Annotated in this window: 98 protein-coding genes, 4 pseudogenes, 1 riboswitch and 2 other annotated features (1 of these 105 cut by a window edge); of the genes and pseudogenes, 60 read left to right on the top strand and 42 right to left on the bottom strand. The window is 36.9% G+C overall.

Features of this window, described 5'->3' with window-relative positions; translation table 11 throughout:
* Positions 1-96: 96 nt before the first annotated feature.
* The 7 genes from gyrA to dnaA all read right to left on the bottom strand — a co-directional run bounded on the left by gyrA (position 97) and on the right by dnaA (position 9736).
* Positions 97-2580 carry a DNA gyrase subunit A gene (gene gyrA / locus JOE23_RS07945; RefSeq protein WP_204437344.1) on the bottom strand — a complete coding sequence of 828 codons (2484 nt, stop codon included), beginning with the start codon at positions 2578-2580 and terminating at the stop codon, positions 97-99.
* 39 nt (positions 2581-2619) lie between these two features.
* A complete protein-coding gene (gyrB, locus tag JOE23_RS07940; protein WP_204437342.1) occupies positions 2620-4542 on the bottom strand; it encodes a DNA topoisomerase (ATP-hydrolyzing) subunit B in 1923 nt (640 codons plus the stop codon).
* A 130-nt stretch (positions 4543-4672) separates the two neighbouring features.
* Positions 4673-4963, bottom strand: a complete 291-nt coding sequence (remB, locus tag JOE23_RS07935) for an extracellular matrix regulator RemB (protein ID WP_204437341.1) — start codon at positions 4961-4963, stop codon at positions 4673-4675.
* A gap of 3 nt (positions 4964-4966) precedes the next feature.
* The gene (gene recF, locus JOE23_RS07930) at positions 4967-6091 is read right to left on the bottom strand and encodes a DNA replication/repair protein RecF (RefSeq protein WP_204437340.1); all 1125 of its coding nucleotides are present in this window, start codon (positions 6089-6091) and stop codon (positions 4967-4969) included.
* Between the two features lie 232 nt (positions 6092-6323).
* The gene (yaaA, locus tag JOE23_RS07925) at positions 6324-6545 is read right to left on the bottom strand and encodes a S4 domain-containing protein YaaA (protein ID WP_204437339.1); all 222 of its coding nucleotides are present in this window, start codon (positions 6543-6545) and stop codon (positions 6324-6326) included.
* A 508-nt stretch (positions 6546-7053) separates the two neighbouring features.
* Complete coding sequence (gene dnaN, locus JOE23_RS07920) at positions 7054-8196, bottom strand: DNA polymerase III subunit beta (RefSeq protein ID WP_204437332.1); 1143 nt, start codon at positions 8194-8196, stop codon at positions 7054-7056.
* 187 nt (positions 8197-8383) lie between these two features.
* Positions 8384-9736, bottom strand: coding sequence for a chromosomal replication initiator protein DnaA (gene dnaA, locus JOE23_RS07915; protein WP_204437330.1), 1353 nt, complete (start codon positions 9734-9736; stop codon positions 8384-8386).
* A 580-nt stretch (positions 9737-10316) separates the two neighbouring features.
* Here dnaA and rpmH point away from each other — a divergent pair.
* The 11 genes from rpmH (at position 10317) to JOE23_RS07860 (ending at position 21467) form a co-directional block, all read left to right on the top strand.
* Positions 10317-10451, top strand: coding sequence for a 50S ribosomal protein L34 (gene rpmH, locus JOE23_RS07910; RefSeq protein WP_204437328.1), 135 nt, complete (start codon positions 10317-10319; stop codon positions 10449-10451).
* 209 nt (positions 10452-10660) lie between these two features.
* Positions 10661-11002, top strand: a complete 342-nt coding sequence (rnpA, locus tag JOE23_RS07905) for a ribonuclease P protein component (protein WP_204437327.1) — start codon at positions 10661-10663, stop codon at positions 11000-11002.
* 134 nt (positions 11003-11136) lie between these two features.
* Positions 11137-11910: a YidC family membrane integrase SpoIIIJ gene (gene spoIIIJ, locus JOE23_RS07900; RefSeq protein WP_204437325.1), complete on the top strand. Its 774-nt coding sequence runs from the start codon at positions 11137-11139 to the stop codon at positions 11908-11910.
* A gap of 2 nt (positions 11911-11912) precedes the next feature.
* Positions 11913-12530 carry an RNA-binding cell elongation regulator Jag/EloR gene (jag, locus tag JOE23_RS07895; RefSeq protein ID WP_204437324.1) on the top strand — a complete coding sequence of 206 codons (618 nt, stop codon included), beginning with the start codon at positions 11913-11915 and terminating at the stop codon, positions 12528-12530.
* A gap of 886 nt (positions 12531-13416) precedes the next feature.
* Positions 13417-14793, top strand: a complete 1377-nt coding sequence (gene mnmE / locus JOE23_RS07890; RefSeq protein WP_204437323.1) for a tRNA uridine-5-carboxymethylaminomethyl(34) synthesis GTPase MnmE — start codon at positions 13417-13419, stop codon at positions 14791-14793.
* Between the two features lie 25 nt (positions 14794-14818).
* Positions 14819-16723 (top strand): tRNA uridine-5-carboxymethylaminomethyl(34) synthesis enzyme MnmG, encoded by a 1905-nt coding sequence (mnmG, locus tag JOE23_RS07885; RefSeq protein ID WP_204437322.1) that lies wholly within the window; start codon positions 14819-14821, stop codon positions 16721-16723.
* A gap of 24 nt (positions 16724-16747) precedes the next feature.
* Positions 16748-17464, top strand: coding sequence for a 16S rRNA (guanine(527)-N(7))-methyltransferase RsmG (rsmG, locus tag JOE23_RS07880; RefSeq protein WP_204437321.1), 717 nt, complete (start codon positions 16748-16750; stop codon positions 17462-17464).
* A gap of 329 nt (positions 17465-17793) precedes the next feature.
* Entirely contained in the window at positions 17794-18648 is an 855-nt protein-coding gene (gene noc / locus JOE23_RS07875) for a nucleoid occlusion protein (RefSeq protein ID WP_204437319.1), read from the top strand.
* A gap of 348 nt (positions 18649-18996) precedes the next feature.
* Complete coding sequence (locus JOE23_RS07870; protein ID WP_204437315.1) at positions 18997-19770, top strand: ParA family protein; 774 nt, start codon at positions 18997-18999, stop codon at positions 19768-19770.
* Positions 19751-20599, top strand: coding sequence for a ParB/RepB/Spo0J family partition protein (locus tag JOE23_RS07865; RefSeq protein WP_204437314.1), 849 nt, complete (start codon positions 19751-19753; stop codon positions 20597-20599). Before JOE23_RS07870 ends, JOE23_RS07865 begins: the two co-directional genes overlap by 20 nt.
* Positions 20600-20756: 157 nt before the next feature.
* Entirely contained in the window at positions 20757-21467 is a 711-nt protein-coding gene (locus tag JOE23_RS07860) for a DUF554 domain-containing protein (RefSeq protein WP_204437309.1), read from the top strand.
* Here JOE23_RS07860 and yyaC read toward each other — a convergent pair.
* Positions 21460-22047 (bottom strand): spore protease YyaC, encoded by a 588-nt coding sequence (yyaC, locus tag JOE23_RS07855; protein ID WP_204437308.1) that lies wholly within the window; start codon positions 22045-22047, stop codon positions 21460-21462. The two genes, JOE23_RS07860 and yyaC, sit on opposite strands and share 8 nt — an antisense overlap.
* Before the next feature lie 79 nt (positions 22048-22126).
* On the opposite strand from yyaC, the gene JOE23_RS07850 reads away from it, so the two are divergent.
* The 8 genes from JOE23_RS07850 (at position 22127) to JOE23_RS07815 (ending at position 28894) form a co-directional block, all read left to right on the top strand.
* On the top strand, positions 22127-23149 hold the full coding sequence (locus tag JOE23_RS07850; protein ID WP_204437301.1) for a YkvI family membrane protein: 1023 nt from the start codon (positions 22127-22129) through the stop codon (positions 23147-23149).
* 47 nt (positions 23150-23196) lie between these two features.
* Positions 23197-23388, top strand: a complete 192-nt coding sequence (locus tag JOE23_RS07845; protein WP_204437299.1) for a DUF951 domain-containing protein — start codon at positions 23197-23199, stop codon at positions 23386-23388.
* Between the two features lie 207 nt (positions 23389-23595).
* Complete coding sequence (ychF, locus tag JOE23_RS07840) at positions 23596-24696, top strand: redox-regulated ATPase YchF (RefSeq protein WP_204437296.1); 1101 nt, start codon at positions 23596-23598, stop codon at positions 24694-24696.
* A 166-nt stretch (positions 24697-24862) separates the two neighbouring features.
* Positions 24863-25153, top strand: a complete 291-nt coding sequence (gene rpsF, locus JOE23_RS07835; RefSeq protein ID WP_204437294.1) for a 30S ribosomal protein S6 — start codon at positions 24863-24865, stop codon at positions 25151-25153.
* A 12-nt stretch (positions 25154-25165) separates the two neighbouring features.
* Entirely contained in the window at positions 25166-25657 is a 492-nt protein-coding gene (gene ssb / locus JOE23_RS07830) for a single-stranded DNA-binding protein (protein ID WP_017471583.1), read from the top strand.
* Between the two features lie 20 nt (positions 25658-25677).
* Positions 25678-25911 carry a 30S ribosomal protein S18 gene (gene rpsR / locus JOE23_RS07825; protein ID WP_091497837.1) on the top strand — a complete coding sequence of 78 codons (234 nt, stop codon included), beginning with the start codon at positions 25678-25680 and terminating at the stop codon, positions 25909-25911.
* 670 nt (positions 25912-26581) lie between these two features.
* Positions 26582-27901, top strand: coding sequence for an electron transport complex subunit RsxC (rsxC, locus tag JOE23_RS07820; RefSeq protein WP_204437292.1), 1320 nt, complete (start codon positions 26582-26584; stop codon positions 27899-27901).
* Positions 27902-28894, top strand: a complete 993-nt coding sequence (locus JOE23_RS07815) for an RnfABCDGE type electron transport complex subunit D (protein ID WP_204437289.1) — start codon at positions 27902-27904, stop codon at positions 28892-28894.
* 285 nt (positions 28895-29179) lie between these two features.
* On the opposite strand, the gene tkt is transcribed toward JOE23_RS07815, so the two are convergent.
* From tkt to JOE23_RS07760, 11 genes are all read right to left on the bottom strand, one after another.
* Positions 29180-31183 carry a transketolase gene (tkt, locus tag JOE23_RS07810; protein WP_204437286.1) on the bottom strand — a complete coding sequence of 668 codons (2004 nt, stop codon included), beginning with the start codon at positions 31181-31183 and terminating at the stop codon, positions 29180-29182.
* Between the two features lie 92 nt (positions 31184-31275).
* Complete coding sequence (locus JOE23_RS07805) at positions 31276-32370, bottom strand: galactitol-1-phosphate 5-dehydrogenase (RefSeq protein WP_204437439.1); 1095 nt, start codon at positions 32368-32370, stop codon at positions 31276-31278.
* A 34-nt stretch (positions 32371-32404) separates the two neighbouring features.
* Positions 32405-33070: a ribulose-phosphate 3-epimerase gene (rpe, locus tag JOE23_RS07800; protein WP_204437285.1), complete on the bottom strand. Its 666-nt coding sequence runs from the start codon at positions 33068-33070 to the stop codon at positions 32405-32407.
* A 27-nt stretch (positions 33071-33097) separates the two neighbouring features.
* Positions 33098-33259, bottom strand: coding sequence for a hypothetical protein (locus tag JOE23_RS07795; RefSeq protein WP_204437440.1), 162 nt, complete (start codon positions 33257-33259; stop codon positions 33098-33100).
* Between the two features lie 5 nt (positions 33260-33264).
* On the bottom strand, positions 33265-33720 hold the full coding sequence (gene rpiB / locus JOE23_RS07790) for a ribose 5-phosphate isomerase B (protein WP_204437284.1): 456 nt from the start codon (positions 33718-33720) through the stop codon (positions 33265-33267).
* Between the two features lie 19 nt (positions 33721-33739).
* Positions 33740-34411: a deoxyribose-phosphate aldolase gene (deoC, locus tag JOE23_RS07785; RefSeq protein ID WP_204437281.1), complete on the bottom strand. Its 672-nt coding sequence runs from the start codon at positions 34409-34411 to the stop codon at positions 33740-33742.
* A gap of 16 nt (positions 34412-34427) precedes the next feature.
* Positions 34428-35459: a zinc-binding dehydrogenase gene (locus JOE23_RS07780; RefSeq protein ID WP_204437274.1), complete on the bottom strand. Its 1032-nt coding sequence runs from the start codon at positions 35457-35459 to the stop codon at positions 34428-34430.
* Positions 35460-35515: 56 nt separating this feature from the next.
* Positions 35516-36778, bottom strand: a complete 1263-nt coding sequence (locus JOE23_RS07775; protein WP_204437272.1) for a PTS galactitol transporter subunit IIC — start codon at positions 36776-36778, stop codon at positions 35516-35518.
* 129 nt (positions 36779-36907) lie between these two features.
* Positions 36908-37195, bottom strand: coding sequence for a PTS sugar transporter subunit IIB (locus JOE23_RS07770; protein ID WP_204437270.1), 288 nt, complete (start codon positions 37193-37195; stop codon positions 36908-36910).
* 16 nt (positions 37196-37211) lie between these two features.
* The gene (locus tag JOE23_RS07765; RefSeq protein ID WP_204437268.1) at positions 37212-37679 is read right to left on the bottom strand and encodes a PTS sugar transporter subunit IIA; all 468 of its coding nucleotides are present in this window, start codon (positions 37677-37679) and stop codon (positions 37212-37214) included.
* Positions 37680-37704: 25 nt separating this feature from the next.
* On the bottom strand, positions 37705-39765 hold the full coding sequence (locus JOE23_RS07760; RefSeq protein WP_204437266.1) for a BglG family transcription antiterminator: 2061 nt from the start codon (positions 39763-39765) through the stop codon (positions 37705-37707).
* A gap of 211 nt (positions 39766-39976) precedes the next feature.
* Positions 39977-40203 (top strand) — a binding site (T-box leader).
* Positions 40204-40333: 130 nt separating this feature from the next.
* On the opposite strand from JOE23_RS07760, the gene serA reads away from it, so the two are divergent.
* Entirely contained in the window at positions 40334-41920 is a 1587-nt protein-coding gene (serA, locus tag JOE23_RS07755; protein WP_204437264.1) for a phosphoglycerate dehydrogenase, read from the top strand.
* A 244-nt stretch (positions 41921-42164) separates the two neighbouring features.
* Here serA and JOE23_RS07750 read toward each other — a convergent pair whose 3' ends face one another.
* The 3 genes from JOE23_RS07750 to JOE23_RS07740 form a co-directional block, all read right to left on the bottom strand.
* On the bottom strand, positions 42165-43538 hold the full coding sequence (locus JOE23_RS07750) for an MATE family efflux transporter (RefSeq protein WP_204437259.1): 1374 nt from the start codon (positions 43536-43538) through the stop codon (positions 42165-42167).
* A gap of 3 nt (positions 43539-43541) precedes the next feature.
* Positions 43542-44144 carry a TetR/AcrR family transcriptional regulator gene (locus tag JOE23_RS07745; protein ID WP_204437257.1) on the bottom strand — a complete coding sequence of 201 codons (603 nt, stop codon included), beginning with the start codon at positions 44142-44144 and terminating at the stop codon, positions 43542-43544.
* 241 nt (positions 44145-44385) lie between these two features.
* Positions 44386-45159, bottom strand: coding sequence for an HAD family hydrolase (locus JOE23_RS07740; RefSeq protein WP_204437255.1), 774 nt, complete (start codon positions 45157-45159; stop codon positions 44386-44388).
* A 434-nt stretch (positions 45160-45593) separates the two neighbouring features.
* Between JOE23_RS07740 and JOE23_RS07735 the strand changes: the two genes are divergently transcribed.
* From JOE23_RS07735 to JOE23_RS07680, 12 genes are all read left to right on the top strand, one after another.
* Complete coding sequence (locus JOE23_RS07735) at positions 45594-46541, top strand: YybS family protein (protein ID WP_204437252.1); 948 nt, start codon at positions 45594-45596, stop codon at positions 46539-46541.
* A gap of 45 nt (positions 46542-46586) precedes the next feature.
* Positions 46587-48557 carry a DHH family phosphoesterase gene (locus JOE23_RS07730; protein ID WP_204437251.1) on the top strand — a complete coding sequence of 657 codons (1971 nt, stop codon included), beginning with the start codon at positions 46587-46589 and terminating at the stop codon, positions 48555-48557.
* The gene (gene rplI, locus JOE23_RS07725; protein WP_204437250.1) at positions 48557-49003 is read left to right on the top strand and encodes a 50S ribosomal protein L9; all 447 of its coding nucleotides are present in this window, start codon (positions 48557-48559) and stop codon (positions 49001-49003) included. Before JOE23_RS07730 ends, rplI begins: the two co-directional genes overlap by 1 nt.
* 230 nt (positions 49004-49233) lie before the next feature.
* The gene (gene dnaB, locus JOE23_RS07720; protein ID WP_204437249.1) at positions 49234-50601 is read left to right on the top strand and encodes a replicative DNA helicase; all 1368 of its coding nucleotides are present in this window, start codon (positions 49234-49236) and stop codon (positions 50599-50601) included.
* Positions 50602-50944: 343 nt separating this feature from the next.
* Entirely contained in the window at positions 50945-52237 is a 1293-nt protein-coding gene (locus JOE23_RS07715) for an adenylosuccinate synthase (RefSeq protein ID WP_204437248.1), read from the top strand.
* Positions 52238-52546: 309 nt separating this feature from the next.
* The gene (locus JOE23_RS07710; protein WP_204437247.1) at positions 52547-53995 is read left to right on the top strand and encodes a M23 family metallopeptidase; all 1449 of its coding nucleotides are present in this window, start codon (positions 52547-52549) and stop codon (positions 53993-53995) included.
* Between the two features lie 128 nt (positions 53996-54123).
* Entirely contained in the window at positions 54124-54825 is a 702-nt protein-coding gene (gene yycF / locus JOE23_RS07705; protein WP_017471558.1) for a response regulator YycF, read from the top strand.
* A gap of 4 nt (positions 54826-54829) precedes the next feature.
* Entirely contained in the window at positions 54830-56656 is a 1827-nt protein-coding gene (gene walK / locus JOE23_RS07700; RefSeq protein WP_204437244.1) for a cell wall metabolism sensor histidine kinase WalK, read from the top strand.
* A gap of 8 nt (positions 56657-56664) precedes the next feature.
* Complete coding sequence (locus JOE23_RS07695) at positions 56665-58020, top strand: YycH family regulatory protein (RefSeq protein WP_204437438.1); 1356 nt, start codon at positions 56665-56667, stop codon at positions 58018-58020.
* Complete coding sequence (locus tag JOE23_RS07690; protein WP_204437242.1) at positions 58001-58963, top strand: two-component system regulatory protein YycI; 963 nt, start codon at positions 58001-58003, stop codon at positions 58961-58963. The genes JOE23_RS07695 and JOE23_RS07690 overlap by 20 nt, the downstream gene beginning before the upstream one ends.
* Entirely contained in the window at positions 58960-59757 is a 798-nt protein-coding gene (locus JOE23_RS07685; protein WP_204437239.1) for an MBL fold metallo-hydrolase, read from the top strand. Before JOE23_RS07690 ends, JOE23_RS07685 begins: the two co-directional genes overlap by 4 nt.
* Before the next feature lie 52 nt (positions 59758-59809).
* A complete protein-coding gene (locus JOE23_RS07680) occupies positions 59810-61054 on the top strand; it encodes a S1C family serine protease (protein WP_204437237.1) in 1245 nt (414 codons plus the stop codon).
* Positions 61055-61841: 787 nt separating this feature from the next.
* Here JOE23_RS07680 and JOE23_RS07675 read toward each other — a convergent pair.
* Together JOE23_RS07675 and JOE23_RS07670 are read right to left on the bottom strand one after the other, a co-directional pair.
* Entirely contained in the window at positions 61842-62201 is a 360-nt protein-coding gene (locus tag JOE23_RS07675) for a Lin0512 family protein (RefSeq protein ID WP_204437235.1), read from the bottom strand.
* Positions 62202-62242: 41 nt separating this feature from the next.
* Positions 62243-62500, bottom strand: coding sequence for a hypothetical protein (locus JOE23_RS07670; protein WP_204437233.1), 258 nt, complete (start codon positions 62498-62500; stop codon positions 62243-62245).
* Between the two features lie 206 nt (positions 62501-62706).
* Between JOE23_RS07670 and JOE23_RS07665 the strand changes: the two genes are divergently transcribed.
* From JOE23_RS07665 to JOE23_RS07655, 3 genes are all read left to right on the top strand, one after another.
* Positions 62707-63492: a GNAT family N-acetyltransferase gene (locus JOE23_RS07665; protein WP_204437231.1), complete on the top strand. Its 786-nt coding sequence runs from the start codon at positions 62707-62709 to the stop codon at positions 63490-63492.
* A 34-nt stretch (positions 63493-63526) separates the two neighbouring features.
* Positions 63527-64318, top strand: a complete 792-nt coding sequence (locus JOE23_RS07660) for a GNAT family N-acetyltransferase (protein WP_204437228.1) — start codon at positions 63527-63529, stop codon at positions 64316-64318.
* Between the two features lie 348 nt (positions 64319-64666).
* Entirely contained in the window at positions 64667-65917 is a 1251-nt protein-coding gene (locus tag JOE23_RS07655) for a PHB depolymerase family esterase (protein ID WP_204437226.1), read from the top strand.
* Between the two features lie 71 nt (positions 65918-65988).
* On the opposite strand, the gene JOE23_RS07650 is transcribed toward JOE23_RS07655, so the two are convergent.
* From JOE23_RS07650 to JOE23_RS07635, 4 genes are all read right to left on the bottom strand, one after another.
* Positions 65989-66855: an SAM hydrolase/SAM-dependent halogenase family protein gene (locus tag JOE23_RS07650; protein ID WP_204437224.1), complete on the bottom strand. Its 867-nt coding sequence runs from the start codon at positions 66853-66855 to the stop codon at positions 65989-65991.
* A gap of 59 nt (positions 66856-66914) precedes the next feature.
* Positions 66915-67192, bottom strand: a binding site (T-box leader).
* A gap of 113 nt (positions 67193-67305) precedes the next feature.
* Positions 67306-67914, bottom strand: coding sequence for a GNAT family N-acetyltransferase (locus JOE23_RS07645; protein WP_204437222.1), 609 nt, complete (start codon positions 67912-67914; stop codon positions 67306-67308).
* 130 nt (positions 67915-68044) lie between these two features.
* On the bottom strand, positions 68045-68422 hold the full coding sequence (locus JOE23_RS07640) for a YybH family protein (protein ID WP_204437220.1): 378 nt from the start codon (positions 68420-68422) through the stop codon (positions 68045-68047).
* 91 nt (positions 68423-68513) lie between these two features.
* On the bottom strand, positions 68514-68663 hold the full coding sequence (locus JOE23_RS07635; protein WP_204437217.1) for a hypothetical protein: 150 nt from the start codon (positions 68661-68663) through the stop codon (positions 68514-68516).
* A gap of 226 nt (positions 68664-68889) precedes the next feature.
* Between JOE23_RS07635 and JOE23_RS07630 the strand changes: the two genes are divergently transcribed.
* From JOE23_RS07630 to tsaA, 3 genes are all read left to right on the top strand, one after another.
* Positions 68890-70131: a Zn-dependent hydrolase gene (locus tag JOE23_RS07630; RefSeq protein WP_204437215.1), complete on the top strand. Its 1242-nt coding sequence runs from the start codon at positions 68890-68892 to the stop codon at positions 70129-70131.
* A gap of 23 nt (positions 70132-70154) precedes the next feature.
* Positions 70155-70757 (top strand): NAD(P)H-dependent oxidoreductase, encoded by a 603-nt coding sequence (locus JOE23_RS07625; protein ID WP_204437213.1) that lies wholly within the window; start codon positions 70155-70157, stop codon positions 70755-70757.
* A gap of 322 nt (positions 70758-71079) precedes the next feature.
* On the top strand, positions 71080-71544 hold the full coding sequence (gene tsaA / locus JOE23_RS07620) for a tRNA (N6-threonylcarbamoyladenosine(37)-N6)-methyltransferase TrmO (RefSeq protein WP_204437211.1): 465 nt from the start codon (positions 71080-71082) through the stop codon (positions 71542-71544).
* Positions 71545-71732: 188 nt separating this feature from the next.
* On the opposite strand, the gene JOE23_RS07615 is transcribed toward tsaA, so the two are convergent.
* The 5 genes and pseudogenes from JOE23_RS07615 to JOE23_RS07595 form a co-directional block, all read right to left on the bottom strand.
* On the bottom strand, positions 71733-72737 hold the full coding sequence (locus tag JOE23_RS07615) for a trypsin-like serine peptidase (protein WP_204437206.1): 1005 nt from the start codon (positions 72735-72737) through the stop codon (positions 71733-71735).
* Positions 72738-73152: 415 nt separating this feature from the next.
* Positions 73153-73416, bottom strand: coding sequence for a helix-turn-helix domain-containing protein (locus JOE23_RS07610; protein WP_204437200.1), 264 nt, complete (start codon positions 73414-73416; stop codon positions 73153-73155).
* Positions 73417-73441: 25 nt separating this feature from the next.
* Positions 73442-73591, bottom strand: coding sequence for a YvrJ family protein (locus JOE23_RS07605; protein ID WP_017471540.1), 150 nt, complete (start codon positions 73589-73591; stop codon positions 73442-73444).
* Positions 73591-74202: a sigma-70 family RNA polymerase sigma factor gene (locus JOE23_RS07600; RefSeq protein WP_204437199.1), complete on the bottom strand. Its 612-nt coding sequence runs from the start codon at positions 74200-74202 to the stop codon at positions 73591-73593. Before JOE23_RS07600 ends, JOE23_RS07605 begins: the two co-directional genes overlap by 1 nt.
* Before the next feature lie 187 nt (positions 74203-74389).
* A pseudogene (locus JOE23_RS07595) lies at positions 74390-74811 on the bottom strand (Ohr family peroxiredoxin).
* A gap of 117 nt (positions 74812-74928) precedes the next feature.
* Here JOE23_RS07595 and JOE23_RS07590 point away from each other — a divergent pair.
* The 14 genes and pseudogenes from JOE23_RS07590 to JOE23_RS07525 all read left to right on the top strand — a co-directional run bounded on the left by JOE23_RS07590 (position 74929) and on the right by JOE23_RS07525 (position 92243).
* On the top strand, positions 74929-75363 hold the full coding sequence (locus tag JOE23_RS07590; protein WP_204437197.1) for a MarR family winged helix-turn-helix transcriptional regulator: 435 nt from the start codon (positions 74929-74931) through the stop codon (positions 75361-75363).
* Between the two features lie 11 nt (positions 75364-75374).
* Positions 75375-75854: a 23S rRNA (pseudouridine(1915)-N(3))-methyltransferase RlmH gene (gene rlmH / locus JOE23_RS07585; protein WP_204437196.1), complete on the top strand. Its 480-nt coding sequence runs from the start codon at positions 75375-75377 to the stop codon at positions 75852-75854.
* A 64-nt stretch (positions 75855-75918) separates the two neighbouring features.
* The gene (locus JOE23_RS07580) at positions 75919-76902 is read left to right on the top strand and encodes a hypothetical protein (RefSeq protein ID WP_204437194.1); all 984 of its coding nucleotides are present in this window, start codon (positions 75919-75921) and stop codon (positions 76900-76902) included.
* 183 nt (positions 76903-77085) lie between these two features.
* Entirely contained in the window at positions 77086-78072 is a 987-nt protein-coding gene (locus tag JOE23_RS07575; RefSeq protein WP_204437191.1) for a restriction endonuclease, read from the top strand.
* Positions 78073-78248: 176 nt separating this feature from the next.
* Positions 78249-79451, top strand: a complete 1203-nt coding sequence (locus tag JOE23_RS07570; RefSeq protein ID WP_204437183.1) for a DUF262 domain-containing protein — start codon at positions 78249-78251, stop codon at positions 79449-79451.
* The gene (locus tag JOE23_RS07565; RefSeq protein ID WP_204437181.1) at positions 79445-80866 is read left to right on the top strand and encodes an AAA family ATPase; all 1422 of its coding nucleotides are present in this window, start codon (positions 79445-79447) and stop codon (positions 80864-80866) included. Before JOE23_RS07570 ends, JOE23_RS07565 begins: the two co-directional genes overlap by 7 nt.
* Before the next feature lie 680 nt (positions 80867-81546).
* A complete protein-coding gene (locus JOE23_RS07560; RefSeq protein WP_204437179.1) occupies positions 81547-83367 on the top strand; it encodes a T7SS effector LXG polymorphic toxin in 1821 nt (606 codons plus the stop codon).
* 16 nt (positions 83368-83383) lie between these two features.
* Positions 83384-83722 (top strand): hypothetical protein, encoded by a 339-nt coding sequence (locus JOE23_RS07555; protein WP_204437178.1) that lies wholly within the window; start codon positions 83384-83386, stop codon positions 83720-83722.
* 172 nt (positions 83723-83894) lie between these two features.
* Complete coding sequence (locus JOE23_RS07550) at positions 83895-84236, top strand: hypothetical protein (RefSeq protein WP_204437177.1); 342 nt, start codon at positions 83895-83897, stop codon at positions 84234-84236.
* 546 nt (positions 84237-84782) lie between these two features.
* Complete coding sequence (locus JOE23_RS07545) at positions 84783-85556, top strand: hypothetical protein (protein ID WP_204437176.1); 774 nt, start codon at positions 84783-84785, stop codon at positions 85554-85556.
* The gene (locus tag JOE23_RS07540) at positions 85549-87171 is read left to right on the top strand and encodes a hypothetical protein (protein ID WP_204437175.1); all 1623 of its coding nucleotides are present in this window, start codon (positions 85549-85551) and stop codon (positions 87169-87171) included. The genes JOE23_RS07545 and JOE23_RS07540 overlap by 8 nt, the downstream gene beginning before the upstream one ends.
* A gap of 575 nt (positions 87172-87746) precedes the next feature.
* Positions 87747-88932: pseudogene (locus JOE23_RS07535) on the top strand (IS110 family RNA-guided transposase).
* A gap of 164 nt (positions 88933-89096) precedes the next feature.
* A complete protein-coding gene (locus tag JOE23_RS07530) occupies positions 89097-90155 on the top strand; it encodes a DUF7226 domain-containing protein (protein WP_204437173.1) in 1059 nt (352 codons plus the stop codon).
* A 171-nt stretch (positions 90156-90326) separates the two neighbouring features.
* On the top strand, positions 90327-92243 hold the full coding sequence (locus JOE23_RS07525; protein WP_239585320.1) for a Dam family site-specific DNA-(adenine-N6)-methyltransferase: 1917 nt from the start codon (positions 90327-90329) through the stop codon (positions 92241-92243).
* Positions 92244-92590: 347 nt separating this feature from the next.
* On the opposite strand, the pseudogene JOE23_RS07520 reads toward JOE23_RS07525, so the two are convergent.
* The 5 genes and pseudogenes from JOE23_RS07520 to JOE23_RS07500 form a co-directional block, all read right to left on the bottom strand.
* A pseudogene (locus JOE23_RS07520) lies at positions 92591-93790 on the bottom strand (ISL3 family transposase).
* 178 nt (positions 93791-93968) lie between these two features.
* Positions 93969-94067, bottom strand: a riboswitch (purine riboswitch).
* Positions 94068-94271: 204 nt separating this feature from the next.
* Positions 94272-94961, bottom strand: a complete 690-nt coding sequence (locus tag JOE23_RS07515) for an ABC transporter permease (protein WP_204437170.1) — start codon at positions 94959-94961, stop codon at positions 94272-94274.
* A complete protein-coding gene (locus tag JOE23_RS07510) occupies positions 94954-95880 on the bottom strand; it encodes an ABC transporter ATP-binding protein (protein ID WP_204437168.1) in 927 nt (308 codons plus the stop codon). Before JOE23_RS07510 ends, JOE23_RS07515 begins: the two co-directional genes overlap by 8 nt.
* 92 nt (positions 95881-95972) lie before the next feature.
* Positions 95973-96902 carry a sensor histidine kinase gene (locus JOE23_RS07505; protein WP_204437167.1) on the bottom strand — a complete coding sequence of 310 codons (930 nt, stop codon included), beginning with the start codon at positions 96900-96902 and terminating at the stop codon, positions 95973-95975.
* Positions 96899-97600 carry a response regulator transcription factor gene (locus JOE23_RS07500; protein ID WP_204437166.1) on the bottom strand — a complete coding sequence of 234 codons (702 nt, stop codon included), beginning with the start codon at positions 97598-97600 and terminating at the stop codon, positions 96899-96901. Before JOE23_RS07500 ends, JOE23_RS07505 begins: the two co-directional genes overlap by 4 nt.
* A 798-nt stretch (positions 97601-98398) precedes the next feature.
* On the opposite strand from JOE23_RS07500, the gene JOE23_RS07495 reads away from it, so the two are divergent.
* Positions 98399-101317 (top strand): glycosyl hydrolase 115 family protein, encoded by a 2919-nt coding sequence (locus JOE23_RS07495; RefSeq protein ID WP_204437165.1) that lies wholly within the window; start codon positions 98399-98401, stop codon positions 101315-101317.
* 467 nt (positions 101318-101784) lie between these two features.
* Here JOE23_RS07495 and JOE23_RS07490 read toward each other — a convergent pair whose 3' ends face one another.
* Positions 101785-102654, bottom strand: a complete 870-nt coding sequence (locus tag JOE23_RS07490) for a hypothetical protein (RefSeq protein WP_204437153.1) — start codon at positions 102652-102654, stop codon at positions 101785-101787.
* A gap of 221 nt (positions 102655-102875) precedes the next feature.
* Here JOE23_RS07490 and JOE23_RS07485 point away from each other — a divergent pair, with 221 nt between their 5' ends.
* From JOE23_RS07485 to JOE23_RS07455, 6 genes and pseudogenes are all read left to right on the top strand, one after another.
* Positions 102876-103295 (top strand): hypothetical protein, encoded by a 420-nt coding sequence (locus JOE23_RS07485; protein WP_204437151.1) that lies wholly within the window; start codon positions 102876-102878, stop codon positions 103293-103295.
* 229 nt (positions 103296-103524) lie between these two features.
* Positions 103525-103656: a hypothetical protein gene (locus tag JOE23_RS18075; protein ID WP_275581461.1), complete on the top strand. Its 132-nt coding sequence runs from the start codon at positions 103525-103527 to the stop codon at positions 103654-103656.
* Between the two features lie 765 nt (positions 103657-104421).
* Positions 104422-104901 carry a hypothetical protein gene (locus tag JOE23_RS07475; RefSeq protein WP_204437150.1) on the top strand — a complete coding sequence of 160 codons (480 nt, stop codon included), beginning with the start codon at positions 104422-104424 and terminating at the stop codon, positions 104899-104901.
* Positions 104902-105505: 604 nt separating this feature from the next.
* Positions 105506-105901, top strand: a pseudogene (gene rhuM / locus JOE23_RS17885) (RhuM family protein); the annotation flags it as partial.
* A gap of 160 nt (positions 105902-106061) precedes the next feature.
* Entirely contained in the window at positions 106062-106667 is a 606-nt protein-coding gene (locus tag JOE23_RS07460) for a DUF3267 domain-containing protein (protein ID WP_204437149.1), read from the top strand.
* Positions 106668-107219: 552 nt separating this feature from the next.
* Positions 107220-107411 carry a hypothetical protein gene (locus JOE23_RS07455; RefSeq protein WP_204437148.1) on the top strand — a complete coding sequence of 64 codons (192 nt, stop codon included), beginning with the start codon at positions 107220-107222 and terminating at the stop codon, positions 107409-107411.
* 116 nt (positions 107412-107527) lie between these two features.
* Here JOE23_RS07455 and JOE23_RS07450 read toward each other — a convergent pair whose 3' ends face one another.
* The 3 genes from JOE23_RS07450 to JOE23_RS07440 form a co-directional block, all read right to left on the bottom strand.
* On the bottom strand, positions 107528-109825 hold the full coding sequence (locus JOE23_RS07450; RefSeq protein WP_204437147.1) for a glycoside hydrolase family 3 N-terminal domain-containing protein: 2298 nt from the start codon (positions 109823-109825) through the stop codon (positions 107528-107530).
* Positions 109822-112956: an alpha-mannosidase gene (locus JOE23_RS07445; RefSeq protein ID WP_204437144.1), complete on the bottom strand. Its 3135-nt coding sequence runs from the start codon at positions 112954-112956 to the stop codon at positions 109822-109824. The genes JOE23_RS07450 and JOE23_RS07445 overlap by 4 nt, the downstream gene beginning before the upstream one ends.
* A 271-nt stretch (positions 112957-113227) precedes the next feature.
* Positions 113228-114160, bottom strand: a complete 933-nt coding sequence (locus JOE23_RS07440) for an ROK family protein (RefSeq protein WP_204437143.1) — start codon at positions 114158-114160, stop codon at positions 113228-113230.
* A 529-nt stretch (positions 114161-114689) separates the two neighbouring features.
* Between JOE23_RS07440 and JOE23_RS07435 the strand changes: the two genes are divergently transcribed.
* Positions 114690-115343, top strand: partial view of an ABC transporter permease gene (locus JOE23_RS07435; protein WP_017471502.1) — the 5' portion only. Its footprint extends 300 nt past the window's final position; the window shows 654 of its 954 coding nt (coding positions 1-654); its start codon is at positions 114690-114692; its stop codon lies beyond the right edge, outside the window.

The raw sequence follows: 115343 nt of genomic DNA, 5'->3' as shown, positions 1-115343 counted from the left end.
TTCACAGACCGAAAACTTTAAGTATGTTCGAATTCTCATTTGTTCGGTATTAATTATCTTCCAACGTCACAACTTATTTGAAAATATTTCATGGAATTACTCTTCTTCTTGCACGAATTGATCTTCTTCTTTATCTTCAACTTCTACTTCTTTTTGTTCGATGCTAGCCACTGTAGCAACTTTTTCATCGTCTTGTAAACGAATTAACCTTACACCTTGTGTATTTCTTCCTGTTTTTGAAATACTCTCAACAGACATTCTAATCAGAACACCTGATACGGTCATAATCATCAAGTCTTCTTCTCCACTAACCGCTTTGACAGCAACAACCTTACCGGTTTTTTCAGTGATATTACTTGTAGAAACCCCTTTACCGCCACGATTAATCATTCGATACTCTTCCGCTGGGGTTTGCTTCCCATAGCCATTTTCCGTGACATTTAAGACGTAATCATCAGGTTCAATAATCTCCATAGAGACGACTTCATCGCCTTCACGTAACGAGATTCCTTTCACACCAGCTGCTGTTCTCCCCATTGAGCGAATTTGCGTTTCTTCAAAACGGATTAATGAGCCTTCTCTAGTTGCGATCATAATATCTTTCTTACCATCCGTTAATCGAACAGAAATCAACTCATCCTCCTCACGTAAATTTAATGCGATTAAGCCACCTTTACGAATATTAGCAAATTGATTTAATTGCGTACGTTTTGAAATACCATATTTGGTTGTGAAAAATAAATACCAGTCTGCTTCAAATTCATGTACAGTAATAACTGCATTGATCCATTCACCTTTATCAATTTCAAGTAAATTGATAATAGGAAGACCTTTAGCTGTACGACTAAACTCTGGAATTTCATAACCTTTAAGACGATAAACTTTTCCTTTATTGGTAAAGAATAAGACGGTATCGTGTGTCGATGTGGAGACTAAATGTTCAACAAAATCGTCCTCATTTGTATCCATCCCTTGCACTCCACGCCCCCCACGGCGCTGTGTACGATAAGTCGAAGATGGTAGACGTTTTATATAGCCTTTATGGGTAAGTGTGACAACAATATCTTCTTCAGGAATTAAATCTTCATCTTCAAAGAAATCAATGCCCCCAGAGATAATTTCTGTTCGGCGTTTATCATTAAAGCGTTCTTTTATTTCTTCTAGCTCTTCACGAATTATTTCAAGAACTTTTTCCTCATCCGCTAAAATGGCCTTGAGTTCCGCAATGGTATTGATAAGTTCTCTATACTCATTTTCAATCTTGTCACGTTCCAAGCCTGTTAGACGTTGTAAACGCATATCTAGAATCGCTTGGGCTTGTTTCTCAGTTAATTGATAGTGTGACATTAACCCGTCACGTGCCTCATCCGCTGTTTTCGATTGTCTAATTAATTGAATGATCGCATCAATATGATCGAGTGCTATTCTTAAGCCTTCTAATATGTGAGCACGTGCTTCTGCTTTTTCTAATTCATAAGCTGTTCGGCGTCTAATAATCTCTTTTTGGTGTTCTAAATAATGTTCAAGTGCTTGCTTTAATGTAAGAACTTTCGGTTGCCCGTCAACAAGTGCTAACATATTAATTCCAAAAGAGGTTTGCAAAGAGGTCTGCTTATATAAATTATTTAATAGAACATTAGGATTAGCGTCTCGCCGCAGTTCAATGACAATACGCATCCCGTTTCGATCAGACTCATCTCTTAGATCAGTAATACCTTCAATTTTCTTATCACGGGCTAATTCAGCAATTTTTTCAACAAGCCTTGCTTTATTCACTTGGTAAGGTAGTTCAGACACTAGAATACGGGATTTACCATTTGCTTGTTCTTCAATTTCTGCTTTCGCTCGAATGGTTATCGATCCTTTACCAGTTTCATAAGCTTTTCGAATGCCAGAGCGCCCCAACACCATTGCACCGGTAGGGAAGTCAGGACCATGAATATATTGCTCCATTAACTCATCAACCGTGATGTCTGGGTTTTCACTAACGGCTAATACAGCATCAATGGTTTCACCTAACTGATGTGGTGGTATATTTGTAGCCATCCCAACAGCAATACCTGATGCACCGTTCACTAGCAAATTCGGAAAACGGGCAGGTAATACTTTAGGTTCACGTTCAGAACCATCATAATTGTCCATATAATCAACCGTGTTCTTATTAATATCACGTAACAGCTCCATTGATATTTTAGACATTTTAGCTTCTGTATAACGCATAGCCGCTGCGGGATCACCGTCTACAGAACCAAAATTCCCATGACCATCAACAAGCATATTACGATAACTAAAATCTTGTGCCATCCTTACCATGGCTTCATACACAGCAGAATCACCATGAGGGTGGTATTTCCCGATTACATCACCAACAATACGTGCTGATTTTTTATAGGCTTTGTCTGCATGCATACCAAGATCATTCATTGCGTATAGAATACGGCGATGTACAGGTTTTAAACCATCTCGTACATCTGGTAAGGCACGGGCAACAATAACACTCATTGCATAATCTAAAAAAGATGTACGCATTTCTTTTCCAATATTTATTTCTTGTACTTGGGGACGTTGGTTATCCACCATTCAATTACCTCCTATCCAACTGAGGAACCTACATTAATCCTAAATATCTAAATTTTTCACATAAACAGCATTGTCTTGAATAAAATTACGACGTGGCTCTACTTTATCACCCATTAACATATCAAAAATTTGATCGGCTTCAATCGCATCATCTAAATTCACTTGGAGGAGCGTACGATTTTCCGGATCCATTGTTGTTTCCCATAGTTGGGTCGCATTCATCTCCCCTAAACCTTTATAGCGTTGTAAGCCCGGTTTAGGCTGTTTTGGCAATTCACTTAAAATGCGTTCCATTTCCTTTTCATTATAAGCATAGTAAGCAGCCTTACCTTGTTGGACTTTATACAATGGTGGCTGTGCAATATAGATATAGCCATAATCAATTAGTGGGCGCATATAACGATAGAAAAAGGTTAATAATAACGTACGAATATGCGCACCATCGACATCGGCATCTGTCATAATCACAATTTTATGATAACGTGCTTTTTCAATATTAAAGTCTTCACCTATTCCTGTTCCCATTGCGGTAATCATCGAGCGAATTTCATTATTTGATAAAATTTTGTCTAGTCTTGCTTTCTCTACATTCAAAATTTTCCCTCGTAATGGAAGAATCGCTTGAAAATGACGATCCCGACCTTGCTTTGCCGAACCTCCTGCTGAATCACCCTCAACAATGTAAAGCTCACTTATTGAGGCATCACGTGAAGAGCAGTCAGCTAGCTTTCCGGGTAAATTAGAGATTTCTAAGGCACCTTTTCGACGCGTTAATTCACGTGCTTTCTTAGCTGCAAGACGAGCACGTGAAGCCATTAACCCTTTTTCAACAATGATTTTAGCTGTATCTGGGTTCTCGAATAAAAAGGTTGAAAATAACTCACTAAATGAAGAGTCAGTAATCGTTCGTGCTTCACTATTACCTAATTTTGTCTTCGTTTGTCCTTCAAATTGAGGATCTGGGTGTTTAATAGAAATAATAGCTGTAAGTCCTTCTCTGACATCGTCTCCAGTCAAATTCGGATCATTTTCTTTAAATAAATTATTTTTACGAGCATAATCATTAATTACACGTGTTAACCCTGTTTTAAAACCTGACTCATGCATACCGCCTTCATATGTATGAATATTGTTAGCAAAGGAATAAATATTACTAGCGAACCCATCATTATACTGAATGGCCACTTCAACATTAATGCCTTGCTCTTCTTTTTCGGCATAAAAGGGGGCATGAAGCACTTCTTTAGATTGATTTAAAAACTCAACATAAGATTTAATTCCACCTTGATAGTGAAATTCTTCTTTTTTCACTTCATCGGAACGTTTATCTTCAATACTTACGCGTAACCCCTTATTTAGAAATGCCAATTCACGCAAACGATAAGATAACGTATCATAATTGTAAACCGTTGTCTCATCAAAAATTTCTTCATCCGGACTAAAGTGAGTACGAGTTCCTGTAATATCAGTATCACCAATAACTTTCAACTCGGTATTTAATTTCCCGCGTTTGAAGTCTAAATAGTAAATTTTTTGATCGCGATGAACATAAACCTCCAGAGAAGTTGAAAGAGCATTAACAACTGAAGCACCAACGCCATGTAAACCACCAGAAACTTTATAGCTTCCCCCGCCAAACTTACCACCAGCATGTAACACCGTCATAATTACTTCAACAGCAGGACGACCTGTTTTTTCATGGATACCAACAGGAATTCCCCGCCCATTATCGATAACAGTAATGCTGTTATCTTTCTCAATTATCACTTGGATATGGTCACAATAACCACCAAGTGCCTCATCAATACTATTATCAACAATTTCCCAAACCAAATGGTGCAAACCGCGTTCACTTGTAGAACCAATATACATACCTGGTCGCTTGCGGACAGCCTCTAATCCTTCTAATACTTGTATTTGACTTTCATCATATTGTTGTTCATTTAAATTGTTTTCTTCCATTGCTGATTCACCTACACTCTCATTTAGACACAGACACAATCGATTAAGATGGTCTGATTTTATTTATATTAAAAATCGCAAACGATTTGGTTAAGCAAATAGTATTTAAAGGTATTGTGTTGTCAAGTCATCATGTATCATACGTTTCGCTATCGGTATAATCGTCTAAATGACTTAATGTCGAGAGCATACTCGCTCTCTTCTTTAACGTCAAAATCGATAATGGACTATAATAGACATGATCTTTTGTAATGATAATCGATTTAGTTACATCATGATCTAACTGAGGCATATCTTCTACTTCTTCTTGATGTTCGATCATCTCTTCATTAATCGAAGATGATGCTACATACTGTTGATCAATCATGACAATGATCTCATCTGAGCGAATCACTTGATCATCCCCAATATGAATAAACATAATTTAGCCTCTTCTCTGTTTCGTTATTGAACCATTTTCGACATAAAATAGCTCTGCTTGGTTGATCGTTTCATGCTGAATATCACTGATACTCGTTGTAGAAACAAACGTTTGTACTTTGCCTTTAATGGTATGTAGTAAATGTGATTGACGATATTGATCCAATTCACTTAACACATCATCTAATAAAAGAACGGGGTATTCACCGACTTCACTTTTTATTAATTCAATTTCAGCTAATTTTAAAGACAATGCTGTCGTTCGCTGCTGACCTTGTGACCCGAAGGTTTGCACATTTCGATCATTAATATAAAAAGACAAATCATCACGGTGAGGACCATATAACGTACTCCCACGATCAATCTCTTTTTCTCTATTTTGATTAAAGGTATCGTTATATATCTTCTTTATTTTTTCCTTATCATCGCCTTCTAATACATCTATCGTTGCATCATAGAAAATAGTTAAGCTTTCTTTATCTTGACTAATCCCTTGATGAATCGATGCTGCCCATTTCCGAAGTAATGTTAAAAATAGAAAACGTTTTTCAACAATTACACTCGCATGATCGATAAGTTGTTCAGTGAGTACATCTAACATCGTTTTATCATGGGTCTTTCGCCTTTGTAATGCCTTTAATAAAGCATTACGTTGCTTTAATATTTTTTGATATTGCCCAAGATGATAAATATACACAGGCTTTATTTGGCCAATTTCCATATCAATAAAGCGTCGTCTCACCTGAGGGCTCCCTTTTACTAAATTAAGATCTTCTGGAGCAAACATCACTAGATTAAGCGCGCCTATATAATCACTCAGCCGTTTTTGTTCTAAATGATTGAGCTTAGCTCTTTTCCCTTTAGTTGATAATTGAATTTCTAGAGGAAAATGATATTGTCTTTTAAAGACCGTACCTTCTATTTTAGCATAACTTTGCTCCCATTGAATAAGTTCTTTATCTTTAGCTGTTCGATAAGATTTAGAAAAACCTAGAACATAAATAGCTTCCATCAAATTGGTTTTTCCTTGAGCATTCTCCCCAATAATGACGTTAATTCGATCATCAAAGGTGAGTTCAAGCTTTGGATAATTTCGATAATTACTTAATTTTATATCTTTAATGTACATAAAATGATGCCTTCCTTTTTATACGATTAAGAAAGTTACTAAGTAGATGGTTAATAGTATAAGATTAACGCTACTGTGTTCAATAGAACTGAGTGCTGTGTTTGTCTAATACTTTGGACTTTTTAAATTTCGTTTCATCGGTTGACGACAATACTTTCCTAATCGATAAGAAAACCAAGACATTACCTAAAGAAAACAGCCCGTTGCCTCGTTGTAGAGAAGATGAAATCGATTAGTTAGTTATAATTCGATATGTACCTACATCTTCAATTTCTATTAAGTCACGATGATATAATTTTCTTCCTCTGCGTTGATCTTGCTCTCCATTTATAAAAACAGGATATTCACTTAAAAACAATTTAACGATACCGCCACTTTCCACGATATTAGCTAACTTTAAAAATTGCCCAAGTTGAATGTATTCAGTATCAATTTGAAATTCTTCAGCTTCCACACTATATAACTCCTTTCTTAATTAGGAAAACCTGTGTTTATTTAGCTTTCACGAATGTCGTTATTTTTATTTATCACAGATAACGGACGCTCATGTCTTGATTCACTCAACGAACCATTCGTGGGTGGGTAAGATCGTAGACTAAAACCGCCACGTCCTGTGGCAACATCTGCATGACCTAGATCCTGTAGCCCTCCGCCCACAGATTGAAAAGGTTCGTTTTATGCTAACTATTTTACAAACCAATTGAAATCGCCGATTAAGTCTGTTGAAAAATGCTCAACGCTCTCACTTTAGAACAATTGCTCCGCTCACATATATGCTCTCCTATCTATTTTACTAAAGATTGTCCGAATAGCAAAGTGCTCATCTCATATCATTACGATTTAAATGACAAATAAAAAGAAGATAGAGCAGACGCGACAAGCTCTATCTTTAAAAAATCTCGTATTTATCACAAATAACTATCCCTGATTGAAGGTTCGCTTTATAACTTATCTAAGACTTTCTAATAAGTTCTTACCGGTAAAATAAGTTGTAAAATCTGATCATTTTCATGTGGTTTAATAATAAATGGACGCATCGCACCGGTAAAATCAATTTTTACATAGTCTTCTTGTATAATTTTCAATGCATCAATCATATATTTAGCACTAAAAGAAATCTTTAAATCCTCACCATCAATACTTTCTGTTGTTACTTCCTCGGTTACTTGCCCGACTTCTGGTGTATTACTGCTTATTTGTAATTGATTGTTACCTTTTGTTTCAAGTTTAACGACGTTATTTCTATTTTCTTTAGCCAAAAGTGAGGCCCGATCAATCGCTTGAAGCAAGGCTTTAGTCTGTGTTAATACTGTCGTTTTACTTTGTTCAGGAATAAGTCGTGATGTCTCCGGATAATTGCCCTCTAATAAGCGTGAGAGAAAGTTTAAATTTTTGGTTTGAAATAATATTTGGTTTTCTGTAACACTTATAGACATCGATTCCTCACTGTCATCAATGATTTTGTTAAGTTCAACTAAGCTCTTCCCTGGAATAACAACCTCTTTAAATGACAATCCCTCATTTTCAGTAGATAGAGGAATCTTACGTGAAGCTAAGCGGTGACTATCCGTTGCGACAAAGTTTAATAGATTGTCTTCTAGTCGCATATTGACTCCAGTTAAAATAGGGCGCGTTTCTACGGTCGAAACAGCAAACACGGTTTGTTTAATTAATTCCTTTAGCAAGTCATTTTTGATTTCAAAACTATTGTCAGTATGTAAAACAGGAAGTTGTGGATATTCCATAGCATCTTGTCCATTGAGGTGAAATTCAGATCCTCCTGAAATAATATTGACTTGAAATTGTTCATCTGTATTAATTTCTAATGTTTTTAATGGGAGTTTACGGATAATATCAGGGAAGTATTTTGATTGGACGACAACTTGACCAGGTTCTATTTGTTCAACATTAACGATTCCATCAACTTCCTTAGGAATAAATGATTCAATTGAAACATCTGAGTCACTTCCTGTTAATTTAATGCCTTCTTCTGTTGCTTCAATTTTTATACCTGTAAGAATGGGAATGGTTACACGAGAAGAAATAGCTTTCATGACGTGTTGTATACTTTCTAAAAGTAAATCTCTTTGAATAATAAATTTCATGAATAAAATCCTCCTAATGGAAGTATATTATATATTATTTATTAATAAAAAAATAGTAGTAATAGTAATAGGTCTTGTGGTTATGTGGATAACATAAAAAAGTATTAATGATTTCAATGTTATCCACCTGTGGATAGAATGTGTGTAACTATGAATTAATATTCACACTATACACATGTTAATAACCTCATAAACTTTTCAACTGTTCTTTTATTTCTTCGATTTCTCGATTTAGTAATTGGTCATCACTAATTAATTTTGATATTTTCTCATGAGCATGAATAACCGTGGTATGATCACGTCCGCCAAATTCTTCACCAATTTTAGGTAAGGAAAAGTCGGTGAGTTCCCGCGATAAATACATCGCTATTTGTCTAGGAAATGCTACAGATTTTGTTCGTTTCTTCGCGGCAAATTCCTCTAACTTCATATTATATTTTTCAGCAACAAGCTCTTGAATACCAGCTATTGTGATCATTTTAGGTCGTGTACTAGGGATAATATCTTTTAATGCTTCAGCAGCCAATGATGCATCGATGTCTTGATTGATTAAAGATGAGTACGCGACTACCCGTATAAGCGCACCTTCTAATTCTCTAATATTTGTATCAATTTGATTGGCAATATAAAGCATGACTTCATTAGGAATATCTAATCCTTCTGCCTTGGCCTTTTTTCTTAATATAGCAATACGTGTTTCTAAATCTGGTGGTGTAATATCTGTGATCAATCCCCACTCGAAACGCGAGCGTAAACGATCTTCTAACGTTGGTATTTCTTTGGGTGGTCGATCGCTAGAGATAATAATTTGTTTACTCTCTTCATGCAATGTGTTAAACGTATGAAAAAATTCCTCTTGGGTTTGTTCTTTTCCAGCTAAAAACTGTATATCATCTATTAATAAGACATCTACGTTTCGATATTTACTTCGAAAATTTTCCGCTTTATTATCACGAATAGAGTTAATAAATTCATTGGTAAATTTCTCTGATGATAGATAAACGACTTTAGCATTAGGATTATGATCCAACACATAGTGACCAATGGCATGCATGAGGTGGGTTTTCCCCAATCCAACACCCCCATAAATAAAAAGTGGATTGTATGCTTTAGCGGGGGCCTCAGCAACAGCTAATGAAGCAGCATGAGCAAATCGATTACCAGATCCAATTACGAATGTATTAAAGGTGTATTTGTCATTCAACATCGTTTTTGAAGCATCATGCTGTTCTTGGTCTTTGACTGGCACTATTTTTGTGGTTTGATTGGCTGTTTGATCAGTTGTTCGTTCATTTTCAGGAATAATAAATTTTGTTTTAAGCTGTGCTCCTGTTACTTCAAAAATAGCATCAGAAATAAGGTTGCTGTACCTATTTTCTAGCCAGTCTCGTGCAAATTCATTTGGAGCAGAGATAACTAAGGTATCATCAGTAATGCTATCGGCATTTGTATTTCTTAGCCATGTATCAAAACTAGGTTTACTCACCTTTTCTTTGATGGCTAATAATGTACTTGCCCATAACTCTTCGATATTTTCCATCGATAGGCCCCTTTCTCAAATTGTAGCTAAACGCCATTAAAGATATAAAAAACCTCTCGCAATCTATTTTAGAAAAATAGATCGAAAGGTTCAGTTTGATTGTGGATAATAAAAAAGGATCATAGCAATAAATAAGAACAATTATTCAATTTATACACAGACTTGTTAATAAATTAATGGACAAGATGTGTATAAATGTCCACAGGTTATCCACTGACTGTGGATATGTTTATTTAGTTCACCTATTTTTAAACAATTAAACACAGTTATAATATCAAAAAAAGATAAAGAATGCAAGGTGATTCGACAGTTATCCACACATTCTTTAACATGTATACTTTTTTCATCCACAAGCATTGAATTTGTGGTTTATTTGTCGATAATTTGTGTGGATAATAAAAATCTTTTCATGTATCATTAACAAGCCATGTGGATAAGTGGTATCGATTGCTTTTTAAAATTTTATTTGTCTAATCGATGGTTTCACCGATTAATTGTTGACAGGTACTGTTGTTATTACGTATAATGAACAGGATTGTCTTAATAGTGATTTTTAATTCCTCAGGGAGGTGTAGATATAATGAAACGCACATTTCAACCAAATAATCGTAAACGTAAAAAAGTTCACGGCTTCCGCACTCGTATGAGCACTAAAAATGGACGTAACGTTTTAGCACGCCGTCGCAAAAAAGGAAGAAAAGTATTGTCAGCTTAGGCCACTGAAATTGTCAGTGGTCTTTTTTCCACATTATTTAAGAATAGAGTAGTGACTTAATAATGATACGACAAAGCATTTTTAAAACGGTAATGTATAACCTATGTGAACAAATAACTGGGTGTAATGAAGGTGTTTGGTTTAAAGTGAAATGGTTAACATGGATAGATAAGAAAGCAGATTATTTGTAGATTTGGGGGTAACAGTACATGAAAAAAAGTTATCGATTAAAAAAAAATGAAGATTTCCAAAACGTCTTTGAACATGGAAAATCATTTGCTAATCGCCAATTGGTACTGTATTATCTTCAAAAAAAAGAGCAACCTCATATAAAAGTTGGTCTTTCTGTTTCAAAAAAAGTCGGTAATGCTGTGGTTCGCAACCGCGTTAAACGTTATTTGCGACAAGCTTTTCTTGAGCTTGAGCACCAAATCGAGCCCAATTATGATTATGTGGTTATTGCAAGAGTGGCAACAAAAGATATCGATTTTCATCAAACAAAAAAAAGTCTAACTCATGTGCTATTTAAATCGCATCTACTAAAGAAATAATTGATTTGAAGCGACTATTGCCAATTTATAAAATGACTTTAATAAAGGTTGTAGTATTAAAGGCAAGATAGTGATAAAATAACAGTTGAGTTTTACATATAGAGTTCGATGAATGGATGTTAAGGAGGAAGATCATGCGCAAAAAGGTCTTAATTGTCGTGGCCTTATTAGGTTTAGTATTACTCTTATCAGGATGTGGTAATGTCAATGAACCCATTACAGCGGAAAGTGAAGGTTTCTGGGATTCATATTTTGTCTTTCCATTGTCTTGGTTAATTATTAATGTAGCGAATTTTTTCAGTGGAAATTTTGGAATAGCGATTATCATCGTGACTTTATTTTTTAGGTTACTCCTTGTTCCATTGAATGTGAAGCAATTAAAAAGTTCTAAAGCGATGCAAGAAATACAACCGCAATTACAAGAATTGAAAGAAAAATACAGTTCTAAAGATGCGCAAACACAGCAGAAATTACAAGAAGAAACGATGAAGTTGTTCCAACAGAATAATGTTAATCCAATGGCAGGTTGTTTACCTATATTTGTTCAAATGCCAATCTTAATTGGATTGTATCAATCGATTATGCGTACGCCTGGTTTACAGGAGGGGAGTTTCCTCTGGTTTGAGTTATCTCAATCAGATCCGTATTATATTTTACCAATTGTGGCCGCTGGTGCGACATTCTTACAGCAAAAACTAACGATGGCAGGAACAAATGCTACGCAGAATGCAGGCAATCCTCAAATGACGATGATGCTTTATATGATGCCAATTATGATTGGGGTTATGTCGATGTTCTTCCCTGCAGCTTTAGCATTGTACTGGGTTGTAGGTAACGTCTTTATGGTATTACAAACAATTTTTATTCGAAAACCGTTTAAATTTCAACAAACAGCGGGAGGAAAATAAAAGTGAAACAGGTAACTGCTTCTGGACAAACTGTCAAAGATGCGGTCCAATCAGCTATACAGCAACTTAACACCACAGAGGACCAAGTTAATATTGAAATTATTGATGAAGGTAAGAAAGGTATGTTTGGCATTTTTGGTGCAAAACGAGCGATTGTTAAAGTATCAATTAAAGAAAATCCTATTGATCAAGCGGTTATTTATCTAAAGGAGATTGCCACGGCATTTTCTGAAGATGTTTCCATTAATGTCAAGCGAGAAGGTAAGCAAATAAACTTTGATTTGTCGGGCCATAAAATTGCGATGATTATTGGTAAACGTGGTCAGACCTTAAATGCTATCCAACATTTGGTGCAAGTTATGATTAATCGTATTTCGTCAGAACATTTTCGTATTGTTGTTGATGCAGAAGGTTATCGTAACAGACGTCAACTAACGCTTGAGCAGTTGGCCCATCGTTTAGCAGATAAAGCCATAAAAATTAACAAAGATGTGGCATTAGAACCGATGCCTTCTTCAGAACGTAAAATTATTCATAGTGCGTTACAGAACCATCAGAAAGTGGAAACATTCTCTGATGGTTCAGAACCTAACCGATATGTTGTTATCCGAGCACTGTAACGCATTTAGAGAAAGAAGTCCTTTTTTGGGGCTTCTTTTTTTTGGTTGTATACTATTTGACGTTGGTGAAGGGAATTCTCCATTTCATGCGTTTGTGAAATGGGGGTAGACTTTCGCTAAGGTCTTTTCTATTTCTCTAAAAATAGAAATGGGTTCAGTCATCCAGTGATGCGCTTTCCGCAGGCACGGCTTCAGCTCGTGTTATTCCTGCAGGAGTCTCATCACTTCCTGACCGAACCCGTATGAATTTACGTGTAGATAGACATTCAAATTAAGTTAAGAACTATTGAATCGAAATCAGTCTAAAATGCACCTAACCAAACAAACATTCAAGCAGCATAATCCGACTTGAATATTTGTGAAATGCATCTATAAAATTGCCGGCAAAAATTCTCACCAACGTCATTTGACAAAGAACCTCTTTTTTGTTCTTTTGTTCATTAGGGAGTAGTGGGGTTTTAGTGATCTGTCTTATAACAAAGTTTCAAAGTCTAGAGAAGCCATCATTTTCCTAAGCTGATCACTGATTAAATTAGCCTCTGTGGATAAGTGATAGTGTTAAAAGACGAGAAGTTATCCACAACAACAAATCACTGCATATATGTAAGGGTGAGTGAAGAGTTATCCACTTGTGAATAATTTAATCCTTTCTTTTTGTATATGATATGTGGTATTCTATTAAGTTAGTGACAGTCATTCAGAATAAGTCACATTTTTAATACAAGGTAGAAATTATAAAATTTTAACAAAGAAGTAGAGATGCGACGAAGTTAAAATTTAAAAGTAGAAAGTATAAGAATAGCTAAAACATTTGCTAGGCTAGCAAGAAGTAAATGTAAGTATTTCTAAAATAAATTAGGAAAAAATGATATTGGAGGTGATGATCATGGATTTGGATACGATAGCTGCGATTTCCACTCCAATTGGAGAAGGCGCGATTGCGATCGTTCGCTTAAGTGGAGATCAAGCGATTAATATTGTTAATCAAATGTTTAAAGGCAAAGATCTAATGACTGTTGATAGCCATACGTTACACTATGGTAAGATCATTGATCCAGACAGTAAAACAATGATTGAAGAAGTAATGGTTAGTGTGATGCGAGCACCCAAAACATTTACCCGGGAAAATGTTGTTGAAATAAATTGTCATGGTGGTCTAGCATCTGTTAATCGCTTATTAGAAATGAGCCTTCAATTAGGCGCGCGTTTAGCAGAACCCGGTGAATTTACAAAACGCGCTTTTCTAAACGGACGTATTGATTTATCACAAGCAGAGGCGGTGATGGATTTAATTCGAGCTAAAACAGATAAAGCGATGGGAGTGGCAGTAAAACAACTTGATGGTAAATTGTCAAAGTTAATCAAACGATTACGTCAGGAATTGATTGAGACTGTTGCTCATGTGGAAGTCAACATTGATTACCCAGAGTATGATGATGTCGAAGAAATGACAAAAAATATAATGTTAGAAAAAACAATGCTTGTTTATCAGGAGATTGAGCGTTTATTAGCAATGGCGAGACAAGGGAAAATTTTAAGGGAAGGTATTTCAACTGCGATTATTGGACGGCCGAATGTTGGAAAGTCTTCACTTATGAATGCTCTGGTCCAAGAAAATAAAGCGATTGTAACCGACATACCAGGAACAACACGTGATGTTATTGAAGAATATGTCAATGTTCGGGGGGTTCCTTTGCGATTAGTTGATACAGCGGGGATCCGTGATACGGAAGATATCGTAGAGAAAATTGGAGTAGAGCGATCAAGACAAGTTCTAAAAGAAGCTGACTTAGTTTTACTTGTTCTAAATTTTAATGAATCGCTCACAGAACAGGACCGTCAATTGTTTGAGTTAGTTAAGGATTTAGATGTTATTATATTGGTCAATAAGACAGACCTTCCGAACAAGATAGACCTTAATGAAGTTGCGGGTCTAGCAAAAGATCATGCGATTGTTAACATGTCACTTATAGAAGAACAAGGGATAGACCAATTAGAAGAGGCCATTGCCCGTTTATTCTTTGCAGGACAAATTGAATCTGATGACTTATCTTATGTCTCTAATGTAAGACATATTCAATTGCTAAAACAAGCACTAGCTACATTAGATGATGCAATGTCTGCGATTAATGCCGACATGCCGATCGACTTAATACAAATTGATGTAACAAGGACTTGGGAATTGTTGGGTGAGATTGTTGGCGATACTGTTCAAGATAGCTTAATTGATCAACTGTTTTCACAGTTTTGTTTAGGTAAATAAGTAAAAAAGAAAAGGAGCGATAAAGATGGTCTATAATGCTGGTCATTTCGATGTGATTGTTATCGGGGCGGGTCATGCTGGTGTCGAGGCAGCCAATGCCGCGGTTAAGCGTGGCGCCAAAACGTTAATGCTCACATTGAATTTAGATATGATTGCTTTTATGCCATGCAATCCATCAATAGGTGGCCCTGCAAAAGGGGTAGTTGTCCGTGAAATTGACGCACTTGGTGGATTAATGGGAAAAGTGATTGATAAAACATATATTCAAATGCGTATGTTAAATACCGGAAAAGGTCCAGCAGTTCGTGCTTTGCGCGCTCAAGCTGACAAACCTTTATATATTCAAGAAATGAAATATCAATTAGAAAAGCTAGAAAACTTAACGATTCGTCAAGCAATGGTGGAAAGACTCATTGTTGAAGATGGTGTTTGCAAAGGGGTGCTAACGGAAACAAATGCTGCTTATTATGCAAAATCAGTGATTATTACGACCGGTACATTTATGAGAGGTAGCGTTATTATTGGTGACTTATCGTATCAAAGTGGTCCTAATAATCAACGTCCATCTGTTAAACTTTCTGAGCATTTAGAGGAGCTTGGATTTGAGCTTGTTCGTTTTAAAACAGGAACACCACCTCGTGTCAATGCTAATACCATTGATTATAGTAAAACTGAAATTCAGCCTGGTGATGATAAACCTAGTCATTTCTCATATGAAACAACAGAGGCAATTGTTGATCAAATACCATGCTGGTTGACGTATACAAATGAGAAGACACATCAAATTATTGATGATAATTTAGCATTATCGGCCATGTATTCGGGTATGATTAAAGGGACAGGCCCACGTTATTGTCCCTCAATTGAAGATAAAGTGGTGCGATTCCATGACAAACCACGTCATCAAATCTTCTTAGAACCAGAAGGTAGAAATACAGAAGAGGTTTATGTTCAAGGGTTCTCCACTTCCTTACCGGAAGCTGTCCAACATGAGATGTTACGATCAATTGAAGGTTTAGAAAAAGCAGAAATTATGCGATCTGGTTATGCGATTGAGTACGATAGTGTTGTTCCTACACAATTGTGGCCAACGCTTGAAGTGAAAAATATTCCTGGTTTATTTACTGCAGGACAAATTAATGGTACGTCCGGTTATGAAGAAGCTGCTGGCCAAGGGTTAATGGCTGGAATTAATGCTGCTGCCCGTGCTCTAGAGATTGAATCGCTGATTCTTGATCGATCACAAGCTTATATCGGTGTGCTAATCGATGACCTTGTTACAAAGGGGACAAATGAACCCTACCGTCTTCTTACCTCACGTGCTGAATATCGTTTATTGTTGCGTCATGATAATGCAGATATTCGATTGACAGAGAAAGCTTATCAATTAGGCTTAATTAGTGATGAGCGCTATCAAGTCTTTCAAGGCAAAGTAGCACTTATTGAACAAGAAAAAAAACGATTAGCTAAACAAACGATTAAACCTTCTTCTGAAATTGATCAACTATTAAATGAAGCAGGCGGAACAGCATTGAAAGAACCCATTAAAGCGTTAGACTTGCTCAAGCGTCCAGAAGTAAGTTATCAGTTAATTAAACGTTTGGTACCTGCCGATGATACACTGCCAGAAGAAGTTGAAGAGCAAGTGGAAATCCAAGTGAAATACCAAGGTTATATTGATAAATCAAATCAACAAGTTGACAGAATGAAAAAGATGGAAAATAAAGTAATTCCAGAAAATATTGATTATGATGCGATTAGCGGGTTAGCGACAGAGGCAAAACAGAAACTTAAGAAGGTGTGTCCACTATCCGTTGGTCAAGCTTCGCGAATTTCCGGTGTTAATCCTGCTGATGTTTCGATTTTGCTTGTCTATATTGAACAAGGTCAAATAGCGAAGCGAACGAGTGAAGTTGAACATCAAGCATAGTCTACGTTAAGAAGGGAATTAACTATGAATATTGACACATTTATTATTAAACTTGAGGAAAAAGGCATCATATTATCAGATAAGCAAATTCGACAGTTTCAGATATATTATCAGACGCTGATAGAATGGAATGAAAAGATAAACTTAACTGCTATAACTGAGGAAACTGAAGTTTATTTAAAGCATTTTTATGATTCGATTACAGCTAGCTTTTATATAGACTTCACACAACCATTATCGATCTGTGATGTTGGTGCAGGGGCTGGATTTCCTAGTATTCCTTTGAAGATTTGCTTTCCACATCTTAATGTAACCATCGTGGATTCATTAAAAAAACGGATTACTTTTTTAAATCACTTGGCTGAAAAATTAGATTTAAGCGGTGTGACGTTTTATCATGATCGAGCAGAGTTATTTGCTCAAAATCAAAACTTTAGACATCAATATGACCTTGTTTTAGCTCGAGCTGTTGCTAAAATGACAGTTTTAACTGAACTATGCTTACCTTTAGTCAGAACTGGAGGAGAATTTGTCGCTATGAAAGGGCCAAATGCCGAGCTAGAGTTAAAAGAAGCTGATGCGGCAATTGAACGTTTAGGTGGGGTATTAAAAAACATGTATTCACTTGATTTACCAAATGATCAAGGAGAGCGTCATATTGTTTGTATTGATAAGATAAAAAAGACACCTAAGCGCTATCCAAGAAAACCGGGAACACCAGCGAAATCACCACTTACATGATAATGACATGCAAATGGATGACTTTAGATAATATTTTCATATAATCCTTTACGAAATAGAAGGATTATATGGTAGAATAGTAGAAGTATATTAGTCATGGGATAGATTTGTCGAAAACGAGTCGGATGAATTGAAATGTTTCACGTGAAACATTTCAATTCCATTTACTTATGCGTTATAAGTATAAATTTTTACTATGAAGTGAGAAGCGACGCCGTCAACATGTTTAGTTCTAAGGATAAGAAAAGCTACTCCATTTGCTAAAGGGTGAGCGAATACGATTTTTTCTAATGTAAGATGGGATTCCGGAAGAAAAGGTGGTGTTTATATTGTTACCTCCATTTAGTCGTATATTTGGAATGGGTGATAAAGAGCAATCGTTTGAAGAAGAGGTTTACAATCAAGGAGAAGTCGTCCATATTGCCGTTTCAGAGATTTTACCTAATCGCTATCAGCCGCGAACGATTTTTAATAAGGAAAAAATTGATGAACTTGCTCAAACGATCCATACGCATGGCATGATACAACCAATTGTGGTGCGAGAAATAGAGGACGGTGATAAACGTTACGAAATTATCGCCGGAGAAAGACGATATCGGGCTGTTAATACGTTAGGATGGGAAACGGTTCCTGCTATCATTCGTAATATGAATGATAAAGAAACAGCTTCAGTTGCACTTATAGAAAATTTACAACGAGAAGAACTAACCGTCATTGAGGAAGCAAAAGCTTATGAGCGTTTGCTAACGATTCATGAGTTAACCCAAGAAGCCCTGGCTCAACGATTAGGAAAAAGTCAATCAACGATAGCAAATAAGATGCGTTTATTAAAGCTCCCAGAGCCTGTGCAACAAGCCATTTTAAATAAATCTATAACAGAAAGGCATGCAAGAGCTTTAATTGTTTTAAAGAATCAAGATAAACAAGAGCAGCTTTTACAAGAAATTATAGAAAAGCAACTTAATGTTAAGCAAACAGAAGAACGTATTGAGAAGATGATGCAAACACCTGTAAAGAAAAAGAAACCAAGACTAAAAGGTTTTAATAAGGATATGCGGATTGCGATGAATACCATTCGTCAATCACTTGATATGGTATCTGATACAGGTGTTAAACTAGAAACAGATGAGCAGGACTTGGATGAGTACTACCAGATCACGATAAAAATAGCTAAAAACAAGTGATTGATATAATTAAAATGCTTAAATAAAAACGAGTCTTCGACAGTTTATTAAAACCACTGTCTGTGGATTCGTTTTTTTTATTTATCACAGATAATAGACGTTCATGTCCTGATTCACTCAACGAACCTGCAACCTGTAGGAGAAGAACGAAAATGCCCACGGATTGCAGGTTTTATTCATGGTTTTGCTTTGAAATACCCTAGGTGTTCAGTTATTTCAGCCACTTAAGTTTTGTGATAAAGCATCATTTATATAAAACGATTAAATATCTGACCAATTTACGATGTTTATTTTGAAAAAAAATGATAGAATAGATATGATAGAGTTTTAGACTAGGTAGGTGACACGATGGGAAAAGTAATCGCCGTAGCTAATCAAAAAGGCGGCGTAGGAAAAACAACATCAGCTGTTAATTTAAGTGCATGCTTAGCACATTTAGGATATAAAACATTACTTGTTGATATTGATCCACAAGGAAACGCAACAAGTGGAGTAGGTGTTAATAAAGCCGATATTGACCAGTGTATTTATAATGTGTTAGTAGAAGACTTAGTTGCTGCCGACGTGTGTGTTCCTACAGCAGTTGATCATTTGGATGTTGTACCAGCTACCATACAATTAGCTGGTGCAGAGATTGAATTAGTGCCAACGATTTCTCGAGAGGTTCGTTTAAAAAAAGCTTTAGAATCATCTTTACAGCACTATGATTTTATTATTATTGATTGTCCACCATCATTGGGTTTGTTAACTTTAAATTCATTAACAGCGGCAGATAGCGTTTTAATACCGGTGCAATGTGAATATTATGCACTTGAAGGCTTGAGTCAATTGCTAAATACAGTTAGGCTTGTTCAGAAACACTTAAATAAGGCTTTGCAAATAGAGGGAGTCTTGTTAACGATGTTAGATGCTCGAACAAATCTAGGTTTACAAGTCATTGATGAAGTAAAAAAGTATTTTCAAGATAAAGTTTACCAATCAATTATTCCTAGAAATGTTCGTCTGGGTGAGGCGCCAAGTTATGGACAACCTATTATAACTTATGATTCAAAATCCAGAGGCGCTGAGGTGTATCTTGATTTAGCAAAGGAAGTGATTGCAAATGGCGAGAGGGTTAGGTAAAGGTATTAATGCTTTTTTTCCTGAGTTAGAAGAAGAAACGAGTCAAGACGAAAAAATATTGCAAGTCGAGCTATCTCAATGTAGACCGAATCCTTATCAACCGCGCAAAACTTTTCAAGTAGAAGCGATAGAGGAATTAAAAAATTCAATTTTAGAATATGGTATTATTCAGCCTTTACTTGTACGGGAGTCGATTAAGGGCTTTGAAATTATTGCCGGTGAACGCCGATATCGAGCTGCAAAAGAAGCAGGTTTAAAAACAGTTCCTGTTATTGTTAAAGAGATGAACGACCAAAAAATGATGGAATTAGCGTTGTTAGAGAATTTACAGCGTGAGAATTTGACGCCGATTGAAGAGGCGCAGGCCTATGTTAATCTCATGAAATCATATGATTTAACACAAGATGATCTGGCTAAAAAACTAGGCAAGAGCAGGCCTCATATTGCTAATCTTGTTCGTTTATTGCAATTACCAGCTCAAGTAACAGCAATGATAAATAACGGCGAATTAACAATGGGGCATGGTCGTGCCATACTAGGTTTAAAAGATAAAGATAAATTGAATGCAATAATTAAAAAGGTTACAACAGAAAAATTAAATGTTCGACAAGTAGAATTATTAATTCAACAACTGAATGATAAGAAGCCACAAGAAAAAGCAGCAAAAACTAAAAAAGATATTTTTATCGCGGAACGAGAAACGCATTTAAGAGATTTCTTAGGTACAAATGTTAAGATTCATAAAGGTAAGAAAAAAGGAAAAATTGAGATTGATTTTTTCAACAATGAAGATTTAGATCGTATTATTGATATGCTACGAAAATCATAATATTCTTTATAAATGTCTGATTTGGGTCAAGCTCAAATCAGACATTTATTTATTATATGTTAGGAGAAAAGTATTATCCGAAATTCGCAGAAAGTACTTAAACGATATAAGCTTAACAATGTTTCACGTGAAACATCTGCTTTAAAGGAGTGATAGCATGGCTTTAACAGGTACATTAGTAAACGGATTAGCTATTATTTTAGGTACACTACTGGGTTTATTCTTTAGAAACATTCCAGAAAAGTTTAAAGAGACTGCACTACAAGCTGTTGCATTAGCAATCTTATTAATGGGTTTAGACATGGCCCTGCAAGTTAACTATATTATTCTTGTTATTGTTGCTCTAATGGTTGGTGGTATTATCGGAGAAGGGTTAAAGTTAGAAGTAAAATTTAATAAATTTGGAGAGATGATTGCCAAGCTTATTCAGTCAGATCAAATGCAATCGAAAATAACACAAGGGTTTATTACAGCAAGCTTAATATTTGTAGTGGGAGCAATGGCTATTATAGGCGCATTAGATAGTGGATTACGTCATGATCATGATCTGCTGTTTATTAAGTCTATATTGGATGGCTTTACTGCTCTTGTGCTAACAACGACATTAGGTTTTGGTGTTGGCTTATCAGCTATCCCAGTAGTCTTATATCAAGGAGCGATAGCTCTTACCGCAACACGCATTCACCAATGGATTCCAGATTTGTTTCTAGATGAATGGATTATTGAAATCACTTCAACGGGGGGATTGCTTATTGTTGCTATTGCTTTAAATATGTTGGGTTTAACAAAAATAAGGATTGCAAATTTGATTCCAGCTTTATTTGTGGTATCGATTTTATTAGCAGGTTATCATCTGTTTGCTAGTTGATTTGTTGTTTACGCTTATCAAGATAGTTGCGTTGGAGATAAAGAAGAGATCTAGCGATGGTTTCTGCTAATTCCATAACGAGATGTAAACGTGTGTTTTGTAATGTTAAATAATCAACAGGTGTTGATGCATTGACAATACCGGTAATGTGTAAGTGTCCAACTTCAGGTAACTTTTTTTTAAGCGCTAAACCAGGCTTCAATGGTCCAATGCTTGCTGTTATTTTACCAATTGAAGTCGCTCTACCTAAGCAAGCATCAATAGCAATAATAAATGCTTGGGGATGTGATTCATTTATTTTGTTAAGTTCTTCAGTTAAATTCAAAGCGTGTACAGGGCTTTTTAATGTTCCATAAACATGGTAATTGGTCAGTCGCCATTTAGATAAGTGAGTTCCAGTTATAGGTCCTAAAGCATCCCCGGTTGAGCGGTCAGAACCAATACAAACAATAACAATCTCGGATTTATCTGTAGGTATCCATTGATAGATAAAATCAGCAATTTCACGATATACGAAATGTTGTTGATAATGCCATTTTTCACTTGTGGGCCTTGTCTGATTTTGATCAGTTAATTTCATAGTTTCCATACCTCCATCATATTTTTATTAGTATACGATTATCCACAAACATCTATACGTGAAAGATGGAGGAACATATATGGGGAAAAGCTATCAATGGACTTTTTTAATAATGGGGACGATGATTGGAGCAGGTTATGCTTCTGGTCGAGAATTATGGCAATTTTTCGGTCCGAATAATGGACAGGCAATTATTATATTTTCAATACTATTTACTATTAGTTGTTATACGATCATGTCAATTAGTTATCAACAGCAAACAAACCATTATATGCCGACTTTAGTGATCATTGTAGGGGAGAGGGCAGGATGGTTTTATGATGTTGTGACTTTGGTTTATTTGTTCTCGACAACGATCATTATGGTGGCGGGGAGTGGCGTGACGTTCCAAGCGTTTGGTATTCCAAATTGGTTAGGGATTACTTTTATTGTTAGTATGATTTTATGGGTTTTCAGCTTAAGTCTTGATGACATTTTAAAAATGAATGGTATTTTATTGCCGATTTTGTTAATAGCATTAATTAGCTTATTCTTATCTTTTTTAAATACAAGTGGTTTATCAACGCCGACTCTTACTCTCAATATGGGCAGCTGGCTACCAGCATTTCCATTTACAGCTTTAAATATTCTGCCTTTAATTTCAGTGTTATCAGCGATTGGTCAGAAGATAACTTCAAAAAAAGAAATTGGTTTTGCCAGTTTATCAAGTGGCTTACTACTAGGTGGATTATCTTATCTTTATTATCATACGCTAACATTGATTGCTACAGATATTAATCTTTATGAAATGCCTCTTTACGGTATTCTCGTTCATTTTTCATATGTTATTAAAGTTGTCATGACGTTATTTTTGTGGTTAGCCATTTTTACAACGGCAGTGGCCGGCATGTTAGGCTTAACATCACGGTTGCAATCGCGCTTTCCAGTCAGCCAAACAAAATTAACGCTGTATCTTTTGTTGGTGATCACACCGTTGGCTTTCATTGGCTTCCAAACATTAGTTGAACATCTTTATCCCTTATACGGCATGATTAATTTATATTTGCTATTTCATTTGCTCATATATCCATTTAAAAATTGGTACAAAAGTCGACATACATGATAGAATGCTACTAGAGCATAAACGGATTTGGAAAGGGAGGTTTTTCAATGGAAAAAACATATCAACTGAATGATATTGTTGAAATGAAAAAGCCACATCCATGTGGTGAAAATCGTTGGAAAATTATTAGAATGGGAATGGATATCCGCATCAAATGTCAAGGTTGTGAACATAGTGTGCTCGTTCCACGCAAAAAATTCGAAACGAAATTAAAGCGTGTGATTCAATCTGCGGACTAAATGTTTCACGTGAAACATTTAGCGAAATTTGTTATTTCACTAAAGAAAACAAGCCATTTTAATTAAACTTTTAATTGTATACAGAAAAACGTTTTTTTAAGTGGATTAAACGTTGAATTTCCAAACTTGTGTTATAATCAATTGAAATTTATAATGTAAAAGAAGTAACGTTCATGTGAGCGGTTATCCTTAAGGAGTGGAAGTTGTATGGCATTGACAGCAGGAATTGTTGGCTTACCTAACGTTGGGAAATCGACATTATTTAATGCGATTACTCAAGCAGGGGCAGAGTCAGCAAATTACCCGTTTTGTACGATTGATCCGAACGTTGGCATTGTAGAGGTACCTGACCAACGTTTAAACAAATTAACAGCACTAGTAAAACCTAAAAAAACAATACCAACAGCCTTTGAGTTTACCGATATCGCTGGTATTGTCAAAGGAGCAAGTAAAGGAGAAGGACTTGGCAACCAATTTCTATCTCATATTCGCCAAGTTGATGCAATTTGTCATGTTGTGCGTTGTTTTCAAGATGATAATATCACGCATGTTTCTGGAAGTGTTGATCCAATTAGTGATATTGAAACGATTAATTTAGAACTTATCCTTGCAGATCTAGAGACGATTTCAAAACGTATTCAACGGGTTGAAAAATTGGCACGACAAAAAGATAAAGAGGCCGTTCTAGAATTTGAGATTCTATCGAAACTAAAAGAAGCTTTCGAGAACGAGCAGCCTGCCCGATCGGTTGATTTCAATGAAGACCAGGCGAAGTATGTTAAAGGTTTACATTTACTTACGCAAAAACCAATTCTATACGTGGCTAATGTAGGTGAAGATGAGTTGACGGAAGCTGATCAAAATCCTTTTGTTAAAAAGGTACAAGCATTTGCTGATCAAGAACATGCGAATGTGATCATGATTAGTGCTAAAGTGGAATCAGAAATTGCCGAGCTTGATGGTGAGGAAAAGGAAATGTTTCTAGAAGAATTAGGAATTCCAGAGTCTGGTTTAGACCAATTGATTAAAGCGACTTATCAATTGCTTGGATTAGCGACATACTTTACAGCTGGGGAGCAAGAGGTCAGAGCTTGGACATTTAGAAAAGGAATGAAAGCACCGCAGGCAGCTGGGATAATTCATACAGACTTTGAACGTGGATTTATCCGTGCAGAAACGGTCTCCTATGATGATCTTGTTGATGCGGGTTCAATGGCAATAGCTAAAGAACGGGGTAAAGTCCGGTTAGAAGGAAAAGATTATTTAGTCAAGGATGGCGATGTCATCCATTTCAGATTTAATGTCTAAATGATTGTGCGATGCGTTAATATTGAAGATAGTAAGTTGTTTCTGTTCTAAACACTTGCTATTATTTGATTTTTTTGTTAGAATATTTGATTGTGAGTAATGATATATTACTCCTTGTTCTTTGGTGATCCAAAGAGCCGTTAAGTCCAAAAGGAGGTGCAAACGGATGAGAAATTATGAAATCATGTACATCATCCGCCCAAATATCGAAGATGAAGCTAAAACGACTGTAATTGAGCGTTTTAACAATATCCTTACAGATAATGGTGCGGAAATTGTCAAAGTTGATGAGAAAGGCAAGAAACGTCTTGCTTATGAAATCAATGACTATCGTGATGGATACTATGTTGTCATTAATTTTAAAGGCGATCAAACTGCAATTAATGAATTTGATCGTTTAGCAAAATTCTCAGATGACATTATTCGCCACATAGCTATTCGTGAAGACGATCAATAAGGAGGGGTTCTCATGTTAAATCGCGTCGTACTTGTCGGCAGATTAACGAAGGATCCAGACTTACGCTATACTGCGAGTGGAGTAGCAGTAGCTAATTTCACCATTGCTGTAAATAGACCATTTTCCAATCAACAAGGAGATCGTGAGGCAGACTTTATTAACTGCGTGATTTGGAGAAAGCCAGCTGAAAACTTAGCGAACTACATGAGTAAAGGTAGTCTCGTTGGTGTTGATGGTCGTATCCAAACAAGGTCTTACGATGGACAAGATGGAAAACGTGTTTTTGTTACAGAGGTTGTAGCTGATACTGTCCAATTTCTTGAACCTAGAAATAGTAACAGTGGATCTGCACCAAAAGGTGGCGGGCAAGGGTCTGGAAGTTATCAATCAGAGCAACACCAGAACCAACAACAAGCGCCAAACAACACATTTAATCAACCAACTGGCTCTCCTAATGATAATATGGAGCCAATTGATATATCAGATGATGATTTACCATTCTAATAAGTAAAGGAGTGTTTTAGATGGCACCTCGTCGTGGTGGACGTTCAAAACGTCGTAAGGTATGTTATTTCACAGCAAATGGCATTACACACATTGACTATAAAGACGTTGATTTGCTAAGACGTTTCGTTTCAGAACGTGGAAAAATTCTTCCTCGTCGTGTAACAGGAACTTCTGCAAAATACCAACGTAAATTAACGAGAGCAATTAAACGCGCACGTCAAATGGCATTATTGCCATTCGTAAGCGAATAAAAACTTAAAAAATACCCTTTAGACTTTTTGACTATCAGTAGTCCTATGGTTTAAGGGTATTTTTTGTGTTGATTTAGGTCCATTTAAGGTTCTCGGACTTTTGAAATAAACACCTAAATGATCTATTAATAATCATGAAATAATTATCAGTGTTACAAATACTGTTTTTACTTAATGTGATACCAATAATTGTCACACTATAATCCGTAAAACCCTCACATCAAAATAAAGAACAGGGTCAATCGATTGAGAGGGTGATAATAGACGCTAATGTCCTGATTCACTCAACGAACCTGTAATCAGTGGGTGAAGAACGAAACCACCTCCTGATTGCAGGTTCGTTTTATGACAAACATATCTACTTTCAACATAGTGAAAAGTGGGTTTAAAACGTTACCAATTGAGGGTATATAGTTTTTAATAAGACAAAATTAATGTAGTGTGTTATATTGTAATATTTACCACGGATAACCGCCCGTAGCCCCCCTGATTGCAGGTTTGTTTTATAAACAAATAAAGTGTAAATTGTTTTAAAATATGATATAAGTAAAAGTAAGTTAAGAGCAAAAATAAAATAATAGAACACCTTAATGGCTCTTTTCAGACATAGTTTAAAGGACATAATTTTAAGTAAGCAACGATAACGTTGTAAGGAAAGGAAGGTCATGCCATGTTACTACAGTTGATGAAAAAAAGAGAAGGGGCATATACCGTAGAGAGGAAGAGGCGTACAGAACATAAACCTACTGAAGAAGCCTCTGTCCCAGAATACCTCATCTATCCACTCAGTATGCACATTGGTGCACCTGCAAAACCAGTTGTTGAAAAAGGAGATTACGTTAAAATTGGTACATTAATAGCAGAGAAGGAAGGCTTTATTTCTGCGAATGTGTACGCCTCCGTTTCTGGCCAAGTAAAAGAAATTTCTGATCAACCCACTATGAATGGTAAAGGTCCTTGTATTGTTATAAAAAATGATTATCAAGATGTCTATGAAGCACCTCTTTTTAATGAAGGTGAAGAACTGTCAGTAGACCAAAAGAAATCATTAATTGAACAAGCTGGTGTCGTTGGAATGGGTGGTGCTACTTTTCCAACTTCAGTAAAACTCTCCCCTCCACCTGAAAAATCGATTGATACGCTAATTATAAACGGTGCTGAATGTGAACCGTACTCTACTTCAGATCATCGTTTAATGGTTGAATATGCTAAACAGTTAATTGAAGGGATACGGGTGTTACACGAAGTATTACCAGTGACAAAGACGTATATAGCGATCGAATCAAATGTACATGAAAGTGTTGCTGTGATGAAAGCGGCGATTGAAGACGTCGATCATATTGAAATCAAGGAGCTAGAAACAATCTACCCTCAAGGCTCTGAGAAAAATTTAATTAAGAATTTAACTGGAAGAGAAGTACCTCCAGGTGGATTACCAGCCGATGTTCATACCCTTGTAACAAATGTGGCAACAACCTTTGCCATCTATGAAGCTGTACGCTTGGGGCGTCCGTTAACCAAGAGGATTACGACGGTAACAGGTGAGCCAATTAAAGAGCCTAAAAATCTTTGGGTCAGAATAGGTACGCCTATACAGCACTTAATTGAGGAGTGTCAGGGCTTTCAATTGAAAACAGGAAAGATGATCCATGGTGGACCGATGATGGGGAAGCCGCTTACATCGGGACAAGTTCCCATCACAAAAGGTTCCTCTGTGATTACCTTTTTGGAAAAAGAAGAGGCGGTAAGGTCTGAACGTACCCCATGTATTCAGTGTGCAGAATGTCTTCATGTATGCCCCGTTAGTTTACAGCCCATTCTTATTAGCAATGCCTATGAAAATGGTGATATAGATCAAGCTGAGAAATTAGGTGCAATGGATTGTATCGATTGTGGAAATTGCTCCTATATTTGCCCGTCTAAAATTCCGTTATTAGATAATATTCGTTCGGCAAAATCAGAAATAAAAGCACGTAAGGAGGATAACTAAATGAGTAATACAGCGTCTTTAAACACAAAAAAACTCCTTCATACGCCATCACCACATTTATTCTCAAAGCGTAGCTCAGCTTGGATTATGCAACAAGTTTTAATAGCTTTATTGTTTCCAGCTGTCGCGGCTACTTATTTCTTTGGTTGGCGAGTGCTTTTAATGATAGCGATCGGTATCATTTCAAGTGTTGGATTTGAGTATGCTTATCAAAAGTTACGTGGTCTAAATATAACCATCTATGATTATAGTGCAGCGGTAACAGGTATGTTAATTGGCTTAAGTTTACCGGTCACAGCACCTTTATGGAGTATCATTGTAGGTAGTGCTTTTGCCATTCTTATTGTAAAGCAATTACCGGGAGGCATTGGTCGTAATGCATTTAATCCAGCCGTAGCGGCGCGGGTAATGTTAAAAGTGTTTTTTACACCTTGGATCACCAATTGGGTAACGCCAGAGCCTGATGTGGTATCTACGGCTACACCTCTTGAATATGTGGGGCATTTTTCTAGAACGGTCCCAGACGAAGTTCCGGGCTTATGGGATTTGTTTATCGGTACTGGCTTGGGAGGAAATGTAGGTGAAACATCGAAGTTAGCCATTTTAATTGGTCTAATTTATTTAGTCGTACGTGGAATTATCAATATAAAGATTCCATTGTTGTATATTTTAACGGTTGCTGTTATTACTTCCATATATGGTGATTATAGCTTCACTTACATGATGACACATGTGTTAAGTGGAACCTTATTCTTTGGTGCCACATACATGGCAACAGATTACAGCTCAGGTGCATTAACACCAGATGGGAAAACGGTTTTTGCAATAGGTTGTGGGGTCCTAACGGCGGTGATACGTATTGTCTTTAATTTCCCAGGCGGCGTTGGATTTGCGATCTTAATTATGAACGGTTTAGCGCCACTTATTGATAAATATTTAGCTCCTCGCATTTATGGTCACCGAAAAAGACCGGCACAGGAACATCAGTTATAGGCAGCTATCAAGCTTTATAAGACGAACCTTCAATGATTAGCCATTTTTGCTCGTTTATCATTGATTGGTTGTTGGGTAAATCAGGTCATTAATAGCCGTTAGCTCACACCTAAATAGATAAGCTCTACCATCTCGTTCGAAGCGGGCATTTTACGGATGGTTATCTGAAAAAAGGCGTCGATCATAAGTGATCGACGCCTTAATTATACGTAGGGTAGTATGACATTTAGTGTAATGATCATGGGTGTTGATAGGCTTGATAATGACTAATCTGTTACAGTCTGTTTATATAATAGATAGAACTCTATCTACAATAGCATTAACAGTAAATCCGTATTTCTCTATCATTAACTCTCCTGGAGCAGAAGCCCCAAATTCATCTATTGCGACAATCTCACCTTCAAAACCGATGTACTTATGCCAAGGTTGTGAAATACCCATCTCAATGGCAACACGCTTTCGAATCGCAGGAGGTAAGATCGACTCTTGATATTGTAGTGACTGCATGTCAAAACGTTCAAATGAAGGCATGCTAATAACAGCAGCATCTATTTGTTTTTCAGATAACAGGATTCGCTTCACCTCGAGAGCCAAATGTACTTCAGAACCTGATGCTAATAATATTACATCTGCTTGATCATTAAGGCTTGGTGAAAGCAAATAAGCGCCTTTTGCTACTTTATCATAGATATCATTTTCTGTTTCAGATAAGCAAGGTAAATTTTGTCGTGACAATACGAGTGCTGTTGGAGTGGTCGTTGATTCTAGTGCTAACTGCCATGCAGCATTCGTTTCATTGCCATCAGCTGGTCTAATAACAGAAAGATTTGGTATCGAACGTAAAGCAGCTAATTGTTCAATCGGTTCATGTGTCGGTCCATCTTCACCAACAGCAATACTGTCATGAGTAAACACATAAGTAACGGGTAATTTCATAAGGGCGGCAAGGCGAATAGCCGGTCGTAAATAATCTGAAAAAACAAAGAACGTCCCTGCAAATGTTTTGACTCCACCATGTAAAGCAATCCCGTTCATGGCAGCACCCATAGCAAATTCTCGTACACCATACCAGATATTCTTACCTGTGTAATCGTGTTTTGAAAAGCTGCCACTAGTGGTTATATTTGTTTTGGTTGAGCTAGCCAAATCAGCAGAACCGCCGAAGAAATTTGGTAGCGCTTTTGCAATAACGTTTATCGCATGACCGGAAGCTGCCCGTGTCGCAATCGACTGCTCTTTATTATATTTAGGGTACATGTCAACTAAATCATTTGGAATCACGCCATCGATACTATCTTCTAACTGTTGAGCTAACACGGGATGTTCTTTTTTATATTGACTGAATAATTGTTCCCAAGCTCCTTCTTCTCGTTCGCCTTTTGTACCGACAACCTCTTGGAAATGTTGATAAACACTTGCTGGTACAAAGAAAGGTTGTTGAGATGGCCAATTATACTGCTTTTTAGTTAATTCAGCCTCTTCTTTTCCTAACGGCGCCCCATGCGCTTTAGACGTACCTGCTTTATTTGGTGCTCCATAGCCAATCGTTGTTTTCACTTCAATTAAAGTTGGTCGTTGCTCATCTGCTTGTGCTTCACTGATAGCTTTAGAAATCTCGTCAATATTATTGCCATCGTTAACACAAATATATTGCCAATCGTAAGCTTTGAAGCGCTGCTCGATATTTTCAGAAAAAGAGTGATTGAGATCGCCATCGAGGGAGATATCATTCGAATCGTAGAGAACAATGAGTTTTCCTAAGCCTAAATGGCCTGCGAGTGAGCAAGCTTCCGAAGAGATCCCTTCCATTAGATCACCATCACCACAGATCGAATAGGTAAAGTGATTAACAATATTAAAACGGTCTTGATTATACGTTGCCGCTAAATGTTTTTCAGCCATCGCCATTCCTACTGCGGTTGCGATGCCTTGGCCTAAAGGTCCTGTGGTAGCATCTACCCCAACGGTGTGACCATATTCTGGATGGCCTGGTGTTTTGCTACCCCATTGACGAAAATCTTTTAAATCATCAATGGTTATCCCATAGCCGGATAAATGGAGTAAGCTATAGAGTAGCATGGATCCATGACCTGCCGATAATACAAAGCGATCTCTGTTAAACCAATTTGCATTTAACGGGTTATGTTTTAAATGTTTTGTCCAAAGTGTGTAAGCCATCGGGGCTGCTCCTAAAGGCATACCTGGATGTCCAGAATTAGCCTTTTCAATTGCATCAATCGATAAAGTCCGGATTGTATCGATGGCTTGTTGATCAAGTGAATGTGTCATGTTGTTTCCCTCACAATCTTTAATAGAATTTAATAACGTCGTGATAAGACGGCTAACCATCTTTTATGAAAAGAATTGATATAACCACCGTATTAAATAAGTTGTTGAAAATGCTGATAAGGATTGATCATTTGTGACCCTGCATCAAGCTCAGGATAAAAAATAACTTTGCTGTAAGTATAGGTTTTATCTGATATTTGTTTAAACAGTTCTGGCCCTTGTTTAAGTGCTAAACGATCAGATATGATGGGTAATATATTTAATTGACCATTATTTAAATAGTGAAGTGTGGTGTGCCATTCCCTTCCAGGAAAAGGGGCAGACAATCCATTCCATGAGCCAATGACTTTAAGTTCATTTCTTACAACTTTTTCAAAATAAAAACGCTCTATGTTAACATCACTATAAGGAATACCTAAATAGAGAACTTGCCCGCCTTTTCTGCAAAGCGCAAAAATTTCAGCAGATGTTATGGGTGAGCCTGCAGCTTCAATAGACAAATCTACACCGTCGGTCCAATCGCGTAGCTTTTGATATGCAGTTTCTTGGCTAGCATTTATTAATATATCTGCACCTAGTGTTTTGGCCAACTCTAGCTTTTCGTCGTCAATATCAATTGCATAGATCGTCTTGGCCCCAAATATTTTAGCCCATTGAATAGCTAACAAACCAATACTTCCACAACCTACAACAGCAACGTCTGCTCCAGGTTGAATATCCGTTTTGTAGAGACCGTGTAGAACAACAGCAGAAGGTTCTATCATCGCTCCAGAATCATAGTCGATGGCATCTGGTAGTTTAATGATATTCTCGGCTGGTAGTTTTGTATATTCAGCATATGCACCGGGTTTTTTTGATCCAATCACAGTTAGATTTTCACACCTTGAATACTCAGCTTTTTGACAGCTTTTACAATGACCACAATATAATGCTGGGCAACCTGCCACCCTATCTCCAACCTGAACATGAGTAACCGATTCGCCGATGGCAACGACTTCTCCAGAGAATTCATGGCCAAACACCATTCCAGGAACATAAGGTCCTAATTTGTTATAACGTGAAATATCTGATCCACAAATCCCAACAGCTTTCACTTTTATAATGACATCATTTTCTTGTTGGATAGCAGGAGGGGCTGTTTCTTCAAAACGAATGTCTTGTCGTCCATATAGTTTTAGAGCTTTCAGATCGATCAAATCCCTTCTTACAAAGTCTTATTGTTTAGTGGCTAGCTTCCTGCATTATGTTTTTAAACTGTGTAATATTATGGTCTATTGGCTCATCGTTGTATATGGCTGATCCTGCCACAATGACATTAGCCCCTGCTTTAATAACTGCATTGACATTTTCTGCAGTAATTCCGCCATCAACTTCTATATCTATTTCTTTATTTGTTTTAGTGATCAAATTTTTTAATTGTTTAAGTTTTTCAAGTGTGTTTGGAATAAATGTTTGACCACCAAAACCAGGGTTTACTGACATAAGTAGAACCATGTCAACATCTGCCAAAATAGGCGCTAACATTTGTACTGGGGTGGCTGGATTTAAAACGACTCCCACCTTAGCTCCAACATCTTTAATATGTTGAATCGTTCTGTGTATGTGAGGACAAGCCTCTAGATGTACAGAAATGATATCTGCTCCAGCGTTGACAAAGTCTACGATGTAACGGTCTGGGTTTTCTATCATTAAATGAACATCAAATTTAATCGGTGAATATAACCGGATAGCTTTAACAATATCTGGACCAAGTGTGATATTAGGGACAAAATGTCCATCCATCACATCGATATGGATCATATCAGCACCAGCTTCAGCTGTTTCCTCAACAATTGGACCTAATTGAGCGAAATCGGCTGCTAATATTGATGGAGCAAGTTTAAGCATCTTTAATCCCTCCTCATTGTTTACATTTTAGTCAGCTGATTTGTGATTGTACTTTCGAAATAAAAAGATCAAAGCAGATCCGACAACGATGCTATTAAATAAAAATTGATGGTCAATATAAAACTGACTAATCGAACGCCCGAATGGTCCTAAAGCAAAGTCTAGTAGTGCTTCTATCAATTGAATCAACCTTTCTATCCATCGATTTCTTGTTCAAACCTTGTCATGTAATCAATTCTCTTTTGATGTCTTCCATGTTCAAATGGTGTCTTCAACCAACAGTCAATCGCGTCGACAGCTGTTTTTGCATCAAGTACACGCGCACCAAGACATAGGATGTTCGCGTTATTATGCGCACGTGTGGCTGTCGCTGTAAACTTATTGTGTGCAACAGCGGCTCTAATGCCTTTTACTTTGTTGGCCATCATTGACATGCCAATACCTGTGCCACAGATCAATATGCCAAGTCGTTGCTGATCCTTTGTTTGAGCGACCGCTTCAGCTACATGCTTAGCGATCGGTCCATAATCAATGGCGTCCGCTGTATACGTTCCAAAATCTTCGTAATCTATCTTCTGGTCTTTTAGCCAATTGATGACCTCCTCCTTTAATTCGTAACCGCCATGGTCACTGCCAATAATAATCTTCATTTCACTAAACCACCTTTAGTTAATAACTTTGTGTTGAGGTCTTACCGGTAACAATCGAAATAGCACCACTTGTGCCAAGTCGATCGGCACCAGCTTCTATCATCTTCATTGCATCATTATAGGTGCGAATGCCACCTGCAGCTTTTACGCCGACCATTGGCCCCACAATCTGTTTTAATCGCTTGACATCTTCTACAGTAGCTCCACCACCGTTAAATCCAGTCGATGTTTTAACGAAGTCAGCACCTGCCTCGCAGGCGATTTCAGCCGCTATTCGCTTTTCTTCTTGGGTAAGAAGCGCGGTTTCAATAATGACTTTAGTTAAAGCGCCCTCGGCGGCTTTAATGACTTCAGAGATATCTTGCTTGACGATATCGTACAACTTTGATTTCATTGCACCTAAATTGATTAGCATATCAATTTCACTTGCGCCGGACCTTACCGCTTCTTTTGTTTCAAACACTTTTGTTCGAGTGGTAGCACCGCCTAATGAAAAGCCGATTGGTATCCCAATTTTAATGGGCTGATCAGCGAGTTGATGTTTAGCGAAAGAAAGATAATATGGATTCACAAATACGACATTAAATTGATATTGAATAGCTTCGTGACAAAATTGTTTGATCTCATTCCTTGTTGCGGTAGGTTTTAAAAATGTGTAATCTATCTTCGCTATTAATGTTGATAAATCCATACGATCTCCCTTTCTCTTATTTGCTGGTTGTTAAAAGAATTTTAATTGCCTCTCCGTCTTTAATTGCTTGATAAGCTTTGTCCCAATCAGTAATATCGAGCTCATGTGTGACTAAAGCTTTTGGTGTGACCTGTTGTTCGTTCATAAGCTGTAATGAAGGTTCCCAATCTCTCGATGTTTGACTTCTACTTCCATGTACGCAAATTTCTTTCTGAATAATTTTTTCAAAATCCACAGGAATTTCAGGCTTTGAAAAAATACCAACTTGGATGTATTGCCCTTTCTTTCTTAGTAAGTCTAAGCCGAGTCGAACAGCAGGTACAGCCCCTGAGCATTCAAAAACAACATGAGCACCATAGCCATTTGTTAGTTCCGTAACAATTGCATGGATATCTGCTTCTTCTAAATTAATGGCATAGTCGATTCCAAGTTGTTTCGCTTTATCTAATCGGATTTGATCATTATGAAGCCCGGCAATAATGACAGTAGCACCGAAAGATTTAGCGACTTGAGCTTGTAATAAGCCAATCGGACCAGGTCCTAGAACAATTACGATATCATCAGCATTAATAGTTGCTTTGGCTGCGGCGTGATAGGTGCAAGCGAGCGGTTCTGTCATTGCTGCCGCTTGATAATCAACATGTTCGGGTAGCTTATGAATGCTTTCTTTTCTAGCAATTAAATATTTAGTAAAGCCACCATCTTGTTGTGAACCTAAGCCTTTACGATGCGGGCAAAGGTTGTAATCTTCTGACAGGCAATATTGGCATTCACCACAAATTGAAAATGTTGTTTCTGAAGTGACGCGGTCACCGCGTTTAAATTCTGTTACATTTTCACCGACCTCAACAATTTCACCAGCAAATTCATGGCCAAGTGTCACAGGGGTCTTGACTTTGTAGTTCCCTTCGTAAGTATGAATGTCTGAGCCACAAATGCCAGCATATTTCACTTCAATCTTAACTTGATCTTTATTAGGAGAAGGTTCATCAACCTCTGCAATTTCCAAGTGACCAAATCCAGGTGCTTTTTTGACTAATGCTTTCATCTTTAATCCCTCCCATGAGTTCTTTCTTTCTCTAAATGTCTCGTTATATTTAAGTGTTAATTAAATATCGCGAACAATCGGTAAATGATATAGTTGATGACGTTACCACCTTGATCAATACTAGAAATTAAGTTTGTGCCCTCTGGCATGTTAAAATTCGCATCAACAGCCATTTCGGTATGAATCACGGCTACATCAGTTGCGATATATAATGATAGGGCAATAACAACAGTCCCTACCAATACCGAGTGAACAATATTTCCTCTTGCTGCCCCTACTATAAAAGCAACAATAAACGGAATCGTTGCTAAGTCTCCAAAAGGTAACAAGTTATTACCTGGTAAAAAGACCGCAATAGCAACCGTAATAGGAACGAGAATGAGTGCTGTTGAGATTACCGCTGGGTGACCAATAGCTACGGCCGCATCTAAACCGATATAAATCTTCTGTGCACCAAACCTTTTCTGTAAAAATTCGCGAGCTGATTCCGAAACAGGGGTTAAACCTTCCATCAGTATTTTTACCATTCTTGGCATCAACACCATTACCGCTGCCATTGCCATACCGATTTCAATAACTTGACCAATCTCATAACCTGCTAACAAACCTAAAGTAATCCCTAATATCAGTCCCATAAAGATACCTTCACCGAAGAGACCAAATCGTTTTTGAATAGTGTCAGGATCAGCATTTAATTTATTTAAACCAGGTATCTTCTGAATTAACTTAACGAGAGGTATGCCGATGGGCGCATAGGAAATCGTACTACCTGTAGCAATTGAGATCCCTGGTAATCCGAAATAATCTTCAAGCATGGGTGCTGTATAGTCAGCAACTTTTAAACAAGCAATTTCAAATAGTAAAGCGGCGATTATTCCTTGAATAAGGCTTCCTGTATAGGTGTGAACCATCGCTCCAATAAAAGTGAAATGCCAAAAATTCCAAATATCTACATTCATTGTTTTCGTTGTTTTTGTAACTAACATAATAATATTTAAAAGGATACCAACAGGGATCATGAAAGCAGCTATTGGAGAAGCCCAAGAGATCGATGCTGCTGCTGGCCATCCCACATCAATAACATTTAAATCAATCCCAAAACGCTCAACCATCCCTTGAGCAGCAGGACCAAGATTATTAACTAATAAATCAACGACTAAGAAAATCCCGACAAAAGCAACCCCTATTGTTAAACCCGATCGAAATGCTTTACTCGGTTTCTGTCCGAAAAGTAAGCCAAGTAAAAAGATGACAACAGGTAAGATAACGGTCGCACCTAAGTCTAAAAAGCCTTGTAAAAAATCTATCATACTTTGCATGGAAACTTCCTCCTTCAATATCTGTTTGTGTCTGAATGCATTTCTATTTCAACGCATTTATGCAAAGAAATCGATCCCCTTTGTTTCATACATTATCTGCATCTAGCTATCTGTAAAAAAGCTATGTTCTTACTCTTTTTTTAGCTCTTCAACAATGTCTTGTTTTACTTTGTCTAACCCTATACCTGTTAAGAAGGCTTGAGCATTAATGACAGGAAATGGGTACTCTTTTTGTACAATGGTGGTGCTCACGAGTAAGTCTGCTGTTTCAATATAAGATGAAATTTCCGCAATCTTAATCTGAATTAAGTTAACATCGATGTGATGCTCTTTTGCCAATTCCTCGATCGCACTATTAACAACAGTTGAAGTCGCGATACCAGCACCACAAGCAACTAATACATTTTTTTTCTTCATTTGTCTTCACCTCCTTTCAATGAACAGCTAAAGCTGTTAATAATTTCTCTTTAATGATGGTCATGTTCTCTTCTTCCATTAAAAAATGGAGGATCTCTTCATCTTGAAAAATGCCCATTAAATTTTGTAAAAGTGTTAATTGGGAATGCTCTTCATCCATCGCAAGCATAAAAATGATTGAAACAGGTGTTGATTTACTATCCTCACCCATAATGCCAAAATCTACAGGCTCTTTAAGGACCCCTAAAGCTAGTGCTTTGTGATTGACATGAATAATATCGGTATGAGGGATGGCAACGGCATGACCTTTGGTTGGCAATCCGGTTGCATAACGCTTTTCTCTGTCTAGTACTGCGTCGATATAGCTTTCTCTTACCAAGCCTTTTTCAAATAAGAGTGTTGCCAATTGTGTGATTGCATCTTCTTTTGATTTAGCTTCAAGATTTTTCAAAATAAATGATTCATCAAATTGTAAATGTTTCAAAAGGTGTTCCCCCTAACAAAATGGACTAATTTTTTTTATATTTTTTTAAAATAGCAGTGATTTCTTTTTTTACTTTCGCCTGTTTAATTGTGTCTAGATCAGATGTCGTTCCCGATAACTTGAGTAGTTGTGTTAATGCCTTAAAGTGTTGTTGCTTATCTAATGCAGCAATCAGCACAATAATATGAATCTGATAATGTTCTGCAAATGTCACACCATCTTCAATGCGCAACAAGCTCATGCCCACCTTATTCACCCCATTCTCTGGGCTTGCATGTGGGATAGCAATACCAGATCCGATAATGATATAAGGGTCTGTTTGACAATGATCGATAACCGCTTGGATATAATTTTCTGTTATACTACCGTCTCTAATTAAAGGTTTAGCTGTTAACCTTAGTGCTTCATTCCAAGACGATAGATTTTTCTTAAGTGTGATATTAGCAGAAGGTATAAAGTCTGCTAAATCAGGTGTCACTGACTTCTCAGTTAAGGCGGTCTGAGCATAAGTGTTTTGATTAATAAATGTATAAATTCTCTTAATCAAATTGTCTTTGTTCTGTATCGTGGCATCCTTCTCAATCAGATTAACCAACGCCTCAACATTAAGAGCATCATTGGTGTACCCATATAAAGAACTGATCACTTGTTTTCTTAAATGATATTTATCTTCTTTTTCTAGAAAAGATTTAACGATAAAGACTTTTTTATCTGACTCTAAAGGGATTAAACTAAATACAATGTCATAATCAAGCTTAAATTGATAAAACTCTCTTACAGACAGAGATTCTAAAAATACAAATTCAGGAAATACTTCTCTCAGTACACTATCCATCATTTTTGATACCGATACCCCTTTAGGACAAACAATGATCGCTTTCGTCTTCTTACGCAAATTATCACCTTGTCTTGTTAACCAGCCGCCAACTAACATGGTTAAGTAAATAATTTCTTGTTCTGGTATGTCCTTTCCTAATAAATCAGTCAGTGGATAAATCGCTTTTTTAACAAGGTGATGCAATTCAGAGAATTCTTCATTAATTGCATAATTAAAGTCATCGATTTCTGTAAGTTGGTACTTTATTCTGTAGTAAGCAGGCTTTAGATGTAATAACAATTTATTGACAAGTTGTTCGCGATCTTTAATCATGATGCAAGAATATTTTTCGAATATAGAGAGTGTTTCGTTTATTGCATTAATTAAACAAGGAATGATATCTTGTTTAATCAGATCAGACCAGTACACATTAGTGGTGAGTATGTGCAATGTAAAGAACAACCTTTCTGTTACAGGTAAAGGATCGATCGCATCTAGTAAGCTTTCTACCACTTTAAATTCTTTTGTTTGCTTGAGTTCGTTATAAGTCACAGGAAGTTCAGTGATCGTTTTATCGTGCTTAATTCGATTTTGAGTTATTAATAAACTAAATGGCATCGCTTCCATCTTTTCATCAGTAAATTTGATATTAAGCTTGTTTTCAATAGTTTCAATACGAGATCGCATAGATGAGAGTTGCTCATCTGAAAGGTTCGTTATTTCCTTTAGGTAGTTGGTACCTCTAAGTCTTTTTAACAATTTATTAATAAGATGGACGAGCATTCTTCGAATCGTAAACTCATTTCCTTCAATGTAATAGCCAAATTTTCTTGAGTAATGAATGGTTAAATCATCTTTTGTGAGTAGATATTGAGCTTGCTTAATATCATTTAAAATCGTATTTTTGCTCACATCTAATTTCTGAGTAAAATGATTTAATGATAATTCATCATCTAAGTGGCTTATCATCATTAATAGAATGATATTAACCCTTGTATCCTCTGTAAGAACCAGTTCTGCCACCGCGTCTTGTTCGTCTTGGTTAAGTAATATTTTTGTTAAAATCGGGTCAATAATAAACATCCCTTGACGGTTTCGATCAATAGAGGGTAAATTTTTAGTCAGTAACCAATCATTAATTTTGTTAAAGCTATAGCTGATTTGTCTTCTGCTAAGTCCATATTTGGTTTCAAGCGCTGTACTTTTTATATGCGGATGGTTTAACACCTCTTTCAAAAGATTATGGCTTCTAGCATCAAGTTGCATCATTGATCACCTCTCTATGCTGAAATTGTAGCACGCAGAAAATCAACGTTGTATACGTTTTCATCACAATTCGTTGTTACTATTTTGTGCTACGATGTGATCAAATCTTATCATGAAGGTCTAGCGAAATAGTAGTTAAATAGGAAGAAAAAAAGAGTTGACTTTTACTAAAAACATGCTATTATAAATGAAAATTCTAAATTATTAGTCAATATTTATTATGATGAAGAAGACAGGTGTATTGGATTTGAATCAAAAGAGAGCTGGTGGGTGGTGAGAACCAGTGTTTCAGCCAATATACAGCACTTTGGAGTAATTGAGCCGAAACTGTAGTAGGTTCGATCGTTAATGGACGTTACCCATTTAACTAATGAAGGCTGACTCAATCGAGTTGAGCAGTAAATTAGGGTGGTACCGCGGAGATAACTTTTCGCCCCTTATTAATAATGATAGGGGGTGGAAAGTTTTTTTATGGTTTAGGAGATGCTAATGGATGTTGATAAAGCTGAGCAAAATGTTAGTTGGAAGTGAATGGACGATGTATGGATAAAAAAACAGGGGGAATGTTGAAATGACTTATCGTGTACTGATTAGTGATCCATTAAGTGAAGATGGAATTTATCCGTTAAGTGATGCAGACAATATTACAGTAGATATGTTGACAGATTTAACACCAGAGCAATTGGCAGAAACGATTGTTGACTACGATGCATTGTTAGTAAGAAGTCAAACAAAAGTAACGAAGGAAATTATTGCAGCAGGAAAGCAATTAAAGATTATTGGTCGAGCTGGTGTTGGTGTTGATAATATCGATTTAAATGCTGCAACTGAACATGGCGTCATCGTCGTTAACGCACCAGATGGTAATACCAATTCAGCAGCTGAACATACGGTTGCGATGTTAATGGCCTTAGCACGAAAGATACCCCAAGCTTACTATGCCTTAAAACAACAGAAATGGGATCGTAAAACCCATGTTGGTGTGGAGCTGAAGGGGAAAACGTTAGGTGTAATTGGACTTGGGAGAATTGGCCGAGAAGTGGCATTGAGAGCAAAAGGACAACGGATGAAAGTGATTGCCTATGATCCCTTCTTAACAGAGGAGAAAGCAGATCAATTAGGTGTGACGCAAGGTTCAGTAGAAGATGTCATTACAGCCGCAGATTTTATTACAATCCACACCCCCTTATTAAAAGAAACCAAACATTTAATTGATGCAGCAGCCATTGCCAAAATGAAGGACGGTGTACAAATTGTCAATTGTGCTAGAGGGGGAATCATTGACGAAGATGCGTTGTACCAAGCGATTGTTGAGGGGAAAGTGGCTGGTGCAGCTCTAGATGTATTTGAACAAGAGCCTGCTACGGATCATAAGTTACTTGAGCTACCGCAAGTTATTGCCACCCCGCATTTAGGCGCAAGTACAATTGAAGCACAAGAAAGTGTTGCCATTGATGTCAGTCATGATGTTGTTCGCTTATTAAATGGTGATCTGGTCAAGAATCCAGTTAATTTACCATCTGTGCCTAAAGATATTATGCGTAAAATTGAACCATTTTTCTATTTAGCAGAAAAGTTGGGTATGTTCTTAACCCATTTAACAGACGATATTATTGAAGAGATCAATGTTTATTATTCCGGAGAGCTACATGATGTTGAAGTGGGGCCTTTAACACGTAATACAATTAAAGGGTTATTAAAAAACCATTTTGGAGACCATATTAACGATGTTAATGCAGCTTATTTAGCAGAGCAACAAGGCTTAGTGATTAATGAGCATATTACTAGCCATGCTGAAGGGTTTATCAATTTAATTAAGGTGGAAGTAAAGACAGCTACCGGAACGAAAGCTGTTGCAGGTACCCTATTAAAGGGATTAGGGCCCCGTATTGTTCAAGTCGAGAGTTATAATGTTGATCTTGTACCTGCAGGTCATGTCATTTTTATTCGTCATAAAGATCAACCTGGAGCGATTGGTAAAGTTGGCTCACTGTTAGCACAGAATCAGATTAACATTGCGACCATGCAAGTAGGACGTTCTAATGTCGGCGGTGCAGCTATTATGCTTCTAACGGTTGATGAAACGGTAACAGAACAAGATTTAGCTGTTTTAACCGAGGATGCTGATATTTTCGAAGTGACCGCCATTGAACTGTAAGACAGATATCGGATAGGCAAGACGGAATTTTCTGTCTGGCATACGAATAATCATCGATTTTTAGTCACTCTCATTGATCATTCATCCCGTTAATGATTTTAAGTTTAGTTTACAAAGACTCAAGCAATTTAGATGCTTGAGTCTTTGTGTTTCTAACCATTACCTCTTTCATATGTCTCTTACTTTTGTCCCAACTTCGTTTTTGCTTTTACTTCTTTTTTATCTCAACCGCCTACGCGATTAATCATGTAGAAACAGATTTATTGACCTGCTGCCGTTGCTGGCGATAGATGAAGCGGAGTCGTAAAAGGAAGCCGATTGCGGCACAGGTTAATCCAATAGAAATACCAATCCATAAACCGGATGGCCCGACATCAGTAAAGGCGGCGAGTAGATAACCAATGGGAATCCCAAACAACCAGTAGGAAACAAATGCAATATAAAAAGGTACTTTAACATCTTTATAGCCTCTTAACACACCTTGAAGGCCTGATTGTGCACCATCTGATAATTGGTAAAGAATCGCAATAAGAAACAGCTGACCTGCAAATTGAATCACCTCAGGGTCATTTGAATACAGACTAGCGATAGGTTCACGTAAGAAGAACATAAAGATTGCCGCAATACCTAATATACCAACGCCACTAAGTACACCTAGAAAACTATACTGCTTAGCTGCTTTAAGTCGTTCACCACCAATAGAGAAGCTAACAACAATCGTTATAGCCATTGATAAACTCAATGGAATCATAAAAACCAGGCTAGTAAAGCTGATTACAATTTGGTTAGCAGCTATTGCAATTGTTGAAAACATAACCCCAATTAATAAAGTAACGACTGAGAAAATACTTGATTCAAAGAAAATTGACAATCCAATCGGAACACCAATAGATAGTTGTTCTTTCCATGCCTTTAAAGATGGCATAACCCAATCTACGAATATTTTATAACGACGAATGACTTCAATTTTAAATAGCATCAGCACACTTGTAGCAAGAATAATCCAATAGGTGAAGGCTGTCGCATAGCCTGCGCCAATCCCACCAAGCCTTGGTAACCCAAATTGACCAAAAATTAAACTATAATTTAACAGGACATTAAATGGTACGGCGAGAATGGTGATAAACATCGTGATCCGTGTTAAACCTTGTCCATCATAAAAATTACGTAACACATTTGAAATAAACAAAGGGATTATCCCTATTGATAGGCCAATTAAATAGTGTTGGGCAATATGCTGGACCTCACCATCAAGATTCATAAAATTAAGAACTGGTGCTAGTAAGAAGCCGCCAATTAATATAATAGCAATCGCGAGCAGAACGGCTAAGTAAACCGCCTGTGTCACAATAAAATGGATCCGGTCTTTTTCGTCACGCCCTAAATGATGAGCAATAATGGGGGTAACCGCAAGCATAACGCCATTCATCCCGGTGAATACAGGGGACCAGAGGCTTGCTCCGATTGCCACACCTGCTAAATCAGAGGTGCCTACACGCCCAGCCATAACGGTATCGACTAAATTCATCATCGATAAACTGACTTGTGTAACCATAATTGGCCATAAAATTTTTAAAAATAATTGGACTTTTTCTTTAAGTGTCTCGGCATGATACATGATTTATCTCCCCCTTTCAAAGTCGCGGTTAGTGGCTGTTAAACCTTTCCAATAAATTTCCCAGCTTGCTTCCATTTTAGCGGTAGCACGCTGCTGATCCCCATAAATGAGCTCGACCGCTACTGAATCAATTAACGCAGAAAATGCAAGGTTAGCTTGTTGAGGGTTTGTCATTGAAATTTCCTGCTTGCTAACCGCTGTTTCAAAGCGCTTTATGTAAAGTGATTCTACATCGTGAATATATCTATTAAGTTGCCGATTAACTTTATCATACAAATGTATAGGCGGTAAAAAGGTATTTTTCAACCAGAATTTTAACCGGTTATCATGATTATATCGGGACAAGAAGCTTGCTAATGACGCTTTTAGAAATGTATCTAACGCGCTTGTGTAATATTGTTCGAGAAATTGTTCCTCTCTCTCTAACTCAATGGTAAATGTCTCCGTTAGCAAGCTAAGAAATAAATCTTCTTTTCCTTTAAAATGGGCATAGATCGATTGTTTTTTAATGCCAATTTGTTCAGCAATTAAGGCTAATGATGTGCCATCATAACCGCGTTCTGCGAACAAAGATAAAGCAGCTACTTTAATCTTATTAGCACTCATTGTCATACCTCCTAACAAAAAAGACTGACGAACAGTCGTCAGTCTATCGTAACAGATTTAAGTCAAGTAAACCATTGTTTTTCACTCGATGTTTATCACAGATAACCGTCCGTAAACCACCCACCACAAAATAGAGGACAGGGACAGTGGTCAATCTATTTAGGCGGGAGCTAACGGACGCTAACGTCTTGATTCAATCAGTGGGGGAAGAGTGAAAAAGCCCACTAATTGAAGGTTCTTTTTATAGTGCTTTAATTAGCTTGGGTACTTCCGCTAGCGAATCAACTTGATAAGTAGGTTTTACTTGATCAACTGCCTGTCCATGATGATTGATCCAAATGTTTTTAATCCCTGTTCGATTAGCACCGAGAATATCAGTCATTAAATTATCACCAACCATCACAACTTGATCGCCTCTAGCATTTGTCTTGTCTAAAGCGTAATCAAAGATGGCTCGATCAGGTTTGCCCCGACCAAATTCACCAGAGATAATGATGTGATCAAAGTATGTCGCAATTTCAGGTGTGATTGCTAATTTAGTTTGTTGCAATGAAGGCGAACCATTTGTTAAAAGTAAGAGTTGATAGTGCCCTTTCAATTGGCTTAACACGTTAAACGTATCTGTATAAACATAGGGGTGCTTTTTTCGTTCAATAATAAAGCGATCAGCAAGCTTTTTCGCCAGTTCCCTATCTTCAATACCGCATGCTTTTAAGCCATTTGTCCAAGCATCGACCCGATAAGTTGGCATGAGTTGGTGCATCGATTGAAAGTCTTGACCTGGATCGTCAAATGTTCCCCATAACCCTTCGAATGGATTGATACCAATCATTTGTGTAAAGGGATAGGTAGGATAGCTTTCATATAGCTTTCGTGCTTGTGTACGCACAGCAACTTCTAGCGTTTGCGGATCACAATCAGGAACGCGTTGACATGTTTCTTCAAATGCCTTTTTAATACTTTGTTTATCCCATAATAATGTATCATCTAAATCAAAAAAAATGGTAGTAATCATGATTTAACTCCTTTTTAATAGGCTATTTTTTTGATCATATAGCTTTTTTATACAATTAAAACGAATAAAATTTTAGTGAAGAAGTAGAAAACGACGAAGTGAAAATGTTAAAGGACCAAGTATAAGAAAAGCTAGTTCTTTCACTTAAGAATAGGCAAATTTAATTCGAAGATTGACAAGTTTAAAAACGTGATTTTATGATTATTAATGAATCCTTTCACTATGGTTATTATAACAAGTGAAAAGAAAAAAAGAAGATCTTTTTCAAAAAAGTTCGACAATTGCTTAAATCGTTATCGTTTGTTATTTTGCAAAGAAATCGCTATAATGATGGGTAAATCATTATATTAAGATAGTGAAAGCTTAGTTTAAGCAAGCACAGCGCTATAGCTGTGCTTTTTCTAAGTCAATCTATTACTATTGAGGTGTCATCTATGCACGAAGAAATGTTAAATAAAATAAAAGAAGGCTTTTTGGTCGGTGCAATATTTGTCGCCTTCCTGCTTATGACCTTGGTGATTCCGGCAATTGAGCTTATGACATTATTTATATTACCAATTCCAATTGCGTTTTTTGCCTATCGACAGGGATGGAAGGCTGCAACATGGTTAGGCGTGATCATCGGCTTAACCCTATTTTTATTTGCTATCTATATGTTTATCGTATCATTACCGCTAACCTTGCTTGCCGTTTTAACAGGGACGCTAATCGGTCAATCGATCAAAGCAAAACGTCATCCTTATGAAACATGGGTCCAGGGTACACTAGGTTTTATCGTGGGTTTTATCGTGTTACTGTTTGTCGTTGAATGGTTATCAGACGTTAGTTTGGCAACAGAATATCAGCTATTCGTTAGTGAGTCGTTAACATCAACCCAAGTACTCTTTGAACAATGGGGGATGGCATTAAGTGGTGATGACTTACAATTGGTTGAAGAACAAATGCTGATGGTGTTAGATTTGATTCCATCCATAATTGTGGTGACATCGATGATTCTAGCTGTTATAACACAATTTCTCACTTATAAGGTGTTGAACAAATCGATTGGAAAAGCTCTCGCTTTTCCGCCTTTTCGACGTTTTAATTTGCCGAGATTAGCATTATGGCTATATTTTGTCATTATGATGATGACATGGTTTGAATTAGAACAAGCTTCATCCTTGCAGGCGCTTATTGGAAATGCCTCTGTGGTTATCGGTGTCCTTTTTTCTTTACAAGGTTTTTCTTTTGTCTTCCATTATATGCATGCAAAGAAACAACCAAAGTTTGTTGCTGTTCTAATTACGATATTTAGTCTAATAATTTTCCCTGTAGGTCTGTACCTGACCAGAATCTTAGGTATAATTGATGTAGGATTCATGATGAAAAAAAGGTTAAAATAGATCAGACCGAATCGATTGGTGCAGTCTAATTAGGAGCTGACAGTAATGCAAACTTTCATTAAAAAGCTAAATATTAGTCCTCATATTGTCTACACGTATTTGTTAGCTTTTTTACTTTTAGGATTCACGTGGTTTGTTCAATGGATTTTAGGGCTTGTGATGACGATTTTATTAGGGTTATCCCTCTATTATACGATTCGATATGAGCAACAATTAATTAATAAACGCGAGGCTTATATCTCGACTTTATCTCATCGGGTAAAAAAGGTTGGAGAAGAGGCATTGTTAGAAATGCCGATTGGAATTGTCCTCTATAATGAACACTTCCAAGTAGAGTGGACCAATCCTTACTTAAATCAATTTACGGAGGAAGAAACGTTTGTCGGACAGCCGATTAGTGCTTTCTCAGAGCAATTGGTTCAAGCGCTCAGAGAAGGTAAGTCACTCGAAACCATTGAATTAAATGGTTGTAACTTTCAAGTAACGATAAAGACTGAAGAAAGATTATTATATTTCTTTGACCGTACTAAACAAATCGAAATTCAAAATTTATATCATAATGAACAAACCGTACTTGGTGTCATTTTTCTGGATAATTACGAGGAGATTACGCAAGCCATGGATGACACCGCAAAGAGTCAAGTGAATTCACGGGTCACGTCAATTCTTAATGACTGGTCAAATCATTATGGTATATACTTAAAGCGCACGTCTCAAGAACGCTTTCTTGCCATTATGAATCAGCAAATTCTTGCTCAATTAGAGAAGACAAAGTTTGAAATTTTAGACGAAGTGAGGGAGCTAATTTCGGATAGCAAAAATGTTCCATTAACGTTAAGTGTGGGCGTTGGGTTAGGTGGTGTTTCGTTGCCGACATTAGGTGAACTTGCTCAGTCTAGCCTTGATCTAGCTTTGGGTCGTGGTGGTGATCAAGTCGTTATCAAAGACGATGCTGGAAAGGTACGGTTTTATGGTGGAAAAACCAATCCAATGGAAAAGAGAACGCGTGTCCGTGCCCGTGTGATCTCACACGCTTTAAAAGAATTGGTTCAAGAGAGTGAGCAAGTATTAATTATGGGGCATAAATCACCTGATATGGATTCGGTTGGCTCAGCAATAGGGGTTTTAAAAATTGCGATTGCTAATGGGGTCGATGCATTTATCGTATTGGATGAGCAAGATTTAGATACGGGTGTCGAGCGGTTAATTGATGAAGTGAGAAACTCAGAATTATGGCCGTATTTTATCTCGCCAGAGGAAGCCCAAGAGATGGTGACTAAATCGACATTATTGGTTGTCGTTGATACGCACAAACCTTCACTTGTAGCAGAGGAACGACTATTAAACAAAACAGATTATGTGGTGGTGATTGACCACCATCGTCGAGCAGAAGAGTTTATTGAACACCCAACGCTGGTTTATATGGAGCCCTATGCGTCTTCAACCGCTGAGCTCGTAACAGAACTACTTGAGTATCAACCACGATCATTAAAATTAAATATGCTGGAATCGACGGCCTTATTATCAGGTATTATTGTTGATACGAAGAGCTTTACATTAAGGACAGGATCAAGAACGTTTGATGCAGCTTCCTATCTACGCTCGAAAGGCGCTGACACCGTGCTTGTTCAACGCTTTATGGAAGAAGATTTAGACATTTATATTAAACGTAGTCATTTAATAGAAAATACGATTATTCACAAAGGAAATATTGCTATCGCAAGAGCTGAACCTGGACAAGAATTCAGTCCAGTCGTTATTGCTCAAGCTGCTGACACGTTACTCACCATGAGCGGCATCGATGCTTCATTTGTTATATCGGAGCGGGTTGATGGGAGAGTTGGCCTCAGCGCTCGTTCTCTTGGTGATGTGAATGTGCAATTAATTATGGAGCAAATGAATGGCGGCGGCCATTTAACCAATGCGGCTACACAATTAAGTGATGTTTCGATTCAAGATGCTTATCAACAATTAATTAAAATTATTGATCAATCAGTCGAAGGAGGAGACGACTAATGAAAGTTATTTTCACTAAAGACGTAAAAGGAAAAGGTAAAAAAGGGGAAGTAAAAAACGTTTCTGAAGGCTATGCACGTAATTATTTATTAAAAAATAATTTAGCGGTTGAAGCGACGCCAGGTAATTTAAAAGGTTTGCAAGCTCAGAAGAAGAAAGAACAACAGAAGGAGCAAGAGATCGTTGAAGAAGCAAAGCAATTAAAAGAAACCTTAAAAAACTTGGAAGTCACCTTAAAGACGAAAGCCGGAGATGGCGGGCGTTTGTTTGGATCAATAACAAGTAAACAAATTGCTGAACAACTTGAAAAAAATCATAATATTAAAATCGATAAGAGAAAGATTGAGTTAGATCAGCCGATTCGTTCATTAGGTTACTCAAACGTTCCTGTTAAGTTGCACCCAGAGGTAACTGGTGAGATTCGTGTACATGTCACCGAAGCATAAACTAAAAAAGCGGAAGCAATAAAGGCCAAAATGATAAAGTACCAATGCTATAAAAGCTAACAGATTTACGGAAGAGCTAGCGAATGCAAGTTTTTCTAATGATAAGTATTAAGAAGTGAAGCCACATTTACTTATATTAAAGTGAATGTGCGTTTCTATATTAAGAGAAAAGCCTTAGCTAATGTAGAGGCTTTAAGTGCTTTTTGGTTTGGGAGAAGGAGGAGAGAGGCATGAGTGAAGGATGGGAAGAACAGCGGACCCCCCCTCATAATATCGAAGCTGAACAAGCTGTCATAGGTGCGATTTTTCTTGAACCTGAGGCGATGTCGACCGCATCAGAACTATTAATGCCTGCTGACTTTTATCGGGCAGCACATCAACGTATATTTCAAGTGATGATGCAATTGACTGATCGTGGCGAACCGATTGATCTCGTCACAGTAACAACAGCACTTTCAAATGCTAAAATGCTAGAAGATATCGGTGGTGTTACTTATTTAACCGAAGTAGCAAATGCTGTACCCACAGCCGCCAATGTGAGTTATTATACAAAAATAGTTGAAGAAAAAGCGTTGTTACGTCGCTTAATTCGTACAGCGACGGATATTGTGACAGAGAGCTTTACGAAAGAAGATGATGTGGAAGATGTCTTAAGTGAAGCAGAGAAAAATATTTTAGAAGTGAGTAATCGTAAAAATGCCGGTGCTTTTAAAAACATTAAAGATGTCCTAATTGATGTTTATGATAATATTGAAATGCTTCATCAACACGATGGTGATGTAACAGGTATACCAACGGGATTTCGTGACCTTGACCAAATTACCTCAGGTTTTCAGCGTAATGATCTGATTATTGTTGCCGCTCGTCCTTCTGTTGGTAAAACAGCCTTTGCTTTAAATATTGCGCAAAATGTTGCGATCAATACAGATGAGAATGTTGCGATTTTCAGTTTAGAGATGGGTGCTGATCAATTGGTTAATCGTATGCTTTGTGCAGAAGGTAATATTGATGCCCAGCGCTTGAGAACGGGTCATCTTGAGCCGGACGACTGGGCGAAGTTAACGATGGCGATGGGAAGCTTATCGAATGCGGGAATCTTTATCGATGATTCACCAGGCATTCGTGTTAATGAAATTCGCTCTAAATGTAGACGTTTAAAACAGGAACATGGGCTTGGCATGATTTTAATTGATTATTTGCAACTCATTCAAGGAAGTGGAGCAGGAGCAAAGGAGAACCGTCAACAAGAGGTATCGGAAATCTCTAGGTCATTAAAAGGATTAGCTAGAGAATTGAATGTACCTGTTATTGCTCTATCACAATTATCTCGTGGCGTGGAATCGCGACAAGATAAACGACCGATGATGTCAGACCTTCGTGAATCAGGAAGTATTGAGCAAGATGCTGATATTGTAGGGTTCCTTTATCGAGATGATTATTACGATAAAGAATCAGAGAAGCAAAATATTATTGAAATTATTATTTCAAAGCAACGTAATGGTCCGGTTGGTAACGTAGAACTTGCTTTTGTAAAAGAATATAATAAATTCGTCGATTTAGATCATCGTTACAGTGATGCTGATGTACCACCGGCGTAATAGTACAGGGAATGTCAGACAATGGTTGCCAACCATTGTCTTTTTTTTTATCACAGATAACCGTCCGTAAAACACCCACCGATTGAAGGCTCGTTTTATCCGGTTAGAAAAGGATAAGAAAAGTTAGTGTTTTTCTTATCACTAAGGGAATAATAAACTATTCACGGGTATAAAGCTGGCATCGTTTTATTGAATATAGATAAAAGGCGAACGAAATATAGTAGTTTTAACTAAATGTTCGTAAATGAATTGACATTCGAGATGGCGATTGGTACACTAACCTTGGTTGAATTGTACATTATATAAATAAATTAAACTATACCGTTTGGCGGAGGTGCCGAAAATGACATCAGTAGTAGTGGTAGGAACGCAATGGGGCGATGAAGGAAAAGGGAAAATCACTGACTTTTTATCGCAAAATGCCGAAGTTGTCGCCCGTTATCAAGGTGGAAATAATGCAGGGCATACAATAAAATTTGATGGAGTGACTTATAAGCTTCATTTAATTCCTTCTGGTATTTTCTTTGAAGAAAAAACAAGTGTTCTAGGTAATGGAATGGTCATCGACCCTAAAGCACTCGTTGAAGAATTAAGCTATTTAGCGGATAAACAAGTAAAAACAAAAAATTTAAAAATTAGTAATCGTGCACATATTATTTTGCCTTACCATTTAAAATTGGATTTACTGCAAGAAGAGGAAAAAGGCATTAACAAAATTGGAACAACTAAAAAAGGGATTGGCCCAGCTTATATGGATAAGGCTGCACGCGTGGGCATTCGAGTTGCCGATTTGTTAGATAAAGATGTGTTTCGTGAAAAATTAGAACAGAATTTAGCAGAAAAAAATCGACTATTTAAAAAAGTATATGAAGTTGATGAGCTTAAAGTTGATGATATATTAGATGAATATTATCAATATGGTCAAGAAATTAAGAAATATGTGGTTGACACTTCTGTTGTGCTTAACGATGCGTTAGACCAAGGGCGTCGTGTGCTATTTGAGGGAGCCCAAGGTGTTATGCTTGATATTGATCAAGGTACATATCCGTTTGTCACGTCATCTAATCCCATTGCTGGGGGAGTAACCATTGGTTCTGGTGTTGGTCCTTCTAAGATTAATCATGTCGTTGGTGTATCGAAAGCTTATACCACACGTGTAGGTGATGGCCCGTTCCCAACGGAATTAAATGATCAAATTGGTGAGCAGATTCGTGAGGTTGGTAATGAATATGGTACAACGACAGGACGACCACGTCGCGTAGGGTGGTTTGATAGTGTTGTTGTTGCTCATGCGAGACGTGTGAGTGGCATTACAGATTTGTCCTTGAATTCGATTGATGTGTTGACAGGCATAGAAACGTTAAAGATATGCGTAGCCTATCGTTATCAAGGTGAGATCATTAAAGAATTTCCCGCTAGTTTAAAAGTACTAGCTGAATGTGAACCGGTCTATGAAGAGCTACCAGGTTGGACTGAAGATATTACAGGTGTCAAAAGCCTGGATGAATTACCAGTTAATGCACGTCACTACTTGGAGCGCATTTCACAGCTCACACAAATTCCATTGTCAATTTTCTCAGTTGGTCCCGATCGTAATCAAACGAACGAAATACGTAATGTATATCGCTTGGTTTAAACAGAATTCTATTTAAATGTGGCGTCTAGCAGTCAAAGCATTTGCACGCCGATCATAAGACATTGTTGGTTTAGCTCAAGCTCAAACCAACAATGTCTTTTTTCTATGAATAAAAAAGTTAATGCGATGAGGATAAGTCTCTGAATAGTTGCAAATGAGGGGCTAATATTACAATAGATTGATAAAAATGCCAACTATGATACAGTTTGATTACATTATGATAAAAGGGGTTTATAATCTATCTTTTAATATGGTAATCTACAAGAGGTTAAATAAGGGATGAGACAATCGGTTCAGGAGGATTATACCATGTATAAAGGTAGGCGTTTAAATATATCAATAGCTGATTTATTAATAGCGATGATAATCGTATTGGCGATTTTAATGTTAATAGGCTTTGGTGCATCACAAACACAAGTTGTAAATGCTCAAAGTGATCAAGCGTTGCCGACGATCTATCATATCTATTTAGATGATGATTATGTCGGCTTTATCGATGATCAATCGATCGTAACAAACTATATAGATGAACGTGTGGAACAGGTTGAACAAGACGCAGATGATGACTATACATATGGTTTAAAACAAGAACTTATGTTTATCCCAGAACGTGTTTTTAACAATCAAACGAATAAAGACCAATTACTAGAAAGCTTAGACGAAGTAATGATTATTGAGGTCGAAGCAACAGTGTTAGCGCTTGGCGATCAAATGGTTGGGTATTTTGCTAATGAAGACATGGTTGATCAAACGTTATTTGATTATAAAGCTAAATATGTAGATGAAGACATATTAGAACAATTAGAAGAGCAAGATACAGACGAAGTTGAGCTCGAGACGGGTGAAACGAAGGTATTAGATGTTAGCTTATCTGAAGAGGTAAGTCTATCAGATGAGGTCGTAGCTAAAGATCAGCTTTTATCAGTAGAAGATGGTGTTGAAATCTTAGAAAAAGGAACACTTGAAGAGCTGATTCATGAAGTAAGTGACGGTGATACCTTATCCTCTATTGCAGCCGCATATGATCTAACAACGGAAACATTACTAGATTTAAATGATGATCTAGATGAAGATAGTCTATTGCAGCTTGAACAAGAGCTTAATGTGACCGATTATGTAGCATTTGCTGATGTGATTGTTTATGAAGAAGAGCTTGTTGAAGAAACGATTAGCTATCAAACAGAAATTGAAGAATCTGAAGAGCTCTATCGTGGTGAATCAGAGACGAAGCAAGAAGGTCAAGATGGTGAGAAAGAAGTACATTATGCAATAGAGCGCGTCAATGGAGAAGTATCCGAACGAGAGACGATCAATGAAGAGGTAGTAAAAGAAGCTGTAGATGAGATTATTGTAGAAGGAACGAAAGTTATGGACTCTAGAGGGACTGGAGATTTTGTTTGGCCGGCAGTAGGCGGATATATCTCTAGTCAGTACGGCCCGCGGTGGGGTTCATTTCATAGTGGGATTGATATTGCTCGCCCATCAAACCGCGATATTTTAGCAGCCGATAATGGCACCGTCGAAAAAACCAGCTATGACGCGAATGGGTATGGTCATTATATCGTAATTAACCATAATAATGGCTACAAAACGTTGTATGCTCATCTTGAGCAGGTAGATGTTAGTGTTGGACAAACTGTACCTAAAGGATCAAAAATTGGTGTCATGGGCACTACGGGGCGCTCAACAGGTGTCCACTTACATTTTGAAGTTTCAGAAAATGGTTCTACCATTAATCCCAACCAAGTGCTTAATTAAAACTATCTTTTAAGCCTCTGCTAGATTAATAGCAGAGGCTTTTGCTTAAACTTGTACAAAGAAAGACTTTTGTGATAAAGTACGTTAAAATATAGCTACAGAATAATATATGATCGGGAGGCTACAAAATGAGTCAAAAAATACTAGTTGTTGATGATGAAAAGCCAATTGCAGATATATTAAAATTTAATTTAGAAAAAGAGGGATACGAAGTGGTTTGTGCCTATGATGGGGATGAAGCCATTGAACGTACCCATCAGGAGAATCCAGATTTGTTGCTTTTAGATATTATGTTGCCTAAACGTGATGGTAATGAAGTATGTCGTGAAGTGAGAAAAACACATAATATGCCGATTATTATGATAACAGCTAAAGATTCTGAAATAGATAAAGTGCTTGGCTTGGAATTGGGTGCGGATGACTACGTAACGAAACCATTTAGTAATCGTGAAGTTATTGCCCGTGTTAAAGCTAATTTAAGGCGTCAGCAACAGCCACTAGATCAACCAAACGCTAATAAAGATATCCAAGTTAGCTCACTGGTGATTCATCCAGATGCATATGCCGTGACGAAAGAAGGGAAACAAGTTGAGCTCACCCACCGAGAGTTTGAACTTCTCCATTATTTAGCTCGACATTTAGGTCAAGTGATGACAAGAGAGCACTTACTTGAGACGGTTTGGGGTTATGATTATTATGGTGACGTTAGAACGGTTGATGTTACAGTAAGACGACTTCGAGAGAAAATTGAAGATAGCCCAAGCAATCCTTTATGGATTATTACACGCAGAGGTGTTGGCTACTATTTACGTAATCCTGAACAGGAGTAATCACATGAAAAAAGTGAGTTTCTTTCAATCGATACAGTGGAAAATTACCGCGATTATGATCTTGTTATTGCTATTAGCGATTCAAGTCATTGGCGCTTATTTTTCACAAGGGTTGGAAACAGATTTAAAAGAAAATTTTGAAGAAGGTATTGAAGAACGTTTAGAAGTGCTCAGTTACAATATTAAAGAGGCATTCCTTCAAGATCGACCTGAGGATGGCTCTGGCCCAACTTTGGAACAAGATGTTGCAAATATTCTCGCATTATATGGTCAGAGTGAGGTGTATTCTAAGCTTCAAATCGTAGACCGGCAATTTCGGATCGTGGGTACCAATACACAGGCTGACGATATAGGCAAATTGGTGACAGGTGATAGTAATGTCAGGCCTGCTATTATATCAGGAACGCCCTCGCGATCGATTCAACGGAATCAAAGTACCGGTGAGCGACATTTAGTACGGATTTATCCCATGTCAAATAATGAGGATGAGCCGATGGGTGCGATTTATTTAGAAGCATCGATGGAAGAAGTTTACCAGCAGTTATCTAGAATTAATAATATTTTCTTAAATGGAACCCTTGTTGCGATCATCATATCCGCTTTAGTAGGTATACTCGTTGCTCGCTCGATCACCAAGCCGATTAAAGAGATGCGAAAACAAGCGCAAGTTATGGCCGAAGGTGACTTTTCTCAAAAGGTTAATGTGTATGGTGCTGATGAGATTGGCCAACTTGCTGATAACTTTAATGAAATGAATGAGAAAATTAAAGTAGCCAATCATACGACTGAAGAAGAGCGCCGCAAATTAAGTTCAATCTTAGCAAATATGTCAGACGGTGTTATTGCGACAGATGAAGCGGGAAAAATTACGATGATGAATGATCCAGCCGCGATTTTAATTGGTCAGTCGATTGAACAAGTACGTGGTCAACTGATTTTTACTGTTTTACAGCTTGAAGAGCATTCGGTTGATTTTATGGAACTGCAAGATTCCGGATCGCTGACGATTGATTTTAGCGATGATAATCAGTTTTTCTTATTAAAGGCTAATTTTACAGTGGTACAAGATGAGAGAGATCAGTTTGCGGGTCTAATTACGGTTTTAAGTGATGTGACAGAACAAGAAAAAGTTGAACAAGAGCGTCGCGAATTCGTTTCAAATGTTTCCCATGAATTGAGGACACCACTAACAACGATGCGAAGTTACCTAGAAGCACTTAGTGATGGTGCTTGGCAAAACGATGAGATTGCGCCACAATTTTTAGAGGTAACTCAAAATGAAACTGAACGAATGATTCGGCTTGTTAATGACTTGCTACAGTTATCGAAAATGGATCATAAAGAGCAGGAAATGGTAAAAGAACGGGTGAATGTGGTGCCGTTTTTTCATCATGTATTGGATCGTTTTGAGATGAACAAAGACGAGTCTGTAAGAATTGAACGTCAAATTCCTCGAGATAGTATCTTCCTCTGGATGGACAAAGATAAAATTATTCAAGTTGTTGATAATATTATGTCGAATGCTTTAAAGTACTCGCCCCAACAAGGCAGTATTCGCTTTCGGATGACCAAGGAACGAAATCGCGTAAAGATTATGATTGCTGATCAAGGTCCAGGAATTGCACCGGAAAAGATCGATAAAGTATTTGATCGGTTTTATCGGGCAGATGCGGCACGATCAAGAAAGCTTGGAGGTACGGGTTTAGGTCTAGCCATTGCTAAAGAGATCATTCTGAATCACCAAGGTCAAATATGGGCAGAAAGTAAAGAAGGTAATGGGACTAAAGTGTACTTCTCCTTACCTTTGATTAGCCGTAAACGGGAGGGTTGAGTTTGAGCATGAATCTTGAATATTTAAAATCTATTTTACTCGTGTCATTAATTGCTTCTAGTTTGCTGTTAACCTTGGCGTTGTGGAACCATCAACCGGATTTCGAACTGACACGTGATGAAGACGATTTAATTGATGCCCAAATTGAGGATGGCGAACGGCTAAGCAGACGAGATGTCCTCAAACCTACCCGAATTATTTTACATGATGACCAATCGCTTGATCCCATTGGTTTTAAGGACCAAGAGGTTGAACAAGCTGTTTATGCTAATATATTGGATTATGGTTTGTATGATTTTTCTGCTTTTCCCGTTGATGAAGAATGGCTTGACAGTCAAGAAAATCGGATTGAGATTATTTTTCCTGCAGAAATGCAAGGTGACATGATTTACGATTTGTTTTCTTTAGATCAAGATACGCGTATTCCTGAAGGTCGCTTTAACCGGATTGAAATAATATTGGACCAAGATGATGCAAGTTATCAAATCATCTTTCGTAATGATGAAAATCAAGAAGTAATTGGTGCAAGTCTGCAGAATTATAGCTCTGAGGTAGAAAGCTTAGAAAGCTTCTTTAATACAGAGGACTTCATATCTTTTACCACGTATGAAGGGAGTAGAGAAACACCTATTTACTTACCAAATACGATGGATCGTGATGTGTTGTTGTTCTCTTTCGCAGAATTGGATTATGAGCCTTTCGTTAATTTCTTATTTAGTAAGCCTTCTATAGTGCGACGTGGAATGACGATTGAAGGTCATACCAGTTTAATTGATGGCACAAGAGAATTGATGATTGAGTCAGATCGAATTTTTTTTACAAATCCAACAAATGAAGAAAAGCATTTAGAAGATGAGTTGACTGAGTACGAGCTGTTTGATCAAGTCCAGACATTTGTCAATACGCATAATGGCTTTACTTTTGAAGAGCCATTTCACTACTTTTTATCTAGGGTAACTAAAAACACTGAAACCAGCTTAATAGAGTATAGTCTGTCTTATAATGGGGTGCCAATCTTCTATGATGAACAAGTAGCTAAAATATCGGTTGCATGGCATAATCAAGAGGTCTATCAATATAGCCATCCACTTGTGACACTGGTTGAACGTCGTGGTGTGGCAAGGGAGTCTAGACAATTGCCCGATACGGAAACGGTGGTAGAGATACTAGAGAGTGATTATTATCGAGGAAGTTCGGTTTACGATGTAACGCTCGGTTATCGCGTTAATGAACAACGGAATGGACAAGGACAAGTATATGAACTTGTCCCGACTTGGTATGTGAAAGGTGTCAATGGCTGGCAACCGTTAAATATTCCAGCAGAAATGACAGGAGGCGATGATAGTGCAGTGGGGTCAAATTAAAACACTCTTTATTATATGCTTCTTGGTTTTAAATATTTTCCTTGTTCGCCAGCTCTTAGGTCGACAAGAAGAAGATCTATCTTTTATTCCGGAGACATCGAGAGAAGAAGAATTAGAATTCAATATTAATGGGCTTAATATATTATCTAATGAAAGTTATACAGCCCCTTTACTTAATGCAAATAGTTTTAATTATAATGAAGAAGGCGCGGGTCAATTAGAAGATTTGCCGAATCAACAGTCAATAGTGGTTGATGATCACTATCTTTTTTCAAGATTTGATGAGCCAGTTTCGATTAATATTGAGGAAGAAAATGAATATCGAGAAATATTTAGTCAATTTGTTTTTAATGGTGGTTCATATAGTTACTGGGGAGAAATGGAATCTGCTAATGTTTTAGTGTTTTTCCAACACTTCGAATACCCTGTTTTTTTTAATGAGAATGCGCTATTACTTGTGCAATTAAATGGTGATGGTGATATGACACAATATGTTCAAACGCGCTTAGTTAAAGGCGAAGAGGATGATGAAGAACAAAGCTTAATTCAACAATACGATGCGGTTTATCGACTTTATCATCATACCAATGCATTACAAACCGGTGATGAAATTACAGATGTGAACTTAGGTTATCACAACATTGTTTCGTTGCCTAATGGTGAGCAATTATTAAATCCAACTTGGGATATTGAAGTCAATGGTGATGACCATCAGTTTATTAATGCAATTGAAGGTCATGATTATTCGCGTAATAATGACTTTTATGCTGATGTTCTGGTTGAATTTATTGACTTACTTGATCAAGCAGAAGAAGACAGACTGGCTTATTACAACTTAGATTTAGATGACGAAGAAGAAGAGCAACCAGAGGCTCTTTTAAACACGATTAAACAGTCTCTGATCGGTATTTATCATAATATAGCTGAGGTGGAATCAGAATGACATTAAGCTTTTCAGTACTTGCCTCAGGGAGCACGGGCAATGCTTTTTATATTGGAACAGAAAACGAGAGAATCTTGGTAGACGCAGGGTTAAGTGGTAAGCAATTGGATCGGCTTTTTCAAGAAGTGAAGATTGATCCCGCGCAACTATCACGTATTCTGGTTACACACGAACATAGTGATCATATTAAAGGACTTGGCATTATTGCACGTAAATATAATTTGCCGATCTATGCCAATGAGAAGACATGGAAGGCAATGGAAGGAAGCCTTGGCAAATTATCATTAGATCAGAAGTTTACTTTTGATATGGAACAAGTCAAGTGTTTTGGTGACCTTGACGTTGAATCTTTTGGTGTCTCCCATGATGCGGCAGAACCGATGTTTTTCACGTTTCATCATCAAGGCAAGAAAGTGGCTTTAGTGACCGACTTAGGCTATGTTTCAGAGCGGATTAAAAAAACCGTAGAGCATGCCGATGCACTCATTTTCGAAGCAAACCATGATGTTTCAATGTTACAAATGGGGAGATACCCATGGAATGTAAAACGACGCATTCTCGGTGATTACGGTCATGTCTCTAATGATGACTGTGCTGTAGCGTTAGAAGATATTATAGGTGATCAGACAAAGCGTATATACTTGGCACATTTAAGCAAGGATAATAACATTAAGGAATTAGCACGCATGTCAGTAGAAAATCATTTACAAACAGTTGGATTTCCTGTTCATGACAGATTAGAAATTCATGACACGGATCCTACTACACCTACACCACTTTATCAAGTCGTTTAAGATTTTATCTATTGTGGTAAACTAGTTGCAGTGGCAAAAAGGGGATGATCGTATGGTGTACTTTGATGATGGCACCTCAAAGAAAAGACGTGGGCTTTACCGTAAAAATCGCCCATATTGGTTATTATACTTATTAATTGGGATTGCATTAGGTGCCTTCTTATTTGCTGTAGCACTACCCAAAATAGTTGAAACAAACTGGTTACCTTATCAGTTTTATGTCATTCATGAACAAGAGGAATCGTTTGATGAAGGGGTAGACCAAACAACGAATCAAGCGGAGATGCTTAATCGTTTAACGCCTGTTAATGTTGATATTTCAACACAGGTAACCGCCATTGTTGAAGATGTTATTCCAGCCGTTGTAGGTGTGGAGAATATTCAAACGCAAAGTTTTAATTTCTGGGAGCAAGAGGCGTATGATGGAGGTACGGGTTCGGGTGTTATTTACCGACGAGAAGGTGATAGAGCCTATATTGTAACTAATCATCATGTGATTGAAGGTGCGAGTCAAATCGAAGTAATCTTAGAAGATGGCACACGATTGATGGCAGAATTAAAAGGATCAGATATGTTTACTGATTTAGCTGTATTAGAGATTGACGGTAGCGAAGTAGATGGGGTCATTGAATTTGGTAATTCAGAGTTAACAAAAGTCGGTGAACCCGTAATTGCGATTGGTAATCCCTTAGGTCTTGATTTATCAGGTTCTGTCACGCAAGGTATTATTAGTGGGACACAGCGTGCGATCCCTCAAGATTTTAGTGGTGATGGTCGAGCCGATTGGCAGACTGAAGTTATTCAAACAGATGCGGCGATCAACCCTGGAAATAGTGGCGGTGCATTAATTAATATGTCAGGGCAATTGATAGGGATTAATTCGATGAAGATTGCCGAGTCAGCTGTTGAAGGGATCGGTTTTGCCATCCCAATCGATGAAGCGATACCGGTTATGCAGGAATTAGAGGAAACAGGGCAAATGACGCGTGCCTTTCTTGGTGTGGAAGCATATTCATTAACAGATTTACCACAAGCAGAATGGAGAAGAAGCCTAGAACTACCAAACGATGTCGATGGCGGTATTTATATTCAAAGTGTTGAACCATTTTCTCCGGCTGATGAAGCGGGACTTGAAACGTATGATGTGATTACAGAACTAGACGGGGAGCCGATTTATACCATTGTTGATTTACGAAAACATCTTTATCAAGAAAAGCAACCTGGTCAGGAAATGGAGATCACTTATTATCGAGATGGTGACCGAAATCAAACAACTGTGGAGTTATCCACACAGTAGTAGTGTAAAAAGCAACGTATTTTGCTTGAAAAAGTGAGATGCGTTGCTTTTTTGTGTATAAATCCAAATGTTATACACAGGTTGTGCATAACATTGTGTGTAACTTTCTATATATAGTAGAGAACACGTATTCTAATACTATATAAATTAATAAGTTATTGAGTGATCGTAAATTTTTGTGGAGAAGGTGTGAATATCTTGTTGAAAAAGCGTTAATAATTAATAAATTCATCATATGTGTATAACCATGTGGATAATTTATCACAGATAACGGTCGCTCATGTCCTGATTCACTCAACGAACCTGCAATCAGTGGGAAGAACGAAAATGCCTACTGATTGCAGGTTCGTTTTATGCCATAACGCATGTTTTTTTATGTTAGCGAAAGGAAAGATGTGGACGTGAAATTTCTAAGAAGTATGTTGCGGATGCGATTACATTAATATGCAATCATGGCTAAAAGAATAAAAGATATGAACAGGTGCAGTTATAAATTAGGCGCATCGTATAGTTGTAGTGAAATAGAGAACGTGCATAGATGTTTAACCATCACTGTTTTGCACCGGTGTTAAGTGTGAAATTTCAACAAAGGAATGGGGAGCAGCGAGGTGAACATTTTAAGTACCAAGTAGAAAAGCTAACGGATTCGCTAAAAGGTAAGCGAAAGTGAGCTTTTCTAATCTATTGGCTAACTAAAAGTTTTAGAGCAGTGTATCTATGTGCTTGGTTACGGAAAGATACGAAACTTTTTGGTGGACAACCTGCGATGTCTATACTCTTTTGATAATTAATAGCCTACTTGGACAGCAGCATTTACAACATACATAAGATCATTTTTATCTGCTTGTTCTTCCAATACGATGCCACTTGTCGTTGCAAGACCGCCGTCGACAATGTCAACCGTCACTTCACCATATGGAATTTCATTTTTGACTTTATTCACGTTTAATTGGTCTTTGTCAGCGGGAACGGCTAATACAATGTTAACTTTCATGTTATGTAATGATTGATCTGGTAAGTAATCTTTAATACCGGGCATCGAATTATAATGAATCGCGTTTTCTACTGCTCGAATCGATGCTTTTGTCACATCTTGTCCGTGTGTATCAATCCCAACCCCTGTTTCAATAAAAATAATTTTCTTCATTACGATCTCCTCCTAATTTGTCGTCATTTCCCGGGAAATGATTAATTTACTAAATAGACAAGTAACACAAATATCGCCATGCCAATAATTACACGTAAAATAGAGGATTTAATCCCGATTTTTAATTTTCTTTCTAAATATTGCATATAGATTAACATAGTAATAACACCTATATATATGAAACGAAGCCCGACTTGGCTACCGGTCGTAAAAATATCTAAGGCACCATACAATATTAATATTAATGGCAATATACTTATGATAAAAAAGAAAATGTCTTCCCAATTTTTATTTTTCACATTTTAAACCTCCATTCTTTTGCTATTACAGTTATTTTAGCATATAAGACAGACTTTATCCTAACTATCAGTTGTTAAATCGCGTATTAGTTATGGGGTTTGTTAGGTATGCGCTTATTGAATCACATGTTCTTGATAAAAAACGTTGTAATAATAAGGTCAAAATGCCATTATTAAATAAGATAAATACAAGGAGAGCTTAACGTATGATAAAAAAATTAACTGAGGCCAACAGTGCCCAAGTTGAATCGCTTTTGATTCGTAAACCGATAGAAAATTTATTTATTTTGGGGTGTTTGAAAGCCTATCGCTATCAACATAGTGATCAAGTGGGGTGGGGAGACTTTGATCAGGATGGACAGCTACGGGCGGTCTTGTGGCGTGCCCACACACGCTTCATCCCATTTTCTGTTGGTGCTTATGATGCAAAAGGTTTTGCAGAAATTATTAACGCCGAACAAAATCGGACGATGTTGTTTGGCTTGGAATCCGTGGTTGCTCCAATTGCCCCTTATCTCAAGCGATTGACCAATAGATTTGATCATCTCTATTTTTCTAGATGCACCAGATTGGGCGATTTGACCACAGCTAAAACCGATCAGATCAATAAATTAACACCATCAGAAATTGAACGATTAGCTGTGTTACTTGATCAGATCCCTGAATTTCAAGGCTCATCAGCGCGGATTGATGCAAAACGAAGTGATCTTGAACGCGGACTTTCGCGTTGTTATTATATAAAACAAAATAATCAAATGGTAGCGACAGCATCTACAGCTTTAGAAAATGACCATTCTGCAATGATATCAGCGGTCGGGACGCATCCGAATTTCACAGGCCAAGGACTGGCGACCGTCTGTCTCGCTCAATTAGTGTGTGATGTTTTATCAGAGGGCAAGTCCCTCTATCTCTTTTATGATAATCCGATTGCTGGAAAGCTCTATGATAAATTAGGATTTCAACATGTCGGCCGCTGGCTGATGTATCAATAAACACAAGCAAGATAAACAAAGGGAGTGGAGAACGATGATTCGTAAATTAGCAGAAGCAGATAACCAAGCTGTACAAGCTTTGATAATGAAAAAACCGGCAGAAAACCTTTTTTTAATTGGTGATATTGAGGCTTTTGGTTATCAACAAAGTTTTCAAGAGGTTTGGGGTGATTTTGATAATCAAGGTCATTTGCGAGCTGTTCTATTAAGATATGAAGATAATTATATTCCATTTAGCTTAACAACATTTGACGCAAAAGGTTTTGCTGATATCATCAATCGATCTGAACAGAAACCGGTTTTATCAGGGTTACAAGCGATAACGGATCAAGTCATCCCTCACCTTACCTTAGAGAATCGTCAGCAACGTCTGCTTTATTATGCCAAGTGTACGTCGACGAACCAGCTTGGTGATATTGATTTAAGTGAGGTGAAGCACCTTCAAGAAGGTGATTTAGAAAGATGGGAAGCTTTCATGCACAGTATTCCAGCGTTTGAAGACTCAAGAGCGTCAATAAATGTTAAGACGAAAAAGCGAGATATTGAGCAAGGTGTTGGTCGAGGCTATTTCATTGAAGCTGAAGGAAAGCTGGTTTCAACGGTTTCCACTGTAGCTGAAAACAGTCGTTCTGCTATGATTGTTGCAGTAGCAACAGATCAACACTACACAGGACGTGGATTAGCGACACAATGCTTAACCAAAGCGATTAAAGATTTGATAAATGAGGGTAAGGAACTTTGTTTATTTTATGATAATCCTAAGGCAGGGGAAATTTACAAAAAATTAGGATTTGAGGATATTGGCTATTGGGTGCTTTATCGCTAACCATACTATAAAATAAGGTTTATTTATACGGTTTATAAATTCATTAGCAATACTTTTCTCTAGGAAAAAAACTAACTTTAGTTTTTTTCCACTACATTAGGAAAAGAATTAACTTTTAATGAAAGCGCTTAACTTATAAAGTGTTTATATAAAGATAGAAGTAGAAACGTCTATGGAAAGGGGAGTCAAGGAAAAAAGTTAGGGGGGAGATGTTTAGCGTTATTTGATTCAAGTTATTTTAAGTTGTTCTTTTCAATTATAGGATGATCAGATTAGTACAAGCTTATATGGTTCAAACACATTCAATCAACATGTTATCAAATTACAGAAGATAAGGGGAATCCGTTTATGATTAAAAATATTCAAGGGTTGATGGTCATTTTATTCAGTGCGACGCTATTGCTAATCGGATGTCAAGCGAATAACGGTGAAGGTGATGAACAAGAAATGAATATTGAACTGACTGGTGATAAGTTAACGTTATTAACTTCTGTACAACCTTATGGTGAAGTAGTTGATGGTGTTGCTATTGATCTTGGAGAAGAAATAACCGAAACTGAATTAGCCAATGATTCGTTCCAAGTTTTATTAGAAACTGAAGAAGGTCAGTTAGAACGAACGGTTGTAGCTGTTTATAGCCATAATGAACTTGGTTTATCTGATCAGCCGAGTAGTGGAGCATACCTTATTATTGAACTTGATCCGGACGATGAAGAAGCGGGGACATTAATATATGATGTTGAAGAGGCATATAATACGAGACAAGAACTTAACTATGCTTTAATGCATGATGCTGTTGAAATAGGCGATACGACCATATTAGCGGGAGCTGAAGAAGGCCTACAAATAGAAACGCAGTATCAAGCAGTCGTTGAGGATTTTCAACATCATGAATTTACGTCTTCAACTGACCAGCATTTAGATTATTACTTATTTGAGCCTGACTTAGAAGAAGAAGCGAGCTATCCCCTTATTGTCTTTTTACATGGAAATGGTGAAAGGGGAGCAAGCAATCAAATGAATCTATTAGCTAACGAGGGAGCGGTGGTCTGGGCTCGCCCTGAACAACAAGCGGAAAACCCAGCTTATGTCCTAGCACCGCAAGCCCCGACAGATGGTGAAGAATTTTTCATTTGGGGAGATGAACCTCGAAACAGCACCGTAAAAGAGTTGGTTGATGCAACAGTAGAGGATTACCCAATTGATCAAGATCGGATATATATTGTCGGTATATCTCAGGGGGCGATTGGTACTTGGCGACTTATTGAAAATTATCCATCTTTGTTTGCGGCTGCAGTTCCAATAGCGGGCACCACTCATTTTGAAGCGATAGATGACGATAACGTGGCACCGGTTGATCAGGAGCATTTAGATACTTATTTCGACATCCCAATTTGGGCGTTTCATGCTGCAGATGATTTTGTTGTCACACCAAATAATATTAGAGAACTGGCGGAATTAGCTGATCAACATGATGCGACAACATTTAACTATACAGAATATGAGGAAGAAACGATCTTACCAAATGGACATTTTTCTTGGGTACCAGCTTTACAAGATCAAGAGATGAAAACATGGTTATTCGAACAATCGAAATAAGCAAGATTAGCTAAAATCAAGAAGAGACCGGGAAAAAATAAAAGAAATAAGACCAAAAACGAATGATCCGTTTATTTAGTGAATGGATCACTCGTTTTTGTTGTTTTATGAATCCGAATCTTTGACTGGGTTCCAGCATTAATATGGTAAGCATCAGCGAAAGAACCTTGATTTAAAGCAATCGCAATTTTCCCAAGCGAATTGATATAAAGAATTGGCTCGCCTACCTGTGTATCAGCAAAAGATCTTCCAAATGCCATCATGTTTTTATAGACTTGTTGAGTATCGTCTAATATCGTTACTTCTAATATATCGCCATATTCAATCGCTTCTTGATAAAAATAATTTTTATCAATATTGGTCCATAAGTTACCGAATCGGATGTCTAAAATGTCGATTGTACCTGTAATCACACGGTTGTTTACGGTGACTTCTGGTGTAGTGAATCTCACTAACTGGTCAACGTCAAGTTGGGGTCCTATTTGTTCAAATGAGGTTTTTCCTGCTGCTAATCGAGCGCCGGTATAAGCATAAACATCGCGTCCGTGAAAGGTATATGATTGAAAAGATTCGGCTAAACGATTTATTTTTTCATCAATGATACGCGCTTCTGAAATCCTTACAGATTGTGCCAAGTGGGTAAGTGTCCCATTATCAGGAGTGACAATATAATGATTTGCCTTTGTTTTGACGACGACACTAAGTCGTTCTGATCCAACGCCAGGGTCAACCACAGAAACAAACACGGTTTGTTCTGGCCAATATGACGTGGTCTGTGCCAGTCGATAAGAAGCCTCCCAAATATGGTATGGAGGAATATCATGTGTAAGATCATATAGATCTAAGGTCGTGCTAACGGATTTCGCTACACCATACATCGCACTTACTGCACCATCACTTATCCCAAAATCGGATTGAAATACTAATAGATTGCTCATCGTCATTCCTCCTTGTTATTGCTCAAAAATAAAAACGCCCCCATTACTCTTAAAAGAGCAACAAGGGCGTTGAGAACATTAATTTATCAACACGGTACCACCTTAATTTACTATATGCTCACACATATAGCCTCATGAAGTACGCCACCAAAGGGCTTTATACTCTGGTATTTGTAACGAGTACCAAATCTCGTCGCCACCTAATAATACGTTGTCCGCATGTTCAGCACGCAGCTCAAAGGCCATTTTCAGTATCGGCAGTTTTGCTTCTTCTCAGCAACTGAAGCTCTCTAGTGAAAAATGCCAAGTACTTACTCTCCCTTTTCATCACTTTTATAAAAGTCGATATTTTTTGAAAATTCTTATTAAAGGCATTATATATAAATTTGGAAAGCAATGCAAGCCCAAGTGACAAAAAAGTGCACGTATTGATAAAGGTGAGTCTAAAAATCAAGAAGGTTTTCGTAGCAATGTCCATGCTGTCATATCTAATGAAGGTAATGGCGTTTCTGTCAGTATGTTGAAGCCAAAATGTTGATAGATGGCTACATTTTTTGTTGTCTCTGTCTCCAAATAAAGTGGTATGTGATCACGTTCACTTTTTTCAATTAAGCTGTTAAGCAATATTTTTCCATAGCCTTTCCCTTGATATTCTGGAGCGACACCGATTAATGCTAAGTAATAGAACGTTTGTCCTTTCATATTTTTAGCTCGATCGCTTGATAATTGATTAACAAAAGGCATAATGTTTTTTTGCGATTGACTCCCCATCCGGAAGGCAGGTCTCATTGCTCCACTTCTAAGCATGCGCCAAAAGGTCATGTCAGCAACATCACCGGTTGTCCATGCCATGATGCCTTCTAACTGTTTAGTAGGTGCATATACTTCGCCATACTTGAAGGCGTACGTTAAAGGTACGTTATAAAAAGCTCTATATTTTTCCTTGAAGTTTGGTTGATCTTTAAATGCGTTTAATAATGGGTCATCCATAAAGGCATTAACGAGTACTTCACTCGCCTTGGTTAGATCGTGCTTTTGCAATCGGTACAGTTGGTCCATTAGTAAAACTCCTCCATGACATAAAAATATGCGGTTAATGCTAGATCATACATACTTGTTATCGTTTGAATTCATGCAAATGTGGATCGAAACAGAATGATGGATGTTATCCAACGATGCAAAACACTTTTTATACGGCATCCGGATGTGGGCTTAAATGTTCGTGAACAAGCTTCCACTCATTCGCGTCGTTCTTAACAAATACGTTGGTAGCCCGACCACTCCCCGAAACAAAGCTACCGTTAATATAACCTTCATAGTAATAAGTGTACAGACAAGTTGCACTTGTTTCGTCCGTGCTAATCCACTTAACATCACGTGCTTGATAGACCTCTTCTTGAATGATTGTCCATGCCGTTTCAAAATAGTTTTGGATTTGATCAAATGTTGTACATGTTTGATCAGTAAACCAATAGATAGCATGGTCAGCTAAGATTTGCTTTACTTGTTTAAAATCATGACTGTTTGTTGCTTCAATGTAAGCGTCTAGTGCTTGCTGGTATGTCATTTAATCGTCCTCCTATCAAAGTTGTGAAATAAACCTATAACATTATCTTATATTAATACAACATAATGTAAAGGTTTAAGCACTTCATGTATTATCGAATTTGCGTTATTGTAATTTGTTGTTGGCGGTACCGTTCGTGACTAAGGCGTTGTTCAATGGGTTGGTGCTGATAAGGTCCGTAGCGACTTACTTTTAAGGGCTTAGTACGACGACTTCTCCAAATTGAAAAAAATGGCTTCATTTCTATCATCCTCTATGATTTAATATGTTAATCATAAGCGAGATTATTGATAATAAAAACGGTCTGGAATCTGAGTTCAGCTCATCTATTTGGCTGACTGTTAGCTCAGTTTTAAGGTCGATAACTAATCATGCTTACGGTGGATGTTGCTCAATGCTAACTTCATTATTAGTGAAGATAGCATTAAGCAGATGATCGTAATATACTAAGTAGGAGGAGGTGTAGGATGGAGATCAATAGTACGCGTTTGTGGTCACGCATTAACGAACTTGGTCAAATCGGTAAAGATCAACAAGGGGGGTTAACTCGTCTTGCTTTTACCGAACAAGAACATCAAGCCAAACAATTACTAACTACATATATGGAAGGGGCAGGATTGGAAGTAAGGGAAGATCAAATCGGAAATCTATTTGGCAAAATAAAAGGAACCGATCCAAATGCCAGAACGATTTTAATCGGTTCACATATTGATACCGTATTTAATGGAGGTATCTTTGATGGTGCTGCAGGTGTATTAATCGGCATTGAAGTGTTACAGAGCATAAAGCAACAAAAGCTAAAACTTACCAATGATATTGAGGTCGTTGCTTTTACCGATGAGGAAGGGGCGCGGTTTTCGTCAGGTATGATTGGTAGTCAAGCTTTTATTGGTGCTCTTGATGTGAATGACTTATACGCATACACCGATCAATTTGGTATTTCGATTGCGGAGGCAATGAAACAACAAGGCTATCTACCGGAGCATGTATCCCGTGCTAAGGTTGATCCGGAGAAGTTAGCCTGTTATCTCGAAGTACATATTGAACAAGGTAAAATACTAGAGTCAAAACAGGTCCCCGTCGGGCTTGTCACAGGCATTGTAGGCTTAAGGTGGTTAAAGATTAAATTACATGGTGAAGCGGGACATGCTGGAACCACACCGATGCATTTACGTAAAGACCCACTCGCATGTGCTGCAGAAATGATTCAAGCAGTCGAGACACTTGCTAAAGCAGAACAAGCTACTGTCGCAACGGTGGGGCAAATTAAAGTTAAGCCAGGCGGTATTAATGTTATACCGAGTGAGGTTGAATTCACGATTGATTTGCGTGATTTATCCGACCCTTTGTTGGACAAGCTTGTCGATCGGATAAGACAGGATCTAAAGCGGGTTGCAACCAAACGTGGCATTACTGCTGATTGTACAGTAATCGAACAGTCACAAGGCGTGAAAACATCTGAAACGATTAATCACGCGATAGCTTCAGCCATTGCAAAGCAAAACTTAGAAACAGTAGAACTACCCAGTGGTGCTGGTCATGATGCGATGGTGGTTGCACAAATAACAGATGTAGGGATGATCTTTTTACGAACAAAGAATGGTATTAGTCATACACCTGAAGAATGGGCGGATAAAGACGATCTAGCAATGGGTGCACAAGTCATTTTCGATACCGTTAAGTATTTAGATTTACAAAACAATGGATAAATACTTAGAGAGGAGTTGATTAAGTGAAAGCATTAATTATTTTTTCGCACCCTAGACAAGGTAGCTTTTCACATGCTTTATTAGATAGGGTGACAAAAACACTTGAAAAGAAAGGTTATCACGTCAACGTGAGAGACTTATATAAAATGAACTTTAATCCGATTTTAGAGGGTTCAGATACTATCCATATAGAGGCGGGCGATTTTGTTCGAGATCATGCCCAATTTCCAGAAGATGTGAAAGTTGAGCAACAATTGATGCTAGATAGTGATTTGTATATTTATATTTTCCCAATCTGGTGGAATGGCATGCCGGCTATTATGAAAGGCTATATTGATCGTGTCTTTCAGCATGGCTTTGCATATAGCTTTGAGGATAAGGATGCCTTTGAGCGATTTAAAGGAAAGCGAGCATTGTTTCTCACACCAACTGGTCAGCCACAAGTAATTGATGGTAAAGAGAATCCATTAAGTAGAGCAATTCGTACAGTAACATCAGAATGGTTGTTCAATGGAAACAGTGTGGAACTGATTGATCATGTCTTTTATGGGCGTGTACCTTATTTATCACGTGAAGAATTAGAAGGGTATTTGCAAGATACAGAACGGTTGATTGAAACGATCTAAGTTTTTATCTCAGATAACCGTCCGTAAACCGCCCGCCTCAAAATGGAGAGCAGAGATAAATCTATTTAGGCGGGAGATAGCGGACGCTAATGTTCTGATTTGCTCAACGACCAATCAGTGGGAGAAGAGCGGAATGCCTACTGGTTGAAGGTTCGGTTTATGGAGACGGGCACATTTTATCATCTTTAAATGTGTCTCCCTTAAACACTGCAAAGCAAGCATCTTAATTTGTGGCATCAGACGATTACCAATTTATCAAATTTTCACTTAACTAGCAGGGTTAAATAAAATATTGCGATCATCGATCGATAGGAGTGCGGTTATGCAACAATCATCATTTATACTAAAACAAATAGGTGTTGTTCACTCGGAAATTGAGGGGAAAACCTATACGAATTGGGATAAAGTTATATCTGAAATTCATTTGGAGCAGGCGTTCCAAGAAGGTTTATATAAATTAGATCAGTACTCACACGCTATTATTGTATTTTTTATGGATCAATTTGATAGTCATGCGTCCCATCAGATGATTAAAAGACCACGAGATAGGGAGGATATGCCTGAAACAGGAGTGTTTGCACAACGTACAAAGTATCGCCCAAATCCAATCGGGATTTCAGTCGTCAGTATTGAAGGAATACAAGATAATATTTTGATAGTTAAAGGGCTTGACGCTAATAATAATAGCCCTGTCTTAGATATAAAGCCATATATTACTGAATTTGATACAAGAAAAAATGTCGAAGTACCTAAATGGATGAAGACATTGATGGAGAATTATTATTAAGTGAAAGGGAACCGATTGGCTTCGATAAATACTTTGTTTTGTGAGCATGCCTATCTTTGTGGCCGTTTTGATAGCGAATATAGACGTTTAAAATTTAATTTGATTTAAATAATTTTTATCGATTGATATCAATGAAGATATTAAAAAAGGTAGGAAGCGACTTGTCTCCTACCTTCTTAATATCAAGATTAGTTTGTCCATTGATTGATCAAATCAAGATGTGAGTTAGTAAATTGTGGTCCCCAGCTTCCTGTTGAGTTAACAGAAACGGTTTGGTTACCCACTCGAATTGGGCCACCACTTTGTCCGCCTGTTATATAACTTGAGTGGACAATAGCACCACTGGAAAAGTTATTAATTCTGCCCGGTGATCGGAATAAATAGTAGAGTCGTTGATTGCCAGATCCGATAGTAGAGCGATCAAATGGATAGCCTAACGCCTCGATGTTGACACCGGTGTTTTGCGCTCGCGCCACACTTAGTGTATGTGAATGTCGCCCTTGGACCTGTAACACGGCAAAGTCATGAAGAACATCTGTTAAATAGATTAACCCTGGAGATGGTGGCGTTGTTGATGCCCACCCGCTTGTTACCCAAGCATTGGTTGCTGCATAGGTTCCGTATGGTAGATTCCCAGCATTTTCACCAGGTCGTACCGTAAAGCCACGGTGGAAGCTGTTGTTGTAAGCGTCGTACACGCAATGGGCGGCGGTTAATACGTGATTTGGTGTAATAAAAGAGCCCGAGCAGGTCGATCCCCCACCATTATGATTTAAAATCTCAATTCTAGCTGTTGCGTTATAAGGATTAACCGTTGTGTTGCTGACTTGAATTCTATTATCGTTTAATACGGATATGTCATCTGTAAGGATACTACTTGATGTTTCTGTGGTTTCAATAGATGAGTGAAAAGCATCGTAAGCAATAAATTCACCTTGCAAACTGATTGAGGAAAAGGGATGAGAGCTGTTGGTAGATAATGCACGAGATGTCGGGTTAGCTTCCCCTTCTGGGATACCCTCTTCTTCTAGAAAAGTTTCAATCTCTTTGACCCTATCTGGATCAAGTTCTGGTAACTCAAAGGCTTCGTAAAGCTGATCTGGCTCAAGCGTTTTTTCAGCCATTACCGAATCAATAGGAAAAATCAATAGCGACAGGACAACCAAACTAACAAGCCACTTCAAATGTTTCATCAAATCCTCCTTATTATTTGGAAATTTTTACTACACTATTAGTATACTATTTTTTTACAAAAAGACAATAGGAAAATAGAAATAAAATTCAAATTATTATAAATTTTTAGTTTAATATGGAATGAGGCTCAAATCCGCCTTATAACGCTGTAAAGCACATGCCTATGAATTTAACCAACGAGTAAAAATAGACTTATTACCTAGGTATACAGGATTGACTCATGTCAAAGAATCTACCAGATAATTTGATCGTTTAAAGATAAATGATTGGGTGACTCGAGGAATAGTTAAGGGAGTAATAAAGCGGAACATAACAACTGACCTAAGTATTCATAACACTTACTTAGGTCAGGCTAGTTTGTAAGAAAGAAATCAATAGATTTAATGGTCGACAATCCTTTCTATTATATCGTGATTAAAAATGAAGCTGTTTGTATTGACGCTCGTTAATATCAATAATAAATTGTTCGAAGTTTGGTACATCTTCTATATTGAATTTGTAAATAAACTCAATAAGTGTCAGTTTAATTTCTTGAGCTAGATCTTCTCTGTCAAGAGCATCTATTTCAAGTAAACTCCTTCTTATTTTAGGTTCAAACTGTTTAATGAGTTTATTGATAGCAATACCATCATCTTCCTTGCTGTTCAATTGTTTAATTAAATCAATTAACTCATCCACCGCTGATTAACCTCCCTTTCAAGTATTATTTTTTTGTGAGTGTGTTTGTTAAATCTTTAAATGATGTCTCCAACTGTTCAATCCTTTTCTCAAATCTAAGCAATAAAAAAATCGTTATCGCAATGGGAAAGCCAAAGTTACTAATGACTTGTAAAAACAAAGGCGCTTCTTCCACTATGACACCTCCTGACAATAAGATTTTAATTTTGCTAGCGCTCTTATTTTTGACTTTGATACTGCTTGTTGGGATATGCCAAATAGATTGGCAATTTCTTTATCTTTCATTTTTGCGATATACAGGTATTCTAAAATCATCTGTTGCCTTAAGGTGAGTTGCTGCCAGGCGTGAAATAACATAGGGTTTAGGATCTGATCATCGAAGTGATGACTGGCATTAATCACTTGTTGCTCAATACTCGCTACTGATTCATCTCTAAGCTGATCTTTCCATGTGATGCTGTTGTCGTCATTATTTATCGGGGTATCGAGCAATAACTTGAAATGTGTTTTTTCTAATGTTCGATCTCTAGCAAATTGTATGGTCTTCCAATGGATCACTTTTGATACATAACTAATAAACCTTATTTGAGTATAAAAGTCTTTGAAGCAATGATTAAGTGCATCCCTGTTTGCTTTTGATGGTTCTCTTGCTACTTTATCAAACAAGTAGCGGTGATGGTCAGATTGCAGGAAATTTTTAATGATCACATTGTTGAAGAAAAGCCTGCTATTATGGTTGAAAGCTTGGACATTTCTACTGCTACTCCATTTATTAGGTACGTTCATTTTTTTCACCTCCTTACTACTATAAAGACCATAAAACCCAAAAAAATACAACCCTTAATTGTAAAATATTTAAAGTTTTTTACGACAAATTTTGTAGAAGTAATAGCAGATGCTAAGGGAAAGGATATAAGAAAACCTAACACATTTGTTAAATGGCGAGCGAATGTGAAGTTTTTTTATACGATCATTATTTCGCGATGACGGTTTTCTTTACTTTCACATTTCCTTCGCCGCACGTGAATACGGACAAGCTTGATGAGCTTTTTCAAAAAGATCCTCTGCCTCTGTCTGAGTAACACCTCTAATTTCTGCTGTCAATTTCACACTTAAGCCAAACCCTTTCAATTGCTTTTCAATACTGGCTTCAGCTGTGGCTTCGGAGCTAATCTTTTGCTTCGCTTTCCCTGCTACCATCTGAAGCGCACTATCAAAGCAAGCTGCATAACCAGCTGAAAACAGTTGTTCAGGATGGGTTGTCCCTTCCTTTTCATTCCCTCCTAATCCTTTAGCTAACGATAAAGCTAAATCTAACGTCCTATCAGATGATTTGACCGTTCCTTGCCCTACGCCAGAAGCTGTCGGTGAAGCGGTATATAAAGCTAATCCCAAAATAAACACTTCTTTTTGTATTTTGAACAATTAAATTTTACACAATTTAATTGCCTTGTTTTAAATGATATAAAATTGGTTTTGAAATTGTTATAATACGTTTAGGAGTGATCAACGATGGCAAATGATAGTTTAAAATTAGATAATCAAATCTGCTTTCCTCTCTATGCTGCAACAAGAGAAATGACCAAACGCTATCGTCCATTATTGGAAGAATTAAATGTGACATATCCCCAGTATTTAGTGTTACTCGTCCTATGGGAAACAGATCGAATTTCAGTCAAAGCTTTAGACGAACGACTTTTCTTAGACTCAGGCACGCTAACGCCAATGTTAAAGCGTATGGAAGAGCGTGGCTTGTTAAAACGGACGCGCTCAAAGCAAGATGAACGTGTAGTTGAAGTCGCCTTAACCGATAAAGGCAAGCAAGCTGAAGCAAAAGCGGCACAGATCCCATTAAAGTTTTTAGAACAGAGCCAGTTAAGTGAAGAAGAATTTATCCAGCTGAAACGCATTTTGACTAAGATGCTTGATCAGATTGAAGAAAGCTAAGGAGTTATCCCATGAATCTAACGATTATTAGTGTAGGAAAACTAAAAGAAAAATATTTGAGGCAAGGGATCGAGGAGTATGCTAAACGTTTACGCGCTTACGCCAATCTGAATTTAGTTGAGGTAGCCGACGAAAAAGCACCAGAAAGCTTAAGCCCTGCTCAAATGGAAGAAATCAAGAATAAAGAAGGCGACCGAATTTTAGCTAAAATGGCAAAAGATACCTACGTCATTACCCTTGAGATTAAAGGAAAACAACTCAGTTCAGAACAATTAGCTAATCAATTCGATCAGCTGGCGACGCACGGTAAAAGTAAAGTCGCTTTTGTCATTGGAGGGTCGTTAGGATTGAGTGAAGCGGTGATGAAGCGAAGTGACTTTGCCCTGTCATTTTCCAAAATGACCTTACCTCATCAATTGATGCGCTTGGTGTTGTTGGAGCAGGTTTATCGGGAGTTTAGGATTAATAGGGGGGAACCTTACCATAAATAAGGGTAAAATACTAAGGGAAGAAAAGACTTCCCTTAGGTTTTCCTCTTTTGAAAAAGGTTCTTCCATGAAGGTTGTATCGACTGGTGCAAAGCGTTCATTTGATAAAGTTTCAATGCAAAGTATTCCAAAGCATTTTTATGGTCAGTTTGTAGTTGATGGATTACAAAACACGAGAACGCGCATAAATGTTTCTGCAGATCGAAAAACAGCACGTATTGACCGTTTTCCGAGAAGAATACGTGATTTCGCACATGATCAGAAACTGATGCTCAATTTTGATGACTCAATCCGTTTTTCATTAACGTCGACAAAAGAAACAGATACGATGCCGATGGTTCAAAATGATGAATCGCTATTTAATTTAATAATGAAGCTAACGGCTAAAGAGATGCAACAGGCAGTACTGCCATTCTATGAAGTGAAAGCAGCTATCTCAGAAGCACTGATTATTGAATTAAACCAGGTTACGATTGTGGATAGTAATGGACGGGATCTCGAACAACAGCTATTGATGATTGGACAACGTGCTAACGGGGATTTTATACAGGTTTCTCCATATTTTTTCTTCAGTCAGTCACTGGATGCAATGTGCCCATATGTCGGTGAAAATCGAGATATTAAACGTCATGTCATCAAACACGCTAGAAAACTGTTAAAGACGATTCAACGTAAGCGTGAAGACTATGCCAATCGCAAACGGGTCTTCTTGAGAAAATCATTTGAAGATCAGATGGAAACCTTACAGGAGCGAATGAGTATATACCAACAAGAAAATGTAGAGGGAAAGAACAGTGCTTTGATCAATCAAACTTATGCCCAAATTAATGAAATGGAAGATCGGAGCAAAGAGTGGTTGAGCCAAATTGATCGAGAACGCTCAATTCAATTGAAGGCTGTTAAACGAATTGCGCAATTTAAAATTGAACCGAATGGTGTATCTAATGGTCGCGTTGTACCTGAAGACTATCTACCGATAATTGAGGATTATGAGCTACAACGTGGTAGGTTGAATGTGAAGGTTCAGCAATCATTTGGATTAGTAGATTAATTAGTGAAGAAATGAATGGGGAAAATCGATTAATTGTAGTATCGAACGATTTACGTCAATTTCATCAGCAACTAGTTGAGAAAGATTAAGAGTCGTGTGTTTGTTTATGAGATAATTGAAGATCAAATACCAGAACATCAATTAGAATAAGGATTAATGTTTACTTAAAGGGAGGGTTAAACTATGACAAAATGGTGGATGATTCGTGCAGGGGATAATAATGAGTTAATCCCAGTTTGGAATGAAAAGGGTATTGCATCAATTGGATGGCCCAAATTAGGTGATCCAAAACAATATCGCTCAAAAGAAGAAATGATTGTAAAAGCTGATAATGTTTTTGCAGGAAGTAAACCCAGGTCTAGAAATAGTTGGGTGAATCAAGTTTGGCGTTTCAGCAGAGAAATTAACAGAGGTGATCGATTAATAACTTATTCTAAAGAGACTCGAAAGTATATGGTAGGAAAAGTGACAGAACCACATTTCTTTGATAAATCAATTGGTGATCCTGCTTACCCTAATAATATAAGAGTAGACTGGGAAGATATCACTGTAGAAAGAGATGCATTATCGCAAGCAGCGAAAAATAGTTTAGGATCAGTATTAACAGTCTTTCGTGTGGATGGTTGGGGAAGTGAATTTGAAGAGTTATTAGAAACGCCATTTTATGAGCCAGATGATAATGAAGAGGATGAAATAGAAGAAAGTGAAATTATTGAAGATCTTGTCAGTAAAGCCTTCGTTATGGTACAAGACAAAGTCGATAAACTTGATCCATGGCAAATGCAAGAATTGGTAGGTGGACTTTTACAAGCGATGGATTATAATGTACAGGTGAGTCCTAAAGGCCCTGATGGTGGTGTAGATGTTCTAGCATACAAAGACGCTTTCGGATTTGAAAAGCCCATTATAAAGGTACAAGTAAAACACAGAAAGTCTTCGTCTGGTGCACCTGAGATTCAACAGTTGTTAGGTGCAAACCCTATTGATGCTAATAGCTTATTCGTTTCAACAGGTGGATTCACAGCACAAGCAGTAGTAGTGGCAAAGCGTAATTCTGTAAGGTTAGTAGATTTAGAGGAGTTAGTAGATTTAGTTGTACAATGGTATGAGCAAATGCCGAATGATGTAAGGGCGTTGTTGCCGTTGCAGAAGATGTATGTTCCTGAGTAGCTAATGATATTTATTATGAGGAATAAGTAAGAGATATTCAATTGCATTTCATAATACGAATATCATCAAAAAAATTGTGAATTAGGTGATTTTGTATGGAACTAATATCTATAAGCAAACTACTAGAATGGACTTTGTCGGTATTGGGTTAGTTTTACTTTAAGGGGGTAAAGAAAATGAGATGTACAGCTTCAGAACTTGAAATAGAGACAATATTCACTAGGATTAGAACTGATGATATTGATTTACAACCAGATTTTCAACGAGGAGAAGTATGGAGTATTCCAAAGAAAAGGAAATTAATTGATTCAATCTTAAGAGGATGGAGAATACCTCCCATCCATGTTATTGAAAATGAAAATTATGTAGATGAAGTTCTTGATGGACAACAGAGGTTAGCCACCATTAGGGACTTTATGAATGATAAGATAAAAATAGATGGCAGTTTAGCCCCTATAGATGAAAGTATATCAAAATTAGATGGTTTAGTGTATTCAAAACTAGATTCTGACACCCAAAGGAAATTTAAGAAGTATAGTGTGACTATTATTAGATTGACCCAATATATACCTGAAGAACCAGCTGAACTTTTTTATAGGTTAAACCAACCAGCTACTTTGACTTCTGCTGAACAAAGAAACGCATTTGTTGGAAATACAAGAAATCAAATTCGTGAACTTGTAGATGCATTTGAGGATGCAGGAGCTAATAAGGACACAATTGGATTTTCCAACTCCAGGATGGCTTATGATGATGTTATTTCTAAATTTTGTTATGTAGTTGAAATAGGTACCATTAGAAAAAAAGTTACCTCAACTGACATATCTGATAAGTACAGAAATAATCATCCGTTTGATGATAAAGTATTTGGCAAGGTCAAAAAAATATTAATATATTTTATTGAAGGAGCTCAGCTTTCAAAGGACACTTTAGGTGGTAGAAAACTGTCTTTAAATAAAGCTACTTTATTTAGTTGGCTTATTTTCTTAAATAGATATATGGAGAAATTAAGTACGGGGGAAGTAGCAAAGCTTTTATTTGAATTTGAACATGCACGACAGTTAGCTAAAGGGAAAAATGAACATACTCTTTTTTCAGATATTGATAATAATGTGTACTTGTCAAATAAATATCCCTTTTATCAAAGCATGTTTTTAATATTTAATCAAAGGGCAAGCATGGGAAGTACAGATGCAACTTCAATAGTCTACAGGGATATTATTTTAGAAATCTTTGTTGTATTGTATTTTCGTGACAAACATTTCAACGATGATTTATATACTACGTTGTTAGAAGACTATGATAAAAAGCAAAACTTATCGCTAACTATAGAGTTTATCTCCAATTTTTTTAATTGGGGGGATAATATCAAATGGTAAGATTGGCTGAGGTGAATAAAGTATGGGAACTAGTTTATAAAAGAAATTATGATCATTTAATAAAGAGCATAGAGTTAAACGGTATAGGTGGCATCAATAAAGTTGAATTTGAAAAAGGCATTTTTGCTATTTGTGGATTAAATGGGGCAGGGAAATCTACAATTATATCATCACTTAAGGATGTATTAGGAATTAAAACTAATACTCAAGATAAAAAGAAAATAAATGGAAATAGTATAGAAGCACAAGTACTAAGTAAAAGCGGAGACCTGTTAGAAGTAAGTAATGCTGATGAGGAAAGATTAGTAAACATAACAGGAGACGATGATTCTGTATATTATCTCGATTATAAACTATCTTTAGATGCATTAGAATTCCTTGAACAAGATAATTTAGATGAATTATTGGAGCAGTATGATGAAAATATAATTCCGAGTAATCAAATTCAAAGTCTTAATTATATAATAGGAAAGGATTATGACGAAGTTAAATTAATTGAGATTGAAGACGGCAGTGAGATAATTCCTTACTTTAAAGTAAAGACTGCACAACTTGAGTATAACTCTTTAGGTATGGGTATTGGAGAACATTTCTTATTTTATATTTTTTGGGTATTTTATAGAATTAAAGGCACTGGAATCATATTAATTGAAGAGCCAGAAACATTTATTAGTATAAATTCACAGCAAAAGTTAATGAACTTTATAGCTGATTATGCTAGCAAGCAAGGGATTACTGTTATACTAGCTAGTCACTCACCATACATTATCAAGAAAATAAAAAAGGAAAATATTATTATACTTAGTAGATATTCAAACCAAGTGTCAATTATCAAACCATCAGTCAATAAAGATTCCCTAGTTTCACTTGGACTTGAACTACCTAAGGAAGGTTGTATATATGTAGAAGATAAAATTGCAGAATTGTTTCTAAAGACTGTGTTATCCAGAAACTGCCCTCATATTTTAAGAGATTATAATATTGAGTATGTTGAGGGTCATGCTTCTATAACAAAAAGATTAATGTTTCCTAAATCGGATAAGTTTACATACAAGTTAATAGGTTTATACGATGGTGATATCAGAGAGGAGATTGAAGAAGTAAAGGACAAGCTTAGTTGGGAATACTCTTTTCTACCGACGGAAATGGCAATTGAAATGGAGTTTAAGAAGTGCTTGAGAGAAAAAACAGACGAATTTGCTACTTCACTTGGAATAGATAAGAGCAATCTGATTCATATACTAACAACTATAAATGGTGAAGATCATCATGATTGGTTTATCGAGTTATGCCGTAAGTCTGGAAAAGATAAGGTGATTTTATTTGAAAAGTTGTATGAATTGTGGGTAAATGATGAAACAAATCAGACTAAAACTGAAAGCTTTATTAAGGAATTAATGGATATTTGTTATTAAATTAAGTAATAAAAACGTATTCATATAAAACGTACGCAACTTCTAATGAATGGAGTAAGTACACTTAGCAGGTAAATGCTAAGAGAACATTTGATATTTGATTTTAAGGGTAGCGGTCATTAACGACTGCCACCCTTATTTATGTTTTAACGCCAGTACTATTTTACCCTACAAACTGGTACGGTGAACCGTGTCACAAATAGAGTGGTAAAACAGGGAATAATATAATCTTCTAATGTTTAGGCAGGGAAGCCTGTCTTTTTCTCTACATATTAAGAAAACGACTTTGTCAAACTAATTTAATATTAAAAATTAAGGAGATTTTGAGCTTCTGAATAGCGTAAAGCCCAATAAATCAAAATGTGAGCAATAGAGCGTTGAGAACATTGGAGTCCAAGTTTAAATTCTTAGAAAAATTAGTTCCTAAGGTCTGAGAGAAAAACCTCACATTAGATTAATTGACAAAAAAACAAAGCATTTCTTCCTATTTACGGAAAAAAACACTTCAATTAGTATAAGTTTATAAACGGTTATTACAGTTAAATCAGCTCGGTTAGCTGAGCTGATCAATAACGACGTGTAATAGCCTAAATGAAGAAGGTAGAAAAAAATGATCACCACTGATAAAAAATATCCAAACAAAAGATGATTCTTATCTTTTCTAAGTGAGGCTATGTCCGATGAAACAGTTAAATGCAGAGCGATTAAGTGATACAATGGAAGCAAGAGTCAAGCATTACCAAGACTATCGAGATCAATTTGAACAGCTTCGTCACTCCTTTGAAGAAATCGTCAATTTAGATGGATTTGATGGCCGCGGGGCTGAAGCGATTAAAGGGTTCTATCAAGGACAAATGGATGTGATCGATGCATGGTATCGTTTTATCGATCATCAAATTGCCTTTTTTGAAGGGGTATCAGGTACCTTATCTGACTTTGAATTAGGGGATCAAACAAAGGTAGATAGCCAGTTTTTGAGTGAAGATCTTGCCCAACGTGAAGTCCAGGCAGATGAAATGGTCAGTGATCAACACCAAACATTAGAACAGATCTTTAGTGAGATCGAAGACATTATGACCCTCCGTCCGTTCTCAAGAGATGGATTTGACGAACAGATGAGCGAGTTGCATGAGAAGCGGGTGGAAACGATTGAGGCGGTTGAGGATGTCGATCACATCTTAGCCGAAGACTATGAGTCCTCTTTAGTCGAACAGCAATTTATGGCGGCATTATTTGATGAACTCCTGTTAGCAACGATGCAAGGTGGTGACGTATCAACGATCCACTTTGATGCCAACGCTTATCACAACAGTGAGGTCTACAAAAATATTGAAAATGCGGAAACCTACACCGCCGAATATCTCGCCCACAAACAAGAACAAGCCCATGCAAGAGAACTGCAAGATCGTGCGTGGTATGAAGTCCTTTGGGACGGCACGAAAACCTTTGTCGGCGAAGCGACCGGCTATTACGACTTGATTCGTGCCTCGACAGGGGTCGATCCGGTTACCGGCGTTGAATATACCGCCGGTCAACGCATCGCGTATGCGGGTCTAGCCGCCGCTGGTTTTATCCCGTTTGTCGGTTGGGCAGGCAAAGCGGTCAAAGGTGGCAAGGGTATATACGCGACCACCAAAGGGGTCAAAGCGGTTAATACGAGTCTCGATATCTATAAAACGGCGAATGCCTTATCGACGATACAAAAGGCAGAGATGGGACTTTACGGCTTAGCTGCCGCCAATGGTTTCTCAGAATATATCACCGGTAAAGATGTTCTTGGCAATGAATTAACAGCCGAACAGCGCAGTGCGAGTCTTGGCACCGGAATCGCCGCTAGTCTGCCATTCGCACCAAGCATCTTCAGCCAAAGCAAATACCTTGGCAAACAAACGATGCAGAAAATCGGCAATATGAACCTAACTAGTGGTTCCAACAACATGTTTAGGTCATTCGGTGAAAAACAAAGCGGTCTACAAAGATGGCTTGGCAACCGTCAAGTCCAACCCGCCTTCGCAGGTAATGTTCCAGACGTGCCGATGCGTGTGATGGATAGTGGGCATATTAACAAGAAGTTGGATGTTGTTTATTCGAAGCGTGTTGATGGTGTGAATGTTGGTAAGGGTAATGGTGTACCTTCTTATGGAAAGAAGTCAGTACCTATTGGACCTTATAGAGAAGTTAATAGATTCCCAGTTAAAGTAAAGTCAGGTGCTCAAGAAAAGCATATTCCGAATACGCCAAATTACAAACAAGAAATAGCAAACGGAAAAAACAAGAGTATTTTCTATGGAGATAATAAAACAGCACAAGAATTGCTTGATGAATTTGCAGGGAAAGGTCAACTACTGCCAAACGGTAAAAAAGAAAGAGTAGACTTTGGTAAACGAATTGGAAAATATTATGATCGTGATACTAGTGAATACCTTGAAACTACTAGAGGAATGATTCATTACGGAAAAGACGGAGCACATATAGTGCCTTCAGAACCATTAAAGAAGTAATAAGAGGAGGATATACATGGAATATGATCCTTTAATAAAAGCGTTAAAAGAGCATAAAGGTAGTGATTTGATAATAGAGTGGAATAGTGGATTAAAGATTATTGGTGAACCAGACACACTCTTTGAAACAGACAACGGATTGGATGATGATGATGTAAATTATACCGAATATTATGCAGTTACATTTCAAGTGAATGATATTTTAGCGCATCCTACTAGTGAAGAAAGTAGTTTATATAATTGGTTAATACAAAAGAAAGGTTCATTAGTTGAAATTTCACTTTATGATGATCCCCCAAGTGCAATATTTTTAACTGACGGAAAAAGTATATGGAAAAGCGATAGTAAAAAATAAAAACGTTACCTTCAATTAATAATTGCCATATAAAAAAAATAGAGGATGTAAAATATTAATTAACATATCAAATAATTCAAAAACTAGTCTTTAAGACTAGTTTTTTTTATATTAGAAATTTTTTGATATAATGATTGGAAAGCAAAAACTTTGTAAAGTAGGGGGTTATTTAATGTCGGAGGCAGTTTCATTAGAAGAAGAGCCATTGTCAGATGATGAACAAACATTGAGATCTTTAATCTATTCAATTAATAAAAAAGCTACAATAACGCTGTTAAGAGAAAAATATGACATGAAGGATTGTGAAACAAAGCATACTATAGACGATATAATAGCTAGTATAACCGATTCTACTGCAAAGGAATCTATTTTAGATGATATGTGGAGTATAAAAGAATATTCAAAAGGGGTTCATGAAGATACTTTTATAGAACTCTGTAGACGATATGGACTGGAGGATATTTCTTTTCAAGAAAACATTAAAGTAGTAGTAACTCTTAAACATTTACCTTGATGGGCTAAATTTCCTTTCAAGTTTTTTTATCTTAATTTATATTAAAACAGCTGATAATTGAGTGGGATAATAAGAAATGATTTGTTTGAGAATCAAGAGCTCATGATGGTTATACCAGCAAGGAGTTAAGTTTGTTACTTTGCGGAACTGAACAAGAAAGACAAATGGGCGAGATGACATTTTAGATGACAGGGGCAGTTATTACATGGCATAGCTAAAAAACGAAAGATAAAAACAAAGCACTTGGCGATAAATAATGGATAAAGTGAAAGTGTGTTTTTTTGCTGCCTTAGCTTGAAAAATTTGAGTTGTATTTTAACTTCAATCCACAGCCAAGAGAAGACATAATCACGACTAGGACCATGCCGGACATTTATTCAGACCATAGTGCGTGTCTAATAGCTAAAAAACCTCGTTTACATCCACCACGGAGAACCGTACCACAAGTGATGGTAAAACAAAAATTAGCTGTGTCTAATTCACTTGCCTGATAAGATAGATAAAATAAAAGTCGTTTCACGTGTGAATAAAGAGAGTAGCTTTGAGGTGCTAAAAGGAAAAGAAATAGAAAATGAAGATGAGCTCACTTTGTCAACAAAGCACACTGAAGAAGTAAAGGCTGTTTTAGGTGACTTCCTTGAAAAGGATAGGAAACATGTAGTTAGTTTAGAAAATGTTAATGATGAAATAGTATTGACAGCACATGTTGAACAACGAAGAAAAGCTATTACTACTATATCAGGTAATTCCAAGGTATCTACTGTTACAATTTATCCTGCAGCAAAGGCTATTTCTAAGTACAACAAAACTAATAATCAACTGCATATTAACTGTGGACCGAATAAAAAGTTAAAAAAATATATCTTAAGTACATTTGGAAAAGTATTTTTTAATGATAATAATCATTTTAATGGTACTCATGTAAGTGTTTATAAATTGGATGCTTTTACAAACGAAGATTTTTCCATAAATTTAGATGAAGACTTACAAGAACAAATAGTTTCAGCAAGAATTACTGAAGAAACTATACGAATACCTGTAGATGATGATGAATTAATATTAAATTTGAAAGCCAATGACGTTGAAAAAGCTTTAGACATCCTCTCAAACAAACAAATAGACTTAACCAATCAAGTACGTGATAAAATAACTCTCGAGATAACTGTCCGGGTTAGCAAAGGCGATAAGGAAAGCAAAGAAGAGAAGAATAAGAAGGTAAAAGTTGTTGTAAGTAGTGACAACAAAATAAGCTTTAACCCAGAATACACATCTATAGTAAATAAATGTTTAGAAAAGTGGGGGATTAAAGTTGGTGAATAAAGTTACCACAAATAATGATTTAGTTAAAGATATATTACAAGAAATTCAATCAAATGAATATAAATATTTCACAGAACAAGAAATACAACTATTGATGGAAAGAGATAAGGAAATTTTAAATTGGTTTAAAACTAAATCACTTAGCTCAAAATCTTGTAGCATTTGCTTTGGTAGAAATTGCAAAGTTGATTTTGATAAGGACGATGACTTTTTACCTTGTCCGTATGGCGAAAATGAAATTATTGAAATTACTGAAAGTGATAAGGTCGGTTACATTTTTAAAATGGATGCGCTTTTACACAATATCAGGGAGGTTTTAGGTTTAGAAGGTGAAAGGAAGAGGTATAGTTCATTTCGTTATATTGGTGAGAAAAGTATAAGAGATGATAATTGGTCAGTCGCTTTTTCTTTTGGCAAATATTCAAATCACTCCTTGGGAGAAGCATTTGAATTTCATTTGCAAAAAAGCTCTATCTTTACTCTAATTATTTTTGACGAAATTCCAACATACGTTTCTGAAAATAATGAGCTTCTAAAACAATTAGGAATTTATTATATTCCATTTGACCTAATACAACAAGATACAATAGAAAACTTATATGAAGAATTTCCAGATGATATACAAATAAGAAAGACACTAATTAATGTGGAAAATGAAGTTTCAATTGAAAAGGTAACCGTATCGGAATTGTGGAAACATGCAACAGCCGGGAATAAAGGTGATCAATTTGAAGATAGTGTATTACAAATTATAAAGAAGGCTTTCTATAATGTTATTCCATTTGGAAGTCTATACAAAGGAATGGCAATCCCAGATGGGCTAATAATGAATAAAAATAAAGAAAAAATAAGCACACTATTTTATGATTGTAAATCTTTTAGCGGAGATGAATATAAACATAAAGCGGCTACACCAATGCAAGTTAATTACTATCAAAGCTTTTTAGAATCATTCTATAAACAAGGTTATAACAATAGTGGATTTGTTATATTTTCAAGTGAATATCCGGATGATGTGAAAAAACAAATCACCGGTTCAGCTCAATGGGATTTTGTTCAACAAAATAACAAGGTGTTTTTCTTAAGCGTTAGAGGACTTGAAAAGCTAGATTACTTGTTAAAAGAATTTGATTCACATGACGTACTTAATACTAGTGTTTTATTCGAATTGCTATTTGAAAGAAACGGGGAATATATATTATCTGATAGTTTAAAAGATAAGTATTACAAGCTGTTTCATTCTGATTCACAGGATAATTTCTTTTTTATTTCTCCTGAACATATAGAAGTTGCTATAATTATTAGCATGCTCCAAAAAGTTAGCGAAAAATATGCAGATGAGGGTATAAGGAAGCATTTAAAAGAGACGATGAGGAAAGCTCAACATACTAACAAGAAAGGAAGAATCAAAAAGCCGCAAATATCTTCCTTTGTAGAAAAGATGATTGATGTAATAAATAAAAAAGAGGAATTAGCCTTGCATCCACTTAGTATTCTAATATTTTTAGATCATCAAGATGATGAAATGTGTAATTATTTTGGTGAAGAAAAATATGATGAAATATATGAAGGATATGATGAAAGAACTAGTTGTCTTATAGTGGATAAAAATTAATATAGATGGAGAAGGTCAAAAAGCACATTTTAATTATATGATGTTACCTGGCAATATTCAATAGCATCTTTACTAATTTAAAAATATTAAGCTTCAATATCTATTGATTACAGAAATAGAAAGAAAGCTGTCATACCAACTACGAAATCAAGCCTGGATGGCTTTGAATACTTTGTGGTGGTTTATAAAGACGTATTTATGAACTGCTTTAGTCAGTCTCAATATTTTAATAAAAGTCGAGTCTTTCCCAACTAAGTAAACTATCTCCATCCTTGTATATTGTATTTAAGGTTTTAATCTTCAGACTTTGAAAGGAAAACCTTATGAACCTGAGTTATTTCTTAGTTGGTATTTCCTCAATTATTTGAGAAAATATACTTAATGGATTGAGAGGTGGATCGTTTCATCCTTGGGTTATAAAACTCGTAATCGAAAGACTGATCCCTCTCACTGTTAAGCTGATTACGAATGAGTTAGATGTTGAAGGCATTTTGCCTTACTCCGTATTTAGCACAAGGTCGTGACGCTTTTCAGATGAGTGGTATTCAATCCAAATAAATTAAGAAGGTGAAGCTATGTTTTATCTTGGCATCGATATTGGCAAGCGTACTCATGTTGCTTCTGTGATGGATGATGCAGGAAAAGTAGTATTAAAAGGATATTCTTTTCCTAACACTTTTGAAGGCGGCCACTCACTACTCACTCGTTTACGTACCATTTCAGATGACCCTTCTCTTTTCATTACGAGAATGGAAGCGACTGGACATTATTGGCTTGCTCTCTTTTCTTTTCTTGATGAAGCCGATTATTTTGTCCATGTGATTAACCCTATCCAAACAGACGGGTGGAGAAAAGGCACTGAAATTCGAAAACGTAAGACGGATATCATTGATTCTGTATTAATCGCGGATCTTATGCGTTATGGGTCATTTGAAGACACATCTTTAGCGAATGAAGATATCTTCTCCTTACGTCAATTAACTCGTTATCGTTCCTACTTAGTTGCAACAGCTGGTGATTTTAAACGCAAAATTATCGCTATTTTAGACCAAGTTTTCCCTGAGTACGATACAATCTTTTCAAAAGTTGGCTTGTTTGGGAAAGCGTCAAAAGCGTTACTTCTTGAATACTCCACACCCGATGCTTTTAACGAGATTACTGCGCATACTTTGGCCGAAACGCTTCGTTTAGCTAGCCGTAATCGCATAGGACTAGTTAAAGTAGAAACACTAAAAACAGCTGCTTCGACGTCTTTTGGTATTCGATTTGCGCAAGATGCCTTCACTTTCCAACTACGTTCCATGATTGAACAACTAAACTTTCTAGAAGAACAAATCAAGCAAACAGAAGAAGAAATACGTCAATTAATGATTTGTACTGCTTCTGTCATTGAAACAATTCCAGGTATCGGAACCAATTACTGGCGCAACAATATTAGGTGAAATCGGTGATATTCATAAGTTTTCTAATCCTAAAAAGTTAGTTGCTTACGCTGGCATTGATGCCTCTGTATCCCAATCCGGGCAATTTGAAGGAACGCACAATGTCATGAGTAAACGCGGTTCCCCTTATTTACGCAAAGCTCTGTTTCAAGCTGCTTTAGTCGCGTCCCGCAGTGATCCTGTTTTAAAAGCCTTTTACAAGAAGAAACGTGCAGAAGGAAAACATCACTTGACCGCAATTGGTGCTGTTTCTAGGAAATTGTGTTACATCATACATGCAATTTTAACCAAAAACCAACCCTATCAAATTCGTCAGTAAGAAAAAAATAATTGTTTCTGATGTTTATTTGCTGTGCCTAAATTTCAGCATATTTACCAGAATTAATTTTTATTTTTTACTTGACTTTATATAGTTAGTCTTTCTTCTACTTGCGTAAGTGAGATATAATGAACATGTAATAGTCTTTTAAAAGGAGTGATATATTGCTTGATTCATCAGTTATACCTCAAGCAAATAGCCTAGAAGATGTAATTAGATCAGTTGAGGCCGTTTCAAGAGGTGCGAGAACTTACCAAGATATAGCAGGCGCTATAGGAAAAGGAGAAAGACAAGGGCGTTATTATCGTCTTGCTGGGGAACAATTGGGGATGTTGAGGTTGGCGGGTACTAATCATTCCGAGCTTACGGAGAGCGGCTCAGAGTTTCTATCATTACCTGAAGAAGCAAGAAGACTTTATTTAGCTAACGCGGTTTTGAGAAATGATGCAATTAATGAAGTCTACGAATACATAGTGTCACATCCACATTGTGTTACAGAGGAAATAGCTAGTCACTTAATATCTCTTGATGTGAAGTCAAGCATTGCTTCTCGTAGAACTTCCACGATGATAAGATGGCTTTTGGAATTGGAATTAATTAATATAGATGCCAATAACCGATATACTGTTAATTTTAGACCGGTCTATAATGGTTATGCGATGGAAGTCCAAGATACCAATGGGGAACCAGATAATAACCAAGAGACTCAGGAAACATATAGATCAAATAGTTTAGTGTCCGAAATAAGAGAGTTAAATGATATTTGGGATGGTTCATTATCTACAGAAGGAGATGGACAAATCACATTTCAAGTGGATGCAGCGGCTCGAGAAAGAGCTTCAGTGAACCACCAACAATTAGTAACTAAGATGGCTAGAGCATTGACAAGAAAAAATATTCTTCCAAGGTCTAATCGACACATTGATTTATATGCTGAAGATTCTGATCAGGAGCATATTTTTGAAATGAAAAGTTGTAACTCAACTAACATGCTTAGTCAGATAAGACGTGGGATTGCTCAATTGTATGAATATCGTTATCGGCATAATAAGCCTAATGCAACGTTATGGTTGGTTTTGGAAGCTGAACCTTTAGATGGAAATGAATGGGTTATACATTACTTGGTAGAGGATAGAGGTATTAATATTTGTTGGTCATTGGACGAAATTAACTTTGATTGTCCACCACAATGTAGAAATGCTCTAAACGATTTATTATTTTAAATAAACACTTGTTTTTGTGAGTGTTTTTTATTGTGCAAATTATGTCTCGACACTGTACATAAATGAATTTTGGCTATAAAATATATATTATTACGGTAATGAAAAAAGGGAATGAATGTGGTATAATTTTCGGTTTAGTACTGAGTTTAACCCTTTTAAGGAGGGACACTTTTGAGTAGCTTTGAAAAAGTATATGAAGACATTTTTAATGATATAGATTTAATAGAACCTAAGCCAATCTTAAAATGGGCCGGGGGCAAAACACAACTTCTTGATGTTTTAAAAGAAGCTGCACCCAAGAAATTCAATAAATACATAGAACCGTTTTTTGGTGGTGGGGCTTTCTTTTATTCACTAAGTCCATCGAATGCTGTTATAGCAGACAGTAATGAGGAACTAATTAACTTATATAATGTAGTCTCAAAAGATGTCGAATCGGTGATCGATGAATTAAAAGTTATGCCTAACGATAAAGACTTCTTTTTAGATGTACGTGCGCAAGATACTTCAACTCTTTCTGAAGTAGAAAGAGCCGCTAGAATGATTTATTTAAACAGGACTTGTTTTAATGGATTATATAGAGTAAATAAACAAGGAAAATTTAATGTACCATTTGGTAATTATAAAAATCCAAATATTTGTGATGAAGACAAGTTAAGATCAGCTAGTAATTTATTGAAAAGAACAAAAATTATTCACGGGGATTATAAACAGGTTTTACGTGAGTATGCTGAGCCAGGTGACTTTGTATTTTTAGATCCGCCATACTTGCCAATCAGTGAGTATTCTGATTTTAAACGTTACACTAAAGAACAATTTTATGAAGAAGATCATATAGAACTAGCGAATGAAGTGAAAAGACTTCATGAGTTAGGTTGCCATGTACTATTGACCAATTCCAACCACCCTTTAGTCCATGAGTTATATAGTGAATTTAATATCAGTGTACATCAAACAAAAAGAAATATAAGTAGTAAAGGTGGAAAGCGGAAAGGAGAAGATGTTTTAGTAAAGGTTGAGCCAAAACGAAATATTATAGTTGTTCCGGATGAAATTCAGCTTCATCAACAAGTAGAAAAGTACCCTAGTACCAGATTCATGGGTAGCAAGGCAAATTTACTTAAACATATTTGGGGAGTAGCATCTCAGTTTGACTTTGACAGTGTAGCCGATATTTTTTCAGGGAGTGGCGTTGTTTCTTATATGTTTAAGGCACAGGGGAAAGAAGTGTTTAGTAATGATTACATGGCACTTTCCTCTACTTTTACAAAAGCATTAGTCGAAAATAATAAGTCTAAATTAACTGAAAAAGATTTGAATAAACTACTTACGTTAGATGTAGAAACAGATAACTTTGTTTCTAGCACATTTAAAGGTCTTTATTTTAGTGATGAAGATAATGCGTTTATTGACCAGGTTAGAACGGCTATTCCTTATTTAAATAACAAAAACAAGCAAGCTTTAGCGATGTCATCATTGGTTAGAGCTTGTATGAAAAAAAGACCAAGAGGGATTTTTACTTATACAGGATTAGATCGGTATAATGATGGAAGAAGAGACTTGCAATTATCTTTAAGGGAACATTTTATCGAAGCAGTTAATATATACAATGATGCTGTCTTTGATAATGGGCAAAATAACAAATCACGTCATGGAGATGCTATGACAGCTAGACGTAAGGCTGACTTAGTATATATAGATCCTCCGTATTATAGTCCTTATTCTGATAATGAATATGTTCGTAGGTATCATTTTGTTGAAGGACTTGCTATGGACTGGAAAGATGTTGACATTCAAGAAAATACCAAAACAAAGAAATTTAAAAACTATCCAACCCCGTTTAATTCACGCCAAGGCGCATATAACGCCTTCGATCAATTATTCAAAAAGCACAAGGATAGTATTCTAATAGTTTCATATTCTTCAAACTCTTTACCAACTAAATCGGAAATGCTAGAAATATTATCGAATTACAAGAACAATGTAGAGGTAGTCTCGGTGAACCATAAATACTCATTTGGCAATCAAGGCAATAAGGTAGGACAAAATAAAAATGACGTAGAAGAATATTTGTTTATTGGCTATTAGTAATTATAGATAAGTTAATGTCAATACACTTTAAAGTAAAAAGAGTAAACAGATTTAAAAATATGTTAACAATATAAAATTAAGGTGTTATTTTTATTATAAACACACGATAAGTAAACTAAGCTCTTTATTGTGTTTCTTTAAGTGTGCTCCTTTGAAACATATTTACACTATCTGCATTTCTAGTTTGGTTGCCTTGGTAAAGCACCAAACAATACTTAAAAACCTTTTAGAACACTTATAAGCCTTATCTCGCTTTATTGAATTGCGAGGTAGGGCTTTTTTATTTCAATAACATTCTAGGAGGTTTTATAAATGGTTCTTTGTCAAATGTGGTGGTGGGGGTTTTACCCCATCACCTTTTTAAAATCCTGTTGCCACAGGATTTTCTTCTTCATTCTCTCAAAACTCTTGATCCCATAAGAATTGCGCTTTAACACTTTTATCGTACTATTAACGCCTTCAATATATCCGTTATTAAAGGGATACATAAAGGCTTGTAGAATCTCTTGACGCCAATTGACAAATGTCTTTCACACCCTTCTGAATCCTTCGATTCCAGAAGCCCTTAGGGCTTCGAGGCACTGAACCAGGTTTTTTCCTGCTGTTTCATGATCACTCTCTCTGAACCATCGTTCCATTTTCATTTTCAACTGATATGCCTCTCTCAACCGTGGGTCAATCGCCAAGATCCGATTCACTTTCTCATCCTGCTCTTTTGTGAGGGTGTAGTGTGACTTCCACTATAGCTTCTTGCTCCGTTTCATATGAAGCCGTGTTCGTTTATCAACTTCTCCCTGTACTTCGCGTCTGACTTCATCCAAAGCCCAGTAAACCTGGCGCATGAAATGAAAACGATCGGCAATGATTAAAGGGTCACCAAGTTCGTCACAAACAGCTTTCTTAAACCACTTTGATAAATCCATGACGACCATTTCGACGCTCCCCGTATCGCACGAACGCAGATATCGCTTGATCGTATCCACCTTCCGGTCTGGAAGAATATCAATGATTTCTTTGTTCTCCACATCCACAATGATCGTCTGGAATCGTTCACCTCCAGCATCATCCCCTTTAAATTCATCAATGGCTATGGCTCTTGGAAGCACGCGCGTCGTTTTGATCTCTCTGCGATCAAACAGACGCATCAACCGTGTAACCGTCATATTAGCCCAACGAGCTGCGGTTTTAAATGACCCGAAAGCTGCATACATGAGCGCTTCGTTTTGAACAGATCTGATAACGCGTTGATAGTAGCCGACCATGAGCAGACGCTCATAAAACGTTTTGCCACACGCCTGACATAGGTACCTGCGCTTACGCAACACTATATTCACTTTGCCATAAGGCAGGGACGGGCCCTGAATTTCCTGATTGCGATAGCCGTGTACACGCTTCGTCTTATAGCCGCAATGCGGACATTTTTGTTTTCTTTTCTCTGTATAAAGGTCTACACACATGGAATGATCAGCGTTCCGGGAAATCTCCCAGACTTTCACGTTTTTGTCTTTAATCCCTAACAGTTCTATGATAATATTGTCTTGCATCCGTTCTCTCTCCTTTGCCTTTGGGGTTGCATCTTTAGGATAACAAAAGAGAGAGAATGGTGCTTTTTTTATGCGCTGACATCCACTAGCACTGGAGGAAGCACCACCACATTCATTATAGAGCCAAAAAAAAAACAAAGAAATTTTTAGGAAATAAAAAAAATCCTGATTACAAAAAATGAATTATTTCATTTTCTGTAATCAGGATTTTAATGTTCCTGGTAGAGGCCCTCATACCATATTCTGAGGTTATACAGGTAATTAATTTATAAGCGAGCACTTTGAACAGTTTACTAACTATCATCTAATTTTTCAAGTAGTAATTTTAGCTATGATACTACCAAGTTAGTCTAATGGGAATAACATAGAGTTTTATTTTGCTATCGGGCCAGATTGTTGCTTGTGAATCTATAGATAGCTAACCATGTGTGTAAATCAATATAAAAAAATCAAGGGGAGATGCTACATCTCCCCTTGATTTTTAAAAGTCAGCTTTTACTGCTTTTGTAATAACGAGATGGGCAATCAAAAATCCAAAGATTCCTAGTGAAATCGGGATCGCAATAAATGAAAAAAGGTTGGTACTACTGTTTGTCGATGAAAAGATAACCGCAATAATCAGAATAGAGGAGGTAATCGTTGCTGGTACAGAATATTTTCTCATCCCAAAGAATAACGGTATTAAAGCCATTCCAGCAGAACTTAGTGCAATCAAAACCGTGCGAAAGGCTCTTTCAGTTAACATATCTTGTGTGATGGGTTCACTGATGTAGTGAAAAGTTGAATTTATAAAGGCAAAACTACCAAATACAATGATGTTCGAGAGAATGACAAAGACGAAGGTTAACATACTTATGATAAGAACTTTTGCTACTAAGAGTTTTTTGCGGTTAATTGGATACATAAACAACACAGAGATTGTCTTATCTCTAAATTCTTCTATAATCATATGAGAGAGAAGAACGGAGGCATAAATAACAAAAGCAGCTACGATAAATATTTCCATCAACATAAATACACTTTCATAGCTCGTTAAAAATTCTGCAGTAGCCTCTTCATCTAGTCCGAACAATAAAAACGAACCGATAATTCCTGCATTAATATACAGGAAAGTTAATAGCATACTTCCAATATTCATCTTACGCATTTCCAATTTTATTAGGCTACGCATCTTTATTACCTCCTTCAATTAACTGTAGAAAATAATCCTCTAGAGATTTACTTTTTTTGGTAATCGATCCAACTTCAATCTGGTGTGTAACCATTGCATGAATAATATCATTTTGCGAAATGTTACTATCATAGATATGAATCAAACCATCGCGTTCTTTTATTTTGAACTTATCGATATTTAATTCACTTTCTAGGACAAATGCAGCTTTCGCTTGCTCTTTCACAATTAACTCCACATGTTCTACATGTTTGCTTCGTATCAGATCCATCGAGGCCTCTTCTAGTAGTTTCCCTTCTCGTATCACACCTATCGTATCTGCAATCTGCTCGATCTCACCGAGAATGTGGCTGGAAATCAATAAAGTCATGCCATACTGTCTACTAAGGTTTAAAAACAAGTCACGTAATTCGCGTATTCCTACGGGATCTAGTCCATTTAAAGGCTCATCTAGTATTAGTAGATCTGGTTTCGTGATAACCGCTCTTGCAATGGCTAACCTTTGCTTCATTCCAAGAGAAAATTCCTTTACGATTTTTTTTTCAATGTTAACTAAGTTTACTAGCTTTAGTGCTTCAGAAATGGCGCCTTTATTGTAATAGCCCATGTATTCGCAATGGAGCTCAAGGTTCTTTCTAGCGGATAGCTTTTCATAAAAAACAGGATATTCAATGATACTCCCCATTCTTTTTAACACCTCATAGGAAGTGGGATTTAATTTTTCGCCTAAGACTTCAATTTCTCCGCCAGTTGGTTTTACAAGGTTCGTTATCATCTTCATGAGAGTCGTTTTCCCTGAACCGTTAGGACCGAGAAATCCATAAATCTCCCCTTTTTTCACCTTCATATTTACCTCTGATACCACTTCTTTTCCTTTGTAAGTTTTAGTTAAGTTGTGTGTTCGAATAATATAGGTCATCTTCTTGCCTCCATTTCGATCTATCTAAACTATAGCAAAGGAAAATGTCTTTTTTATTACCAATTCCTTAAGTAAATCTTACGTTTTCAAAATTAGACTTTTTTGAATGTCAGGACAAAGGTAGTCCGATTAGAAGGAACACTAGAAAATGCTATCTTTCCTTGCATCTGTTCTGTCAGTCGTTTACTAATCGTTAAGCCTAAGCCACTTCCTTGTGTAAATTCGCTCTTCGAATCTTTAACTGTATAGAGACGCTCAAAAATGCGGTCCTGTTCGGAATGGACGATTCCTTTTCCTTTATCTGAGACTTCAATCGTTACAAGTTCGTTATCCTCATATAATATTAAGCTGACGAAATTGCCGTCTTTTCCGTACCGAATCGCATTTGATAATAGGTTATTTAAGATACGAATCAAGGCATCTTCATCACCATAAAGATAGAGAGGTTTTTTGGGAATATCTATTTCTACGTCAAAGCCTTTATGGACTAACGTATCATAATAATCCACTATAACTTTTCGACACACTTCATTGATGTGGATAGACTTGAAGTCTAGTTTCCAGTCACCGGACTCAAGTTTTGCCAAATCAAAGAATTTATTAATAAGACTTGTTACATCGATCACTTTTACAGATACCTTGGCTACCATAGCAGCGCGCTCTTTGGGTGTATAATCCTTATCGTATTGTAGGTTTTCTAAATAGCCTAAAACTACGGTTAAAGGCGTTTTTAGGTCATGTGAAATATTGGTTAGCATACGGTTCATAGACATGCGCATACGAGCATTATCAGCTACGTATTCTTGATGGTAATCAAGCAAGTGATTGATTTCAATTAACAGTCCCCTTAACTCTTTGTGCTCTGTCATTAATAAAATACGGTCTAATGAATCGTTGGAGATGAGATGATTGACCTTGTTAGATATGTATCGCAGATTGCTGTCGAACCTTCTCTTGGAAAGGTATTGCCTTATGAGTAATAGAAGCAAAATAAGTATAATAATAGATAATATAATGATCATTTACTTAGCTCCATTTTATAACCAATTCCCCAAATGGTTTTTATATATGTTGGTTTTGAAGGATCATCTTCAATTTTACTCCTGAGCCTTCTGATATGAACATTTATAACATTATCGTCCCCGTAATAGGCATCTTTCCAAACGCTTTCAAAAAGTTGACCTTTGGTAAATACCTGATTGGGATGTGCGGCTAGTAAACTTAATAGTTGAAATTCCTTTGCCGTTAAGCTGATTCCCTTTCCGTTTTTTAAGACTGTGAAGTTATCCAAATCAATGATAAGGTTCAGTACGGCTATTTTATTTCCTTGATTAGCAAAAGGGGTCTGTGTGTACTGATTTGATCGTCGTAATGCAGCATTTATTCTTGCGGTCATTTCAATTAAGGAAAATGGTTTTCCAATATAGTCATCTGCTCCAAATCCGAGTCCTAGAGCTTTGTCAACATCACTATCTTTTGCAGACATGATTAAAATTGGTAGTAAACTTTCTTCACGGATTTCCTTTACAATATCGATCCCGTTCCTAGATGGGAGCATTAAATCAAGCAGTATTAAGTCAATTTTTTCTTGAGAAAAAAGCGTTATTGCTTCATCACCATCAAATGCAGAGACAACCCTGTATCCTTCTTTCTTAAGATGATTAGCAACCATTTCATGAATCTGTTCATCATCTTCTACTAATAAAATCAATTCGTTCAAGTTGTTTCACCCTTTCCTTGAAAAAACGAGGTTCATCATTGTCATATAATCCTTCATTTCTTCCATGTACGATACTATTTCTCTATTATAGCAGTGAATTTAAAGGGATAGAGTGAATCTTTTTTATAATATATTTAACTACATTTATAACCACAACGGAGAACCGTACCATAAGTAAATGAGGTTTTTTAAAAAAGTGTCTGTAATAATGTTGAGAAACAGTTTATGGCGAGGGAAGGTTATGTGTTATTAATAGAGAGTAGATAGCTATTAATTTTTTCGCCTTAGCCTTGTAAAAGATACACACATATTTACAAAAATTGAACATAAGAATTTTTTCATAAGCTTCTTTTTGTTCATTTACATAATTACTATTGGTGGTTAATAAGCATGTCAATTTTCGAGATAAAACAAACAGGTATAGTTCGGTGAAGCTGCGATTCATTGTTGTAATTGACTTTAATTATTGCTCGTCAAAAAATTACAACAATTTTATCTTCTTAGATGTTAATATTTAACTAACGTAAACTATATTCACATAAGGGGTTGAGAAAAGACCTCTAAAATGAGAAAAAATAAACCATAGCCGATAATTTGCATGTAAATTATGGTATAATTGGCGTTGGAAAAGACTGAAGGAATACTTTGTCTGATCTTTTTTGGTAACGCTTTCATAATTGGCGGGGTGATTTAAAAGCGAAGTTAATATGAAATGAGCTACATGGAGCTGAGGCAGCGAAAAGCAAGGCAGCTACGAACGAAGAGACTTAAAATATTTCTTATAGAGAGGGTTTTATGATGAAGTTTGTAATCAATCGAGACATGTTAAGTAAAGACACGGAGACAGGGGCATTATTTTACCTTGAGCAAGATGCATTTAGCGGAGTAAACAAAATAGCCAAAAAGGTGATGGGTGATTTGGCATTGGTGTTTGGCCATGCACCCGAGCAAACCTCAGATAGAGCGGTGCTCGGCAAACAAGCGGTTATCTACGGAACGGTAGGTCATAGTCCGATTCTAGCAGAGTTTGAGCAACAAAATAAGCTTGATCTATCAGAAATAGCTGGCAAAAGAGAGGTCTATTTATTTCAAGTTATTCAGCAGCCATTTGAAGGTGCTGAGCAGGCGCTTGTCATTGCAGGGAGTGATAAGCGGGGTACAATATATGGTCTGTTTCATTTGTCGGAGCTGCTTGGCGTTTCACCGTTGGTAGATTGGTGTGATGTGAAGCCAGAGCGGAAAGAAACATTTGCCTTGGCTGGTGACCTGAAGGAAGTTTCTAGGGAGCCTTCTGTACGTTACCGTGGCTTTTTTATTAATGACGAGTGGCCAGCCTTTGGGAACTGGACAACGCATAACTTCGGCGGCTTTAATGCCAAGATGTATGATCATGTCTTTCAGCTCTTGCTTAGGCTGAAGGGAAACTACCTTTGGCCAGCGATGTGGTCGGCGCGCTTTAATGACGATGGACCAGGATTAGCAAATGTTGAGCTAGCGGATGAGTACGGCGTTGTGATGGGGGCGTCGCATCACGAGCCTTGTCTGCGCTATGGTGAGGAGTATAAATACCTGCGTGGGAAGGATTCAATCTATGGTGATGCATGGAATTTCATTTCAAACCGTGAGGGAATCACAAAGTTTTGGGAGGATGGTCTGAAGCGTACGGGTCATTTTGAAAATGTCATTACAGTCGGGATGCGTGGTGAGCAAGATACAGCCATTATGGGCAAAGGGGCAACGCTGGCTGATAATATTGCTATGCTGCGCGATGTGCTCCAGACACAGAATCAACTCATTCGTGACCAGGTTAATCCGAACCTTTCTGAGGTGCCTCGAATGCTAGCCTTATATAAGGAAGTCGAGCCCTTCTTCTATGGCGACAAGGATACGCCGGGGTTAATGAACGCGGAGGAGCTTGAGGATGTCATCCTGATGCTTTGCGATGATAATCATGGCAATCTCCGGACGCTACCAACTGAGGAAATGCGTGATCATAAAGGCGGCTACGGGATGTATTATCATTTCGATTATCATGGCGGGCCGATATCATACGAATGGATCAACAGCTCCTACTTACCGAAGATATGGGAGCAGATGAGTCAGGCTTATGACTTCGGTGTCCGTGATCTTTGGATAGTCAATGTTGGTGATATAGCGACGCAAGAATTCCCCTTATCCTTCTTCCTAGATATGGCTTATGATTTTGATAAGTGGGGGACAAAGGCTGTCAATAAGACGGATGACTATACGGCGCAATGGATCGAGCGGAACTTTGCCCGAGCCTTTTCTAGCGAGGATCGAAGCAAGCTTTTTAACCTTTTGACGGGCTATACAAAGATCGCGCATAAACGTCGACCTGAAACAATGAATGTTAATGTCTATCATCCCGTTCATTACCGGGAAACGGATCATACCTTGGCACAAATCGATGAGCTCCTAGCTATTGCTGATGACCTGTATCAGCGTGTCGATGCTGAGCATATGTCAGCCTATTTCGCACTTGCCTACTATCCCGCTGTCGGGAATCTGAACCTACAAAAAATGTGGCTCCTTACCGGGAAAAACAATGCCGCTGCCAAGCTAGGTAAAATTGAAGCCAATCAGCTTGCGGACGAGGTTAGAGCTTGTTTGATAAGGGATCAGGCATTGGTTGAGCAATACCATACGATTGATGATGGGAAATGGTATGGCTTAGGTCTGTCTGAGCATATCGGCTTCACACACTGGAATGAGGATGAGAATCAAAACCCCATTCTATCGCAGGTGTGGCCAGCGAATAAGCCAAGACTTGTTGTTACTGTCGATGGAACCGAGCAGCATACCGAAGGCTCACCTTGGCATAGCCCTACATTAGAGATCAATGACTTTTTGCAGCCACATATAAAGGAAGCATCGTTTACGATCTCGAGTGTCAGTGATAAGCCGGCAGATTACACAGTTACGTGTGAGCATAAGTGGCTCAGCTGTTCAAAAGTGCGTGGTAGCTTAGATGGTCAGGAAAAAACGACCGAGGTTATTACCGTGCAGATTGATCGTACGGCAATGGCTGGGGAAACAGAAGGGAAAATCGTCGTCGATCTGCCAACTGGAGCATGTATACTTGTCGTCCAAGCCACTGAATCTAATTATAGTGAGTGTGAGTGGCCAGAGAAAACCTTCATTGAGACGAACGGTTATATCTCAATTGAAGCGGAGCATTTTGCTTTGAAGCAGGATGCTGAAAACGACCAAGGCGAATCGCATCAATTCATCGTGCTGCATGGCTACGGAAAAACGTTATCAGCCGTCAAACCCTATCCGACAACGACCTATTTTGAGACTGGCAAGGATGCACCTTATCTTGAATATCATGTTGTCCTATCGGAAGCCGGCAACTATGAGCTCGAGCTTTATCGACAGCCGTCTAATTCTGTCACGACCGATAATACATTATTCTGTGGGATTCAAGTTAATGATGAAGAGGTTCGCAATGAAAATCTCTTACCTGAAGGCTACCGCGTTGATGATCACAGCTGGGGTCAAGGAGTGCTAAATAACATTCACAAGCACACGAGTAACATACGTGGTAAAAAGGGCTTAAATACCTTACGTATCTATGCCACCAGCCCTGGGCTTGTCCTTGAAAAGTTGGTCATTTATCCGGAAGGTAACAAACCAGCAGACAGCTATCTCGGACCAACTGAAACGTATTATGTTAGGAAACAAAATGAGCGATAACTAAAACACACCAAAAAGGCTTTCGATTCCTTTAATCAGGAATCGAAGACCATAATAAAGAGTTGCGTGATTCATCGGAATAATGATGAATCACGCAACTTCTAAACGATCTCTTAATTTATAGAGTGCAACTATTTATAAAGGCCTTGAATTAAAATTATACAGCTAATCTATTGAGTACATCGTCTGCCATGTCATAGAATTCCGTTAATCAGCTAAAATGGATTTTCCTTGATAAATTTGAAGAGTGAGATTTTTATTTTCATTCCACAGTAGAATGTTCACTTGATAGGAAGGCTTCAGAAACTTCTCCTACTTCTTCCATAAGCTTTATTAAGAAGTAATTCGGGTAACTTAGGTTAATTTTTTGCAATTTCTATAAATAGATAAACGGATTTTTCCATAGGTTGGAATCCCTTCTAATGTCATTTATAGAATTGCTTAAAATTGCGAAGCTCAAGTATACCTCAACTAAGCAATTCTTTAATTACTACTATAGCTGTAATAGCACAGATAAACAAAAAATCTTTTTTTAAGACTTTTTCTTTCAAGAAGATAGAAGAATAGATAACGCCGTAGAATGAGGTCATATTTAAAAATATCCATCCTAAGGAAGCAGCATTACTTGCTGTCACTATTACGAACGTGAGTTGAGCAATAATAGTTAGAAAACCTCTACCAATATATAGGGAGGCCCCTTTAAGATTGAAAGAAATATCAGATTTTTTAAGTTTATTTGTAAATAAGAATAAGACAAAAGAGATAAAAAATCTTATATATAAAGTTACTATAGTAAAACCAATTACTAAGTATGGATCTCCCTTGTATTCTGAAACTAAAATAGGCGATAAAAATGATTGAATTACTAATAATGGAACAATGACAAAGATACCAAGTAAATATTTATTTATGTCCTTAGAAGAATTTTTTAACCAAAAATATACCATTAGCGTAGTAAGTATAGAAATCAGGTATGTAGAAATTTCAAATACACCTGTTGCTAGAAAAACTGCTATGGGAATAAACACGTCGGCTGTTTTTGCAGCAATAGCTGATTCGAAGATTGTCATATTTTTAAATAGATAGGAGTATCCCATTGCCACAAATTGGACTATCAAACTATAAATATATACTTTATAGTCTGTGAATATATCTCCTATAGGAAAATAAAGACTAATGATAAAAACTAACGAAATAGTATACAAATTATTATATAGATTAACATCTATTACTGAATTTTTTTTAAATCCAATTTGGTACCTATCGATAACGCTTATAATCCCCCTTGAAGAAGATGAAACTATTGCTAGAGCAATTATTACTAAAGTATTGTCCATACTAAACTCCTTATGTTTAGTTGTTTTTCAGATATTCAAATCAATTGACATTATACGATTAAAAAACTAATGTACATATTTTCAAGAACAATTCCATATAGTTAATAATATTAACAAAAGCTGCATTTCTCTTCAAGATTGCGGTATAGTTATTTTGTGCTAACTATAAAAATACAAAGGAGTAGGAATATAAAGATTTTAGTTCTGAAGTTAAAGCAATATTGGAAGAATTGTATGGAGAGTGTATTTCTTGTGAACATGGACGAGTTGGGTTTTGTAACGTACAGCCAGGGGAACAGCTTTGTTATCATGCTCATTCGCATATTGTTCCTGTAAAAGGAGATTTGATCCCCTTGTTTGAAAAAGAGGGACTTTATCCGTATAAAATACAAGGTGATAATACTTTGTTTTCAGAGTATGCTAAATATGGGCACTACTTATTTTACGAAAACAATAAAGGTGAACAGTTCATTATTCAAATTAATCAACCTATTAGAAGACAATATCTAAGATATCTTACAGCAACTTTACTTGGTAAACCAGAACTAGCTAGTTGGTCGGAATACCCAGAGTATGAAAAGTTATCTTTAGCAGTTACAAAAGTTAATGAATATGTTGAATCTAATAAATTAAAAATTTAAAATATTAGTTTTAGTACAAAGGAAAACAGAAATAGGAATCCTAGTGTATAAAGAATTCTGTAGATCCTATTTTTGCTAGAAACCACAACGAAGTCATTTCTAAATCGAGGCGAAAAAATGTATGCACCTAGGAAATAAAAGTGTGATTCTCTTTCTGGAATTAGCGATTTCCTATCAGGATGACCAAGGGGTTGAATATGAAGTTTTTATTGATTGAGGGGGCTGTTTGATGTACGGCCATATTAATATAAGAATAAATATGGGATCCAATGGATTCGATGTCCGTGCATGTGGTGTTCTAGCAAAGGACCAGAAAGTTATTGTTTCATGTGGAGCAGACGGAACAATAACACTTTCGTGATGCAGTTAAAACTGGTGAAACAACCTCCGAAGCCATTGTTAGGGAATTTAAAGAAGAGTCAGGCCTGAATGTTCAACCGCAAGGGCTAATCGCCATTATTGAAAACTTCCTTATCTATGAAGGGGTAAAGGGTAAAGTGTCATCAACTTATTTATGTTTATCGGTTAGCTTTTGTGCAAGAGGAAGCTGGATTGCCTGTTTTAAAAGGAGAAGAGACGATGTATACGCAAGGGGTTGATCATGATAATCTTGAAAAGATCACGCTAAAGTCACACGTTATGAATCAGCTCGTCAAGGACTCTTTATTAGGAATTTGTCAGGGCATCAGGCATATCGTAAATAGAGATATAGACTAATAACATCAAACCACAATAAGAAAATAAAAATAACCGTCTATAATAGTAGCCTGCATTGGTGATGAAGCATCGGCCATTGTCGGGTTATTTTTTTGTCCATCTCTAAGGGCACTGTTTTATTAAATAAGGTTCTAGTTCGCTATCTGAACCTTTAACTTTTGTTAAAGAATATATAACAAATCCAGATGATGTTAAAAAAATATCTGCAGATATCGCTTCAAAGTTTAAGAATTACAGGATAGAGAGATTAGATAAACAAATTAAGTGGAAGATTAATATTATTTCAGCCATTGAAAGTTTCTTGTTAGCTTATTGGGAAGATGAGAAAATAGAGCTAAGTTGATCAGAACAGACGAAAATGCAGAAAGCTGCAAAAATATGTTATGCTTTAATTGGAAGGAGATGGCGTATGGTGTTACGAAAAATGCTAGTTTCTCTTTGTTTATTACTCATGCTTGTAGCTTGTGAAGAAAGTACCCACATGGATGGTAGTAGCGCCAATTGGCAAGCCACTTACCATAGAAATGATCAACTTGTCATAAAATACATTGGCAATGAATCCGCGCCTTCCCAGATAACGTATGAAATATCACATAACTCGAAAACACTAGATGGAACTAGACGCTGTTATGATGATCTTTTATCACTAACATTCGAACAGGACAGCATTGATATGGATAAAGATTTTATGGTCACGATTGAGTGGGAGGAAGAAGTAGAAACCTTCAATATTAATTGGATAGTGTTTGGAGTGACATCATATTTATATATGGAGTCAGTCGAGTATAGTTATGTTTATATAAATATGTTTTTATCCGTTTTTTGGATCGTTGGCTTTTGCACTGAACTTTCTTCGGAGACCACTAACTGGGGTATAGTTTACTATTAATCATCAAAGCTTTTTTGAAATTTGAAAGTACTAATTAAATGCAATGGTTGATAGTAAAGCTGCAAAAACCACCAAAATAAAAGTGGCAGATATAATTATCCTACGTTTTTGTTTGTCCGTAACATAAACTTTATCAGAGACAATATCAAGAATATTTGATAGTAATATTATTGAAAACACAGGTAGTATTATTGGACCGTAAATAGCAATTATACCTAAAATTATAGATAACAAGTCAGATTTCATCCTTTCATCACACATTTACCAATTTTTTGAATTTATAATAATTAAAACACAAATACTTTTGTGTATCAATATTAAATGTTAATCCTGCGTAAAATCAAGGGTGAAAGTTGAATTAAGTAATACCGTATTTTAACAAATTAAATAAAATGCAGCCCCTTAGAACTTAGAAAAAGTCTGAAGGAGTCTTTTAAATTAAAAGATAATTAACAAAACGAGAACAAACGTTCTTGTTTTGCTAATGTAATAAATGTTTAAATGGTATAATAGTACATATTAGAAGATAGGTAAGTGACATTCAAGAAAGAGACTGATAACAACGGAAAATGAAACTAGTATCTAATCTACCAAACAGTTCCGCCAATGGGCTACTAAACGTTTAAATGAATATCTGGTTAAAGGTTTTGCAATGGATGATGATCGTCTTAAAGATATGCGTAATTTTGGACAAGATTATTTTGATGAACTACTTGAACGAATTCGTGATATTCGTGCTTCAGAGAAAAGGTTCTAGCAGAAGATAACTGATATCTACGTTACATCCATTGACTACGATCCTAACGCAATAATTACACAGGATTTCTTTGCTACGGTTCAAAATAAACTTCATTTTGCAATCCATGGTCAGACGGCTGCTGAACTGATAGTAAATAGAGCAAATGCAAGGAAAGAAAACATGGGGCTCGCTTCATGGAAAAGTGGTAAAGTACGCAAGAATGATGTTACAGTTGCTAAAAATTACTTATGTAGATGGTAGCTCTATTTTCCGCAATTGTTGGCTCAAAACGATGCATAAGCGATTCACTTCATCCGCAATAATGTAGGATCTAATCAAATCTAACTGAGTCGTAGGAGGTAATGGCGATGGGACGTAATAGTCTATGTCCTGTTAGATTGTGGCTGAAAGGGGGATAGTGATGAATTTAGTTTGGAAAGGAATTTATAAAAGTAGCGATCAGCTTCCAGTGGGGGATCTACCAGAACATGCGGTGAAGTTTAAAGAGCCGAATACAATGGTAATGATGAATATAGTAGCATCACTGTTTATCATACCAGTCATCATGTTGGTTTTACTAGCTATTATTATTAAAACTATGTTATGGGGAATTTCGTTGGAACTTGTTTATATAAATATATGGGGTATTTTATTGGCGTTTTTAACGCTTCTTCCTCATGAATTTTTACATGCAATTTTATTTCCTAAAGATAAGGAAGTAGAACTGTGGGTTAGTCCAAAAGCTTTTATGGCGTTTGTCGTATCTACTGCACCAATTTCCAAGAGGCGATTTATCTTTTTGTCATTATTACCAAATATCGTGTTTGGATTGATTCCGCTAATTATTTGGATTTTTATTCCCGAGGGTTTGGCTATAACCGCGATTTTCTTTACATTTGCAAGTGTAAATTTATTATTCGGTGTTGGTGATTACCTAAATGTCTTTAATGCTATAGTCCAAATGCCAAAAGGATCTATGCAGCAACTTTCAGGGATGAATTCTTATTGGTATTTGCCAAAAAAGTAAATCAATTAACGTAAGGAACAAAAAAGGAGAGAGGTTAAGCGAGGTTGGGACAAAAGTAAAAGACATAAGATCAAATACGAATGATCCGTTTGTTTTGTGAATGGATGATTCGTATTTATTATATTAAAACGAATGATACAAAATAGCAGAGGAAATATGCGACACTCTAGCGGGAACAGCACGAGCTGAAGATCCATTCAGTAAAACGCTTTTGGCTTTACTGAATTAGCTGAAGCCGTGCCCGCAGAAAGGGAGTATATTTCCTCTGCGGGTATGTGATAAACCTACACCTGCTAACATCATTCGTATTTGGAGAGCATATTTATGTTATGTCCCGGCCTCTTCCTAAGAAATTATACTATTCGATACTTTTAAGCGCTTCAGTGTATTTATCGCATACTAAAACATCAGGGAATATTTAGTCATAGTCTTGGCATCGGAATCGCCGCCAGTCTGCCATTCGCACCAAGCATCGCCAGGCAAAGCAAATATCTTGGCAAACAAACGATGCGGAAAATTAGCAATATGAACCTAACTAGCGGTTCAAACAACTTGTTTAGGTCATTCGGTGAAAAACAAAGTGGCTTACAAAAATGGCTTGGCAACCGTCAAGTTCACCCCGCCTTCGCTGGCAATGTCCTGGACGTGCCGATGCGCGTGATGGATAGTGGGCATATAAACAAGAAGTTGGATGGATTAAGTCGAGTTAAATACCAAATTCAATCCATCCAATCTATTGCATAATAAAACGCTAATATTGTAACCACCATTCTTACGTACACAGTTAATATGACGCTCCTATACAGCAAGAACATTGCTACTTGAGATAAACGATTGTACGCTTTATGTGTTTATACAGTTTAATATATCGTTAATAATACGCTTTGACTTGCTAAAGAGCTATTGCCGACATACCATTCAATTCTTTTTGGTTCTAAAACATAGGCAAGGTCCTTGTTCCATGTGCACATATCTTCTTTACCTAAAGTGAAGGTATATGTTATTTTCTCTGAGGGTTTTAAAAATACTTTTTTAAATGCTTTTAACTCTTTTATTCGCGGTGTAATACTTGATTGTTGATCATGTCTATATAGTTGAATCACCTCTGATCCACTTACTTTACCAATGTTTTCAATCGACGTTTTGATGAAGACCTTGTTGCCTTGCTCTAATTCTCTAATGGATATACTTTCATTTGAGATTTCATCGATGCGTAGCTTAAATGTTGTGTAACTTAATCCATAACCAAATGGATAGAGTGGAGAAGTCGTTATATCATGATAATGCAACTGCTGTCCCAAGTCTTTTTTATTGTAGTACACAGGAAGTTGACTTGTGGAGCGGGGAATGGAAATAGGCAACTTCCCGCTCGGAACATTATGACCTAATAACGTACGGGCGATGGCTTCTCCCCCTTCTGCACCAGGATACCAACAGCAGAGAAGCGCATCACATGCTGTACTCATTCCCTCTACAGCGTAGGGTCTCCCTTGGACAAGCAGGCCAACAGTAGGTTTATTTAGTTTTTTAATTGCTTCTATTAATTCCTCTTGAACCCCCCCTAGCCTTAAATCAGCGACATCCATTCCTTCACCGCAGTCCATATCAACCGGTTGATCGTTAGGAAGTGCTGCCCCATTTTTATCGAAAGTAATATTAAAATCTCGAGAACTACTTCCACCAACAGCTAAGATCACTAAATCGGCGGCTTCTGCTGCAGCTAATGCTTCTGTAAAACCATCTTTACTTTGATCCAAAATGCCACACCCTTTACTATAAGTAATGGTTGCCTTAGGGTTAGCCATTTGAAGTGCTTCATAAATGGATTTAACTTTTCCATCTTGTTGAGTGGCTGTGTAATCGCCAAGCATGTTATATACTGAATCTGCATTTGGTCCAATTAAAGCAATGTTCTTTATTGATGGATTAAGTGGTAAAATAGCATTGTTTTTTAGTAAGACGAGTGATTCTTCAGCCACTTTTAAATTTTTATCTTTGGTTTTTGGGTGAATGACGGTTTCAATAGAGATAGGTTCATCGATATAACGGCTTTCAAATAGCCCAAACTCAAACTTTAATGTTAAAATGCGACTAACAGCTTTGTCTATAACCCTTTCATCGAGTAAATGAGCTTTCACGGCATCTTCTAATCTTGTAAAGCTTGTATCCCATAAACTTAGATCAACGCCTGCTTTTAGAGCTGTCGTAGCTGACTTTTCAAAGCTTCCAGTTAATATATTTAGCCGATCAATCGCAACACCGTCTGCCATTACAACACCATTAAAACCCAGCTGTTTTCGTAAAACATCATTAAGAAGATATTCACTTGCATGACATGGGATACCATCAATTTCATTATAAGCAGCCATACATCCTACTGCCCCAGCTTTACTACCAGCTTTCATACCAGGTAAATGAATGTCATGTAATTCGCGTAAGCCGATTGAAGCTGGTGCTGCATTAATGCCACCTTCTCCCGATCCTTGAGCGCTAAAATGTTTTAAGACAGCCCCAATTTGATGCATTGAAGATAGATTCTCTGAGAGCGTGCCTTGAAAACCTTTAACAGCAGCTTCTGTCATTTTAGCAGCTAAATAAGGGTCTTCACCAAAAGATTCTTCCGTCCGTCCCCATCTCGGGTCTCTTGCAATATCAAGAGTTGAAATCAGCCCCAGATGTGCCCCGCGCTTTCTAATCTCTCTAGCAATATCCGAATAAATATCTTGCATGAGTTCTGGATTCCAAGTTGAGCCACTACCAATATTAGTTGGAATGACAGTGCCATCTAGGGCCTGATGTCCGTGTGGGCACTCTTCTGAAAGTAAGGCAGGTATTTTTAATCGCGTATGCTTTTCTATATAGTCCTGTATTTTATTGGCCACTTTTGGACTGTCTAAAGCATTAATCCCATTCTTGTAAGTCTTTTTAGACCATGGATCTGCTCTAAATAAACCATATAGAGCCCCAATTCCTCCCCATTTCGCTACTTCATTTTTAAAAAGATTTGTCAATTCAAATGTGGAGTCATACTTTTTGTAACATTGCCAGCCATATAAATGCTGATTAAGCTGCCCTACCTTTTCTTTTAAGGTCATTTGTTTTAGTAAATGTTCAACACGTATTTTTGTCGGATAAGATTTATCAAGAAAGAGGGTCATTTTTGTTCCTCCTTCAACGTGAAGTAATAGGTTTTTATTTCATAAGGGTTTACCTCTACAGTTAATTGATTAGCCTTCATACCGATATATTCAGGATGTTCTTCAAGTAAATTAGTCTCATAAACTTGGTTAACATTAAAGTTCGGCTGTATTGTTAATTTGTTGCGCCCCCCTGTTGATTCATAGCAACGAACGACAACACCTTGTGAATTTTCAGCTGGTTTAACTGTATCTATAACTACATGCTCAGTATCCACGTCAATAAACGAACCTTTTGATGGTAAACTTCCAACATGGGATTCCGTCGATTTAATCACTACAGGTTGATTAAGCTCATGTCCTGCTCTGACAGTTAATCCTGATTTCCAGTCATTTTGATGCGGATAAAGTGAATAAGTAAAAGCATGTTTACCAATATCTGAATTAGGATCTGGCCATTTTGGTGCACGCAGCAATGATAGTCGAATGGTTCGATCTTTTATATCGTAACCATACTTAGAGTCGTTAAGTAAGCTTACCCCATAATTTGTGTCTGATAAGTCAGCAAAGCGATGACCACATACTTCAAATTGCGCTTGTTCCCAACTGGTATTCTTATGCGTTGGCCTTTCAATTGTACCAAACGGAATTTCATAAGTTGCTTTCTGTGTATAAATGTTAACTGGGAAAGCTACTTTTAGTAATTTATGCTCTTCTTTCCAATCCACATCGGTTCTAAAATCTATGCGTTTATTTACATGTGAAAAAATGATGTCTTGAGTCATCGTTGAATGTTCGAACGCATACGAAAATGTAATAATATCTTCTAATTCTGAACTTTGTTTAACGATAACATTTTCTAATGTCACTGAATCGATAGGGTATGAATCGTACTCAGGATCAATATCCCAAGCATCCCAATAAAGAGGCCGATCATGGTAAAGTTGAAATGAATTCATCGTTTTACCTTCTTGAACTAATTCACGGTTAGCCTCTTTATCAATTAATGAAACGATTTCACCGCCTTTATTCCATTTAACACGATAGAAAGGGGTTTCCCAATCTCCATTAAATGAAATCATTTCTTCACTAGCAACGTTTCGATGCTGATTCTCAACCAGATAAATAACTTTATAGCCGAATGCGGGAACATCTGTTACATTAATCGTTATTTCTATTTGATCATGATCTAGTGAACGAACAGTGTGTGTATACACCAGTCCTTCACTATCTTTAACTTGAATGGTCTGATGTTCTTTATTAACGTTAATCTTTATCATTGCGTCACGCGTCCATGAAAGACTATTAAAGATAACATATGGTTTTCCATCACTCCGAGTATCAATGAGAGCGGTAAGATAATCAATTGCTCGGTGTCTGATGGCCTTGCCAGCACTGATAATCTGATTATAATCAATAGTTGATTGCTCATAGACCTGTGGGATTGACGTTCCCGGGATAATATCGTGGAATTGATTAAATAACAATAGACGCCATTGATCGTATAAGGTTTTAAAGTCAGGCTGTAAGCCATTAAGCATAGCGAAAGTACTCCAGATTTCTGCTTCTCTATAGAGAAGCTCTGCTTGTCGGTTTGCTTTTTTATTGTAAGCTTGAGATGTATAAGTACCGCGGTGTAATTCGAGATACATATCACCTGTCCAACAAGGAAGCTGTGGTTTAGCTTCTTTAATATTATCGAAAAATTGATGTGCGGAACTGTTAACTATTTTCGGTAGTTCAGGTAAAGTATCAGTTACGTCTAGATAACTAATCATTTCTTTCGTTACGCCACCGCCTCCATCGCCATGTCCGTATAGTAACATTTGTTCGGGATGAACGTCTTTTTGCTTATAACTTTTCCAGTGATCAGCGATTTCTTTTGGATGCGTATATTCGTTAATACCATGATTTAAATAAGAAAGCACACGTGATCCATCTATTCCTTCCCAGTAAAAGAGGTCATATGGAAATTTGTTTGTATCATTCCAATTCATCTTTGTTGTCATGAAATATTCCATATCGGCTTTTTTTAAGATTTGTGGTAGTGATGCACAATAACCGAAAGTGTCAGGAAGCCACTCAATGCGTGGTTTAATGCCAAATTCGGTCTCATAGAAAGAGAGTCCATAAAGTAATTGACGTACGAGTGATTCTCCCGAAGGAATATTTAAATCTGGTTCAACCCACATCCCACCTACCAATTCAAATCGTCCACTTGAAATATGCTCTTTAACACGATTAAAGACATCAGGGAAATGTTCTTTTATATCAGCAAAAGCTTTAGGTTGACTCTGGGCATAAGTGAAATTAGTGTTTCTATCAAGTAATGTACTCATCGTTGAAAACGTACGACTGCATTTTCGAACAGCTTCTTTTGCTGGCCAAAGCCATGCTAGGTCAATATGAGATTGTCCAACCATATGAATGGTTCCACTGGAGGGTTTAGTTAATGCTTTCAATTGCGCTGTGAGTTGATCCGTTTGTTCTTTAATAAAAACGTAATCCGACCATTTATTTGCTTCGATATTTTCATTTTGATTTGCAAATTGATCCAGCACTTGAAAAATTTCTATTCTAGTCATGTGATTTTCAGGCAATAAAGCGATGGATTCTAAGTAAGTTCTAAGTAAGAAAATAAGCTTTTCTAATGGTTTATTTCTAGCGATGAGTCTATTATTTATTAGATATAAATCGGCTGGATGATGTTCTGCCGGTTCGTTCTGTTCGTTTAAGTGGTCTTTTGCTTGAGCAATGGGTTGATAGAGCTCTACAGATAAATGAATCGTTGATGACTCACTTTTTGGTAAAGGAACATAATCACGATTACGATCAATACCGTGATAGGGCTTTCCGTTTATAGATACAAGTGCTTCATGAAGTGTTCGTTGAGCTGGATTCCCAAACGTTAATTGCAAACCAAAATCGGTTTGATCCCAATGTTCAGGTATCCTTACTTCCTGTTCCATAAATAATGTTTCACCAGATTTAATTAAATAGTCACCTGTTTGAATGGAGAGGCGATCTTCTAGGGTAGAGTAGTGACTTGGTTGAATATATATTGATCGTTTACTTTTCCATGATGCGAGTTCAATAAAATCACTAATAACTAAATGTGATAATTTTTTAATAAATCTATTTAATCGTTGCATTAGTAGATCCCTACTTTCATGTCAATGAGCTTGTAAGTGATACAAAGCTCTCAAATTTTTCGTGCGATTTTAACGTTTTAATAGTGCAGCTCCTGGTCTATCATTAAGTTACCCTCACCATTAGTGATGCTTCGATCTGAAGTCCCCGCACACTTTCATCAGCATCTGTTTGATCATAGTCATACAGTCGGTAAGTAACATCCGAGTTTTGATTAATTGATTCCCGCCTCAAGTACGCTTTTTAAATATAGGTAAAAGCAAAAGAGGCGAACTAAACACTGTATTCCTTCTGCTTGGTATGTAGAACTAGAGCAGCTGCACCAATTACACCTGCATTCTGCTCAAGTGCTGCAGGAACGATGGCAGTTTCACGATTATCAGGATTTAAAGTGTATTGTTGAACATAGTCACGAATGGGATCAAATAAACTGTCGCCAACTTTTGATACCCCCCCACCAATAATGATTTTATTAGGTTCAAAGGTGTTGATTAAGGTGACGCAAGCAGCACCTAATGTTTGAAAGACTGAATCAAGATAAGAAATGATCTCGTTATGGTTTGACTGATATAATGAAAAGACTTCTTTAGTTGCTAATGGTTTCCCAACAATTTTCGATCCTTCCCTAGCAATAGCTGTACCAGAGGCAATGTGCTCCAAACAGCCTCGTTGACCACAAACACATTGACCAAATGCAGGGTTTATGACGGTATGACCAAAGTCGCCAGCATTTCCTTTAGCACCAGTTAATAATGCATTGTTTGTATATATGCCTGCCCCAATGCCAGTACTAATGGTTAAATAAATAAAATCAGATTCTGACTGACCTGCACCAAGCCACTTTTCAGCTAATGCAGCGGCACTTGCATCATTTTCAAAAAAGATAGGGAGATTGAAATGTTTTTTCATCTCAGCCACGATAGGTACATTTCGCCATTGTGGTAAGTTTGGTGGGTAAGTAATCACCCCTTTTTTTGTATTAATAGGTCCAGGAGCGCCAATTCCGATACCTAAAATTTCACTTAATGCAGTATGTGCTCTGTCTAATAGTTGTAAGGTGTGTTGATAAATTTGTCCAATCATCTTTGTTGGTTTTATTGATTGATCAGTTGGAATCGTTTTTGTAGCTAGTAGTTCTCCTTCAATGGATATTAATCCAATTGCAATTTTTGTACCTCCAATATCAATCCCAATTATTTTAGTCAATTTAAATGACCTCCTCTGTATGCTTTGATAAAACGAACCTTCAATCTGTGGGCGGAGGGCTACAGGACGTGGCGGTCTTAGTCTGTAAGCCTTCTTAAAGATGTGGCGGTTTTAGTCTACGATCTTACCCGCCTAAATAGATTTAGCTCTGTTCTCTATTTTGAGGTGGGTGTGTGATAAATGAAAACGCTTAAAGAGAACCTTTATTTAACTCTATAAGTCTATTGGATAGAGTACAATATGTTGAATCGGCAAATTCTTGTCTTTATAAAATCCTGCACCTGTAAATCATAAGAAAGTATGTATCAAGTTCTTTGTAAGGGCTTTCTATTATTACATACTGGTCAAAAAAAACACAGATATTCCTTTTGAAACCCTTGTTATTAGTGAATTCTTAAAAGCGTATTAGATGGAAAAGAACAATAAAGAAAATCAACATATTGCAACAATTATTGTATACGCTTACATTTAAGTTAGAAAAGCAAAGGCAAGGAAAAGAAAAACGAAAAAGGTTTAGGAGGCTTTAATTATGAAAGAAGTTGTGCCACCCATATCCCCAGCAACGGTTATTGGGAATAAAAAAAAGAAAAACAGAAAGATAATACAAAATTGGCAGCTATACTTATTTATTTTGCCAACCGTTCTATACTTCATAATATTTAAGTACATACCAATGTATGGGATTCAAATTGCATTTAAAGATTACGTTCCTACATTAGGGTTTACTGGAAGTGAATGGGTAGGTTTCGAACATTTTACTCGTTTTTTTAATTCCTATTATTTTTGGGATCTCATTAAAAATACATTAGGTATTAGCATTTACGAGTTAGCTGTAGGCTTTCCGTTACCGATTATACTAGCTTTACTGCTTAATGAGGTTAAAGATAGTGTTTATAAGCGAACGGTTCAAACCGTAACGTATGCCCCACATTTTATTTCGGTAGTTGTCATTGCGGGTATGATTATTGCATTTTTATCTCCAACAACAGGTATTATAAACAGTTTTATTCAATTGCTTGGATTTGAACCTATTTCATTTATGAGCGATCCCAAATGGTTTAAAACCGTTTATGTATTTTCAGGCGTATGGCAAAGTACAGGATGGGGAACGATCATTTACTTATCAGCCCTCTCAGGTGTAGATCCACAACAACATGAAGCAGCTATTATTGATGGGGCCACA

The organism is Amphibacillus cookii, from assembly GCF_016908375.1.
GTDB classification, from domain to species: Bacteria; Bacillota; Bacilli; order Bacillales; family Amphibacillaceae; genus Amphibacillus_C; species Amphibacillus_C cookii.
This window is presented reverse-complemented; position numbering and strand designations above follow the sequence as displayed.

Excerpts from the sequence above, each read along its gene's own strand:
- gyrA (WP_204437344.1), bottom strand. The coding sequence starts at position 2,580 with ATGGTGGATAACCAACGTCCCCAAGTACAAGAAATAAATATTGGAAAA.
- gyrB (WP_204437342.1), bottom strand. The coding sequence starts at position 4,542 with ATGGAAGAAAACAATTTAAATGAACAACAATATGATGAAAGTCAAATA.
- remB (WP_204437341.1), bottom strand. The coding sequence starts at position 4,963 with ATGTTTATTCATATTGGGGATGATCAAGTGATTCGCTCAGATGAGATC.
- recF (WP_204437340.1), bottom strand. The coding sequence starts at position 6,091 with ATGTACATTAAAGATATAAAATTAAGTAATTATCGAAATTATCCAAAG.
- dnaN (WP_204437332.1), bottom strand. The coding sequence starts at position 8,196 with ATGAAATTTATTATTCAAAGAGATTTACTTTTAGAAAGTATACAACAC.
- dnaA (WP_204437330.1), bottom strand. The coding sequence starts at position 9,736 with ATGGAAAATATCGAAGAGTTATGGGCAAGTACATTATTAGCCATCAAA.
- rpmH (WP_204437328.1), top strand. The coding sequence starts at position 10,317 with ATGAAACGCACATTTCAACCAAATAATCGTAAACGTAAAAAAGTTCAC.
- rnpA (WP_204437327.1), top strand. The coding sequence starts at position 10,661 with ATGAAAAAAAGTTATCGATTAAAAAAAAATGAAGATTTCCAAAACGTC.
- spoIIIJ (WP_204437325.1), top strand. The coding sequence starts at position 11,137 with ATGCGCAAAAAGGTCTTAATTGTCGTGGCCTTATTAGGTTTAGTATTA.
- mnmE (WP_204437323.1), top strand. The coding sequence starts at position 13,417 with ATGGATTTGGATACGATAGCTGCGATTTCCACTCCAATTGGAGAAGGC.
- mnmG (WP_204437322.1), top strand. The coding sequence starts at position 14,819 with ATGGTCTATAATGCTGGTCATTTCGATGTGATTGTTATCGGGGCGGGT.
- rsmG (WP_204437321.1), top strand. The coding sequence starts at position 16,748 with ATGAATATTGACACATTTATTATTAAACTTGAGGAAAAAGGCATCATA.
- JOE23_RS07870 (WP_204437315.1), top strand. The coding sequence starts at position 18,997 with ATGGGAAAAGTAATCGCCGTAGCTAATCAAAAAGGCGGCGTAGGAAAA.
- JOE23_RS07865 (WP_204437314.1), top strand. The coding sequence starts at position 19,751 with ATGGCGAGAGGGTTAGGTAAAGGTATTAATGCTTTTTTTCCTGAGTTA.
- JOE23_RS07860 (WP_204437309.1), top strand. The coding sequence starts at position 20,757 with ATGGCTTTAACAGGTACATTAGTAAACGGATTAGCTATTATTTTAGGT.
- yyaC (WP_204437308.1), bottom strand. The coding sequence starts at position 22,047 with ATGAAATTAACTGATCAAAATCAGACAAGGCCCACAAGTGAAAAATGG.
- JOE23_RS07850 (WP_204437301.1), top strand. The coding sequence starts at position 22,127 with ATGGGGAAAAGCTATCAATGGACTTTTTTAATAATGGGGACGATGATT.
- JOE23_RS07845 (WP_204437299.1), top strand. The coding sequence starts at position 23,197 with ATGGAAAAAACATATCAACTGAATGATATTGTTGAAATGAAAAAGCCA.
- ychF (WP_204437296.1), top strand. The coding sequence starts at position 23,596 with ATGGCATTGACAGCAGGAATTGTTGGCTTACCTAACGTTGGGAAATCG.
- rpsF (WP_204437294.1), top strand. The coding sequence starts at position 24,863 with ATGAGAAATTATGAAATCATGTACATCATCCGCCCAAATATCGAAGAT.
- ssb (WP_017471583.1), top strand. The coding sequence starts at position 25,166 with ATGTTAAATCGCGTCGTACTTGTCGGCAGATTAACGAAGGATCCAGAC.
- rpsR (WP_091497837.1), top strand. The coding sequence starts at position 25,678 with ATGGCACCTCGTCGTGGTGGACGTTCAAAACGTCGTAAGGTATGTTAT.
- rsxC (WP_204437292.1), top strand. The coding sequence starts at position 26,582 with ATGTTACTACAGTTGATGAAAAAAAGAGAAGGGGCATATACCGTAGAG.
- JOE23_RS07815 (WP_204437289.1), top strand. The coding sequence starts at position 27,902 with ATGAGTAATACAGCGTCTTTAAACACAAAAAAACTCCTTCATACGCCA.
- tkt (WP_204437286.1), bottom strand. The coding sequence starts at position 31,183 with ATGACACATTCACTTGATCAACAAGCCATCGATACAATCCGGACTTTA.
- rpe (WP_204437285.1), bottom strand. The coding sequence starts at position 33,070 with ATGCTTAAACTTGCTCCATCAATATTAGCAGCCGATTTCGCTCAATTA.
- rpiB (WP_204437284.1), bottom strand. The coding sequence starts at position 33,720 with ATGAAGATTATTATTGGCAGTGACCATGGCGGTTACGAATTAAAGGAG.
- deoC (WP_204437281.1), bottom strand. The coding sequence starts at position 34,411 with ATGGATTTATCAACATTAATAGCGAAGATAGATTACACATTTTTAAAA.
- JOE23_RS07780 (WP_204437274.1), bottom strand. The coding sequence starts at position 35,459 with ATGAAAGCATTAGTCAAAAAAGCACCTGGATTTGGTCACTTGGAAATT.
- JOE23_RS07775 (WP_204437272.1), bottom strand. The coding sequence starts at position 36,778 with ATGCAAAGTATGATAGATTTTTTACAAGGCTTTTTAGACTTAGGTGCG.
- JOE23_RS07770 (WP_204437270.1), bottom strand. The coding sequence starts at position 37,195 with ATGAAGAAAAAAAATGTATTAGTTGCTTGTGGTGCTGGTATCGCGACT.
- JOE23_RS07760 (WP_204437266.1), bottom strand. The coding sequence starts at position 39,765 with ATGATGCAACTTGATGCTAGAAGCCATAATCTTTTGAAAGAGGTGTTA.
- serA (WP_204437264.1), top strand. The coding sequence starts at position 40,334 with ATGACTTATCGTGTACTGATTAGTGATCCATTAAGTGAAGATGGAATT.
- JOE23_RS07750 (WP_204437259.1), bottom strand. The coding sequence starts at position 43,538 with ATGTATCATGCCGAGACACTTAAAGAAAAAGTCCAATTATTTTTAAAA.
- JOE23_RS07745 (WP_204437257.1), bottom strand. The coding sequence starts at position 44,144 with ATGAGTGCTAATAAGATTAAAGTAGCTGCTTTATCTTTGTTCGCAGAA.
- JOE23_RS07740 (WP_204437255.1), bottom strand. The coding sequence starts at position 45,159 with ATGATTACTACCATTTTTTTTGATTTAGATGATACATTATTATGGGAT.
- JOE23_RS07735 (WP_204437252.1), top strand. The coding sequence starts at position 45,594 with ATGCACGAAGAAATGTTAAATAAAATAAAAGAAGGCTTTTTGGTCGGT.
- JOE23_RS07730 (WP_204437251.1), top strand. The coding sequence starts at position 46,587 with ATGCAAACTTTCATTAAAAAGCTAAATATTAGTCCTCATATTGTCTAC.
- rplI (WP_204437250.1), top strand. The coding sequence starts at position 48,557 with ATGAAAGTTATTTTCACTAAAGACGTAAAAGGAAAAGGTAAAAAAGGG.
- dnaB (WP_204437249.1), top strand. The coding sequence starts at position 49,234 with ATGAGTGAAGGATGGGAAGAACAGCGGACCCCCCCTCATAATATCGAA.
- JOE23_RS07715 (WP_204437248.1), top strand. The coding sequence starts at position 50,945 with ATGACATCAGTAGTAGTGGTAGGAACGCAATGGGGCGATGAAGGAAAA.
- JOE23_RS07710 (WP_204437247.1), top strand. The coding sequence starts at position 52,547 with ATGTATAAAGGTAGGCGTTTAAATATATCAATAGCTGATTTATTAATA.
- yycF (WP_017471558.1), top strand. The coding sequence starts at position 54,124 with ATGAGTCAAAAAATACTAGTTGTTGATGATGAAAAGCCAATTGCAGAT.
- walK (WP_204437244.1), top strand. The coding sequence starts at position 54,830 with ATGAAAAAAGTGAGTTTCTTTCAATCGATACAGTGGAAAATTACCGCG.
- JOE23_RS07695 (WP_204437438.1), top strand. The coding sequence starts at position 56,665 with ATGAATCTTGAATATTTAAAATCTATTTTACTCGTGTCATTAATTGCT.
- JOE23_RS07685 (WP_204437239.1), top strand. The coding sequence starts at position 58,960 with ATGACATTAAGCTTTTCAGTACTTGCCTCAGGGAGCACGGGCAATGCT.
- JOE23_RS07680 (WP_204437237.1), top strand. The coding sequence starts at position 59,810 with ATGGTGTACTTTGATGATGGCACCTCAAAGAAAAGACGTGGGCTTTAC.
- JOE23_RS07675 (WP_204437235.1), bottom strand. The coding sequence starts at position 62,201 with ATGAAGAAAATTATTTTTATTGAAACAGGGGTTGGGATTGATACACAC.
- JOE23_RS07665 (WP_204437231.1), top strand. The coding sequence starts at position 62,707 with ATGATAAAAAAATTAACTGAGGCCAACAGTGCCCAAGTTGAATCGCTT.
- JOE23_RS07660 (WP_204437228.1), top strand. The coding sequence starts at position 63,527 with ATGATTCGTAAATTAGCAGAAGCAGATAACCAAGCTGTACAAGCTTTG.
- JOE23_RS07655 (WP_204437226.1), top strand. The coding sequence starts at position 64,667 with ATGATTAAAAATATTCAAGGGTTGATGGTCATTTTATTCAGTGCGACG.
- JOE23_RS07650 (WP_204437224.1), bottom strand. The coding sequence starts at position 66,855 with ATGAGCAATCTATTAGTATTTCAATCCGATTTTGGGATAAGTGATGGT.
- JOE23_RS07645 (WP_204437222.1), bottom strand. The coding sequence starts at position 67,914 with ATGGACCAACTGTACCGATTGCAAAAGCACGATCTAACCAAGGCGAGT.
- JOE23_RS07640 (WP_204437220.1), bottom strand. The coding sequence starts at position 68,422 with ATGACATACCAGCAAGCACTAGACGCTTACATTGAAGCAACAAACAGT.
- JOE23_RS07635 (WP_204437217.1), bottom strand. The coding sequence starts at position 68,663 with ATGAAGCCATTTTTTTCAATTTGGAGAAGTCGTCGTACTAAGCCCTTA.
- JOE23_RS07630 (WP_204437215.1), top strand. The coding sequence starts at position 68,890 with ATGGAGATCAATAGTACGCGTTTGTGGTCACGCATTAACGAACTTGGT.
- tsaA (WP_204437211.1), top strand. The coding sequence starts at position 71,080 with ATGCAACAATCATCATTTATACTAAAACAAATAGGTGTTGTTCACTCG.
- JOE23_RS07615 (WP_204437206.1), bottom strand. The coding sequence starts at position 72,737 with ATGAAACATTTGAAGTGGCTTGTTAGTTTGGTTGTCCTGTCGCTATTG.
- JOE23_RS07600 (WP_204437199.1), bottom strand. The coding sequence starts at position 74,202 with ATGAACGTACCTAATAAATGGAGTAGCAGTAGAAATGTCCAAGCTTTC.
- JOE23_RS07590 (WP_204437197.1), top strand. The coding sequence starts at position 74,929 with ATGGCAAATGATAGTTTAAAATTAGATAATCAAATCTGCTTTCCTCTC.
- rlmH (WP_204437196.1), top strand. The coding sequence starts at position 75,375 with ATGAATCTAACGATTATTAGTGTAGGAAAACTAAAAGAAAAATATTTG.
- JOE23_RS07580 (WP_204437194.1), top strand. The coding sequence starts at position 75,919 with ATGAAGGTTGTATCGACTGGTGCAAAGCGTTCATTTGATAAAGTTTCA.
- JOE23_RS07575 (WP_204437191.1), top strand. The coding sequence starts at position 77,086 with ATGACAAAATGGTGGATGATTCGTGCAGGGGATAATAATGAGTTAATC.
- JOE23_RS07570 (WP_204437183.1), top strand. The coding sequence starts at position 78,249 with ATGAGATGTACAGCTTCAGAACTTGAAATAGAGACAATATTCACTAGG.
- JOE23_RS07565 (WP_204437181.1), top strand. The coding sequence starts at position 79,445 with ATGGTAAGATTGGCTGAGGTGAATAAAGTATGGGAACTAGTTTATAAA.
- JOE23_RS07560 (WP_204437179.1), top strand. The coding sequence starts at position 81,547 with ATGAAACAGTTAAATGCAGAGCGATTAAGTGATACAATGGAAGCAAGA.
- JOE23_RS07555 (WP_204437178.1), top strand. The coding sequence starts at position 83,384 with ATGGAATATGATCCTTTAATAAAAGCGTTAAAAGAGCATAAAGGTAGT.
- JOE23_RS07550 (WP_204437177.1), top strand. The coding sequence starts at position 83,895 with ATGTCGGAGGCAGTTTCATTAGAAGAAGAGCCATTGTCAGATGATGAA.
- JOE23_RS07515 (WP_204437170.1), bottom strand. The coding sequence starts at position 94,961 with ATGCGTAGCCTAATAAAATTGGAAATGCGTAAGATGAATATTGGAAGT.
- JOE23_RS07510 (WP_204437168.1), bottom strand. The coding sequence starts at position 95,880 with ATGACCTATATTATTCGAACACACAACTTAACTAAAACTTACAAAGGA.
- JOE23_RS07505 (WP_204437167.1), bottom strand. The coding sequence starts at position 96,902 with ATGATCATTATATTATCTATTATTATACTTATTTTGCTTCTATTACTC.
- JOE23_RS07495 (WP_204437165.1), top strand. The coding sequence starts at position 98,399 with ATGAAGTTTGTAATCAATCGAGACATGTTAAGTAAAGACACGGAGACA.
- JOE23_RS07490 (WP_204437153.1), bottom strand. The coding sequence starts at position 102,654 with ATGGACAATACTTTAGTAATAATTGCTCTAGCAATAGTTTCATCTTCT.
- JOE23_RS18075 (WP_275581461.1), top strand. The coding sequence starts at position 103,525 with ATGTACGGCCATATTAATATAAGAATAAATATGGGATCCAATGGATTC.
- JOE23_RS07475 (WP_204437150.1), top strand. The coding sequence starts at position 104,422 with ATGGTGTTACGAAAAATGCTAGTTTCTCTTTGTTTATTACTCATGCTT.
- JOE23_RS07460 (WP_204437149.1), top strand. The coding sequence starts at position 106,062 with ATGAATTTAGTTTGGAAAGGAATTTATAAAAGTAGCGATCAGCTTCCA.
- JOE23_RS07450 (WP_204437147.1), bottom strand. The coding sequence starts at position 109,825 with ATGACCCTCTTTCTTGATAAATCTTATCCGACAAAAATACGTGTTGAA.
- JOE23_RS07445 (WP_204437144.1), bottom strand. The coding sequence starts at position 112,956 with ATGCAACGATTAAATAGATTTATTAAAAAATTATCACATTTAGTTATT.